Source organism: Variovorax sp. GW821-FHT09D05 (genome assembly GCF_059416325.1).
Window position 1 is genome coordinate 429,930 of sequence record NZ_JBWKOZ010000004.1, and the last position, 115,001, is coordinate 544,930.

Annotated in this window: 100 protein-coding genes (1 of these 100 only partly in view); 48 read left to right on the forward strand and 52 right to left on the reverse strand. The window is 66.3% G+C overall.

Features of this window, described 5'->3' with window-relative positions; translation table 11 throughout:
• Positions 1-340 precede the first annotated feature (340 nt).
• Genes AC07O3_RS13275 through AC07O3_RS13285 form a run of 3 tightly spaced genes read right to left on the reverse strand, consistent with a single transcriptional unit; the run spans position 341 to position 2,865 of the window.
• Positions 341-1,042, reverse strand: coding sequence for an RNA ligase family protein (locus AC07O3_RS13275; RefSeq protein ID WP_495339517.1), 702 nt, complete (start codon positions 1,040-1,042; stop codon positions 341-343).
• Between the two features lie 9 nt (positions 1,043-1,051).
• Positions 1,052-1,579: a hypothetical protein gene (locus AC07O3_RS13280; protein WP_495339518.1), complete on the reverse strand. Its 528-nt coding sequence runs from the start codon at positions 1,577-1,579 to the stop codon at positions 1,052-1,054.
• Entirely contained in the window at positions 1,576-2,865 is a 1,290-nt protein-coding gene (locus AC07O3_RS13285; protein WP_093056598.1) for an AAA family ATPase, read from the reverse strand. Before AC07O3_RS13285 ends, AC07O3_RS13280 begins: the two co-directional genes overlap by 4 nt.
• 643 nt (positions 2,866-3,508) lie before the next feature.
• Between AC07O3_RS13285 and AC07O3_RS13290 the strand changes: the two genes are divergently transcribed.
• The 10 genes from AC07O3_RS13290 to groL all read left to right on the forward strand — a co-directional run bounded on the left by AC07O3_RS13290 (position 3,509) and on the right by groL (position 14,097).
• Entirely contained in the window at positions 3,509-4,243 is a 735-nt protein-coding gene (locus tag AC07O3_RS13290; protein ID WP_176928817.1) for an RNA polymerase sigma factor, read from the forward strand.
• Complete coding sequence (locus AC07O3_RS13295; protein ID WP_495339519.1) at positions 4,240-4,875, forward strand: hypothetical protein; 636 nt, start codon at positions 4,240-4,242, stop codon at positions 4,873-4,875. The genes AC07O3_RS13290 and AC07O3_RS13295 overlap by 4 nt, the downstream gene beginning before the upstream one ends.
• Positions 4,872-8,195: a UvrD-helicase domain-containing protein gene (locus AC07O3_RS13300; RefSeq protein ID WP_093056601.1), complete on the forward strand. Its 3,324-nt coding sequence runs from the start codon at positions 4,872-4,874 to the stop codon at positions 8,193-8,195. The genes AC07O3_RS13295 and AC07O3_RS13300 overlap by 4 nt, the downstream gene beginning before the upstream one ends.
• A gap of 100 nt (positions 8,196-8,295) precedes the next feature.
• Complete coding sequence (locus AC07O3_RS13305; protein WP_093056602.1) at positions 8,296-8,793, forward strand: hypothetical protein; 498 nt, start codon at positions 8,296-8,298, stop codon at positions 8,791-8,793.
• A 10-nt stretch (positions 8,794-8,803) separates the two neighbouring features.
• Positions 8,804-9,262, forward strand: a complete 459-nt coding sequence (locus AC07O3_RS13310) for a DUF7665 family protein (protein ID WP_093056603.1) — start codon at positions 8,804-8,806, stop codon at positions 9,260-9,262.
• Positions 9,219-9,731, forward strand: a complete 513-nt coding sequence (locus tag AC07O3_RS13315) for a M67 family metallopeptidase (protein ID WP_218132236.1) — start codon at positions 9,219-9,221, stop codon at positions 9,729-9,731. Before AC07O3_RS13310 ends, AC07O3_RS13315 begins: the two co-directional genes overlap by 44 nt.
• Positions 9,731-11,128, forward strand: coding sequence for a hypothetical protein (locus tag AC07O3_RS13320; protein WP_495339520.1), 1,398 nt, complete (start codon positions 9,731-9,733; stop codon positions 11,126-11,128). The genes AC07O3_RS13315 and AC07O3_RS13320 overlap by 1 nt, the downstream gene beginning before the upstream one ends.
• A complete protein-coding gene (locus AC07O3_RS13325) occupies positions 11,125-11,526 on the forward strand; it encodes a hypothetical protein (RefSeq protein ID WP_093056606.1) in 402 nt (133 codons plus the stop codon). The genes AC07O3_RS13320 and AC07O3_RS13325 overlap by 4 nt, the downstream gene beginning before the upstream one ends.
• A gap of 598 nt (positions 11,527-12,124) precedes the next feature.
• Complete coding sequence (locus AC07O3_RS13330) at positions 12,125-12,415, forward strand: co-chaperone GroES (RefSeq protein WP_007835162.1); 291 nt, start codon at positions 12,125-12,127, stop codon at positions 12,413-12,415.
• A 29-nt stretch (positions 12,416-12,444) separates the two neighbouring features.
• Complete coding sequence (gene groL, locus AC07O3_RS13335; RefSeq protein ID WP_093048403.1) at positions 12,445-14,097, forward strand: chaperonin GroEL; 1,653 nt, start codon at positions 12,445-12,447, stop codon at positions 14,095-14,097.
• Positions 14,098-14,168: 71 nt separating this feature from the next.
• Here the strand turns inward: groL and xylB are convergent, their stop codons facing one another.
• The 11 genes from xylB to AC07O3_RS13390 all read right to left on the reverse strand — a co-directional run bounded on the left by xylB (position 14,169) and on the right by AC07O3_RS13390 (position 26,002).
• Positions 14,169-15,641 carry a xylulokinase gene (gene xylB, locus AC07O3_RS13340; protein WP_093048400.1) on the reverse strand — a complete coding sequence of 491 codons (1,473 nt, stop codon included), beginning with the start codon at positions 15,639-15,641 and terminating at the stop codon, positions 14,169-14,171.
• Between the two features lie 29 nt (positions 15,642-15,670).
• Positions 15,671-16,627, reverse strand: coding sequence for an AraC family transcriptional regulator (locus AC07O3_RS13345; RefSeq protein ID WP_093048397.1), 957 nt, complete (start codon positions 16,625-16,627; stop codon positions 15,671-15,673).
• Positions 16,628-16,641: 14 nt separating this feature from the next.
• Entirely contained in the window at positions 16,642-17,616 is a 975-nt protein-coding gene (locus AC07O3_RS13350) for a carbohydrate kinase family protein (RefSeq protein ID WP_495339521.1), read from the reverse strand.
• A gap of 17 nt (positions 17,617-17,633) precedes the next feature.
• A complete protein-coding gene (locus AC07O3_RS13355; protein ID WP_495339522.1) occupies positions 17,634-18,305 on the reverse strand; it encodes a transaldolase family protein in 672 nt (223 codons plus the stop codon).
• 108 nt (positions 18,306-18,413) lie between these two features.
• The gene (locus tag AC07O3_RS13360) at positions 18,414-19,205 is read right to left on the reverse strand and encodes an L-iditol 2-dehydrogenase (RefSeq protein ID WP_097199999.1); all 792 of its coding nucleotides are present in this window, start codon (positions 19,203-19,205) and stop codon (positions 18,414-18,416) included.
• Entirely contained in the window at positions 19,202-20,590 is a 1,389-nt protein-coding gene (dalD, locus tag AC07O3_RS13365) for a D-arabinitol 4-dehydrogenase (RefSeq protein ID WP_495339631.1), read from the reverse strand. The genes AC07O3_RS13360 and dalD overlap by 4 nt, the downstream gene beginning before the upstream one ends.
• Before the next feature lie 82 nt (positions 20,591-20,672).
• On the reverse strand, positions 20,673-21,713 hold the full coding sequence (locus AC07O3_RS13370) for an ABC transporter ATP-binding protein (protein ID WP_495339523.1): 1,041 nt from the start codon (positions 21,711-21,713) through the stop codon (positions 20,673-20,675).
• A gap of 17 nt (positions 21,714-21,730) precedes the next feature.
• Positions 21,731-22,567, reverse strand: coding sequence for a carbohydrate ABC transporter permease (locus AC07O3_RS13375; protein ID WP_093075940.1), 837 nt, complete (start codon positions 22,565-22,567; stop codon positions 21,731-21,733).
• 13 nt (positions 22,568-22,580) lie between these two features.
• Positions 22,581-23,438 (reverse strand): carbohydrate ABC transporter permease, encoded by an 858-nt coding sequence (locus AC07O3_RS13380; protein ID WP_093048382.1) that lies wholly within the window; start codon positions 23,436-23,438, stop codon positions 22,581-22,583.
• Positions 23,439-23,586: 148 nt separating this feature from the next.
• Complete coding sequence (locus tag AC07O3_RS13385; RefSeq protein ID WP_093048379.1) at positions 23,587-24,897, reverse strand: ABC transporter substrate-binding protein; 1,311 nt, start codon at positions 24,895-24,897, stop codon at positions 23,587-23,589.
• Positions 24,898-25,072: 175 nt separating this feature from the next.
• The gene (locus AC07O3_RS13390) at positions 25,073-26,002 is read right to left on the reverse strand and encodes a LysR family transcriptional regulator (protein ID WP_176928685.1); all 930 of its coding nucleotides are present in this window, start codon (positions 26,000-26,002) and stop codon (positions 25,073-25,075) included.
• Between the two features lie 92 nt (positions 26,003-26,094).
• On the opposite strand from AC07O3_RS13390, the gene AC07O3_RS13395 reads away from it, so the two are divergent.
• On the forward strand, positions 26,095-27,072 hold the full coding sequence (locus tag AC07O3_RS13395) for a Bug family tripartite tricarboxylate transporter substrate binding protein (RefSeq protein ID WP_093075942.1): 978 nt from the start codon (positions 26,095-26,097) through the stop codon (positions 27,070-27,072).
• Positions 27,073-27,116: 44 nt separating this feature from the next.
• Positions 27,117-28,178, forward strand: a complete 1,062-nt coding sequence (locus tag AC07O3_RS13400; protein ID WP_495339524.1) for a 4-hydroxythreonine-4-phosphate dehydrogenase PdxA — start codon at positions 27,117-27,119, stop codon at positions 28,176-28,178.
• A 57-nt stretch (positions 28,179-28,235) separates the two neighbouring features.
• Here the strand turns inward: AC07O3_RS13400 and AC07O3_RS13405 are convergent, their stop codons facing one another.
• The 3 genes from AC07O3_RS13405 to tal all read right to left on the reverse strand — a co-directional run bounded on the left by AC07O3_RS13405 (position 28,236) and on the right by tal (position 31,220).
• Positions 28,236-28,568, reverse strand: a complete 333-nt coding sequence (locus tag AC07O3_RS13405) for a DUF805 domain-containing protein (protein ID WP_093048371.1) — start codon at positions 28,566-28,568, stop codon at positions 28,236-28,238.
• 139 nt (positions 28,569-28,707) lie between these two features.
• Positions 28,708-30,261, reverse strand: a complete 1,554-nt coding sequence (gene pgi, locus AC07O3_RS13410; protein WP_495339525.1) for a glucose-6-phosphate isomerase — start codon at positions 30,259-30,261, stop codon at positions 28,708-28,710.
• Positions 30,262-30,263: 2 nt separating this feature from the next.
• The gene (tal, locus tag AC07O3_RS13415; RefSeq protein WP_093048365.1) at positions 30,264-31,220 is read right to left on the reverse strand and encodes a transaldolase; all 957 of its coding nucleotides are present in this window, start codon (positions 31,218-31,220) and stop codon (positions 30,264-30,266) included.
• A gap of 242 nt (positions 31,221-31,462) precedes the next feature.
• Between tal and AC07O3_RS13420 the strand changes: the two genes are divergently transcribed.
• Complete coding sequence (locus AC07O3_RS13420; RefSeq protein ID WP_093048363.1) at positions 31,463-32,131, forward strand: lipocalin family protein; 669 nt, start codon at positions 31,463-31,465, stop codon at positions 32,129-32,131.
• On the opposite strand, the gene AC07O3_RS13425 is transcribed toward AC07O3_RS13420, so the two are convergent.
• The 4 genes from AC07O3_RS13425 to AC07O3_RS13440 are packed head-to-tail and all read right to left on the reverse strand — an operon-like array spanning position 32,077 to position 37,096.
• Entirely contained in the window at positions 32,077-32,739 is a 663-nt protein-coding gene (locus AC07O3_RS13425; protein WP_093048360.1) for an HAD family hydrolase, read from the reverse strand. The genes AC07O3_RS13420 and AC07O3_RS13425 overlap by 55 nt on opposite strands.
• 12 nt (positions 32,740-32,751) lie before the next feature.
• On the reverse strand, positions 32,752-33,804 hold the full coding sequence (locus tag AC07O3_RS13430) for an ABC transporter ATP-binding protein (RefSeq protein ID WP_495339526.1): 1,053 nt from the start codon (positions 33,802-33,804) through the stop codon (positions 32,752-32,754).
• A 16-nt stretch (positions 33,805-33,820) separates the two neighbouring features.
• Positions 33,821-36,082, reverse strand: coding sequence for an ABC transporter permease (locus AC07O3_RS13435; RefSeq protein WP_495339527.1), 2,262 nt, complete (start codon positions 36,080-36,082; stop codon positions 33,821-33,823).
• Complete coding sequence (locus AC07O3_RS13440) at positions 36,083-37,096, reverse strand: ABC transporter substrate-binding protein (protein WP_093048353.1); 1,014 nt, start codon at positions 37,094-37,096, stop codon at positions 36,083-36,085.
• A 165-nt stretch (positions 37,097-37,261) separates the two neighbouring features.
• Between AC07O3_RS13440 and zwf the strand changes: the two genes are divergently transcribed.
• Complete coding sequence (gene zwf, locus AC07O3_RS13445) at positions 37,262-38,734, forward strand: glucose-6-phosphate dehydrogenase (RefSeq protein ID WP_093048351.1); 1,473 nt, start codon at positions 37,262-37,264, stop codon at positions 38,732-38,734.
• Positions 38,735-38,752: 18 nt separating this feature from the next.
• On the opposite strand, the gene ygiD is transcribed toward zwf, so the two are convergent.
• The 10 genes from ygiD to AC07O3_RS13495 all read right to left on the reverse strand — a co-directional run bounded on the left by ygiD (position 38,753) and on the right by AC07O3_RS13495 (position 49,888).
• Positions 38,753-39,673: a 4,5-DOPA-extradiol-dioxygenase gene (gene ygiD, locus AC07O3_RS13450; protein WP_495339528.1), complete on the reverse strand. Its 921-nt coding sequence runs from the start codon at positions 39,671-39,673 to the stop codon at positions 38,753-38,755.
• A gap of 75 nt (positions 39,674-39,748) precedes the next feature.
• A complete protein-coding gene (gene mctP / locus AC07O3_RS13455) occupies positions 39,749-41,254 on the reverse strand; it encodes a monocarboxylate uptake permease MctP (protein WP_093050277.1) in 1,506 nt (501 codons plus the stop codon).
• Positions 41,254-41,433, reverse strand: a complete 180-nt coding sequence (locus AC07O3_RS13460; RefSeq protein WP_093075954.1) for a DUF3311 domain-containing protein — start codon at positions 41,431-41,433, stop codon at positions 41,254-41,256. Before AC07O3_RS13460 ends, mctP begins: the two co-directional genes overlap by 1 nt.
• 94 nt (positions 41,434-41,527) lie before the next feature.
• Positions 41,528-42,523: an ABC transporter ATP-binding protein gene (locus AC07O3_RS13465; protein ID WP_495339529.1), complete on the reverse strand. Its 996-nt coding sequence runs from the start codon at positions 42,521-42,523 to the stop codon at positions 41,528-41,530.
• Positions 42,520-43,590 (reverse strand): ABC transporter ATP-binding protein, encoded by a 1,071-nt coding sequence (locus AC07O3_RS13470; RefSeq protein WP_093075957.1) that lies wholly within the window; start codon positions 43,588-43,590, stop codon positions 42,520-42,522. Before AC07O3_RS13470 ends, AC07O3_RS13465 begins: the two co-directional genes overlap by 4 nt.
• A 25-nt stretch (positions 43,591-43,615) precedes the next feature.
• Entirely contained in the window at positions 43,616-44,527 is a 912-nt protein-coding gene (locus AC07O3_RS13475) for an ABC transporter permease (protein ID WP_495339530.1), read from the reverse strand.
• Between the two features lie 71 nt (positions 44,528-44,598).
• Positions 44,599-46,182, reverse strand: coding sequence for an ABC transporter substrate-binding protein (locus AC07O3_RS13480; protein ID WP_093172579.1), 1,584 nt, complete (start codon positions 46,180-46,182; stop codon positions 44,599-44,601).
• A gap of 31 nt (positions 46,183-46,213) precedes the next feature.
• Positions 46,214-47,485 carry a M20 aminoacylase family protein gene (locus AC07O3_RS13485; RefSeq protein WP_093075960.1) on the reverse strand — a complete coding sequence of 424 codons (1,272 nt, stop codon included), beginning with the start codon at positions 47,483-47,485 and terminating at the stop codon, positions 46,214-46,216.
• A gap of 1 nt (position 47,486) precedes the next feature.
• A complete protein-coding gene (locus AC07O3_RS13490; protein WP_093048330.1) occupies positions 47,487-48,467 on the reverse strand; it encodes an ABC transporter permease in 981 nt (326 codons plus the stop codon).
• 176 nt (positions 48,468-48,643) lie between these two features.
• On the reverse strand, positions 48,644-49,888 hold the full coding sequence (locus tag AC07O3_RS13495) for a porin (RefSeq protein WP_495339531.1): 1,245 nt from the start codon (positions 49,886-49,888) through the stop codon (positions 48,644-48,646).
• 282 nt (positions 49,889-50,170) lie between these two features.
• Between AC07O3_RS13495 and coq7 the strand changes: the two genes are divergently transcribed.
• Positions 50,171-50,800, forward strand: a complete 630-nt coding sequence (gene coq7, locus AC07O3_RS13500) for a 2-polyprenyl-3-methyl-6-methoxy-1,4-benzoquinone monooxygenase (RefSeq protein ID WP_093172588.1) — start codon at positions 50,171-50,173, stop codon at positions 50,798-50,800.
• Between the two features lie 10 nt (positions 50,801-50,810).
• On the opposite strand, the gene AC07O3_RS13505 is transcribed toward coq7, so the two are convergent.
• Positions 50,811-51,260 carry an OsmC family protein gene (locus AC07O3_RS13505; protein WP_007834112.1) on the reverse strand — a complete coding sequence of 150 codons (450 nt, stop codon included), beginning with the start codon at positions 51,258-51,260 and terminating at the stop codon, positions 50,811-50,813.
• A 271-nt stretch (positions 51,261-51,531) separates the two neighbouring features.
• Between AC07O3_RS13505 and AC07O3_RS13510 the strand changes: the two genes are divergently transcribed.
• Complete coding sequence (locus AC07O3_RS13510) at positions 51,532-52,719, forward strand: porin (protein WP_495339632.1); 1,188 nt, start codon at positions 51,532-51,534, stop codon at positions 52,717-52,719.
• Between the two features lie 106 nt (positions 52,720-52,825).
• On the opposite strand, the gene AC07O3_RS13515 is transcribed toward AC07O3_RS13510, so the two are convergent.
• Complete coding sequence (locus AC07O3_RS13515) at positions 52,826-53,956, reverse strand: site-specific integrase (RefSeq protein WP_495339532.1); 1,131 nt, start codon at positions 53,954-53,956, stop codon at positions 52,826-52,828.
• Between the two features lie 50 nt (positions 53,957-54,006).
• Between AC07O3_RS13515 and ilvA the strand changes: the two genes are divergently transcribed.
• Complete coding sequence (ilvA, locus tag AC07O3_RS13520) at positions 54,007-55,617, forward strand: threonine ammonia-lyase, biosynthetic (RefSeq protein ID WP_307613826.1); 1,611 nt, start codon at positions 54,007-54,009, stop codon at positions 55,615-55,617.
• Positions 55,618-55,667: 50 nt separating this feature from the next.
• On the opposite strand, the gene AC07O3_RS13525 is transcribed toward ilvA, so the two are convergent.
• Positions 55,668-56,300, reverse strand: a complete 633-nt coding sequence (locus AC07O3_RS13525; RefSeq protein WP_093048311.1) for a type II secretion system protein N — start codon at positions 56,298-56,300, stop codon at positions 55,668-55,670.
• A 50-nt stretch (positions 56,301-56,350) separates the two neighbouring features.
• Between AC07O3_RS13525 and gspG the strand changes: the two genes are divergently transcribed.
• The 19 genes from gspG (at position 56,351) to AC07O3_RS13620 (ending at position 79,228) form a co-directional block, all read left to right on the forward strand.
• On the forward strand, positions 56,351-56,791 hold the full coding sequence (gene gspG / locus AC07O3_RS13530) for a type II secretion system major pseudopilin GspG (RefSeq protein WP_093048308.1): 441 nt from the start codon (positions 56,351-56,353) through the stop codon (positions 56,789-56,791).
• A complete protein-coding gene (locus AC07O3_RS13535; RefSeq protein ID WP_495339533.1) occupies positions 56,766-57,278 on the forward strand; it encodes a prepilin-type N-terminal cleavage/methylation domain-containing protein in 513 nt (170 codons plus the stop codon). Before gspG ends, AC07O3_RS13535 begins: the two co-directional genes overlap by 26 nt.
• Positions 57,275-57,658 carry a type II secretion system minor pseudopilin GspI gene (gene gspI, locus AC07O3_RS13540; RefSeq protein ID WP_307613829.1) on the forward strand — a complete coding sequence of 128 codons (384 nt, stop codon included), beginning with the start codon at positions 57,275-57,277 and terminating at the stop codon, positions 57,656-57,658. The genes AC07O3_RS13535 and gspI overlap by 4 nt, the downstream gene beginning before the upstream one ends.
• On the forward strand, positions 57,658-58,344 hold the full coding sequence (locus AC07O3_RS13545; protein WP_495339534.1) for a PulJ/GspJ family protein: 687 nt from the start codon (positions 57,658-57,660) through the stop codon (positions 58,342-58,344). Before gspI ends, AC07O3_RS13545 begins: the two co-directional genes overlap by 1 nt.
• Positions 58,341-59,318: a type II secretion system minor pseudopilin GspK gene (gspK, locus tag AC07O3_RS13550; protein ID WP_495339535.1), complete on the forward strand. Its 978-nt coding sequence runs from the start codon at positions 58,341-58,343 to the stop codon at positions 59,316-59,318. Before AC07O3_RS13545 ends, gspK begins: the two co-directional genes overlap by 4 nt.
• Before the next feature lie 126 nt (positions 59,319-59,444).
• Entirely contained in the window at positions 59,445-60,656 is a 1,212-nt protein-coding gene (gene gspL, locus AC07O3_RS13555) for a type II secretion system protein GspL (RefSeq protein WP_495339536.1), read from the forward strand.
• Positions 60,653-61,201 (forward strand): type II secretion system protein M, encoded by a 549-nt coding sequence (locus tag AC07O3_RS13560; RefSeq protein ID WP_495339537.1) that lies wholly within the window; start codon positions 60,653-60,655, stop codon positions 61,199-61,201. The genes gspL and AC07O3_RS13560 overlap by 4 nt, the downstream gene beginning before the upstream one ends.
• Positions 61,202-61,214: 13 nt before the next feature.
• Positions 61,215-62,015 carry a type II secretion system protein N gene (gene gspN, locus AC07O3_RS13565; protein WP_495339538.1) on the forward strand — a complete coding sequence of 267 codons (801 nt, stop codon included), beginning with the start codon at positions 61,215-61,217 and terminating at the stop codon, positions 62,013-62,015.
• A 5-nt stretch (positions 62,016-62,020) separates the two neighbouring features.
• Complete coding sequence (gene gspD, locus AC07O3_RS13570) at positions 62,021-64,321, forward strand: type II secretion system secretin GspD (RefSeq protein ID WP_093172610.1); 2,301 nt, start codon at positions 62,021-62,023, stop codon at positions 64,319-64,321.
• A 16-nt stretch (positions 64,322-64,337) separates the two neighbouring features.
• Positions 64,338-65,729 carry a GspE/PulE family protein gene (locus AC07O3_RS13575; protein ID WP_093048284.1) on the forward strand — a complete coding sequence of 464 codons (1,392 nt, stop codon included), beginning with the start codon at positions 64,338-64,340 and terminating at the stop codon, positions 65,727-65,729.
• Between the two features lie 18 nt (positions 65,730-65,747).
• The gene (gene gspF / locus AC07O3_RS13580) at positions 65,748-66,986 is read left to right on the forward strand and encodes a type II secretion system inner membrane protein GspF (RefSeq protein ID WP_093048281.1); all 1,239 of its coding nucleotides are present in this window, start codon (positions 65,748-65,750) and stop codon (positions 66,984-66,986) included.
• A 124-nt stretch (positions 66,987-67,110) separates the two neighbouring features.
• Complete coding sequence (locus AC07O3_RS13585; protein WP_056509256.1) at positions 67,111-68,010, forward strand: 5'-nucleotidase; 900 nt, start codon at positions 67,111-67,113, stop codon at positions 68,008-68,010.
• A gap of 202 nt (positions 68,011-68,212) precedes the next feature.
• Positions 68,213-68,389 carry a hypothetical protein gene (locus tag AC07O3_RS13590; protein WP_177142251.1) on the forward strand — a complete coding sequence of 59 codons (177 nt, stop codon included), beginning with the start codon at positions 68,213-68,215 and terminating at the stop codon, positions 68,387-68,389.
• Between the two features lie 20 nt (positions 68,390-68,409).
• Complete coding sequence (locus AC07O3_RS13595; RefSeq protein ID WP_354339167.1) at positions 68,410-70,695, forward strand: phosphocholine-specific phospholipase C; 2,286 nt, start codon at positions 68,410-68,412, stop codon at positions 70,693-70,695.
• A 108-nt stretch (positions 70,696-70,803) separates the two neighbouring features.
• Positions 70,804-73,047: a phosphocholine-specific phospholipase C gene (locus tag AC07O3_RS13600; protein WP_495339539.1), complete on the forward strand. Its 2,244-nt coding sequence runs from the start codon at positions 70,804-70,806 to the stop codon at positions 73,045-73,047.
• Between the two features lie 127 nt (positions 73,048-73,174).
• Entirely contained in the window at positions 73,175-73,348 is a 174-nt protein-coding gene (locus tag AC07O3_RS13605) for a hypothetical protein (protein ID WP_179830479.1), read from the forward strand.
• 28 nt (positions 73,349-73,376) lie between these two features.
• Complete coding sequence (locus tag AC07O3_RS13610; RefSeq protein ID WP_495339540.1) at positions 73,377-75,635, forward strand: phosphocholine-specific phospholipase C; 2,259 nt, start codon at positions 73,377-73,379, stop codon at positions 75,633-75,635.
• Positions 75,636-75,655: 20 nt separating this feature from the next.
• On the forward strand, positions 75,656-77,050 hold the full coding sequence (locus AC07O3_RS13615; protein WP_495339541.1) for an 8-oxoguanine deaminase: 1,395 nt from the start codon (positions 75,656-75,658) through the stop codon (positions 77,048-77,050).
• 168 nt (positions 77,051-77,218) lie between these two features.
• Positions 77,219-79,228: a lipoxygenase family protein gene (locus tag AC07O3_RS13620; RefSeq protein WP_495339542.1), complete on the forward strand. Its 2,010-nt coding sequence runs from the start codon at positions 77,219-77,221 to the stop codon at positions 79,226-79,228.
• A gap of 18 nt (positions 79,229-79,246) precedes the next feature.
• Here AC07O3_RS13620 and AC07O3_RS13625 read toward each other — a convergent pair whose 3' ends face one another.
• Genes AC07O3_RS13625 through AC07O3_RS13635 form a run of 3 tightly spaced genes read right to left on the reverse strand, consistent with a single transcriptional unit; the run spans position 79,247 to position 81,439 of the window.
• Positions 79,247-80,533 (reverse strand): c-type cytochrome, encoded by a 1,287-nt coding sequence (locus AC07O3_RS13625; protein ID WP_495339543.1) that lies wholly within the window; start codon positions 80,531-80,533, stop codon positions 79,247-79,249.
• A gap of 13 nt (positions 80,534-80,546) precedes the next feature.
• Positions 80,547-81,254, reverse strand: coding sequence for a c-type cytochrome (locus AC07O3_RS13630; protein ID WP_495339544.1), 708 nt, complete (start codon positions 81,252-81,254; stop codon positions 80,547-80,549).
• Positions 81,251-81,439: a DUF2970 domain-containing protein gene (locus AC07O3_RS13635; RefSeq protein ID WP_093050271.1), complete on the reverse strand. Its 189-nt coding sequence runs from the start codon at positions 81,437-81,439 to the stop codon at positions 81,251-81,253. Before AC07O3_RS13635 ends, AC07O3_RS13630 begins: the two co-directional genes overlap by 4 nt.
• Positions 81,440-81,538: 99 nt before the next feature.
• Between AC07O3_RS13635 and AC07O3_RS13640 the strand changes: the two genes are divergently transcribed.
• A complete protein-coding gene (locus AC07O3_RS13640) occupies positions 81,539-82,957 on the forward strand; it encodes an aminotransferase-like domain-containing protein (RefSeq protein ID WP_495339545.1) in 1,419 nt (472 codons plus the stop codon).
• Here AC07O3_RS13640 and AC07O3_RS13645 read toward each other — a convergent pair.
• The 6 genes from AC07O3_RS13645 to AC07O3_RS13670 form a co-directional block, all read right to left on the reverse strand.
• On the reverse strand, positions 82,905-84,170 hold the full coding sequence (locus AC07O3_RS13645; RefSeq protein WP_495339546.1) for an MFS transporter: 1,266 nt from the start codon (positions 84,168-84,170) through the stop codon (positions 82,905-82,907). The genes AC07O3_RS13640 and AC07O3_RS13645 overlap by 53 nt on opposite strands.
• A gap of 301 nt (positions 84,171-84,471) precedes the next feature.
• The gene (gene phnX, locus AC07O3_RS13650; protein WP_495339547.1) at positions 84,472-85,299 is read right to left on the reverse strand and encodes a phosphonoacetaldehyde hydrolase; all 828 of its coding nucleotides are present in this window, start codon (positions 85,297-85,299) and stop codon (positions 84,472-84,474) included.
• 49 nt (positions 85,300-85,348) lie between these two features.
• On the reverse strand, positions 85,349-86,488 hold the full coding sequence (locus AC07O3_RS13655; RefSeq protein WP_495339548.1) for a TIGR03364 family FAD-dependent oxidoreductase: 1,140 nt from the start codon (positions 86,486-86,488) through the stop codon (positions 85,349-85,351).
• Positions 86,485-88,200 carry a putative 2-aminoethylphosphonate ABC transporter permease subunit gene (locus AC07O3_RS13660; protein WP_495339549.1) on the reverse strand — a complete coding sequence of 572 codons (1,716 nt, stop codon included), beginning with the start codon at positions 88,198-88,200 and terminating at the stop codon, positions 86,485-86,487. The genes AC07O3_RS13655 and AC07O3_RS13660 overlap by 4 nt, the downstream gene beginning before the upstream one ends.
• A gap of 2 nt (positions 88,201-88,202) precedes the next feature.
• The gene (locus tag AC07O3_RS13665) at positions 88,203-89,282 is read right to left on the reverse strand and encodes an ABC transporter ATP-binding protein (RefSeq protein ID WP_495339550.1); all 1,080 of its coding nucleotides are present in this window, start codon (positions 89,280-89,282) and stop codon (positions 88,203-88,205) included.
• A gap of 31 nt (positions 89,283-89,313) precedes the next feature.
• The gene (locus AC07O3_RS13670; protein ID WP_093048250.1) at positions 89,314-90,348 is read right to left on the reverse strand and encodes a putative 2-aminoethylphosphonate ABC transporter substrate-binding protein; all 1,035 of its coding nucleotides are present in this window, start codon (positions 90,346-90,348) and stop codon (positions 89,314-89,316) included.
• A 259-nt stretch (positions 90,349-90,607) separates the two neighbouring features.
• Here AC07O3_RS13670 and AC07O3_RS13675 point away from each other — a divergent pair, with 259 nt between their 5' ends.
• Together AC07O3_RS13675 and AC07O3_RS13680 are read left to right on the forward strand one after the other, a co-directional pair.
• Positions 90,608-91,168, forward strand: a complete 561-nt coding sequence (locus AC07O3_RS13675) for a phosphonate degradation HD-domain oxygenase (RefSeq protein ID WP_093172638.1) — start codon at positions 90,608-90,610, stop codon at positions 91,166-91,168.
• A gap of 123 nt (positions 91,169-91,291) precedes the next feature.
• The gene (locus tag AC07O3_RS13680; protein ID WP_093075991.1) at positions 91,292-93,085 is read left to right on the forward strand and encodes an ABC transporter ATP-binding protein/permease; all 1,794 of its coding nucleotides are present in this window, start codon (positions 91,292-91,294) and stop codon (positions 93,083-93,085) included.
• Here AC07O3_RS13680 and queC read toward each other — a convergent pair.
• On the reverse strand, positions 93,067-93,771 hold the full coding sequence (gene queC / locus AC07O3_RS13685; RefSeq protein ID WP_093048241.1) for a 7-cyano-7-deazaguanine synthase QueC: 705 nt from the start codon (positions 93,769-93,771) through the stop codon (positions 93,067-93,069). The genes AC07O3_RS13680 and queC overlap by 19 nt on opposite strands.
• An 84-nt stretch (positions 93,772-93,855) precedes the next feature.
• On the opposite strand from queC, the gene AC07O3_RS13690 reads away from it, so the two are divergent.
• The 4 genes from AC07O3_RS13690 to AC07O3_RS13705 all read left to right on the forward strand — a co-directional run bounded on the left by AC07O3_RS13690 (position 93,856) and on the right by AC07O3_RS13705 (position 98,200).
• A complete protein-coding gene (locus AC07O3_RS13690; RefSeq protein WP_093048239.1) occupies positions 93,856-94,266 on the forward strand; it encodes a DUF2177 family protein in 411 nt (136 codons plus the stop codon).
• Positions 94,267-94,452: 186 nt separating this feature from the next.
• Positions 94,453-95,925 carry an alkaline phosphatase gene (locus tag AC07O3_RS13695; protein WP_495339551.1) on the forward strand — a complete coding sequence of 491 codons (1,473 nt, stop codon included), beginning with the start codon at positions 94,453-94,455 and terminating at the stop codon, positions 95,923-95,925.
• Positions 95,926-95,957: 32 nt separating this feature from the next.
• Entirely contained in the window at positions 95,958-97,490 is a 1,533-nt protein-coding gene (locus AC07O3_RS13700) for an alkaline phosphatase (RefSeq protein WP_495339552.1), read from the forward strand.
• Positions 97,487-98,200 carry a hypothetical protein gene (locus AC07O3_RS13705; RefSeq protein ID WP_495339553.1) on the forward strand — a complete coding sequence of 238 codons (714 nt, stop codon included), beginning with the start codon at positions 97,487-97,489 and terminating at the stop codon, positions 98,198-98,200. The genes AC07O3_RS13700 and AC07O3_RS13705 overlap by 4 nt, the downstream gene beginning before the upstream one ends.
• Positions 98,201-98,219: 19 nt before the next feature.
• Here the strand turns inward: AC07O3_RS13705 and AC07O3_RS13710 are convergent, their stop codons facing one another.
• A complete protein-coding gene (locus tag AC07O3_RS13710; RefSeq protein ID WP_307613850.1) occupies positions 98,220-98,699 on the reverse strand; it encodes a cyanophycin metabolism-associated DUF1854 family protein in 480 nt (159 codons plus the stop codon).
• Positions 98,696-100,981, reverse strand: coding sequence for a cyanophycin metabolism-associated ABC transporter (locus tag AC07O3_RS13715; protein WP_093075997.1), 2,286 nt, complete (start codon positions 100,979-100,981; stop codon positions 98,696-98,698). Before AC07O3_RS13715 ends, AC07O3_RS13710 begins: the two co-directional genes overlap by 4 nt.
• 139 nt (positions 100,982-101,120) lie before the next feature.
• On the opposite strand from AC07O3_RS13715, the gene AC07O3_RS13720 reads away from it, so the two are divergent.
• The 5 genes from AC07O3_RS13720 (at position 101,121) to AC07O3_RS13740 (ending at position 107,503) form a co-directional block, all read left to right on the forward strand.
• On the forward strand, positions 101,121-103,358 hold the full coding sequence (locus AC07O3_RS13720; protein WP_256328767.1) for a cyanophycin synthetase: 2,238 nt from the start codon (positions 101,121-101,123) through the stop codon (positions 103,356-103,358).
• A 48-nt stretch (positions 103,359-103,406) separates the two neighbouring features.
• Positions 103,407-105,974: a cyanophycin synthetase gene (cphA, locus tag AC07O3_RS13725; RefSeq protein WP_093048222.1), complete on the forward strand. Its 2,568-nt coding sequence runs from the start codon at positions 103,407-103,409 to the stop codon at positions 105,972-105,974.
• 151 nt (positions 105,975-106,125) lie between these two features.
• The gene (locus tag AC07O3_RS13730; RefSeq protein WP_495339554.1) at positions 106,126-106,536 is read left to right on the forward strand and encodes a hypothetical protein; all 411 of its coding nucleotides are present in this window, start codon (positions 106,126-106,128) and stop codon (positions 106,534-106,536) included.
• A gap of 68 nt (positions 106,537-106,604) precedes the next feature.
• Positions 106,605-107,096: a hypothetical protein gene (locus AC07O3_RS13735; RefSeq protein WP_489014402.1), complete on the forward strand. Its 492-nt coding sequence runs from the start codon at positions 106,605-106,607 to the stop codon at positions 107,094-107,096.
• A 134-nt stretch (positions 107,097-107,230) separates the two neighbouring features.
• Positions 107,231-107,503: a hypothetical protein gene (locus AC07O3_RS13740; RefSeq protein ID WP_093048213.1), complete on the forward strand. Its 273-nt coding sequence runs from the start codon at positions 107,231-107,233 to the stop codon at positions 107,501-107,503.
• Positions 107,504-107,521: 18 nt separating this feature from the next.
• Here AC07O3_RS13740 and AC07O3_RS13745 read toward each other — a convergent pair whose 3' ends face one another.
• The 6 genes from AC07O3_RS13745 to mmsB form a co-directional block, all read right to left on the reverse strand.
• A complete protein-coding gene (locus tag AC07O3_RS13745) occupies positions 107,522-108,439 on the reverse strand; it encodes a dihydrodipicolinate synthase family protein (protein WP_495339555.1) in 918 nt (305 codons plus the stop codon).
• Positions 108,440-108,445: 6 nt separating this feature from the next.
• Positions 108,446-110,194 (reverse strand): IlvD/Edd family dehydratase, encoded by a 1,749-nt coding sequence (locus AC07O3_RS13750; protein ID WP_097200039.1) that lies wholly within the window; start codon positions 110,192-110,194, stop codon positions 108,446-108,448.
• A gap of 27 nt (positions 110,195-110,221) precedes the next feature.
• On the reverse strand, positions 110,222-111,256 hold the full coding sequence (yjfF, locus tag AC07O3_RS13755) for a galactofuranose ABC transporter, permease protein YjfF (RefSeq protein WP_495339556.1): 1,035 nt from the start codon (positions 111,254-111,256) through the stop codon (positions 110,222-110,224).
• Positions 111,253-112,266: an ABC transporter permease gene (locus AC07O3_RS13760; protein WP_495339557.1), complete on the reverse strand. Its 1,014-nt coding sequence runs from the start codon at positions 112,264-112,266 to the stop codon at positions 111,253-111,255. The genes yjfF and AC07O3_RS13760 overlap by 4 nt, the downstream gene beginning before the upstream one ends.
• Positions 112,267-112,414: 148 nt before the next feature.
• Positions 112,415-113,938: a sugar ABC transporter ATP-binding protein gene (locus AC07O3_RS13765; protein WP_495339558.1), complete on the reverse strand. Its 1,524-nt coding sequence runs from the start codon at positions 113,936-113,938 to the stop codon at positions 112,415-112,417.
• 9 nt (positions 113,939-113,947) lie between these two features.
• A protein-coding gene (mmsB, locus tag AC07O3_RS13770) for a multiple monosaccharide ABC transporter permease (RefSeq protein WP_495339559.1) crosses the window boundary here: on the reverse strand, positions 113,948-115,001 show its 3' portion. Its footprint extends 158 nt past the window's final position; only the last 1,054 of its 1,212 coding nucleotides appear in the window; the start codon falls outside the window, past its right edge; its stop codon occupies positions 113,948-113,950.

Genomic DNA, 115,001 nt, shown 5'->3' on the forward strand with positions numbered 1-115,001 from the left:
GTGTGACTTTTAGCAAGACTCCGCGGGGCCTCCGCGCGCGGACTTCGCGTCATTCGCGGTCCTCGCGTATTGCCACTGAAACCTCGCTGCTTCTAGGTGCTCACCAGTCGAGATCGGGCTCCGATGGAGCCTTCGGGCCTGTCGGACCGGATTTCCGCTCTGCAGCCAGAGCAGAAGCTCACCGATGTTCACTCGGCTGCCCGCTCAGCGTGCGATTGCGGACGTCAAATTCGATCCGGTAAGCCTACATATCTAGAAATCCTCAAGGGCGACGTGGCTCGGCCGCGCGCCTATGGCCTGCCAGCGGGTATGCCTCGCTCAAGATGTAAGGCTTCGGCGCTCATGCCTGTACTTCTCTCGAGAAGCCCATCTGGTTCCACTCGATCGCGCGCTTGCGCCAATGCGTACCAATGGCTTGGGTAAAGTGTTTGCTGACCAGCTTAGCCCGAGCCTCGCACCATTGGGCTGATTCTCGGCGAACCACTACCCCCTCCAGCGGTCCTTTGCGGTAGCGGCTGGTCGCGGTGGCGACTAGTTGCTTTAACTCCGATACCGAAGTCTTATCGCATACTAGTTGGGGCACGGTTACTAGTCCCGCGATGGAAGCTAGAGTATTGCGTCGTTTCGTGTTCCAGAAATTCCCAGCCGCGCGGTCGTACACGTCAAACAGCAGAAACCAGTCGGGCAGAGCGACATAGTCAAGCGAATGGCGTGCGGCGCACCACTCGCCAAACAGAATCAAGTCGGGCTTGAGAACGGAATGCAGTGCTTCGCCATGTTGCAACAGCCATGCGGGCAGGCGGGCAAACTGACCAGCGTAAGGTTCGGCCAGATACTGGCCACGATTTTGCGCTCGTAGAACGCCACTGGCGTCGAGAGAGAAGCCCAAGTTCGCTCCATCAAGCTTTTCTTCCACCACCACCACACCCGCAAGCAGCTCTTGGATCTCGATAGGTGACAACACCTTGTCATCACGCGGCGCATCCTTGCCTAGCCAAGCCAAGTGCGGCGTGTGGGGAAAGCGGAAGAAGTCGGTCGTCAATTTAAAACTCTATCTTTGCTGCTTCTCGGCATGCTTCTGGCGTGACCAATCCTCAATGATTGGCTCCAGCAACACTTCATGCTGCGCTAAATGAATTTCCCAATCGTGCCAGTCAGTGTCGCCGGCAAATGCAACGCATCCCTCGCCATAAAGTATGTTTGCTGCTATTGCGGCCGCCACCATCTTCCTGTCCGCAGCGTCATGGATGACTGGCGTCAATACATCGGGCAAGACACCATAACCATCGACATCGAAATCCACCGGTACAACGTCGACTTCGGACATACCCCATTTGTGCATGACCATTTGGATGCCGAAATCGTTGAACCCGAGCTTGTTCTCGTACTCTTCAAAGATCTTTCCTGCGTCATCTAGGACTAAGCGAGATTCGCTCTGCTGAAACTGGCTCAGCCAATTCCATACTACGAGCCGTAGCGCGGGGTCAGGTGGTGTGGCGTCAATGTCGTTGGGGTGGGTGGGGTCTGCCGCGCTAGCGGCAATCAACACGTTGGTATCAACTACATAACGTGCCCTCATGCCCTCGCGCCCCGCTGACGCTCGAACATCAATTTAGCCTGTTCACGGGTTTCCCCAAGCGCGTCACCAAAAAACCCCTCCGGCCAATTCTTCACGCGGCCAAATTCATCTAACAATAGCTCGCGAAGCTTTGCCGCCTTGCGGTCGCGCTCAACGAAGTACATGGCAACCTGATCTGGCTTCACTTGCTGCTTGGCAATGAGGGTTTGCATGCGACGGAACAGATGTTCGGAGTGCGTTTCGACGACGAACTGCACCTTCCGTTGCCGACTGATCGTCACAAACAGTTCAGCCAAAACAGACTGCGCCAACGGGTGCAGGTGAATTTCAGGCTCTTCCAACATGATGGTGCTGCCAGCTGGCGCGAAGTGCGCCACGACAAGAACAGGCAACACTTGCGACACGCCAATCCCCACATCACGGAGGTTGCAAGCTGCTCCATCACGATGAACGATGAGCTCGTAGCGGTTAGACCGCCCCTGCTGACGAACTTCAAGGCTGTCAGCCAGCTTCATTTTCGCCAACCAGGAAGACACCCCCTGAACGACGTAGTTCTGCTCGTCACCTTTTAGCAAGGCACTGGCCAGCAGCGCATCGATTGCGCTACGCCCGTCAATGCCCACATCGCCGGGCTTTGTCTTGTTCCAAGGGTAGTCCCGTTCCGGTTTCCGCCGCAAAGGTCCCAAGTAGCTGATCGCCTCAAGTTCACGCCGAATGGCTAAGCTGAGGTCTTCGACGATAGGTCCATCTTGATTAAGGTCCGCAATCGCGTCCGCAGAAAAGGCAATTGATCGCTCCGGCGCATAGTTACGGCCTTTGAACCTAGGTTGCACCTCTTCGTCCACCATGATCGAGAAGGCGCCTTTGTCACGGCGTATTGCCCTGAACCGGCGAGAGTCGGTTCGCAGGTCTAATGTCTGAATTGCCACGCTGCCCGAGGAAGTTTGGCCATACGTGCAATCAAATTGCCCAGCGCTAACCCGGCCGCTGTCTCCCCTGCCTCGGAAGTCGAACCCGATTGAAAACTGACGCGGGCTTTCGGCGGCCTGATTTAACACGTCGTCGAACCCACCAAAGTTGAACAAATCGTTAACTTCGTCGCCTCCGAGGTTGAGGTGAACGGTTCGATCAGGTGATCGAACCGTTTGCTTGAGCAACAAAAGGCTTTGGATCAGCGTTGATTTGCCCGATGAGTTTGTGCCTAGCAACATCGTTACGGGCTTCAAATCGATAGGGGGAGGACTCTCCCAAGCCTTGAAGTTTGTCAGTCGCAGTTGCATAAACATCAGTTTGATTTCCCCGTTTTAGCCCCTCAACGCCCGCACCTTACGGGAAATGAATCAAACGGCGCCTTGCACCTGCTCGAGGACTGTTTGTAAGCGCCATTATTGTCGAACCCCATGATCGCGCTGATTCCTCCCGACATCGCGTTCCCAGTGCCCATCTCTTGTGCACCGCAGATTAGCTTTGTCTTCCGGTCGTTCTGCCGTCATCGCGCATTTCGAGACAGCCGCCGCGGCCTGGTTTCGGCGGTGAACGCAGCGGCTATCCTCAGCGTGAGGAAGTCCTCGACCTTCGAAGCGGTGGGTAAAACAGCAAGGCCTTCAGCCACCGCGAGGGCACAGGCTTCGGCTGAGAGAGGCATGCCTAAATTCTCGCAAGCCAATTGGCGAGGCGCCGGCCGGCCCGGGTCATCCCGAAATCCGCCGCGAGGGCTGCCAAAAAGATCTGATGCCGCGTGTATGTAACGAAAAGCTGTCGCATACTGAGCCGGGGGAAGGCCGCTGCCGCCCGGGTCAGTTTCCGCGGGTGATTTCACCCCGCTATGCCAGGCGGCTTCCGATTTCCGTTTCATCTTGCGACTTAGGCATGCGAGGGGGCATCCCCTGAAACCAGAGGAGAGTGTTCGCATGACCAATGGAAAAAGCGATGAACAAACAAGTCCCTGACGATGCGGCCATAGAGGCCCTTGACGTCCGCGCCCTACTAGTAAGGCTGGCACGCACGGATTGGCAAAACGACCCGCTTTTCGTTCCCGATGAGCAGGTGTTCCGCATGTTCGGCCGAGCCCGCAAGGCAAAAGACGAGGCGCGACTTGGCATGCTTTCCAGAGTGCTGTCACGGCGCCTGTTGAGCCTCGCCGGGGGCTTCGTCGTGCGCAGCGGCGTCGTCCCAGGGCTCATTGCCGATCGCGACCAAGCTGCGGAGGAGCTAGCCCAATACGTCTGGGACTGCCTGGTCAAGCGGCCCGGCGACGCTGCGCATGCCGAAAAACTGTTCGGTCAACTGTTTCGACGCCGTGCAACTGACTTCCAACGTCGCCTGTTAGCCAAAAAGCGTAAGTTTCAGGATAGCCTAGATGCCATGGGCGTCTCGGACGAAGACGACGACCCGGACAGAACCATTCGCAGGGTCATCGCGCTTCGCCAACCAGACACGCCGGCCGACGCGCTGGCCAGCAAACAAGAGCATGCTCAGCTCGTCGCCCGCCTCCAGGCTGTCCTCACCAAGCAAGAGTTTTACGTCTACACGATGCTGTTCGTGGACGAGATGCCGGTCAAGGACATTGCGGTCGCCCTCGGCGTCAGCACTCGAACCATCAACACCTATAAGAACACCGCCCTCGACAAAGTCGCAGAGATGCGGAAGGAGTTCAAGCAATGACATCGCCCATCCGCAGCCTGTCGCTCGATGAAGTTCTGGACGAGTTCTTCTTCTCTGCCGCCAAGCCGTCGCCCGACATGGTTCTTCGCGCCTGCGAAGCCCACCCCGAATATCGCGAGGACATCCTCGAGTTCGCCGCCCTCTGGTCGGCCTACGAGGCTTCGCCGGACGTGCCCGCGGCAGACACCGCTGACGTCTCTGAAGAGTCCGTCTCTCGCCTTCAGAGCTACGTTCTAAATCGCCTTCACGAAATCGACGGGCAGGCCGCGCCGCCCTCGGACATCGAAACCACGAAGCGTGCCGTGTCCACCTTGATTGGTGCCAAGCTGGCCCGTGCCGCGGCTGCCGTGGGATTCGGTGGCAACCCGCTGCTCATGGTTAAGGTGCTCACGACCATCACCAACGTCCCAGCGAAAGTAGTCAGGGACTTGGCCCAGCACCTTCACGTATTGCAGGCGGACCTGAGGCAATGCCTGGGGCCGCAACTCGCGGGGTCTAGAAGCTACAGTTCAGCCCGCCCACCAGATGCGCCAGGCTCGGAGACTTGGGAGAGCGCCGTCCGCTCCCTGCCGGTGAGCGAGGACGAGAAAAAGCGACTTCTGGCCTTCCAGACCGAGGAAGACGTCACGTGACACCCTTCCATCGCGCTCGGGAGGCCGCGATACAGCTGCGGCAGGACCTCTTTAAAGAGGCTGCCGCAACTGGCATCGCCTCCAACGTCGTCATCGCTGCCGTCGCCCACGAAGACGCTGAGAACTTCCAGATTTCGGATGCTAACCCTTCGGACAAAGCGCTTGGCGGGGCCGATGCAGTGCTGGACCACGACTTCCACCTCATCGTTGTCCGCAACGACGTATCAAAGCGCGAGCGCGCCTTCCTCGTGGCTCATGAGTTCGGACACTGGAAGCTTCATCACGAGACGCACGAAGGCTGCCACAAAGTTGTCGACAGCACGCTGAAGCCCGAGAACGGTGACACGTTCGGCGCCCAGAAAGTTGAAGCCTACGGCGCACGCGAGCGCGCTGAACTTCAAGCCAACATATTCGCCCGCGAGCTGCTGCTACCCAGAGAAGTGGCGCGCACCTTGTTCCTTTTAGGAAAAACGGCGCAGCAGCTTGCAACAGACCTCGATCTACCCTTGGAATTGGTCCGACAACAACTGCTGGATGGCCTCCTGCTTCCAGAGCCAGTTGAAAAGCCCCCCGAACCGCCGAAGGTCATCATCCCGACGGCCGAGCAGATAGCGGCCGCCCAGTCCAAGGCCAAGACATCGTTGGTGAAAGCAGGCCCGGGCACCGGCAAGACGGCCACGCTGCTGATGCGGGTGCAGCACCTCTTGGCAAATGGTGCGAAGCCCGAAGAGTTGCTGCTGCTGACCTTCTCAAACCGAGCAGCACGGGAACTGGTGGACCGCCTGCAACAGCTCGGCGTGGAGAACGCCCACCAGATGTGGGTCGGCACCTTCCACGCGTTCGGGCTGGAGTTCCTGCGGAAAAACTGCGAGCAGTTCGGCCTTCAGTCCCGCTTCGGGGTCGCGGACAAGATGGCCGAGATTGCGGTGCTTGAGCCACACATCTACGGCTTGGGCCTGCAAGCGTTCAACCCCTTGGGTGACCCTCTCGACTGGCTGAAGACCGTCGTCGAGGCCATTCAACGTGCGAAGGACGAGCTGGCAGACGCGGCCACGTATGCCGCAGCGGTGGAGGCTTCGGCATCAGAGACGTCGGCGGACCTGCTTGCTCGGCGACGCGATGTGGCCAAGCTCTACAGCTGCTACGAGGCCAAGACGGAGGACAACGCGCGCCTCGTGGACATGGGCGACCTCGTGATGCTCCCGGCGCTGGCGCTGACAAACAACTACGAAAGCTTCGAAGTTAGCGTGGATCGTTTCAAGCACGTCCTGATCGACGAGTACCAGGATGTGAACCGAGCGAGTGCGCAGCTGGTGAAGGCGCTCGCAGCCCATGCTGACACCCTCTGGGTGGTCGGCGACGCGCGTCAGGCCATTTACCGCTTCCGAGGCGCCTCGATGCGCAGCATCGTCAACTTCGGTGAGGACTACCCGGAGTACCAGCCTTTTCCGCTCAACGAGAACCGGCGAAGCTATGAAGAGGTCGTGCGTGTCTTCGAACACTCGGGACGGGCTACCCACCCGCTCCAGCTAATCCTTCCGTTGGACGATGTAGAGCCCGCCCGCGGCGCGAGCGGCGTGAAGCCGCGCCATGTCAAATGCGCCACCACTGACATCGTTCGCGGTGAAGTTGCGGCCAACGTCGCCCGCATCCATGACCTCGGCGTTGCGTACAGAGATCAAGTGGTGCTGGCCAGCACGCACGAAACCTGTGGCGATACGGCGGACGCTTTGAACGCCATAGGGATACCTGCCCTCCACCTTGGCGACATCTTCCAGCGCCCTGAGGCCAAGGATTTGCTGGCCCTTCTCCAGCTGTTCATCGACCGCTCAGGCAGCGGCTTGCTGCGTGTCTCGCGCTTGCCAGGCCTAGAGATGCCCCCCACTGACGTCGACCTCATCCTCGCTTGGCTCGACAGCGCTCGACCGGATGCGTTGTCATGGCTCGATTCCGCGCCCGATGGGCTTTCGGTTCAAGGGACCGGAGTGCTCGTTCATTGGAAGACCGTCTTCGATGGCCTTTCGTCGGCAGACTCGCCCTGGGACGTCATCTGCACGCTGCTGCTCGACCGAACACGCATCCTCGCCCCGCACCTGGAGGGCAGCGGTATCCTCGATGTGACCCGGCGCATTGCGTTGTGGCAGCTCATCTACTTCTTGCGTGTGCCCGATGGCGGTCATGCGTACCAAACCGTCGGAAGCTTCATCTCTCGCCTGCGGCGCCGTCTGCGCATCGGCGATGACCGCGAGCTGCGTGTGCCGCCGCCAGAAGCAGACAGCCTCGACGCCGTAGCCGTAATGACCATTCACGGCAGCAAAGGGCTTGAGTTTGAGGCCGTCCACCTTGTCGACATCGACGCCAAGCACTTCCGCATGGGCGCTGACCCGGACTTGGTGCCGGAATCCCTGCTGCAGTCTCTTCAACATAGCAAGAATTTCGAAGAGGAAACTGAAGCCTCGAACAAGTTGTATGTCGCGCTCTCAAGGGCACGCGAGCACCTCGTCTTATACGAGAGCCAAGGCGCGTACAAGGCGCAATGCGTGAGCGCAGTCGCCGACGCCGCCCATCTTCTCCAACCCGTTCAGGGCTTCGCGACGGCACCCAAAGCGGCGATACCGCAGTCGAAGGGTGTGCCTGTCCACCATTTTGGGCGGTGCGAGTTCGCTGGCCTCATGACCTACATGGTCTGCTCAAGGCGGTACTACTACGACTTCGTCAAGAACCTCAAACCCGCGTCGGGTCTACACCCCGCAGCCTTGATTGAAGGCGCGGTGATGCGGGAGCTTTTCGTCCCCTACGGCGCGGACCCCTCAGTCGCTGCCAATGATGTCGAAAGCACGCTGGCATCACTTGGACACGCCTTCAAAGACTCACTACCTCACCTGCGCGCCTACGCAGACCATCTTCTGGCTGCGGGACACAGCCTGATGCAGGCGCCGCGCGCCGCGATGGCTACGCCGTTCCAGGTCGAGTACTCCGGGCTGCATATCAACGTGCTGGCACACCGCATTACGAGTTCAGGGGATACCTACACAATTCACTTCGTCCGGACAAAGCCACCCAGCAAGCTTGGCCGGCAAAGGTCCGCAATCCGCTGGATGCTAAAACACTTGGCTGCGGCGAATAAGAGCCTCTCGTTTTTGGCTCGCATCCACGTGCTCAGCACGGGAGAGGAAGAGACGCTGTGGCCTGACAGCCCCAAGTTCGACAACAAATTCACCGTGGCGGCGGCTGAGGGAGTGATGGGCGGAGCCTTCGAGGCGCGACCCAATCCTTGGGAGTGCCCGAAATGCCGACACTTCCTGCACTGCCCCGCCTAGGCCCAGCCGGTCAGCGCACTTCCGATTTCAACGGCTTCCTGCGACTTACCCGGCATGAGCAGCGCATCCCGCGCAGCTCAACCAACGGTAAGGAGCAGCGATGCCAACCCGCGTTTACATCCAGTCGGAGTTCTTCTCTGACATCAAGTTCGTCGAAATCAACGACGAGGCGACCGTCGCTGAGCTGAAGCACGCCGTCCTCGCGCTGCTGCCGCCCGGCACCGAGGCGTCCGACCTGACCCTCTCGGTCGAGGACGATGACGACGACACCCACGGCCACGCCACCCACGTGAAGCACCTGAAGAAGGAGCACGGCGTGCGCGTCCACCTGCACCGCTGCAAGCAGGTGGAAGTGAAGGTGCGCTTCGGCGCCGATGTCGCGCACCACAAGTTCCGCCCGGCGACCACCGTCGGCCGCGTGCGCCTGTGGGCCGGAAAGAAGCTGGGCATGGCGCCCGGCGACATCGCCGAGCACGTCCTGCAGATTGCCGGCAAGACCGAGCAGCCCGACGTCGACGTCCACATCGGCACGCTGACAAAGTGCCCCCAGTGCGAGGTCACCTTCGACCTGGTGCCCGCGCACCGCATCAACGGCTAAGGGGAGAGGTATGGCACCGGACGAGCGATCGCTCCGTGCCGACCTCGTGTCGGCATGCTTTCTTTCGGGCGAAGACCGCAACCGCTGGCAGTTCAAGAAGCTGGAGTGGCCCTTCGTCTACATCAACGTCGTTGCCCGCGACCGCCGCGAGTACACGCTGCGCCTGGACTGCAGCGGCTTCCCGACGACGCCGCCTACGGGCACGTTCTGGGACCTGTCGACGAACAGCAAACTGACCTTCGACAAGTGGCCCCAAGGCGGTGAGCGCTTGCAGCTGGCCTTCAAGCCCGGCTGGAAGAACGGCGATGCGCTCTACATCCCCTGCGACCGCGAAAGCATTGTCGGCCACGACTGCTGGTTCGCCCAATACCCGCAACTCATCTGGAAGCCCGCCAAGGGCATCAGCCACTACCTGGAGGTGGTCCATGAACTTCTTCAAAGTCGCGACTATGCCTGCGCCCCTGCTTGAGCTGCCGGCCGCGCTCTGGGCGGACCTGATGACCCACCTGCGTGAGCAAGGCGCCGGCGTTCGCGAAAGTGGAGCCTTCCTCCTTGGGCGCAAGACCGGCGCCGGCCGCGTGGTCCTGCGCTTCGTACCCTACGAGCAGCTGCAACCCGACGCCTTCAGCAACGACTACGTGTCCTTGAAGGCTGACAGCTTCGCAAAGCTCTGGGAGGTCTGCCGCGCCACCGGCATGACTGTCGTGGCCGACGTGCACACGCACCCTTTCGGCCCCGGTCAGAGCCGTTCAGACCGGACGAACCCCATGGTCGCCCTGAAGGGCCACATCGCGCTCATCGTGCCGCGATTTGCCAAGGACAACCCGCGCCCGCGCGACCTCGGGCTCTATGTCTACCAAGGCAACCACCAGTGGGATTCGTACTCGGGTTCCGATGCCGGCGGCCTCATTCGACTTACCGATGCCGGAGTTTTTTAATGACCCAGTTCAACGCTGATTCCATGCACCGGTTGGCAAAGATGGCCCTGGACGCCGGCGAGGTCGCCTCGCCCGAGGAGGCCGTGGCGCTCTTCTCGCGCTACAGGCTGCGCATCCACCTGGGCCATGGCTGGGCCAACACACTGGCCGGCCAGGCCTGCTTCTTGACCGCGCTGAACACGGCCATGCGCGCCTTCCTTGGCGGCGTCGAGGTCTACGGTGACCTGGGCCTCACGCTCGACGTCCCGTTGTACCAAGGTCGCAGCGCCCGGGGAGTCGCTGAGGAGCTCGGCGCGCCTGTGGTCACCAACGCCTCCACCGCGCTGCCGACGCTCGTGCTCGGTGCCGCCCCCGATGGACCGCCGCCCGCCTTCTGCGTTCAGCTCAGCTGGGACCACTGGCGCTTCGCGATTGCGCCCGTCAGTGTCGGCGGCGAGCTGACCTGCACTGACGACAACCCGCTCGCCGGCATTGGCGCCGCGGCGCTGGGGGTCAACGAGGCGTTCATGCACGTCCGTGGCGACCTCGCCGAGGCCGGCCACCGCAGCGTCGGCATGTCCCTCTGGAACCCGGTGGCCGTCGTCGACTGGCGCGACGACGCGCATAAGGGCCCCGAGCTCGCCTACTTGCCGAAGTCTCTGTGGCTGATCGGCCTGGGCCATCTCGGCCAAGCCTACGCTTGGACGCTGGGCATGCTGCCGTACCCGGTCGACGGTCGCCCGCACCTGGTGCTCCAGGACTTCGACAAGGCGGCCAAGTCCAATCTCAGCACCTGCTTGCTGCTGTGGTCGGCCGACCTGCTCAAGCCGAAGGTCAGGGCGGTGGCGAGCCGCCTCGAGGCCGCCGGTTTCACCACCGCGCTGGTCGAGCGCCGATTCGGCCCTAGACACCGAGTCATGGTCGACGAGCCGATTGCTGCGCTCTTCGGCGTCGACAACGTTGCCGCGCGCCGCGACCTCGATACAGCCGAGTTCTCGCTGGTCGTCGAGGCGGGGTTGGGCAGCGGGTATCGCGACTTCCGGAACATCCGCATGCACACGTTCCCGGGCTCGCGCCAGCCGTCCCAAATCTGGACAGCCGAATCCACCGCGCAGGCCGCCACCGAGCTGAATGACACTTACAAGAAGCTTGCCGACGAGCGCAAAGACATCTGCGGGATGTCGCTGCTGGCCTCGCGCGCTGTGGCCACTCCGTTCGTTGGCGCGCTGGCAGCGGTGCTTGCCTTGGCCGAGGTGATGCGTCCGCTCCACGGCGGCCTGGTCTATGCCACCCTGGACGTGCAGCTGAAGAGCTTGCGCCATCGCACTGGCGCAGCACCTGCGCCTTACCAAGGTCTGCAGACGGCCTTCGTTCAAGCCGAGAAGCGGCCGTCCGGCCCCGCGCGGGAGGCCGCGTGAGCAGGCGTCCCTACCGCCGCCGACGCCGCGACAGCCTTTTCTCCGCGGTAGACGACACCGCACACATCGCCGCTAGGTTCGGCCCCGTCGGTGCCCTCTGGACGGGCGTGATTGGCTTCGCCGTCTTCTACGCCGCGTTGCCGGCTTGCATGATTGCCTGGACCGCGGACCGTAAGGCCACCCTGAAGGGCCCAGCCGCGGCGGCCTTCGCGAACTTGCTGGACCAGGTCATGTGGCACCGCTTCATATCGCCCTGTCAGTGGGCCGGCGTCGCCATCCTGCTGGTGTGCTCGGCCATCGCCATCTGGAAGCATCTTGGCCAGGCTGACCTCGACGGCGACGACGTGACCTTCCTGAGCGCTGTGTCGAAAGCCGTGAGCCGCTTGATTGGGCATTGAATCGGTCAGGGCCTGACAAACGGTTTCGGCTGTGTTCAATACGGCTCCCTGAGCCGTATTTTCACTTGTGTGTTGGGCACGCGCTCGCCGGTGCAGCTTGGCGCCTGCAGCGTTCAATGACCGGTTTTGGTGGATGCTGCCGCTCACGCATCCGCACGCGAATGACTCAGATCAGTCTTAAGCGGAAGTTGGACCCGAGCCTGAGCGACCGACGATGAATGAGGGCTGTATCGGCATGCCCCCGGTCACCTTTTCGCAGGCCCATCCATCTCTCCTGCATTTAATTTTATACGGGTAAATTGCAGCTTGAGGGTCAGGCACATTCATGAATGTTCGGTCACATTTCCCAGCCCGCAGCAGCAATACCCCCGGAAAAGTACGGTCGTGCAGTTCCGAGTTAGCTGAGAAGAGTTCTGAGTTAGCTGAGAACCGACACCGGCGGCAGCCCCTGTCACTTGAAAGCCCACCGATTGCCCTTATGATTAGCACTCGCTGCTGATGAGTGCTAACAGCCCTCGCTTCCAGTCGATGGGCTGCCGGCCTCCGGTCCGGCACCCGACCACAAACCCGTTTCTTATCCATACATCCAGGAGATGCAATGAAACTTCGTCCTTTGGCCGATCGCGTGATCGTCAAGCGTGTTGACAGCGAAACCAAGACCGCCTCCGGCATCGTCATCCCCGACGCAGCCGCTGAAAAGCCCGATCAGGGTGAAGTCCTGGCCGTGGGCCCGGGCAAGCGCAACGACAAGGGCGAACTGGCCGCACTGACCGTCAAGGTCGGCGACCGCGTCCTGTTCGGCAAGTACAGCGGCCAGACCGTCAAGGTCGGCGGTGACGAATTGCTCGTCATGAAGGAAGACGACCTGTTCGCGGTCGTCGAGAAGTAATTCAAACATCCCATTCGGAGTAAACAAACATGGCAGCAAAAGACGTAGTCTTCGGCGGTGAAGCCCGCGCACGCATGGTCGAGGGTGTCAACATCCTGGCCAACGCAGTCAAGGTGACCCTGGGCCCCAAGGGCCGCAACGTGGTGCTCGAGCGCTCGTTCGGCGCCCCCACCGTCACCAAGGACGGTGTGTCGGTCGCCAAGGAAATCGAACTCAAGGACAAGCTGCAGAACATGGGCGCCCAGCTCGTGAAGGAAGTGGCTTCCAAGACTTCGGACAACGCCGGTGACGGCACCACCACCGCGACCGTGCTGGCACAAGCCATCGTTCGCGAAGGTTTCAAGCTGGTGGCTGCCGGCATGAACCCGATGGACCTGAAGCGCGGCATCGACAAGGCTGTCACGGCCCTGGTCGCCGAGCTGAAGAAGGCTTCCAAGCCCACCACCACGTCGAAGGAAATCGCTCAAGTCGGCTCGATCTCGGCCAACAGCGACGAAACCATCGGCAAGCTCATCGCTGACGCGATGGACAAGGTCGGCAAGGAAGGCGTGATCACCGTGGAAGACGGCAAGTCGCTGGACAGCGAACTCGACGTCGTCGAAGGCATGCAGTTCGACCGCGGCTACCTGTCGCCCTACTTCATCAACAACCCCGAGAAGCAATCGGCGCTGCTCGACAACCCCTTCGTGCTGCTGTTCGACAAGAAGATCAGCAACATCCGTGACCTGCTCCCCACGCTGGAACAAGTCGCCAAGGCTGGCCGTCCGCTGCTGATCATTGCCGAAGAAGTCGAAGGCGAAGCCCTGGCTACGCTGGTCGTGAACACGATCCGCGGCATCCTGAAGGTCGTGGCCGTCAAGGCTCCTGGCTTCGGCGACCGCCGCAAGGCCATGCTGGAAGACATCGCCATCCTGACGGGCGGCAAGGTCATCGCTGAAGAAGTGGGCCTGACGCTCGAAAAAGTGACGCTGGCCGACCTGGGCCAAGCCAAGCGCATCGAAGTGGGCAAGGAAAACACGATCATCATCGACGGCGCCGGTGCCGCTGGCGACATCGAAGCCCGCGTGAAGCAAGTGCGCGTGCAGATCGAAGAAGCCACGAGCGACTACGACCGTGAAAAGCTGCAAGAGCGCGTGGCCAAGCTGGCCGGCGGCGTTGCAGTGATCAAGGTTGGCGCTGCCACCGAAGTCGAAATGAAGGAAAAGAAGGCTCGCGTCGAAGACGCCCTGCACGCTACCCGCGCTGCAGTGGAAGAAGGCGTCGTGGCTGGCGGCGGCGTGGCTCTGCTGCGTGCCAAGCAAGCCGTGGGCGAGTCGGTCAAGGGCGACAACGCCGACCAGGAAGCCGGCATCAAGCTGGTGCTCAAGGCCATCGAAGCTCCCCTGCGCGAAATCGTGAACAACGCCGGCGGCGAAGCCTCGGTGGTGGTGAACGCTGTGTTGGCCGGCAAGGGCAACTACGGCTTCAACGCTGCGAACGACACGTACGGCGACATGCTCGAACTGGGCATCCTGGACCCGACGAAGGTCACCCGCACCGCACTGCAGAACGCCGCTTCGGTGTCCTCGCTGCTGCTGACGACCGAAGCCATGGTCGCTGACGCGCCCAAGGACGAGTCTGGCGCCGGCGGCGGCATGCCCGACATGGGCGGCATGGGCGGAATGGGCGGCATGGGCATGTAATGCCCGGCTGAGCACTGCTCACCAAAAGAAGAAGGGCCGCGAAAGCGGCCCTTTTTTATTGCCTGTGTCAGCTACTGGAACTGGTCTCGCAGCGCCGCATAGAGCACCTGAAAGCGTGTGTGGCGCGCGCTATGCACAGCGGCTCCTTCGGTCGACGGAATCAACTGCTGCTGCACCGGCGGCAGCTTGCACACCTCGGCCACCGCGCCTCCATCGGCCAGCCACGCCAGCCGCGCTGCCCCCAACGCCCCGCCCGTCTCGCTGCCCGCATAGAGCGTCAGCGGCACCTGGAAGATGTCGGCCAGCAACTGGCCCCACCACACGCTGCGTGCACCACCGCCCACCAGCGCCACTTCGCGCAGCGGCATGTCGGCCGGCAGCCGCAGGGTGTCGAAGCCATCGCGCAGCCCGAAGCTCACGCCCTCGACCACGGCGTAGGCGATTTCCGCCGGACCGTGTGCATGCGTCAGCCCGAACAGCACGCCCTGCGCATTGGGGTTGTTGTGCGGCGAGCGTTCGCCCGAGAGATACGGCAGGAACAGCGGGCAGCGCTCGCGCTGCGCCAGCGAGATGGACGCCGCCGCTTCGAGCAGCGCGGCTTCATCGGCGAACCGGAAGGTCTTTGCCGCCCAGCTCACCGCGCTCGCGGCCGAGAGCATCACCGACATCTGGTGCCAGCGCTTCGGCAACGCATGGCAGAAGGCGTGCATCGCCTGCGCGGGGTTCGGCAAGAAGCGGTCGGTGGACACGAACACCACACCCGATGTGCCGAGCGACACAAAACCCTGCCCCGGCTCGACCAGCCCCATGCCGACCGCGCTGGCCGCGTTATCGCCAGCACCGCCGGCAATCAGCACCGCACCGCCGCCACCCACGCCCCAGCGCGCCGCAAGCTCGGGCTTGAGCTGCGCCGACACCTCGCTGCCCTCGACCAGGCGCGGCATGTGCGCACGCGTGAGCCCGGTGGCAGCGAGCAATTCATCGGACCAGTCGCGCGCACCCACGTCGAGCCACAGCGTGCCGGCCGCGTCCGACATCTCGCTGACCGCCTCGCCGCTGAGCATGAAGCGCAGCCAGTCCTTCGGCAGCAGCACGCGCGCAACGCGGCTGAAAACTTCGGGCTCGTGCTCACGCACCCACAGCAGCTTGGGCGCAGTGAATCCTGGCATCGCCAGGTTGCCCGCGATCTCGCCGAGCCGCGGTACGGCACGCGCAAGCGCTTCGCACTGCGCGCCACTGCGCCCGTCGTTCCAGAGAATCGCGGGGCGCAGCACCTGGCCCGCTTCGTCGAGCAGCGTGGCGCCGTGCATCTGGCCCGACAGGCCGATCGCACGCACCGCCGCAAGCTCTTCGGGATGCGACTTGCCGAGCGCGCGCATCACCTCTTCGAGCGCATGCCACCACTGCTGCGGCGCCTGCTCCGACCACAACGGTTGCGGCCGTTCGACCGTGAGCGGTGCGCGGGCCACGCCCACGATGCGGTGGTCGTCGGCGAGCAAAAGCGCCTTGAGCTCGGACGTGCCGAGGTCGAGTCCCAGATACAAGATGAGCCCCCTGGTTTTCTGCTGCGTGCTCAGGAAGAGACGCCGCTGCCGAAGCGCGTGTCGGCCTGCCGGCGGAATTCGCTCGGCGTCATGCCCTTGATTTCAAGGAAGCGCCGGTTGAAGTTCGCCACGTTGTTGAAGCCCACCTGGTAGCAGATGTCGGTCACGTAGTGATCGGTCTGCATCAGCAGGTGGCAGGCGCTGTTGATGCGCACGCGGTTGACGAAATCGGTAAAGCTGTTGCCGGTGGAGCGCCTGAAGAAGCGGCTGAAGCGGCTCTCGCTCATGCCCAGCTCGGCCGCCACGTCCGACATCGAGATCGGGTCGGCCATGTTGTTGGTGATGCGGTTGACGATGCCGTTGATCTGGTCGACCTGCGCGTCGCCGTCCGCGCCCTGCGCGCCCTGCATCTGCACGCTCGACAGCAGCCGGTAGTCGGTGCATTGCGCCAGGTCGGCCATGAAGTCGAGGAACAGGCTCAGGCGCCGCACGCCGCGCGCGGCCTTGATGCTGTCCCAGTGCGCCTGCGCGTTCTCCGACATGCCGAAGAATTCGATGCCGTGGCGCGCCCGCTCCAGCAGGTGCATTACCTCGCGCAGCTCGGGAATCTGGGATGCCGCGTGCTCGATAGGCTCGTGTCGGAACTGGATCACCCGGTCGCGTCCCGCGGCGCCGCCTTCGGGCACGTCGAGCGAGATCCAGTTGTGCGGCAGCCGCGGCCCGCACAGCACCAGGTGCCCGGGCTGGAACGGCCCGATCCAGTCGCCGATGAAGGCCTTGCCCGATGTCTCGGTGATCAGATGCAGCTCGTAGTCTTCATGGAAGTGCCATCGCACCAGCGGGCTCGGAAAGCCGTGCGCGAGGCAGCGCACCAGGCCGGTTTCTTCGGGGGTCTCGTAACCCAGCGAGGGGGAACGCGTGAAGTCGCGCTCCAGCTCGGGCTGGCGCTGACGGGGAATCGAACGCTTTCGGGTGGACGTCGTCATGATGGCAGCCCGGCTCAGGGCCGGGAAGCAGCAGCAACAGCGGTATTTTGTGCCTTCGCCAGGGCGGCGTGAACCGCCTCCAGCGTCGGTGGATCGGCACCCTCGCGGGTGCAGTTGAGGGCGGCGGCGGTGGCGGCGAAGCTCATCACTTCGCGCCATGCGTCGTCGCCCAGCTCGCCGAGCTGCGCCGGCCGCTCCACGCCATGCGCAAGCAGCGACACGGACAACCCGGCCGTGAAGGTGTCTCCCGCGCCGATGGTGTCGACCACGGTGACGCGCGGCGCGGCCACGGTCAACGGCTCGTGCCCCGTGCGCCAGAGCGTTGCGCCGTCGCCGCCGCGCGTGACGATCACGGCGCGCGCGCCGGCCTTCAGGCACTCGGCGGCCAGCGCGTCGACCTGCTGGCCGGGCGCGAGCAGCGCAGCGTCTTCGTCGCTGAGCTTGACCAGGTCGGCCATGGCGAACCAGCCGGTGACGCGCGCGCGGTACGCCGCCATGTCCGTGATCAGGCTGGGCCGTACGTTGGGGTCGAACACGATCACGCAACGCTCCCTGTTCGCTGCGACCAGGTCGGTGATGCGCGTGGCGGCCGGGTCCTGCAGCAGCGAGATCGAGCCGAAGTGCAGGAAGCGGCAGTCCGCCGGTAATTGCGGCAGCGGCTCGGGCGCCCAGGTGGCGTCGGCACTGCCGCGTGTATAGAAGGCGTAGCGGTTGGTCTGCGGCGTGCGCTCGACAAAGGCCAGCGTCGAAGGTGCGTTGCTTCGCAGAATGAAGCTGGTGTCCACGCCGTTGCGTTGCAGGAAGCCCATCAGCCGTTCACCAAAGAGGTCGGTCGACAACTGCGTGAGAAAACCGGTCGGCTGCCCGAGCCGCGCGCAGGCCACCGCGGTGTTGAGCGGCGAGCCGCCCTCGTGCCCGAGGAAAGCCAGGGTGCCCGCCTCGCTGGCGGTGAAATCGATGAGGGCTTCGCCCGTGAGTGCAATGCGCATGGTGTCTGGATTCTGGATCACGGCAAGGCGCGCGCATCGGCCAGGAAGCCGCGTTCGGCGGCCAGCGTGGCGGGATGGTCGAGCAGTTCGGCAAAAAGGCGCGGCGGGACGGTGATGGCTCCCACGCCGAGCCCCAGCAATGAAAGATACGCCTCCCGCGAGCGGATGCTGGCCACCAGCAGCCGCGTGCCCGACGAGGGCCGCCGTGCGACCAGCGACTGCATCTGCCCGATCAGCGCCAGGCCGTTGATGCCGGAGTCATCGAGCCGCCCGAGGTATGGCGCTGCGTAGGCCGCACCCAGTTGCGCCGCGAAGTGCGCCTGCTCGGGCGCATACACGGCAGTGAAGGTGACGGACACGCCCTGCGCGATGAGCCGCGCGCCGGCGTCGAGGCCCTGGCGCGTGGCGGGAATCTTGATGACCAGTTGGCCGCTGTCGAATTGCGGGAGCAGTGCTTGTGCGTCTTCGAGCATGCCGTCAACTTCGCTCGAATACACCTGCGCCTGGACCTGGCGTGCGCCCAGCTCTATGCAGCGCTTGAGCAGGCCCGGCACTTCGGCGCGGCCGATGCCTGCGCGTTGCAGCAGCGTGGGGTTCGTTGTCACACCGTGCACTACGGGGTGCGGCAGGCAGGCCTGCAGCTCCGTCAGGTCGGCGCTGTCCAGGTACAGATGGAAATCTTCGGTCATGGGTTGCATGCTGCAGTGCATTCGGGGCGTGTGCGAATGAGTACGCCGTCGGCGTGAGCGCACCCCGAATGATCCCGAACGCATCGAATCGAAAAGCAGTTCTTCATCTCAGCTCATCACGTTACCGCCATCGACATTCAAAGTCTGCGCCGTGATGTAGCGCGCCTCGTCGCTGGCAAGAAATACCGCCGCCCCCGCGATGTCGCTCGGCACGCCCATGCGCCCGAGAGGCACCGCCAGCCCGACCTGCCGCTTCTTCTCTCCGGGCGGCAGCCCTTCGGCCTTGGCGAACAGGCTGTCGACATGGTCCCACATCGGCGTATCGACCACACCGGGCGCAATGCCATTGACGCGGATGCCGTGCGGCGCCATGGCCAGCGCGGCGCTCTGCGTGTAGCTGATGACGGCCGCCTTGGTCGCGCAGTAGTGCGACACCAGCGCCTCGCCGCGGCGCCCTGCCTGCGATGCCATGTTGATGACCGATGCACCCTGCGTGCCGGCTTCGACCATGTGGCGCAGCACGGCCTGCATCACGAAGAACATGCCCTTCACGTTGACCGCGAAGAGCCTGTCGAATGACGCTTCATCGCTGTCGAGCAGCGGCGCCAGGTCGAACACGGCCGCGTTGTTGAACAGCGTGTGGATGGGCCCGAAGGCCACCTGCGCCTCGGCCAGCATGTGCGCAATGGCCTGCGTATCGGTGACGTCGGCTGCGATGTAGGCGAGCTTGTCGGGGTGATCCTGCTGCAGCGCTCGCACGGCTTCGGGCGCGGCGGTGGCGCGATCGATCACGGTGCAGCGCGCGCCTTCGGCGATGCAGGCCTGCGCCACGGCCAGGCCGATGCCGCCACCCGCGCCGGTCAGCAGCACATGCCGGTCCTGAAGGCGCCCGCTCGTCATGGTCGACTTTCCGCGGCGACGAAGCGCGCGACGCGTTCGGCGGCCCGGCGCACGGCATCGATCAGCCGGGCGTCGGCGGCGATGTTTCCCCACAGGCCCGCGTCCGAGCACAGTGCAACGACCGGGTCGGCCGCATCGCAGATCGCATGAGCCACGGCCTCGTCCATGCCTTGGTCCTGATAGGCGTAGGGCAGCGTGCCCTTGTGCCAGCGCTGCAGGAACGCGAGGAACAGCGCCGGCAGCATCGCCACGCTGTCGACGGGCTGGCCCGCCGCCAGGCGCTCGCGCACGGTCGGTGCGATGAAGCCCGGGATCTTCGAGAAGCCGTCCGCCGCCACGCGCTGGTTGGTGTCGCGGATGGCGGGGTTGCCGAAGCGGTCGAGCACCACGTCGCGATACGCCGCGAGGTCGATCGGGCTCGGGCTCAGGCAGGGGATGACGTCGTCGGTGACGTAGTCGAACGCCATCTTGCGAATGGCCGCGTTGTGCGTGCCTTCGTGGATGAAGTTCAGCCCCACCAGCGTGCCCGCCCAGGCGATGCAACTGTGCGTGGCGTTGAGGATGCGGATCTTGGCCTCTTCGTAGGGCTGCACCGATTCAACCAGCTCCACGCCCACGCGGCCCCAATCAGGGCGCCCGGCCGCGAAGTTGTCTTCGATGACCCACTGGATGAAGCTCTCGCCGGTAACGGCTGCCGCATCGTCGCGGCCCGTGGCGGCCTTCACACGTGCGCGCAGTTCGGGCGGCGGGCGCGGGGTGATGCGGTCGACCATTGCGTTCGGGCAGCGCGTGTTCGCGTTGACCCATGCCAGCAGATCGGCATCGCCCGCCAGTTCGATGAACTCCAGCAGCCCGGCGCGGAAGCGGTCGCCGTTGTGGCGCAGGTTGTCGCAGTTCAGCAGCGTGACCGCGCCGGCATTGGCGGCCTCGCGCGCGCGCAGGATCGCGCAGACGGCGCCGTAGATGGTCACTCCGTCGCCGCCGGACTCGCCACGGCGCGCACGTTCGACATCGGCCGCCAGGTCGCCGAATGACAGGTCGAGCTTGCCCTTGTCGTCGAGGTAGTAGCCCGCCTCGGTCACGGTGAACGACACGATGCGTGTTGACGGCGCCGCACCGCGCGCGATCACGCCGGCCAACGAGCGCTCCCATGGCAGCACTTCGCGGATGGCTTCGATCTCTTCGTAGCGGTACTCGCCTGCCGGCGACACGGTTTCGAGCGTGTAGCGCCCGCCCTGCGCCTGCAATGCAGCAACCACATCGGCCATGTCCGGCCGGATGTTGGCGCCCGAGAGCGACCAGCGGGTGTCGCCCGCGTCGATCAGCCGCTGCAGGTACACCGCCTGGTGGGCGCGGTGGAATGAGCCAAGGCCCAGGTGAAGCACCGTGAACTCCGTGAGAGCCGGTGGAATTTGCGCGATGGTCACGGGAATGTCCGTTGAAAAGACGGTAGAAGAAAAATGAAGGTCACGCGGCGACCGTGCGGCCTTCGCGGTTGAAGAGATGCAGCACCGACGGGTCGAGCTCCACGGCCACGTCGTCGCCGGCCTGCAGCGGCGTGCGGTCGTTCTGCCGTGCGATGAGCGGCACGCCGCCCACGTCGACGTGGATGAGCGTGTCGGCGCCCAGCGCCTCGATCAGCTCGACGCGGCCCTGCACGTCGCTCACCGGCGCGCCCTGCTTCGGATGCACGCGCAGGCCCTCGGGCCGCACGCCCAGGAAGCCGTCGGCGGGCAGCCTGCCGCCGGTGGCGGCCGAGAAGCTGGGAATGGCATTGGCGGCCACCATGTTCATCGACGGCATGCCGATGAACTGCGCGACGAACTGGTTGGCCGGGTGGTCGTACAGCTCCAGCGGCGTGCCGACCTGCTCGATGAGCCCGTCTTTCAGCACCACCACGCGGTCGGCCAGCGTCATGGCCTCGACCTGGTCGTGCGTCACGTAGATGGTGGTCGCACCGAGTGCGCGGTGAAGCTTGTGGATTTCGACCCGCGTGTTGCCGCGCAGTGCCGCGTCGAGGTTCGACAGCGGCTCGTCGAACAGGAACACCTTGGGCGCGCGCACGATGGCGCGGCCGATGGCCACGCGCTGGCGCTGGCCGCCCGACAGGTCCTTGGGCGTGCGGTCGAGGTACTGAGTGAGGTTGAGCGTCTTCGCCGCATGATCGACCTTGGTCTTGATCTCGCTCTTGGACACACCCGCGAGCTTCAGCGCGAACGACATGTTGTCGTACACGCTCATGTGCGGATAGAGCGCATAGCTCTGGAACACCATCGCAAGGTCGCGCTTGCCAGAAGGCGCCCAGGTGATGTCCTTGCCGTCGAGCAGCAGGTTGCCGCTGGTGATGGGCTCGAGCCCGGCAATCAGCCGCAGCAGCGTCGACTTGCCGCAACCCGAAGGCCCGACGAAGACGATGAACTCGCCCTTCTGGATCTGGAGGTCGACGCCCTTGATGATGTTGACTTCACCAAAGCTCTTCTTGATGTTCTTGAGTTCGAGGTAGGCCATGAGATGTCTCCCTTTCTTTACTTGACGGCGCCGAAGGTCAGGCCTTGGACGAGTTGCTTCTGGCTGAACCAGCCGAACACGACGATGGGCGCAATGGCCATCAGCGAGGCGGCCGACAACTTGGCCCAGAACAGGCCTTCGGGGCTGGAGTACGAGGCGATCAGCGTGGCCAGCGTGCCGGCCTTGGCGGAGGTGAGGTTCAACGCCCAGAAGGCCTCGTTCCAGCTCAGCACCAGGCACAGAAGTCCGGTCGATGCGAGCCCGCCCACCGACAGCGGCATCACGACGTGGCGGAACTCGGTCCAGAGGTTGGCACCGTCCATGCGCGCGGCCTCCAGGATCTCGGGCGGAATATCTTTGTAGGCGCTGTAGAGCATCCACACCATGATCGGCAGGTTCGACAGCGTGAACACGATGGTCAGCGCGGTGAGCGAATCCAGCATGCCCGCTGTCTGCGCGATCACGTAGATGGGCACCAGCGCGCCCACGGCCGGCATCATCTTGGTGGAAAGCATCCACATCAGGATGTCGCGCGTCTTCTTCGTGCGGAAGAAGGCCATCGAGTACGCGGCGGGCGCCGCGATCAGCAGGCCGAGGATGGTCGAGCCCAGGCTGGTGATGAGCGAGTTGCGCGCGTACAGCAGGTAGTCGCTGCGGCGCTGCACTTCGCTGAAGTTGCCGAGCGTGGGCTCGAAGATGAACAGCGGCGGCACGTGGATGGCCTGCAGCTCAGTCTTGAAGGCCGTGAGAAACAGCCAGCCGAGCGGAAAGAACAGCAGCAGCGTGACGGCCCACGCGCCCACGGTGCGAATGGCCTGGGGCAGGAAGTTGCTGGGGGCTTGTTGTTGTTGCATGGCGTGTTGCTCCTCAGTCGAGGTTCTTGCCGATGATCCGGATGAGGAACACGGCCACGATGTTGGCCAGCACCACCGCGAACAGCGCGCCGGCCGAGGCCACGCCCACGTCGAAGTTCATGAGCGACTGCTTGAAGATCATGTAGGTCATGTTCGTGCTCTCGTTGCCCGGGCCGCCGTTGGTGGTGATGGCAATCTCGGCGAACACGCTGAGCAGGAAGATCATCTCGATCATGATCACCACCGCCATGGGGCGCGCGAGGTGCGGAATGGTGAGATAGAAGAAGCGCTGGAACGAACTCGCGCCGTCCATGCGCGCGGCTTCCATCTGCTCGCGGTCGAGCGACTGCAGCGAAGTGATGAAGATCAGGCAGGCAAAAGGCAGCCACTGCCAGGCCACCATGATGATCACCGACAGCAGCGGCACGTCGGTGAGCCAGTCGACCGGCTGTGCGCCGAAGGCGCGCCACACGTCGGCCAGCACGCCGTAGATGGGGTTCATCATCATGTGCTTCCACAGCAGCGCATTGACCGCAGGCATGACGAAGAACGGCGAGATCAGCAGCACCCGCACGATGCCGCGCCCCGGAAAGGGCTCGTTCACCAGCAGTGCGAGCAGCACGCCGAACACCACCGTGATGACGATCACGCTGCCGATCAGCAGCAGCGTGTTCCACGTGGCCGGCCAGAAGTCCGGGTCGGTGATGAAGTAGTGAAAGTTCTCGATGCCCGCGAAGGTGCGTTCACCGGGCTGCATGAGGTTGTAGTTGACGAACGAGAAGTACAACGTCATCACGAGCGGCACGATCATCCAGAGGAAGAGCGTGAGCACCGCGGGCGCCATGAGGGCGCGGGGCAGGAGTCTTTTCATGAGGTATCCCTTCTTGTGGTCCCTGGCTCCTCCCCCCGCTGGGGGAAGGCTGGGATGGGGGCTGCCCGATCAGGCGCGGCACCGAACGATGCGCCGCGAGCCCCCACCCCTACCCTCCCCCAGCGGGGGAGGGAGCAAGCCCGAAGACTTACTTGTAGTACCCGGCCTTCTTCATCTCACGCTCGGCTGCGGTCTGCGAAGTCTTCAGCGCCTGGTCCACAGTGACCTTGCCCGACAGCGCCGCGCTCATCTGCTGGCCCACCGCCACGCCGATGGCCTGGAACTCAGGAATGGCCGCGTACTGCACGCCGACGTACGGCGACTTCGGCAAGGTGCTGTCGGTGAGGTTCGCGCTGTCGATCGCCTTCTTCTCTGCAGCGGCGAACTTGGCGACCTTCTGGAACTCGGGGTTCGCGTAGGTCGACTTGCGCGTGCCTGTTGGCACCGAGGCCCAGCCGGTCTCCTTGGCCACGAGGTTGATGTATTCCTTGGAGGTGGCCCACTTGATGAACTTCTGCGCCGCGTCGTCCTTGGTCGAGCTGGCCGGAATGGCGAGGTTCCACGACCACAGCCAGTTGGCGCCCTTCGGCGTGGAGGCGGTCGGTGCCTGCGCGAAGGCCACCTTGTCGGCCACCTTCGACTGCTTCGGGTCGCTGATGAACGAGGCCGCGATGGTCGCGTCGACCCAGGCCGCGCACTTGCCTTCATTGAAGAGAGCGAGGTTCTCGTTGAAGCTGTTGGCCGATGCGCCCGGAGGGCCGTCCTTCTTCATCATGTCGACGTAGAAGGTGATCGCGTCCTTCCAGGCCTTGGTGTCGATCTGCGGCTTCCACTGCATGTCGAACCACTGGCCGCCGTTGGTGTTGACCAGCGTGGTCAGGAAGGCCATGTTGTCGCCCCAGCCCGGCTTGCCGCGCAGGCACATGCCGTACACGCCCGCCTTCGGGTCGTTGGCCTTGTCGGCGAACTCCTTCACCTGCGCCCAGGTCGGCTGGTCCGAGAACTTCACGCCCACCTTGTCGGCCAGGTCCTTGCGGTACATGAGCATCGAGCTCTCGCCGTAGAAGGGCGCGGCGTAGAGCTTGCCGTCGGTCGACAGGCCGTCGCGGATGGCGGGCAGCAGGTCGTCGATGTCATAGGCGGCATCGGTGGCAATGGGCTTGAGCCAGCCCTTCTTCGACCAGATGGGCGTCTCGTACAGGCCGATGGTCATCACGTCGAACTGGCCGCCCTTGGTGGCGATGTCGGTGGTCACGCGCTGGCGCAGCGTGCCTTCTTCCAGCGTGACCCACTTGAGCTTGATGTCGGGGTTCGCTTTTTCGAAGAAGGGCGTGAGCTTCTGCATCTCGATCATGTGGCCGTTGTTCACGGTCGCGATCACGAGTTCGGTGGCGGCCTGGGACACGACGCCCGAGCCGATGAGTGCGAGGACGAGGCCCGCTTTCAGAAAACGCTTCATGTTGTCTCCTAGAGGTGAGCGACGCCCTCTTGTCGGGTCGCCGTGGCCGGATTCTGGAGAAACGCGCTTGCAGTTTTGGTACTTCGATAGCCACCACCAGTACTTTCATGCACCAGTTGGCTAGTGAATTCCCTAGTTGATGCAATACAGCATGGAAAACAGCATCCCAAAGGCCTCAGGCGCCGCCCAGCAGCTGACGGCGGAACTGTGCGGCCGCCGGCGACAGCGCCCGGTCTTCCCGCGTGATCAGGCAGATCGGCGGCACGCGCACCGGCAGCTCCACCGGCACGGTGCGCAGCACGCCCAATCGGGCGTAGTGGTTGGCCTGCGAGGCGGGCATCACGGCCGCCATATCGGAGTTCTCGAGCAAGGCGGTAATGGCGATGGGCGATGCCGTTTCGATGATGTCGAGCCGCGCCTGGATACCGGCCTCGCGCATCGCCGCCTCGAAGCGCCCGCGCTGCGGCGAGCCCGGCGGCTGCAGCACCCACGACCAGTTCGCCATGCCGGCCAGCGTGACGGTGGCGCGCTCGAACACCGGGTGCGCGGTGCGCACCACGACCACCATCGACTCGCCTAGCAGCGGCACGCTCGCGTACTTCGCCTCGTCATGGCTCTCGGTGAGGCGGCCCAGCACGAGATCGACGTCGCCCTGCTCCAGCTGCGCCTGAATCACGTCGCTGGTCTCGACCACCACCGACACGGCCACCTGCGGGTGGCGGCGGCGGTACTCCACCAGCGCCGGCGCCAGCAGTTCGGGCACAGCACCCGGCACGCTGCCCACGCGCAGGGCGCCGCTCAGGCCCGAGCGCAGGGCCAGCATCTCCTCGCGGGCGGTGCCGAAGTCGCTGAGCACGCGGCGCGCGTAGCGGATGAGGATGTCGCCGTAGGGCGTGGGCTCCATGCCGCGCGCCAGGCGCTCGAAGAGCTTCTCGCCGAGTGAATCTTCGAGTTGCTGCAGCAGCTTGGTGGCGGCAGGCTGGCTGATGTTCATGGCCTCGGCCGCCCGGCCGAGGTGGCGATGGGCATCGAGCCGGGCCAGCAGCAACAGCTGGCGCGGCCGCACGTGGAGCATCAGCGACGCATCGGTCAGTCCGGAAGTCATATGCAAAAGTATATGGAGCTTCAGGCTTTTACGATTGGATTGCGAGGGAGAAGCTCCGTACGCTCGGGCTCATTACAAGCAGGAGACACCCGATGAAATTTCCCTCTCTCGCCCGCGCGGCGGGGCTGGCTGCAGCCGCCCTGCTGGCCGTGTCAGCGGCCGGTGCGCAGTCGAGCTACCCCGACAAGCCGATGCGCATCATGGTCGGCGCCTCTCCCGGCGGCGGCACCGACATCCTGGCGCGCGTGCTGGCCGACAAGTTCTCGCCCGCGCTCAAGCAAACCGTGGTGGTCGAGAACCGGCCCGGCGCCTCCAACACCATTGCCGGCGAACTCACCGCCCGCGCGCCGGCCGACGGCGCCACGCTGCTGCTGGCCACCAACACGGCGCAGGCTGTGGCGCCGCACATCCTCAAGCTCAAGTACGACCCGCTCAAAGACCTGCAGCCCGTGGGCCTGGTGGCAGTGATGCCCAACGTGCTGGTGGTGTCGGCCAGCTCGCCCTACAAGTCGGTGAAGGACCTGGTGACGGCCATGGCGGCCAAGCCGGGCGGATTCAAGTACGCCTCGTCGGGCATCGGCAGCACGCAGCACGTGGGCGGCGAGGCCTTCAACCTGGCCACCGGCATGAAGTCGATCCACGTGCCCTACAAGGGCAGCTCGCAGGCGCACATCGACATCATCGCGGGCGAAGTCGACATGATGTTCGACAGCACCTCCTCGGCCATGGGCCAGATCAAGGCCGGCAAGTTCCGCGCATTGGCCGTGAGTGCGCCGCAGCGCTCGCCCGAGCTGCCCGACGTGCCCACGCTGGCCGAGCAGGGCGTCAAGGGCGCCGACGTGTCCACCTGGTACGGCCTCTACGTCACGGCCGGCACGCCGCGCCCCGCGGTCGAGCGGCTGAGCGCCGAGCTCACGCGCACGCTGAAGCTGGCCGACGTGCAGACGCGCATCAAGGCCCTGGGCGGCGAGCCCGGCGCGCTCACCGGCGAGCCCTTCGCGGCAATGAACAAGCAGGAATTCGACCACTACGGCCAGCTCGTGCGCGACGCCAATATCAAGGCCGAATGAACCGGCCCGCTCCCTTTTCATTCAACTCGCATCCGAGCCACACCATGTCCACCACTACCAAGACCTCGAGCGTGATCTCCGCCAAACCCCGCATCGTCGTGCTGCTGGGCGACCCCAGCGGCGTCGGCCCCGAAATGGCCGTGAAGCTGCTGGCGCGCCAGCGCAACCTGGACGCCGCGCGCGTGCTGCTGATTGCCGACCCGATCGTGCTGGCCGCCGGCGAGCGCGCGGCGGGCGTGAAGCTGAACCCGCTGCAGGTCGAGAACCTCGACACGCTGCGCTTCGAAGACGGCCGCCCCAGCCTGCTCACGCGCGACTGGATGGAGGGCCTTGAGCCGGTGCTGGGAGAGTCGAATGAACAGTCGGGCCGGGCCTCGTTCGAGGCGCTGGAGCTGGCCACGCTGGCGGTGCGGCGCGGGCAGGCCGAAGGCATTCTCTTTGCGCCGCTCAACAAGCATTCGCTGCGCCTGGGCGGCCTCGTGCATGAAGACGAACTGCGCTACATGCAGGAGCGCTTTGCGGTGACGGGCTTCGTCTGCGAGTTCAATCTCACAGGATCGCTCTGGACCTCGCGCGTGACCTCGCACATTCCGCTGAAGGACGTGGCGAGCCACATCACCGTGCAAGGCGTGAGCGACGCCGTGAAGATCATCGCGTCGGCACTGCGCCGCGCGGGCGTGGCGCATCCGCGCATCGCGGTGACGGGGCTCAACCCGCACGCGGGCGACGGGGGCTCCATCGGCATGGAAGAAATCGAGATCATCGCGCCCGCCGTCGAACAGCTGCGCGCCGAGGGCTTCGACGCGCGCGGCCCGTTCTCGCCCGACACGGTGTTCATCGGCGCACGGCGCGGCGACGTCGATGCGGTGGTGTCGATGTACCACGACCAGGGCCAGATCGCGATGAAGCTCATGGGCTTCGAGCAGGGCGTGACGCTGCACGGTGGCCTGCCGGTGCCGGTGGCCACGTCGGCCAGCGGCAGTGCCTTCGACATCGCGGGCCAGGGCATTGCGAAGATCGAAGGGCTGCAGCAGGCCTTCGACCTGTGTGTGCGCATGGCGAGCGGCGCGCCGGCGCGCACGGCCGCACAGGCAGTAACTGCGTGAGTCTCTCGGCAGGACCAAACAAAAAGGGCCGCTTGCGCGGCCCTTCTTTTTAAAAACTCAGGCGGTCGGTGGTTCGCCGTAGCTGTTCGACTCGGGTTGCGTCGGCTGCACGTAGAAATAGATCAGCACGAGGTTGACGAGCGGAATGAGCGCCAGCAGCAGAAACCAGCCGCTCTTGCCGATGTCGTGCAGGCGGCGCGCTCCCACGGCCAGCGCGGGCAGCAGCAGGGCCAGAGCCGCGATGCCGTACACGAACCGATGGATCAGGCTTGCCACGATGAGAATGACCAGCTGTCCAAGTACGAACCACCAGAACTCCGAGCGCGAGGCGCGCCCGCTGAAATCCACGTACTTGTTCAGACAGGTCTTGACCGCTGTTTGAAAATTCATTGATCGACTCCTCTTGATTGGTCCCAGGGAAATTTCCCCGGGCCATCATATAGATGCGTCTTTCAACGGCAAACTCGGCTAGAAGCGATAGCCGGCCTGCAAACAAACGGGTTATGAATTGGCTTGCCAGCGGCCCGATTCAGCTGCCCAGCCGCTTCAGCAGGCCCGCGGTCGATGCATCGAGCCCCATGACGTCGCCCGATGCGAGGCGCGGTTCGATGTCCTTTGCGAGCACCTTGCCGAGCTCCACGCCCCACTGGTCGAAACTGTTGATACCCCACAGCGCACCGCTGGTGAACACGCGGTGCTCGTACATCGCGAGGAAGGCACCCAGCGATTCGGGCGTGAGCTTTTCGAACACGAAGAAGGTGCTCGGCCGGTTGCCCGGAAAGTTCTTGTGGCCGCCCTCGTCGAGCTTGCCCACCATCAGCGCCTGCGCCTGTGCGAGCGCATTGGCCAGCAGCTTGGGGTGATGGCCTTCGAGGTCGTGCGAGGCATCGCGCACCGCCACGAACTCGAGCGGGATCACGTCTGTGCCCTGGTGCAGCATCTGGAAGTAGGCATGCTGCCCGTTGGTGCCGGGCTCGCCCCACAACACCGGCGAAGTGCCGAAGGCCACCGGCTTGCCGCTGGCATCGACCTGCTTGCCGTTGCTTTCCATCTCGAGCTGCTGCAGGTAGGCCGGCACGCGCTTCAGCGCGCTGTGGTACGGCGCGATGCTGCGGCTCGTGAACTTGTGGAAGTTGCGATACCAGACGTCGAGCAGGCCCAGCCGCACCGGCAGGTTCTGCGCGAGCGGTGCGGTGCGGAAGTGCTCGTCCATTGCATGCGCGCCCGCCAGCAGCCGGCGGAAGCCGTCGGCGCCAATGGCCAGCGCAATCGGCAGGCCGATTGCCGACCACAGCGAATAGCGGCCGCCCACCCAGTCCCAGAAGCCGAAGGTGGTGTCGATGCCGAACTTCTTCGCCGCTTCCACATTGGTGGTGAGCGCCGCGAAGTGGCCCGCGATATCGGTGCCACCCGATTGCTCGTACCAGCGCTTGGCAGAAAGCGCGTTGGTCATCGTCTCGGCCGTGGTGAAGGTCTTCGAGGCAATGAGGAACAGCGTGTGCTCGGGCGCGAGGCCCTGCAGCACGCCCGCCAGCTCATGGCCGTCGACGTTCGAGACGAAGTGAAAGCGCTTGCCCGGCGCGGCGAATTCGGCCAGCGCCAGCACCGCCATCTGGGGGCCGAGGTCGGAGCCGCCGATACCGATGTTGACCACGTCGGTGATCGTGTGGTCGGCGCGCACCTTCTCGGCATAGGCCAGCATCGCGTCGAGCGTGGCGTGCACTTCGCGCAGCTCGTGCGCGGTCTTCGGGCCGGTCTGCGCATCGGCCGGCGCGCGCAGCAGCGTGTGCAGCACGGCGCGGTCTTCGGTGTTGTTGATGTGCTCGCCGGCGAACATGGCGTCGCGGTGAGCCTCGAGGCCGCACTCGCGGGCCAGCTCGAGCAGCAGCTCTTCGGTGCGCACGTCGATCAGGTTCTTCGACAGGTCGGCGAAGACGTACGGCGCCTCCTGGCTGAAGCGTGCGAAGCGGCCCGCGTCGTCGACGAAGGCATGGCGCACATCGAACTGGCGGCCTGCGGTTTCGAAGCTGGACTGCAGCTGCGCCCAGGCCGGCGCGCGATCGCAGCGAAGGGTCATGGCCATGTTTACTTGCCGCTTTCCTGCATGAGCTTTTCGAGCTTCACGGCGTCGGCCGCGAAGGCGCGGATGCCTTCGGCGAGCTTCTCGGTGGCCATGGCGTCTTCGTTCAGGGCAAAGCGGAAGCCCGCCTCGTCGTAGCTGACCTTGGCGACGTCGCCGCCAGTTGCAGCCTTGGCGTCGAGCGCGTGCTGCAGCGGCTCGTTGCTGGCGGCCAGCTCGGCCAGCAGCTCGGGGCTGATGGTCAGCAGGTCGCAGCCGGCGAGCGCCTGGATCTGTCCCACATTGCGGAAGCTCGCGCCCATGACTTCAGTCTTGATGCCGTGCTGCTTGTAGTAGTTGAAGATTTCGCGCACCGACTTCACGCCGGGGTCGTTCGCGCCGGCGCTCGCAGCCTCGTCCCACTTGGCGCCGGCCGACTTCTTGTACCAGTCGTAGATGCGGCCCACGAAGGGCGAGATGAGCTGCACGCCCGCAGCGCCGCAGGCCACGGCCTGCGCGAACGAGAACAGCAGCGTGAGGTTGGTGCGAATGCCCTTCTGCTCCAGGGCACGCGCCGCCTCGATGCCTTCCCAGGTGGAGGCGACCTTGATCAGCAGGCGCTTTTCGGTGTCGATGCCTTCGGCCTTGTAGAGCGCCACGATGCGCTCGCCGCGCGCAATGGTCGCGGCCGTGTCGAAGGACAGGCGGGCATCGACTTCGGTCGACACGCGGCCCGGGATGATCGAGAGGATTTCGGTGCCGAAGCGCACCAGCAGGCGGTCGATGACCTCGTCGAGCGGCTTGCCCGCGTGCTTCTTCACTGTCTCGTCGAGCAGCGGCCGGTATTCGGGCTTCTGCACGGCCTTGAGGATCAGCGAGGGATTGGTGGTCGCGTCCTGTGGCTTGGAAACGCTGAGCTGCTTGAAGTCACCGGTGTCGGCGACGACGGTGGTCCATTGGCGGAGGGCATCGAGTTGGTTCATGAAATCATTATCCAGTGCGGGTTGTGACAAGTCCTGCACGCAGTTGCGCGTCGGCCGATGTTTTCATGCGCACCGTAGCACGGGTTTTCACGCGGCTCCATCGGCCTGATGCCCGTGTGGTTGTCGCCGCTGTCCGGCCTCCCCGCCCTACACCGCCTGTGGTCCGTGGCTGACGGGCGCGTGCCCTGCCCTTGGCTAGCCTGAGTTTTACGCCGAATGTCTTCATCCCTCAGGAGTGCCTCATGACCCCTCGCACGCGCGCCGACGCCACCACCGTCCGGCCTTTCGACGACCGCCGCACCAGCAACGCGATCGGCGCAATGGCCACGGCCTTCGTCGTGGGCGGCGTGGCCACCTGGTTCGCCATGGACGCGGCGCGCACCGCACGCGCCCGGCCGGCCGGCCCGGCTGACGGCGCACCGCTGATGCGCGCGCCGCTGCAGGTGGTGGCGCCGGTCGATCTGCAGCGCTATGCGGGCATCTGGCACGAGCAGGCCCGCCTGCCGAACCGCTTCCAGAAACAATGCGCCGGCCCCGTGGTCGCCGAATACACCCCGCAGCCTGGGGGTGCCGTGCAGGTGCTCAATCGCTGCGTGCGGGAAGACGGCAACTTCGACGAGGCCGTCGGCGCTGCCCGCGTGGTGCCGGTGGCAGGCCAGCCTGGCGCAGGGCGCCTCCAGGTGCGATTTGCGCCAGCGTGGCTCGGCTGGCTACCGATGGTCTGGGGCGACTACTGGATCCTGAAGCTCGACCGCGACTATCAGGTGTCGCTGGTCGGCACGCCCGACCGCCAATACCTGTGGGTGCTGTCGCGCGCGCCACGCCTCGACGAGGCCGTGCTGCGCGCGGAACTGGACTACGCCCGCAGCCTGGGGTTCGACACCGACAAGGTGGTACTCACCGGCAGGTAGCGCTGCAGCTGCGACGGCAGCACGGCCGGCGCGGTGCAATGAATGGCGTGCCAGCCGAAGGCACGCGCCGCCTCCACGTTGGCGGCCGAATCGTCGATGAACACGGTCTGTGCCGGGTCGAGGCGGTAGCGCATCGCCAGCACTTCGTAGATCTCGCGTTCGGGCTTGAGGAACTTCACGTCTCCCGAGAACACGCCGCCGTCGAAGCGCTGCATGAAGGCGTGCTTGCGCTCGATGGCGCGGGCGTACGGCGCGGGCATGTTCGACAGGTAGTACAGGCGCAACGGCTGGCCGGCTTCGCGGTGGGCGATCAGCTGTTCGAGCATGTCGACTGTGACGCCGATGGGCTCCAGCCGCTCGCCCAGCCCTTCGAGCATGGTGTGAAGCGGCTCGGCCGGCAGCGAAAGCCGCGCCGTCATGCGGGCGATGGCGTCGTCCAGCGTGCGGGTGCCGCAGTCGAAACCCGTCCAGTCGTCGTGATGGAAAAGCGCCCTGCCCAAGGCGGCCGCGGCGGCTTCAGTGGGTGCGTGTTGGGAGAGATGGGCCTGTACCAGCCGTGTGGGCTCCCATGCGAAAAGCACGGCGCCCAAGTCGAAAACCACGTTCATGGCGCCATTGTTTCATGCGCCGGGCACCACGCTCACGCCATGGGCTCCCAGGGACAGCGTGGCCTGCGCGCCGACTGCCAGCGGCCGGGACAGGTCGGTCGACACCACGAAGACCGGCCCCAGTGTGGTGTCGAAGCCGTATTCGTAGAAGCTGCCAAGGTAGGCGGCCTTGCGCAGCGTGGCCGGAAGGCCGTCCGCCGCGCCGCTGGCGCCGATCTGCCAGGCTTCGGGCCGCACCGCCACCTTCACCGTGCCGGGCGCCACCGCATAGCGCGGCTGCAGGCGCAGCGGGCCGAGCGCCACGCTGCCGTCGGCTTGCGCCGTGGCGGGAAACACCATCGCCTCGCCCATGAAACCGGCGACGAACTCGCTCTCGGGCCGCCCGTAGAGTTGCTCGGGCGTGCCGCGCTGGGCAATCACGCCGTGGTCCATCACGATGATCTGGTCGCTCACGGCCAGCGCCTCGCTCTGGTCGTGCGTGACGTAGGCCACCGTGAGCTTCAGCCGCTGCTGCAGCGAGCGGATTTCCTCGCGCATCTCGCGGCGCAGCCGGGCATCGAGGTTCGACAGCGGCTCGTCGAACAGCAGCACCGCCGGTTCGAGCACCAGCGCACGCGCCAGTGCCACGCGCTGCTGCTGGCCGCCCGAAAGCTCGCTGGGCAGCCGCTCGTCGAAGCCGACCAGCCCCACGCCCCGCAGTGCCTCGCGCGCCCGCGACGTGGCCTCGTCTTTCTTCACACCGCTCATGCGCAGGCCGTAGCTCACGTTCTCGATCACGTTCATGTGCGGGAACAGCGCGTAGCTCTGGAACATCATGCTGACGTTGCGCTCGGCCGGGCCGAGCGTGGTGACGTCTCGCCCGCCCATGAAGATCGAGCCCGCGGTCGGCGATTCGAGCCCCGCGATCATCCGCAGCGTGGTCGTCTTGCCGCAGCCCGAGGGCCCGAGGATGGTGGTGAGCGTGCCCACCGGCACTTCGAAGCTGATGCCCTTGACGGCCAGCGGCGCGTTCTTGTCCGCGCCGTAGCGCTTGGTGACGTTGCGGAATTCGATGCCGTTGCTCATGGATTCTTCTCTCGTTTCAATGCACGGGCGCGGGCACGACCGGCACACCCGCCTTGCGCCGCCCAAGCTTGCGCTCCCCAACCACCCACTGCACCAGCGCAATGGCCAGCGACATCAGGATCATGAGCACCGTGCAGTACGCCAGCGCGATGCCATAGTCGCCGTTGCCGACGCGGCCGATGATGTAGGTGGTGGCCAACTCGTTCTCCGCCGTGACCAGGAAGATCACCGCGCTCACCGTCGTCATGGCGCGCACGAAGCTGTAGACCAGCGCGGCCACCAGCGCGGGCTTGAGCAGCGGCAGCACCACCTTGAAGAGCGTCTGCGAGGTCGAGGCGCGCAGCATCAGCGAAGCCTCGTCGAGCGAGCGGTCGAGCTGCTTGAAGGCCGCCGTGCCGGCCCGCACGCCCACCGGCAGGTTCCGGAACATGAAGCACAGCACGATGATGAGCCCCGTGCCCGTGAGCTCGAAAGGCGGCACGTTGAAAGCCAGGATGTAGCTCACGCCCAGCACCGTGCCCGGAATCGCAAAGGCCAGCAGCGCGCCGAACTCGAACAGCCCCTGCCCCCTGAACTCGTTGCGCGCCAGCAGCCATGCAATCAGCAGGCCCAGCGCCGCGGTAATGGGCGCCGAGATGCCCGCCAGCTTGAGCGTGGTGATCAGCGAGTTCCACGCGGTGCCGGCCCACACCAGCCCGAACTGCCCCCACTCGAGCGCAAAGGCACTCTTGAAGTGGTTCAGCGTGAAGCTGTAGTCGCGTCCCCAGGTCTGCACGAAGCCGCCCGCGAAGGCGAACAGGTACACCACGGCGGTGAACGCGATCCAAGGCAAGGCGATGCAGTAGATGGTGCGGCGCACGCCGTCGGGCAGCGCCATCGCGATGCCGGCGTCGCCCTTGCCGCTCACGGTGGTGTAGTTCTGCTTGCCCAGCACGCCGCGCTGCAGCGCGAACACGCCGAGCGCGAACAGCGTGAGCACCCAGGCCAGCGAGGCCGCGCGGCCCTGGTCGTACTGCGCGCCGACGATGGCAAAGAAGATGTCGGTCGACAGCACCGAGAACTGCCCGCCCACCACCACCGGGTTGCCGAAGTCGGCAATGCTCTCGATGAAGCCCACCAGGAAGGCGTTGGCCAGCCCCGGCTTCAAGAGCGGCAGCGTGATGGTGAAGAAGGTGCGGCGGCGGTCGGCGCGCAGCATTTGCGCGGCTTCCTCGAGGCTGGGCGCAATGCCCTGCACCACGCCGCGCATGATCATGAAGGCGATGGGCGTGAACGCGAACAGCTGCGCCACCAGCACACCCGGCATGCCGTAGAACCAGCGCGTGGGCTCGATGCCGAACACGTTCTCCAGCACCTGGTTGACGATGCCGGCGCGGCCGAACAGCAGGATCAAGCCGAGGCCCACCACGAAGGGCGGCGTGATGATCGGCAGCAGCGCCAGCACCCGCAGCGCGCCCTGCCCGCGCTTGCTGCCGCGCTCGGCCATCAGCGCCATCAGCGTGCCGAGGAAGGTGGTGCCGACCGCCGTGAGCAGGGCCAGCACCAGCGTGTTCCACGCCACGCCGCAGCGCACGCCGCCGGAGAGGCAGCCAAGGCCCCAGATGCGCTCGGTGAACACGCGCGCGACGAACGCGGTGATCGACCACTGCCCGTCCTCATTGAAGAACGCACCGGACAACGCCTTGCTCACCGGGTAGGCGATGAACAGCGCCATCAACACGCCGCAGCCGATGACCGCGGCAGACACGAACAGGTCGCCCTTGAAGAGGCCCAGCCGCGCAATCCCGAAGGCCGCCAGCAACACGAGCGCGGTGAGTGCCACGAAGCCGCCCGCGCCGATGCCGAACTGGTTGATGGCCAGCTCGCCGAACTGTGCGTTGAGCGCCGCAAAGCTCCAGCCCCGCGCGCCGATGGCAAAGCCCGTGACGGCAAGCCCGATGGCACCGATCGCGCCGCCCGCCAGCAGCCAGCGCCCCTGCGCACGGCCTGCTGGCAGCCACGCGCCCACGGCGCACATCACCAGCCCCGCAAGGCCGATGAAGAGCCAGCTGCGGCCCTGCGTAGCCGCCTGCATGAGGCCGTTGGCACCCTCCGCCTGACCGAAGACCTGCGGAACGGCCTCGTACCAGGTGGCATCCTGGATCGCATACCAGGGCAGCAGCAGGTACGCCGCAAAGCCCAGCACGACCCACGCCCAGATCCAGCGCCGCGAGCGCCGGATGGCAGCCAGCGACGCCGGATTGACCGGCGCGCCTTCAGCGACTGAACGCGCTTCCACTTAGCGCGGCAGCGAATTGACGTCTTTTTCCCAGCGCGCAATCAGGCGGCGGCGCTCGGCGCTGGCACCGTACTTGGCGTAGTCGTAGTTGATGAACTTGATCTTCTTGAAGTCCGGGATGCGCGGGTCGAGCTTGGCGTTGATGTTGCTCGGCAACTGGAACTGCTTGTTGGCAGCGCCCAGCTCCTGCGCGGCGGGCGTCAGTGCCCATTCGTAGAACTTCTTGGCGGCGTCGAGGTTGCGCGCGCCCTTGATGATGCTCATGGAGCCGATTTCGGCGCCCGTGCCATCACTCGGCGTGATGGTCTCGACCGGAAAGCCCTGCATCTTCTCGCCAGGGCCGTCGTGCACGAAGCTGATGGAGATCGCGGTTTCGCCGCGTGCCACCGCCTTGATCGGGCCGGTACCGGAGCGGGTGTACTGGCCCACGTTCTTGTGCAGCGCCTTGAGGTAGTCGAAGGCCTTGTCCTCGCCCATCATCTGCACCAGCGTGGCGATCATGGTGTAGGCCGTGCCGCTCGATGCGGGGTTGGCCACCTGGATGTCGCCCTTGTATTCGGGCTTGAGCAGGTCGGCCCAGGTCTTGGGCACGGGCAGCTTCTTCTTGGCCAGCAACTCGGGGTTGTAGCCGAAGCCCAGCGGGCCCGAATAGATGCCGACCGTCTTGTAGCCCGACTGCTTGGCTTGCTGCTGGGCCCAGGGGTGCAGCTGCGACAGCGTGGGCGACTTGTATTCGAGCGTGAGACCCTGCTCGGCCGCCTGCAGGTGCGGGTCGCCGGTGCCGCCGAACCAGATGTCGGTCTTGGGGTTGTCCTTCTCGGCAATCAGCTGGGCCAGCGCCTCGCCCGAGCCCTTGAGCGCCATGTTGATGCGCACGCCGGTGGTTCGGGCATAGACGGTGGAAATCACGTTGCACCACTCGGCCTGGACCGAGCAGATCACGTTGACGGTCTGGGCCGACGCGGCGGCCGACAGGCCGAGCAGCACGGCTGCGGTGAGAATCTTGCTCTTCATTGGGTCCCTCCACCTCTGTGCAATAAAAAAAGGCCTCGCGGCCATGGGGCAGCGTAGCTTTAGTACAGGTCTCTCGAATCGGTACAAGTACCATCGCGACTGGCGCATGTCGCATCAGCGACGCATGCAGCCTGCCTCGGCACTCAGACAAAGGAAAGTTTTCTCATGAGCTTCGATCTCGTTCTGTTCGGCGGTACTGGCGATCTCGCGTGGCGCAAGCTGATGCCCGCGCTGTTCCAGGCATTCCGGCACGGCAGTCTGCCACCTGACGGCCGCATCGTCGGCGTGGCGCGGGACGACCTGTCGGACGACCAGTACCGGGAGCTGATCCAGTCGCGCTTCAAGGCGGTCGAAGGCGCCAAGCGGCCTTCACCGGAGGAATTCGAGAAGTTCGCCTCCATGCTGCACTACCTGCGCATGGACCTCTCGAAGCCCGACGACTATGCCCGCCTGGCGAGCCTGCTCAACCAGCGCGACGCCAAGACGGTAGTGATGTACGTGGCCACGGCGCCCGCGCTCTTCACCCAGGTGGTCGAGCAGATCGCGGCGGCCGGTCTCAATGGCTCCAGGACCCGCATCGTGCTTGAGAAACCGCTGGGCCACGACCTGGCTTCCAACCGCGCCATCAACTCCGCCGTTGGCAAGGTGCTCGAAGAAAAGCAGGTCTTTCGCATCGACCACTACCTCGGCAAGCCTTCGGTGCAGAACCTGTTCGCCATGCGCTTCGGCAATGCGCTGTTCGAGCCCATCTGGCGCCGCGAGCACATCTCCAACATCCAGATCACCATTGCCGAAGACCTGGGCGTGGAAAAGCGCGGCGCGTTCTACGACCAGACCGGCGCACTGCGCGACATGGTGCAGAACCACGCGCTGCAGCTGCTGTGCGCCGTGGCCATGGAGCCGCCGATCAACTCGCACGCCGACGCCATCCGCGACGAAAAGCTCAAGGTGCTGCGCGCCCTCAAGCCCTGGACGCCCGAGAGCCTGGGCCTGCACACGGTGCGCGGCCAGTACACGGCCGGCACGGCCTACGGCGAGCGGGTGCAGGGCTACCGCGACGAGCCGGGCGTGAACCCGGACAGCCGCACCGAGACCTTCGTGGCGCTGCGCACCGAAATCGCCAACTGGCGCTGGGCCGGCGTGCCCTTCTACATCCGCACCGGCAAGCGGCTGGCTTCGCGCGACGCGCGCATCGAGGTCAACTTCAGGCCCACGCCGCATGCCATCTACCGGGCACCGGCGGGCAACGTCAACAAGCTGGTGATCAACCTGCAGCCCAAGGACGGGCTGGAGCTTCACATGCTCGCGCAGGCGCAGGACAACCGGCAGCGCACCAACGGCAACCAGAGCGCGGCCGCGCAGCTGGCGCCGGTGCAGCTCGACCTCGACTTCGACAAGCGCTTCGGCGCCGAACGCGTGGGCGCCTACGAGCGCCTGCTGCTTGACGTGATCGACGGCCGCCTGAACCTGTTCGTGCGCAGCGACGAGCAGGAAGAAGCATGGCGCTGGGTCGAGCCGCTGATCGACAGCTGGGAATCGGACGGCGGCCCGCGCCCCTATGCGGCTGGCACCTGGGGCCCGAGCGCGTCCAGCGCGATGATTGCGCGCGACGGCTTCGCCTGGGGCGAAGAGCAGTAACGCCCGCTTCGGTCGCGCTCAGCCGAACTGCAGGCAACGCATGCTGAGCGTGCCCGACTGGAATCCCTCGTAGATTGTCTTCGCGCGCTCGCCGCTCCCGGCGGCGCCGAGGGCGTAGAGAAACGGGTAGTAGTGATCGGGCATCGCCACGGCGGTCGATGCGCCTTCCAGCTTCGCGTAGTCGACCAGTGCGCGGTCGTCGCGGCCCGCAAGTGCAGACTTCACCGCATCGTCGAACGACTGTGCCCATGGCCGGCTTGCGCTGGGCCCGTCGGGCGTTCCGCGGTCGGTGGCGCGCAGGTTGTGCACCACGTTGCCGCTGCCCATCACCAGCACGCCCTTGTCGCGCAGCGCGGCAAGGTCGCGGCCCACCGCGTAGTGGAAGGCGGCCGGCTTGTCGTAGTCGATGCTGAGCTGGAACACGGGAATGTCGGCCTTGGGGTACAGGTGCTTCAGCACCGACCACGTGCCGTGGTCGAGGCCCCATTGCTCGGTGGCGATCACCGGCGTCTGCTTCACCACGCCGACGGTCTCCTGGGCAAGCGCGGGGTGACCCGGCGCCGGGTATTCGATGTCGAACAGCGCCTGCGGGAAGCCGCCGAAGTCGTGGATCGTCTTCGGCTTCGCCTGCATGCCGACACCGGTGGCGCCGCGGCTGAGCCAGTGCGCCGACACGCTGAGGATGGCCGACGGCCGGGGCAACTCGCGGCCCCATGCCGACAGCCGGCGCGTGAAGGCGTTGTCGCTGATGGCGTTCATCGGCGAGCCGTGGCCGATGAAGATCACCGGCATGCGGCGAGAAGCTCCACCAGCAGGTGCGTCGGCAGCTTGCACACTGCAAGCCAGCGAGGCCAGCACCGCGGTCGCGCCAAGGGCAGTGCCCATCAGGAAGCCGCGGCGGCCCAGTTCGGAGGTTGCAAGCGTTGTCGTCATTGGCATGGCGGCACTCTGCAACAGTTTCCGGCGCAAGGCGGTGCCTTTGCGCACACTTTTTCGAAGATCGATGGTTCCGCCCTACTTCCTCGCGAGCACAGGCGCCTCGCGCAGCGGCGCTCCCTTGACCACGAGTTGCACCACCACCGCGACCACGATGTTCAACACCAGCGCCGCCAGCCCGGTGTAGAGCGTGTAGCTGCCATCGCCGATCACGAAGGTGTGCACCGGCTTGATGCCGTCCGAGAACGCCAGCCAGCTGCCGCCGAGCAGCCCCACGGCCCAGCCCGCCAGCAGCGCCGGTGCGCGGAACCAGCCGAAGAACAGGCCGAACACCACCGCCGGGAAGGTCTGCAGGATCCACAGGCCGCCCAGCAGTTGCAGGTCGAGCGCGAACTGCGTGGGCAGGAACAGGATGAACACCAGCGCCCCCAGCTTGACCACCAGCGACACGATCTTCGCGACCTTGGCCTCGCCCGCCGGCGTGACGTCGGGCCGCACATAGGCCTTCCAGAAATTGCGCGTGAACAGGTTGGCCGCGCCGATCGACATCACCGCCGCCGGCACCAGCGCGCCGATGGCAATGGCCGCGAACGCGAAGCCAGCGAACCACGACGGGAACAGCGCATTGAAGAGCGCCGGCACCACGTCGTTGTTGCTCTTCACCGTGAGATGGGCTGCATAGGCCATGTAGCCCAGCAGCGCGATGAGCCCCAGCAGCACCGTGTACGCCGGCAGGAAGACGGCGTTCTTGCGGATGGTGTTGGCGCTCTTGGCCGCGAAGATGCCGGTGAGCGTGTGCGGGTACATGAAGGCCGCAAGCGCCGAGCCCAGCGCCAGGCTCGCGTACGGCAGGTACTGCGCCGGCTTGAGCGTGAGCCCCGTCGCGCCGCCCTTGGCCGCGAAGGCATCGCCGGCCGCGTGGAACACGCTGCCGTAGCCGCCGAGCTTCATGGGCACAAGCACCACGGCCACCAGCACCACGATGTAGATCATCAGGTCCTTCACGAACGCGATGAGCGCCGGCGCGCGCAGCCCCGCCGAATAGGTGTAGAGCGCCAGGATCACGAAGGCCGCCGCCAGCGGCAGCTCGCCCGTGAGGCCCAGTGCCTTGATGACCACCTCCATGCCGACCAGTTGCAGCGCGATGTAGGGCATGGTCGCGACCACGCCGGTCACGGCAATGGCCAGCTCCAGCGCGCGCGAGCCGTAGCGCCCGTACACCACGTCGGCGGCAGTCACGTGCCCGGCCTTGTGCGCGGCATGCCAGAGCTTCGGCATGATGATGAAGACGATCGGGTACACGAGGATGGTGTACGGCAGCGCGAAGAAGCCGTAGGCACCCACGGCGTACACCAGCGCGGGCACGGCGATCACCGTGTAGGCGGTGTAGAAGTCGCCGCCCACCAGGAACCAGGTGATCCAGGTGCCGAAGTTGCGCCCGCCCAGGCCCCACTCGTCGAGGTGCGCGCCCTTGCCCTTGGCGCCGCCGCTCTGCCAGCGCGAGGCCCAGAAGCCCATCACGGTGACCAGCACGAAGAAGAAGACGAAGACCGACAGCGCGGTCCAGTTGATCTGGCCGCCCATCATTCGTCTCCCTCTTCATACCCGCTGCGGTAGACGATCCAGATCAGCAGCGCGGTGATCGGCACCCACAGCAGCTGGTACCAGTAGAAGAAGGGAAAGCCGAACAGCTCCGGCAAGGGGCTGTTGTAGAACGGCAGCCACAGAAGCCCGATGAAGGGCAACAAGAGCAAGGCCCACATGTGCTGTTCTCCTTGGTGTGATTTTTACGAAAGCACCAAGGAGTTATAGACCTGAAGCCGAACACGCGGCGCCGACCCGGATTAAGCGGCCGTGCTAGATGCGGCCCTCCTCGGCCGCATGGCAAGCGACTTGCACGCCCTTGATGCTCAGCAGCTTCGGCCGCTCCGCCGAGCAGCGCGCATTGGCATGCGGGCAGCGCGGATGAAAGGCGCAGCCCGTGGGCGGGTTCAGCGGGTTCGGCACTTCGCCCTGCACCGGCGTGCGCTGGCGCCCCGTGTGCTTCATCTGCGGAATGGCATCGAGCAGCATGCGGGTGTATGGATGCTGCGGCGCCGAGAACAGCTTCTGCTTGTCGGCCACCTCGACCAGCCGGCCCAGGTACATCACGCCGACCTGGTCGGCCACATGGCGCACCACGGCGAGGTTGTGCGAGATGAAGAGATAGGTCAGGCCCTGCTCGCGCTGCAGGTCCTTCATGATGTTGAGCACCTGAGCCTGCACGCTCACGTCGAGCGCCGAGGTAGGCTCGTCGCACACCAGGAACTCGGGCTGCGTGGCGAGCGCGCGCGCAATCGAGATACGCTGGCGCTGGCCGCCCGAGAACTGGTGCGGGTACTTGCTCATGTCCAGCGGCGAGAGGCCGACCGACTTGAGCAGTTCGCCCACGCGCTCGCGCAGCGCGGCCTTGTCGCTGATGATGCCGTGCTCGCGCAGCGGCTCGCCGATGATGTCTTCCACGATCCAGCGTGGGTTCAGGCTCGCGTAGGGGTCCTGGAAGATCATCTGGATGCGGCGGCGCAGCTTGCGGCCCTCGGGGGTCTTGAACGCGGCGTGCGCGTCCTGTCCGTCGAACTGCAGGCCGCCGCGCGTGGGCGCATACAGGCCCACCAGCAGGCGCGCCACGGTGCTCTTGCCGCAGCCCGATTCGCCCACCAGCGCCAGCGTCTTGCCGCGCTCGATGGAAAAGCTCACGCCGTCGACCGCGTGCAGCAGCACGCGCGGCTTGCGTTCGAGCACGCGGTTGAGCCAGGGCGGCGAGACGTCGAAGGTGCGGGCGAGGTCGTGTGCGACCACGAGCGGTTCGCTCATCGCGTCACCTCCACGATAGGTTCGGCCGCTTCGGGCGTGGCGCGTTCGCCGGCCGCCAGTGCGTCGTGATGCCTTGCCGCGATCTCGGCCTGGCCGGCATGCGGATCGGCGGCATCGTGCAGCCAGCAGGCAGCGCGCGTGGCACCGGCGTGCATGAGCTCGGGTCGCTCGACGAGGCAGCGCGCAAAGGTGCGTGGGCAACGCGGGTTATAGGCACAGCCCGTGGGAATAGCGTTGAGCCGCGGCATTGCACCGTCGATCTGGTTGAGCCTCTCGCGGTCGCTCGTCATGTCGGGAATCGATGCCATCAGGCCCGAGGTGTAGGGGTGCGCAGGCTGGTGGATCACTTCGTGCACCGGGCCGATTTCGGCAATGCGGCCGGCATACATCACGGCCACGCGGTCGCAGGTTTCGGCGATCACGCCCATGTCGTGCGTAATCAGCATCACCGCTGCGCCGCGGTCCTTGCAGACCTGCTTGAGCAGTTGAATGATCTGCGCCTGGATCGACACGTCGAGCGCGGTGGTCGGCTCGTCGGCCACGATCAGCTTCGGCTCAGCCGCAAGCGCCAATGCGATCACCACGCGCTGCCGCATGCCACCCGAGAACTGGTGCGGGAAGTGGTCGATGCGCTGCTCGGCGGCGGGAATGCCGGTGTCCTGCAGCAGGCCGATGGCCCGCTTGCGCGCTTCGCTCTCGGTCACGGGCAGGTGCGCGCGAATGGTTTCTATCAGCTGCCGGCCCACGGTGTAGAGCGGGTTCAGCGAAGTCAGCGGGTCCTGGAAGATCGCGCCGATCTTGCGGCCGCGAATGGGCCGCATCGCGTCGAAGCCGAGGTTGTCGATGCGCTGGCCCTCCAGCAGGATCTCGCCACCGGCCACACGGCCCGGCGGTTCGAGCAGGCCGATGATGGCCGCGCCGGTGAGCGACTTGCCAGCGCCCGATTCGCCCACCACGCCGAGGATTTCGCCGGGCGCGATGTCGAATGAAATGCGGTCGAGCGCGCGCAGCGTGCCGCGGCGGTGCGGGAATTCGACGACGAGGTCTTTGACCTGGAGCAGCGTCATGGTGGCGTTCTCCTTATCTTTCTCTTCAGCGCAGACGAGGGTTGAGCGCGTCGCGCAGCCAGTCGCCGAGCAGGTTCACGCTGAGTGCGATCAGCACCAGCATCAGGCCCGGAAACACCGTGATCCACCATTCACCCGAGAACAGGTACTGATTGCCGATGCTGATGAGCGTGCCCAGCGAAGGCGAAGTCGGCGGCACGCCCACGCCGAGGAACGACAGCGTGGCCTCGGTGATGATGGCCGTGGCCACCTGGATCGTGGCCAGCACCATCACCGGCCCCATCACGTTGGGCAGCACGTGGCGCAGCATGATGCGCATAGGCGCCACGCCGGTGACGCGCGCGGCCTGCACGTATTCCTTGTTGCGCTCCACCAGCGTGGAGCCGCGCACCGTGCGCGCATACTGCACCCAGCCGGTCAGCGAGATGGAAATGATCAGCACGCCGAAGGCGAGCGACTCGTGCGCGCCGGGAAAGAGCGCGCGGCCGACGCCGGCAATGAGCAGCGCCACCAGGATGGGCGGAAACGACAGCATCACGTCGCACACGCGCATGAGGAACGAGTCGAGCCAGCCGCCGAAGAAGCCGGCGAGCAGGCCCAGCACCACGCCGACCGCCACCGACAGCACCACCGACACCAGGCCGACGATCAGCGAGATGCGTGCGCCGTAGATGACGGCCGAGAGAATGTCGCGGCCCTGGTCATCGGTGCCCAGCAGGTACTTGGACGAACCTTCGGCGCTCCATGCGGGCGGCAGGCGCGCGTCGCTGAGCTCGAGGGTGGCGAGGTCGAAGGGGTTGTGCGGCGACACCCATCCGGCGAACACCGCGCAGACCACGCAGACCAGCGCGATCAGCGCCGCGCCAATGGCCACGGGCGATGTGCGAAAGCTGTAGCCGACATCGCTGTCGAGCCAACGGGCGAGTGTTTTTTTCATCGTGAGGCAAAAGGAATGGGCCCGCAAGAAGCGGGCCCATGGTCAGGCCGCCTTGCGGGCGGCCAGCGGGATCACGGCTTGATGCTCATCCACTTGAAGTACATGAAGTTGTCGGCCAGCTGCACCAGCTCGACCTTCTTGCTCACGCCCCAGGCCAGCGACTGCTGATGCAGCGGCAGGTGGCCAATGTCGTCGGCGTGCATCTTGAACGCCTCCTTGATCAGCTCGTTGCGCTTGGCCTTGTCGCTCTCGGACTGGATCTTCTTGGTCAGCTCGTCGAGCTTGGGGTTGCAGTACGCACCCAGGTTGAACTGGCCGGTGCCCTTGTCGTCGGGGCAGGAGGTGAGCGAGCTCAGCGCGTTGTGCGAGTCGTAGGTGGTCGGGGTCCAGCCCAGCATGTAGAAGCTGGTGTCGCGGCGCAGCACCTTCGGGAAGTAGGTGCCCTTGGTCTCGGCCACGAGGTTGATCTTGACGCCGATCTTCGCGAGGTTGGAGGCAACGCTCTGGCAGATCTGGCCGTCGTTCACGTAGCGGTCGTTCGGGCAGTTCAGCGACACCTCGAAGCCGTTGGGGTAGCCGGCTTCGGTCAGCAGCTTCTTGGCAGCCTCGACGTCGTAGGGCAAGCGCTTGTCCTGCTCGGCGGTCCAGCCGTTGATGCCGGGGCCGACCAGGAGACCGGTGGGCTTGGAGGCGCCGCGCATCACGGTCTTCTGGATGCCGACGATGTCGATGGCCTGGTAGAAGGCCTGGCGAACGCGCTTGTCCTTGAACGGGTTCTTGCCCTTGATGTTCGAGTACTGCAGCTCGTCGCGCTTCTGGTCCATGCCCAGGAAGATGGTGCGCATCTCGGGGCCGGTGATCACGCGGGCATTGGGCGCGGCGTTGATGCGGGCGATGTCCTGCACCGGCACGGGCTCCATCACGTCTACTTCACCCGAGACCAGTGCGGCCACGCGGGTAGCCGGGTTGGCGATGGGCGTGAAGATGATCTCCTGCGCGTTGCCGTCGATCTTGCCCCAGTAGGTGCCGTTGCGCGTGAACACGGTGCGCACGTTGGGCTGGCGCTCACGCACACGGAACGGGCCGGTGCCGTTGGCCTTGAACGAGGCGGTGTTCTCGATGCCCTTGCGGCGATCCACCGGCTTGGTGGCCTGGTTTTCCTCGCACCACTTCTTGCTCATGATCATGGTGAGCGAGATCACGTCGGGCAGGATCGGGAAGGGGCCGTTGGTTTCGATCTCGACGGCGAGGTCGCCGACCTTGCGCACGGCCTTGATGTCGCTCAGCGTGGCGCGCAAGTCGGAGCCGTCGCCCTGGGCGCGCGCAAAGCTGAACACCACGTCGTCGGCGGAGAACGGGGTGCCGTCGTGGAAGGTCACGCCCTTGCGCAGTTCGAAGCGCCAGACATTCGGCGAGGTCTGCTTCCAGCTGGTGGCCAGCAGCGGTGCAAGGCTCAGGTCCTTGTTGCGGCCCACGAGGGTTTCATAGACGTTGGCGGTCACGCTCAGCTGTAGCGATTCGTTGAGCGAGTGCGGGTCCAGCGATAGCGCGTCCCCCTGGTTCGCGATGCGGATGGTCTGCGCGCCGGCGACCATGCTGACGGCGCCCAGGGCGCACAAAACGGCGGCCGCAGCCACACTTTTCTTGAAACTCATGGGAACACTCCTCGGGTTGGAATCAAACACATCACGTCGCCGCGGTAGCGGCGGCTCTCCCTGGCTGCGCACCGCGGGTAACGGCAAGCGGCATGCCCTGCTCGATCAGGCCGGCATGCAGCGCGGCGCCAAGCGGCAGGATCTCGTCATTGAAGTCGTAGCGGCTGTTGTGCAGGTAGGCGCCGTCGCGCACGTCCTGGCCGATGCGCAGGTAGGCGCCGGCTTTCTTCTGCAACATGAAAGAGAAGTCTTCGGCGCCCATGCTGGGCTCCATGCTGCGCTCGACATTCTTCGCGCCGACCAGCGACTCGGCCACGTCGGCCGCGAACATGGCCTCGGGCGCGGTGTTGATGGTGGCGGGGTAGATGCGCTCATATTTGATGCTGGCGCTGGCGCCGAAGCCCGAGGCAATGGCCGCGCACAGCTCGTTCAGCCGCTGCTCGATCTGCGCCTGCACGCGCGCGCTGAAGGTGCGCACGGTGCCGACCAGCGTGGCCTCGCCCGGCACCACGCTCATCGCGCCGAGATCGCCGGCCTGCATCGCGCAGATGCTGATGACGGCGGCGTCGATCGGGCGCACGTTGCGCGAAACGATGGTCTGTGCGGCCGTAATGATGTGCGCCGCGACGATCACGGGGTCGACGGTCTGGTAGGCGTGCGCGCCATGGCCGCCCTTGCCCTTGATGCTGATGGTGATGCGGTCGGCCGCGGCCATCATCGCGCCGCGGTTGATGCCGACGGTGCCGGCCGGCATGGCGGGCCAGTTGTGCATCGCGTAGACGGCGTTGACCGGGAAGCGGTCGAACAGGCCGTCCTCGATCATCACGCGCGCGCCGGCGCAGCCCTCTTCGCCGGGCTGGAAGATGAGCACGGCGGTGCCGTCGAAGTCGCGCGTCTCGGCCAGGTAGCGCGCGGCGCCGACCAGCATGGCAGTGTGGCCGTCGTGGCCGCAGCCGTGCATGAGGCCCTCGCTGGCGGAGCGCCAGCCGAAGTCGTTGTCTTCGCGCATGGGCAGCGCGTCCATGTCGGCGCGCAGGCCGATCATGCGGCCGCTGGCCGTCGAACGACCGCGGATGACGCCGACCACGCCGGTCTTGCCGATGCCCTCGTGAATCTCGTCGACACCGCAGGCGCGCAGGGCCTCGCGCACGCGGCCGGAGGTGTAGATCTCCTCGAAGCCGAGCTCGGGGTGTGCGTGCAGGTCGCGGCGGAAGGCCGTGATCTCGGGGTAGAAGTTCGCAATGTGCGCGAACGCGCGGCCGGAGGCCTTGAGGCGCGGGGCCTCTGCTGTCGCTGTCGTCATGTCAGTGCCCTCCCGCCTTGCCAACGCGCAATCGCGGATCGACCACGAAGTACAGCAGGTCGACCACGAGGTTGATCACCACGAAGATCAGGGCGATGAGGCACAGGTAGGCCGCCATCACCGGAATGTCGGCGAAGGTCACGGCCTGGATGAACAACAGGCCCATGCCGGGCCACTGGAACACCGACTCGGTGATGATCGCGAAGGCAATCAGGCCGCCGAGCTGCAGGCCGGTGATGGTCATCACGGGCACCAGCGTGTTCTTGAGCGCATGGCCGAAGTGGATGGCGCGGTTCGTCAGGCCCCGCGCACGCGCGAACTTGATGTAGTCGGTGCGCAGCACCTCGAGCATCTCGGCGCGCACCAGCCGCATGATCAGCGTGAGCTGGAAGATCGCCAGCGTCACCGCCGGCAACACGATGTGCTGCCAGCCGTCGGCACTGAAGAGGCCGCTGGTCCACCAGCCGAGCTTCACGGTCTCGCCGCGCCCGAAGCTCGGGAACCACCCCAGCGTCACGGCGAAGACGAGGATCAGCAGGATGCCGATCAGGAAGGTGGGCAAGGACACGCCGAGCAGCGACACGGTCATGAACACCTGGCTCATGAAGGTGCCGCGGCGCAACGCGGTGTAGACGCCCATCGGAATGCCGATGAACAGCGCCAGCACGGCCGCGACGAGCGCGAGTTCAAGCGTGGCGGGGAAGCGCTCGCCGATGAGTCGCGACACCTTCGCGCCCTGGCGCAGGCTCAGGCCGAACTCGCCTTGTGCGGCATTGACGAGAAAGTGCCAGAACTGCACGAAGAAGGGCTGGTCGAGCCCCAATGCGGCGCGCAGTTCGCGGATCTGCTCAGGCTTGGCGTCCTGCCCCAGCAGGAACACGACGGGGTCGCCGACGTATTGGAAGAGGAGAAAGGCGATGAACGCGACCGCGATCATCACGATCACGGCCTGGATCAGGCGGCGCAGTACAAAGGCAATCATTCATCGAGCGGAGTGAACGGGGCATGCTAGCAGTGCAAGGTGCGTGCCCGCACGGTGGTTCCCCGGGGGTGCGCCTCGTGGTTTCCCCAAGAGTGTCCAGACGAAAAAAAGCCACTCGACTTTCGTCGAGTGGCTTTCGAGCTTTTGATTCGAAGCTGGCTCACGCCAGCGTCAAATTAGAAAGCGTGACGGATACCGAAGTCGTAGCCGGTCGAGGTCTTCGGGGTGAAGCCACCGGTGGTCACGAACGAAGCACCGCCAACGGTCAGAGCTGCGCCGTTCTTGTTGCTGACGCGAGCAACCGTAGCGTACAGAGCCGTGCGCTTCGACAGGTTGTGCACGTAGCCCAGAGCCAGCTTGTTGGCCTTGGGATCAGGCGTGTTCAGAGCGAACGGGTTGAACGGCAGGTTCTGGTCGTACTTGACGTGCGACCACGAAGCGCGGATCAGGCCAGCACCGACCGGCACGGTAGCGCCGAGCAGGTAACCGGTCACATCCACGTCAGGACGGCCACCAGCCAGCGGCGTCACTTCGTAGTCAACCTTGTTCTTGACCTTCGACAGTTCACCGAACAGCTTCACGGGACCGAAGTCATACGAAGCGCCCAGGTTCAGCGTGTTGGTCTTGGTGGTCGTGCCGGCGTAGTAGTCGTCACCCACGGTGCTGCTGCCATAAGCCAGCGCAACGTCCAGAGGACCGTTCGCGTAGCCGAAGCGGCCGCCGACGTAACGACCTTGACGTTGGCTGTTGGCAACGTTAGGCGTAGACAGACCAGGGCTGTACTTATTCTTCTCTGCGAAGCCGTACTGCACTTGGCCGTAGAAACCACCCAGGTTCGGCGGCAGGAAGTAGCCGACGACGTTGCTTGCGCGAACGTAGTTGCTGGAGCCGACGTTGGTAGCGGCGCCAGTCGAGGCTGCGGGGGTGCCGAAGGCGCCGAGCAGAGCGCTGGACGAGAAGATCAGGTTGGTACCAACGCCGTTGGTGCCGAACGGATCGAACACGGTGTCGTTCCAGAACGTGGCGGTGTAGTCACGACCCAGGCGAACTTCACCGAAACCACCCGACAGGCTGACGGTCGAGCGGCGTGCGAACGTCGCGATACCTTCTTGGCCGTTGTCATTGCTGATCGGAGCTTCGAGCCAGAAGCTGGCTGCCAGGCCGCCACCGAGGTCTTCCGTACCACGGAAGCCCAGACGGCTCGAGTTGTAGCCCGAGTTAGCCAGCTGCGTGCTGCTGACCTTGCGGCTGCCTTGGTTCAGGTAGAACGGGTTCAGGAGCGTGGCCTGGTTCAGGTCACGCGAGGTGCTCGAATAGCCGCTGATCGACGCGTCGACCACACCAAACAGCGTGACGGACGACTGAGCCGAGGCAACACCGGCAACAGCCAGGGCAGCCAGAGCAACTAGAGATTTTTTCATTGCAAGTTTCTCCAAGGTTAAACATAGGGCTCCGGTGCGAAGGGCTCACCGTGACTGGCACTTTTGTGCTCCCACCGGACCCCGGGCCAACCTCCTTTTGGGAAGTTGATGCTATTGCACCAGAGCCGCTGCGGCAGGGCAAAACAATTCGCCCGAAATCTTGGATGGCTCGCGCGTTTCGTTGCACGCTTGCAACAAAGGACTTAGACCCCTCTGCGCACCACTATGTGAAATATGACGAGGCTCCGGCATGGCATTTCGCATGTGCGTTCAAATAGCCACATGACGCTCATGATCGACTCTGTTCTGACCGCGGCAGACGCTGCATTGCGCACGCTTTTTGCCCGCCCCCATGCCACGCGGGCGACGCCCGCCCCCTCACAGGCACCGGGTGAAATGAGTGAAGCGGAACGTCGGGAAGCCGGCGCGCTGATGCGGGTGAATCATGTGGGTGAAGTCTGCGCACAGGCGCTTTACACAGCCCAGGCAGCGGTGACACGCGATCCTGCGCTGCGCGCCCATTTCCTCGAAGCGGCGCACGAGGAAACCGATCACCTGGCCTGGACCCGGCAACGCCTTGACGAGTTGGGGGCGCGCCCGTCGATCCTGAATCCTCTCTGGTACGCAGGCGCTTTCGGCCTCGGCCTCGTCGCAGGCCGACTCGGAGACCCATTGAGTCTGGGATTCGTCGCAGAGACTGAGCGTCAGGTGGAGGCCCACCTGGACAGCCACCTCGATCGCCTTCCGTCCGGAGACAGCGCATCCAAGGCAGTGGTCGAGCAGATGAAGCTAGACGAAGCCCGCCATGCGTCACAGGCTGTCGACGCCGGCGCGGCAGAGCTCCCGGCGCCGGCCAAGGCCCTGATGCGCGTGGCCTCCCGCGTGATGACCACGCTGGCGCACCGCATCTAGGCCACTTGGCTCAGGTTTCGATCAGGTCGAAACTGGTGGTGATTTCGGCTGTCTTCGCCAGCATGATGCTGGCGGAGCAATACGTTTCGTGACTCAGTGCGATTGCGCGCTCCACGGCAGAGGCCGGAATTCCCTTGCCCGCCACGGTGAAGTGCATGTGGATCTTCGTGAAGACCTTGGGGTCCTTTTCGGCGCGCTCGCTGGTCAGCTTGACGCTGCAGCGCTCGACGCGATGGCGTCCGCGCTTCAGTATGAGCACGACATCGTAGGCAGTGCATCCCCCGGTGCCGGCAAGAACGGTCTCCATCGGCCGCGCCGCGAGGTTCTGTCCGCCGTTCTCGGGCTTTGCGGCATCCGGTGCGCCATCCATCATCAGGACATGGCCGCTGCCCGTCTCGGCAACGAAGCCCATGGCCGATCGCGTGCCTGCGTCACCGGTCCAACTTACTGTGCATTCCATGGTTTTCGGAGTTCCAGGTCTGGGATGTCGGGCAAAAATGCACGCCGACATCCATTTGTGTGTGGGAAAAGCATCACTCGCTTGTTGCAACGCAACAAACAGTCGATATACTTTATTTCATTGCGCAAACGTATGCGCACCCAGTTGTCTCCTCCACCCTTCCAATTGGTGGATTTAGCCCCGAGCTGCAAAGCTCGGGGCTTTTTTCTTTCCAGGCCACCCTCACCGGCCTTGCCGCCACTCTAGTTTTCGCACCGAAAGGGCAGTTGCTCTGGCTGCCCTGGCTGTTGCCGGTGTTGCCTCGGCTCAGTCGTCCGTCACGCTGTTTGGTGTGGTCGACGCATCGATCAGCGGTTACTCGTCCAGTTCGCGCGACCTGAGGCCCACGAATCTGGGCAGCGTGAAGGTCAGCCGCACGGCGCTGGCCAACTCGGGTTACAACTCGAGCCGCCTGGGCTTCCGTGGTACGGAAGATCTGGGTGGCGGCCTGGCAGCCAGCTTCTGGCTCGAAGCCCCCATCACCAATGACGACGGCGCCACCGGCCTCGCAACCTTCGTTCGTCGCTCGACCGTGAGTCTGTCGGGTGGTTTCGGCGAACTCCGCCTGGGTCGCGACTACACCCCGACGTTCTGGAACGACACCGTCTTCGATCCGTTCGGCACCAACGGCGTTGGCTCCAACCTGATCAACACGGCCAACGGCTTCAACGCCGTGACCTACGGCGCCAAGGACACCGGCGGCTTCGGCGGCAACCAGAACTACTCTCGCGCCAGCAATTCGATCGGCTACTTCCTGCCACCGAACCTTGGCGGCTTTTACGGCCAGGTGATGTATGCGTTCCACGAGAACGACAAGTACAGCAACGGCGGCTTCACCCCGGCGGACAGCTCAACCTCGAAGAGCCGCGCAGGCCGTTACATCGGTGGTCGCCTCGGCTACGCAAACGGTCCTCTGGACGTCGCAGTGGCCTACGGCAACAGCACGGTTGGCGATCAGTACTACGCTGGCACCACTGACTCGGTAAACATCTTTAACCTGGGTGCCTCGTATGACTTCGGCCCCGTGAAGCTGTTCGGCGAACTTTCGCGTGCCGAGAACTCGCGTGACTACAAAAACCGGCCGATCGCCGGCGGTCGTCCCGACGTCGATCTGAACGGCTATCTACTTGGCCTGACTGTGCCAGTTGGTGCAGGCCTGATCCGAGCGTCCTACTCGGCTGTCAAGTACGACGACAACCTGTCGGCCACCCGACGCGACCCGAAGGCCAACAAGCTGGCACTTGGTTACGTGCACAACCTGTCGAAGCGCACGGCCCTTTACGCCACGGTTGCTCGCGTGAGCAACAAGAACGGCGCGGCATTGACCGTGGGTGGCCCGGCTTTCTACAACGCGGCTGCTGGCGTGTTCACGCCGAAGACCTCGACGGGCTACGACTTCGGCATCCGTCACGCGTTCTGATCTTCCTCGTTTGATCCCGATGCTGGCTCTTGCCAGTTCGAATCAGCAAAGCCTCAAGTCGCCCGGCTCACGCCGGGCGGCTTTTTGTCCTTTCTCTCTCTTTTTCTCAGCTCGCCCGGCTACGCCGGCTTTGCAGCAGCCCCACATTCATTTCTCCGCTCAACACCGATGCGTAGAAACGCTCGACCATATTGACGCTCGTGCGCGCATTGCGTGCCAAGGTCAGCATGTCGATCCCTTGCCCGTACAAGAGCCGCAGCGTGATCGCGGTATGACGCAGGCAGTAGAGCGTCCTCGACTGGCCCAGTGGCCCTTTCTCAAGCCCTGCCTTTTCGAGCACCCAGTGAAAGAAGAAGTTGAGCACCGCCAGCGCATGCTCGCGGTTCTTCAACTGCGGCAGGAAGATGTAGTCCTCCGCTCCGCCATACCCATGCTCGCCACGATAAGCGAGCAAGCATTCATAGACCCGCACCGCAGGACACAGACTCACGATGGGCTGACTGTGCCGCTTGGTCTCCGGCAGGTTCATCCGAAGATAGACGTGCTTGCCGCGCACGACCTCGATGTGCTTGTGCTTCATGAGCTTGATGTCGCTCGGACGCACGAAGGTGTTCACCATCCAGCGGATCAGCCAGGGCAGCTCGTCCGGCATGACGAGCAGTTCGCGCGCAATCCAGAAACGTTCGCCGGCCGCGAGTTGATCGAGCACCGGATGCGAGTGCCCGCGCAAGCTGCGCGCGGTCTTGATGATCGTCCGGTATTCCGCAACGCTAAAGCTGCCACGCGGCTGGCTGCGCACCTTGACCTTTGGAAAAGGAGGCGCATCGCGAAGCACACCGATGTGCACGCCGTGCATCACCACCTTGCGCAACAGCACCAGGTACTGGGCAATCGTCGTGCTGGTGAAGCCTTGCTCTCCGAGGTGATCGATCAAGCGTTGCGCGTCGGCGGTTGCAAACGACTGCGCCGACACGTCGCCGAGCAACGGAACGATGTGCGCACGCAATCTGTTGCCCATCACCTGCCATGTGGCACGCCCAATTTCTTTTCGCTGAACGCGCGCAGCCTCCGCCTGCATCAGCCCTTTCGAAAGGTCACTGACAGAAATTGATAACAGATTCTGCTCATTTGTAAATTGATTGGCGGTCGGATGAATCGCGGGATAGGTGCGTCCAAAAAATCCCGAATCATTTGCAGCTGAGGCTTTGCCGAAGAGGTTTATGACATTTGTGTCCATGTCATATCTCGCATGCAATCCCGATGCCTCTTATCATCAACAGTTAGCAAATGAAAACTCCCATGGAAAAAATCGTGCGCAATGCGCCTGTTAATCCGGCGCTCACGCCCGCCGACTATCTCAGAAAAATACTTAACGCTCGGGTCTACGACGTTGCCGTCGAATCAGCACTCGAGAAGGCGCGCGCGCTCAGCGAACGGCTCGGCAACACCGTGCTGCTCAAGCGCGAAGACCAGCAACCGGTCTTCAGCTTCAAACTGCGCGGCGCCTATAACAAGATGGCGCATCTGAGTGCTGCGCAATTGGCAAGCGGCGTAATTTGCGCATCGGCTGGAAATCACGCGCAAGGCGTTGCATTGGGTGCGCGCAAGCTCGGTACGCGCGCGGTGATCGTGATGCCGGTGACCACGCCCAAACTGAAAATCGATGCGGTGCGTGGTTTTGGCGGCGAAATCGTGTTGCATGGCGACAGCTATTCGGATGCCTATCTGCACGCACTCGAATTGCAGGCGCAGCAAAACCTGACCTTCGTGCATCCCTTCGACGACCCCGATGTCATCGCAGGCCAGGGCACCATCGCAATGGAAATCCTGCGACAGCATCAAGGCCCGCTCGATGCGGTGTTCGTCGCAATCGGTGGGGGCGGGTTGATCTCCGGCGTGGCCAACTACATCAAGGCCGTGCGACCCGAGATCAAGGTGATCGGCGTGCAGATGAACGACTCCGACGCGATGATGCAATCGGTCGCGGCCAATCAGCGCGTGAACCTCCCCGACGTCGGCCTGTTCTCCGACGGCACGGCGGTCAAGCTGGTCGGCGAGGAAACCTTCCGCATCGCCAGCGAACTGGTCGACGAATACATCGCCGTCGACACCGACGCCGTGTGCGCCGCCATCAAGGACATCTTCGTGGACACGCGCAGCATCGTCGAGCCGGCCGGTGCGCTGGCGGTCGCGGCCATCAAGGAATACGTTGCCCAGCACGGTCGCCACGGCGAGACCTATGCAGCCATTCTGTGCGGCGCCAACATGAATTTCGACCGGCTGCGTTTCGTCGCCGAACGCGCCGAAGTCGGTGAAGAGCGCGAGGCGTTGTTCGCCGTCACCATGCCCGAAGAGCGCGGCAGCTTCCGCCGCTTCTGCGAGCTGATCGGCGAGATGCCCGCGAGCGACGCCGAAGCCACGGGCGGCGGCGCACCTCGCAACGTGACCGAGTTCAACTACCGCATAAGCGATGCAGCCAAGGCGCATGTGTTCGTCGGTCTCACGACCTCGGCGCGCGGCGAGTCCGCCTTCATCGCGCGGACCTTCGACGAGCACGGATTCAACACGCTCGACCTCACCCACGACGAGCTTGCGAAGGAGCATCTGCGACACCTCGTGGGCGGACGTACTGGCCTCGCGCATGACGAGCGCCTGCTGCGCTTCGTGTTTCCCGAGCGTCCCGGCGCGCTGCTCAAGTTCCTGAGCCTGATGCAGCCGAACTGGAACATCAGCCTGTTCCATTACCGCAACCAGGGCGCCGACTACGGCCGCATCCTCGTGGGCCTGCAGGTGCCTGCCGGCGAAGGTGCCGAGTTCGACGCCTTCCTCGAAACGCTGGGCTATCCCTACGTCGAGGAAACGGCCAACCCGGCGTACCGGCTCTTTCTGCAGGCCTGAAAAAGCAGAAGCCGGCTCAAGGCCGGCTTCGATCGTTCAACTGTCCGCTGCTACTGCGCGGGCGCCTGTTGCGGCGGCGGTGCCATAGCAGCAGGTTGCGACAGCGGGCCACCCGGTTGCTGTTGTTGCTGCGGCAACTGCGGCGGAGCCACCACGGCTGGCATCGTCGCAGGCAGAGGCCCGGTCGGCGCAGACATAGGCACCGCCGGCAACCCGGGGCTGGAAACGCTGATCGGCGCACGCACCGGCAATTGCAGCGTGAACGCCGCCGGGCCGTCGGCCTGCGTGCCGATGGTCGCCGAGCGCAGGCCCACCGACTGCAGCACGTAGTTGTCGCCGACCGACGAGCCGACACGGAACGGCCGCGGCGGCTTTCCGTCGATGGAGATCAACGCGGCCCCCTGCTTCGAAGGGTCGGCCACCACACCCGACAGCGCAAAGCGGCTGGCCGCCTCGGGCGCCACCTGGGCCGTGCGTGACGCAGGCAGCACACCCAGCAGCCGGGCCACCGCATCCGAATCGGCCGTCACCGAAGGCCGCGGCATCGTCGCGGCCGCCGCCACGGCGTCGGTCGGCGAAGCCAGGCGCAGCGCCCAGAACACCGCGGCACCGGCCGCCAGCGCCCAAAGCCCCGTCGTTGCAAGTGGGGCATGCCAGCGAGCGGCTGAGTAGGGACTTGTCATGGCTGCGGATTATCATGCAGCGCGCTTTCCGAATCATGTCCGCCCAAGCTATGAACAAATTCCTCCGTGCCGCCACCCGCACCGCCCAACGCGGCTTCACGCTGATCGAACTGATGGTGGTGCTGGTCATCATCGGCGTGCTGGCGGCGCTCATCGTGCCGAACGTGATCGAGCGCGCCGACGACGCCCGCGTGACGGCCGCCCGCACCGACATCAACAACCTGATGCAGGCGCTCAAGCTCTACCGCCTGGACAACCAGCGCTACCCCACCGCCGAGCAGGGCCTGCAGGCGCTGCTCACGCGCCCGACCACCGGTCCGGCCGCACCCAACTGGAAGGCCTACGTCGAGAAGCTGCCCAACGACCCCTGGGGTCATCCGTACCAGTACATGAATCCGGGCATCAAGGGCGAGATCGACGTGCTCTCGTTCGGCGCCGACGGCCAAAGCGGCGGCGAGGGCAAGAATGCCGACATCGGCAGCTGGCAATAGCGGCTCGGGCGCGCTGCGCCGCAACCGGTATCCACGCCCCCACATCCACCCAGCCCGCGGCTTCACGCTGCTGGAACTGATCGTGGTGATCGCCATCATCGCGATCGCCACCGCCGCCGTCAGCTTCGCGATACGCGACACCAACGCCGCCAAGCTCGATCGCGAAGCCGACCGGCTCGCCGCCCTGCTCGAATCGGCCCGTGCCCAGTCGCGCGCCAGCGGCATCGTGGTGCGGTGGCGGCCCGTCGAAGGCAGCTTCGTGTTCGACGGCCTCCCGCCTGGCGCATTGCCCGCCAACTGGGCCGCCGAGGGCATCACAGCTCAGGCCTCTCTCGCCAACGGCACGCTGGTTCCCGCGCTGCAGCTCGGGCCCGATCCGATCATCGCGGCGCAGCAGGTCGTGCTCTATTCCGCCGGCCCGCCCGCGCGCGCGTTGCGCATCGCGACCGACGGGGTGCGCCCCTTCACCGTATCGGCCGTGCAATGAGCGCGCGACGCCCTGCCCCGTCCTCTCGCATCGCCGGCTTCACGCTGATCGAAGTGCTGATCGCGCTCGGCATCGTCGCGCTGGCGCTGGCCGCGGGTTCGCAGGCCACGATGTCGCTCACGCGCAATGCACAGCGCCAGTCCGATCTCGTGCTGGCCGACCTGTGCGCCGAGAACGAACTCGCCAAGGCTCGCCTGTCGCGGCAAATGCCGGCAATCGGCGACTCGGGCTCCATCTGCCTGCAGGCCGGCGTCTCGTTCAACGTGACCACTTCGACCACGTCCACGCTGAACCCGAATTTCCGGCGCGTCGACGTGCAGGTGCGCGACGGAGCCGACGCGCCGATCCTGCGCATCTCCACCATCGTGGGGAGGTACTGATGCTCGTCTCCAGGTCCCGCGGCTTCACGCTGATCGAACTGCTCGTCGCCATCGCGGTGATGGCCCTGCTCTCGCTCATCAGCTGGCGCGGGCTGGACAGCATGTCCCGCGCCACCACGCAGAACCAGCAGCGCGCCGACGCCGTCCTCACGCTGCAGGCCACGCTCGCGCAGTGGAGCGCCGACCTCGACGCCGTGACCACGCTCGCGCAGACCCGCCCGATCGACTGGGACGGCCGAGTGTTGCGGCTCACGCGCCGTGGCAGCGACGACGCGGCGCCTTCGGTGCAGGTTGTGGCCTGGATGCTGAAGTCCGGCTCCGACGGCGTGCGCTGGCGGCGCTGGCAATCGCAGCCCTTCACCACGCGCGGCGAATGGCAGCAGGCCTGGAACTTCGCAGGCGCCTGGGCACAGGACGGCGGCGCGAGCGCGGCCGGAGGCGGCTACAGCGACGTGCCGCTGGTGCCAGCCAGCAACTGGCAGCTCTATTTCTTCCGCGACAACACCTGGGTGCCGGCCAGCCAGCTGCCTACCGTCGTGCCCAACCCCAACAACCCCGCGGGCCCCGTCGTCGCCATGCCCGACGGCGTGCGCCTCGTCATCACGCTGCCGCCCGGAGACGGCCTCTCGGGCACGCTCACGCGCGACTGGGTCAAGCCGACCGTCGGATCGGCGAAATCATCATGACGGCAACAAAGAAGCGCCAGTCCGGCGCCGCCCTGCTCGCCGCGATGCTGACCGTGATGCTCGTGGCCACCTTCGCCGCCGCGGCGCTATGGCAGCAGTGGCGCGCGGCCGAGGTCGAAGGCGCCGAGCGCGCGCGCGTGCAGGCTGCCTGGGTGCTGGTCGGCGCGCTCGACTGGTCGCGCCTGATCCTCAGCGAAGACGGCCGCACCGGCGGCCCCGACAACCTGGCAGAGCCCTGGGCCGTGCCGCTCGAGGAAGCGCGGCTCACGAGCTTCCTGGCGGCCGACAAGAACGTGTCGAGCGACAGCCTCGAAGGACTGCCCGACGCCTTCCTCTCGGGCCGCATCGTCGATGCGCAGTCCAAGCTCAACGTGCTGTCGCTGGTCGACAACGGCAAGCCGGTGCCCGCCAGCGTCGCCACCTTCACCCGGCTGTTCAACCTGCTGGGCCTGCCGGCGTCGGAGCTCAGCCGGATGACCACGGGCCTGGTGGCCGCCCTTGGCACGGGCACCGCGACCGACGGCGGCGATCCCAGCGCCGCGCCGCTGATGCCGCAGCAGGTCTCGCAGCTGGTGTGGCTGGGCCTGTCGCCCTCGACCGCCGCCGCGCTCGAACCGTACGTGACGATCCTGCCGGTGAAGACCACGCTCAACCTCAACACCGCGAGCGCCGAAGCCATCAGCGCCAGCATGGAGTCGCTCAATATCGCCAGCGCGCGCCAACTTGTGGAGCGCCGCACGCGCGCCTTCTTCAAGGACATTGCCGCCGCCAACGCCGCGCTGCCCAGCGGCAGCGCGCCCTTCAATGCAGCGCAGCACGGCGTGGGCACGCAGTACTTCGAGGTCTACGGCAGGCTGCGGCTGGAGCGCACCTACGTCGAGGAGCGCTCGCTTCTACAGCGCAACGGTGTCACGGTAACGACGATCTGGCGCACCCGCGGCGCCGGCGCAACGGACACTACGGTCAAACCCTGATTTCGATGCCCTATTTGTAGACAAAAAGCCTTCGAACGCGCATGGCGTCTGCGCAACACGCTATCGAAACAAGAGCGTCAGCCTGTCAGACGCGCACCTACAATCACCGGCTTTTCCAAGATCCACATGACTCCCCTGCTGCTCATTGCCCCCCTCCCTCCGGCCGATGCCGCGGGCGAGTACGACTGGGCCCAGGCAGGCGACGACGGCATTGCATTGCGCAACCAGGGCCGCGCGTTGCTGGCGCTCCTGCCCTCGAGCGCCGAGGTCATGCTCGGCATTCCTTCCGTCGCGCTCTCGTGGCACCGCGTCACGCTGCCCAAGGGCAGCATGGGCAGCGCGTCGAAGCTGCGCGCGGTGCTCGACGGCCTGCTCGAGGAACACCTGCTCGACGAACCCGAAGCCCTGCACTTCGCGCTCGAACCCGACGCCAAGGCCGGCGCGCCCGTGTGGGTCGCGGCCTGCAACCGCATCTGGCTGCGCAACGTCGTGCAAGGGCTCGAAGCGGCCGGCCGTCGCGTGGTGCGCATCGTCCCTGAATTCGCGCCGCAGCCGGTCGACGGCCCGCCGCTGCTGCTGGTCACGGGCGAGCCCGAGGCGCCGCAGCTCACGGTGTGCGACGCCGACGGCGTGGTCTCGCTGCCGCTGGCCGGCGCGGGGCTGGCCCTGTCGGGCGGCCTGCCGCTGGACACCGCCGTCATCACCACCGAACCCGCCGTGGCCGAAGCGGCCGAGCAGTTGCTCGAGCGCCGCGTGCCCATCGTGCAATCGCCGCAGCGCTGGCTGCAGGCCGCGCGCACGCCCTGGGAGCTCGCGCAGTTCGACCTCGCTGCAACCGGCCGCGCACGCGCCGGCAAGAAATTCGCATCGGTCCTGCAAACGCTGCGCTATGCGCCCGAGTGGCGCGCCGCGCGCTGGGGCGTGGTCGTGCTGCTGCTGACCCAGCTGATCGGACTCAACGCTTGGGCCTGGAAGGAACGCAGTGCGCTCGAATCGAAACGGCAGGCTGCCAAGGCCATGCTGACCCAGACCTTCCCCTCGGTGAAGATCGTGGTCGACGCGCCGGTGCAGATGCAGCGCGAAGTTGCCGCATTGCAGCAGGCCGTGGGCGACGTGGCGGGCAGCGACTTCGAACCCATGGTCGGCGCGCTCGCCGCCAACCTGCCGCCCGGCAAGGTGCCGAGCGCGGTCGACTACAGCGCCGGGCAGTTGCGCCTGCGCGGCCTCGGGCTGCAGCCGTCGGAGGTCTCGCAGATCACCGGCGCGCTGGCGCCGCGCGGCTACAACGTGCGCACCGAAGGCGACCTCCTGCTGGTGCAGGCCGAGGCCAACCGATGAATTTCAGCGAACAGCTCAAGGCCCACTGGGCCACCCTGGAGGTGCGCGAGCGCCGCATGGTCTACGCCGCCGCCGCACTCGTGGCACTGGCCTTGCTTTGGTGGATTGCGCTCGCCCCCGCGCTGCGCACGCTGGCCGCGGCACCGGTCGAACATGCGCAACTCGATGCGCAGTTGCAGCAGATGGCCACCTTGCAGAACCGCGCGAAGGCACTGCAATCGCAGCCGCGCCTGAACCGCGACGACGCGCTGCGTGCGCTCGAGACCTCGGTGCGCGACAGCTTCGGCGCCGGCAACGCGCAGCTCGTGACGACCGGCGGCGACGGTGCTGCCGCCGTCTCGCTGCGGTCCGCGCCCGCTGCCACCGTCGCCCAATGGCTCGGCCAGGCCCGCGGCAACGCGCATGCCGTGCCGCGCGAAGTCCACCTGACCCGCGCGCCGACCGCAGCGCCGGCCACACCGTCGCCCGGCGCAAAGGACGCGCCGAAGACGCCGCAGGTCCGCTGGGACGGCACCGTCGTCATGGCGCTGCCCGCGGCGCGATGAGCAACAGGCCCGCATGCTGACCCGCCCTCCGATCTCCGAACCCCGGCCGCACCGCGGCTGGCACTGGGCCCTGCTCGGCATCACGGTCGGCGCGCTGCTGGCGGTGATGCTGTTCGCGCCGGCGCGCTGGCTCGCGGCGGCGCTGTCGAACTGGAGCCATGGCCGCCTCGTGCTGGCCAACCCGCGCGGCACCGTCTGGAACGGCACGGCCGCCGTGGTCTTCGCCAGCGGCGCCGGCGGCGCGCAGGCGGTGTCGCTGCCCGGCCTGCTGCACTGGCGCATGCGCCCGGGCTGGAGCGGCATCGCCGCCAGCCTCGACCTGCCCTGCTGCGCCGCGCAGCCGCTCGAACTCAAGGCCAGCCCGCGCGCCGGCGGCATGCAGCTCGCATGGCAGGACAGCCGCTCGCGCTGGCCCGCCACCCTGCTCACCGGTCTGGGCGCGCCCTGGAACACGCTCAAGCTCGAAGGCGCGCTCGACCTGTCCACCAAGGCCTTCTCGATGCAGTGGGACGGCCCCGCGCTGCGCGTTGCAGGCCAGGCCACGCTCGACGCCACCGATGTTTCCTCCAGCCTGTCGACCCTGCGGCCGATGGGCAGCTACCGGCTCTCACTCGAAGGCGGCACCCGCCCCACGCTGCTGCTCAGCACGCGCGAGGGCAGCCTCGAACTGAACGGCAGCGGCAGCTGGAACGGCACTTCCTTCCGCTTCAACGGCGAAGCCAGTGCCGCCCCCGGCCGCGAAGACGCGCTTTCCAATTTGTTGAACATCATCGGACGGCGCGAGAACGCGCGTTCGATCATCACCCTGGGTTGATCCTCATGATGAAGCCACTGTTTTCGACCGGCACCGTCGCACTCGCCGTGCGCGTGCTGATCGCCGCCACGTTCCTACAGGGCGCCCCCGCCGCGTTCGCGCAGACCGGCGATGCGCCGCGCCGCGGCGAGCCGATCACGCTGAACTTCTCCAACGCCGACATCGAGGCCGTGGCCCGCACCATGGCGGTGGTCACGGGCCGCGACGTGGTGGTCGACCCGCGCGTCAAGGGCACGATGAACCTCGTCACCGACCGCGCCATCCAGCCGGCCGCCGCCTTCAACCAGTTCGCCTCGGCGCTGCGCCTGCAGGGCTTCGCGGTGGTGGAAGCCGACGGCCTCTACAAGGTGGTGCCCGAGGCCGACGCCAAGCTGCAGAGCAGCACCGTCAACACATCCATCAGCGCCACGGCGTCCAGCGGCAGCAACCAGATCGTCACGCAGATCTTCCGGCTCAACTACGAGTCGCCGAACAACCTGCTGCCGGTGCTGCGCCCGCTGATTCCGCCGAACAACACCATCAACGTGAACCCGGGCAACAACTCGCTCGTGATCACCGACTACGCCGACAACATGCGCCGGCTGGCGCGCATCATCGCGTCGCTCGACGTGCCGAATGCGTCCGACATCGAGGTCATCCAGCTCAGGCACTCGGTTGCCACCGACATGGTGCCGCTGGTGCAGCGCCTGGTCGACGGCGGCGGCTCCGGCGCCCCGGGCGGCGCCGCACCCGGTGCGACCGATGCGTCGTTCCGCACCACGCTCATGGCCGACCCGCGCAGCAACTCGCTGATCTTGCGCGCGGCCAACCCGGCACGCGTGGCGCTGGTGCGCACGCTGGTCGAGAAGCTCGACCGCCCGCCGACGGAAAGCAGCAACGGCCTGGCCGGCAACATCTACGTGGTCTACCTGAAGAACGCCGACGCGGTGCGCCTCGCGGCCACGCTGCGCGCCGCGATGGCGGCGAACCAGCAGAACACCACGCCAGGCGCTGCCGGTGCTGCGGGTGGCGGCGCGGCGCCCCAGCAGAGCGCGCCGCAGGCCATGCAGGTGAACCTGAACAGCGGCGGCAACCAGAGCGGTGGCTCGGCCGCCGCCAACGCGCCGCTCAACAACGCCAACCAGCCCTCGACCGGCGGCCAGATCCAGGCCGACCCGACGACCAACTCGCTGATCATCACCGCGCCCGAGCCGCAGTACCGCCAGATGCGCGCCGTGATCGACAAGCTCGACGGCCGGCGCGCGCAGGTCATGATCGAGGCGCTGATCGTCGAGGTCAACGCCACCAAGGCCGCCAAGTTCGGCGTGCAGTGGCAAAGCGCGCTGGGCAACAACGCCGTCATCGGCACCAACTCCACCCTCAACGGCGGCAACATCCTGGCGCTGACCCAGGCGCTGGCCACCAAGGATGCCTCCGGCCTTGCAACGTCGATCCAGCCCGGCCTGAACCTCGGCATTGCCGGCAAGATCGGTGGCCAGTACATCCTGGGCGCGGTGGCGAATTTCTTCAGCAACGATAACGACGCCAACGTGCTCTCGACGCCCAACCTGCTGACGCTGGACAACGAAGAAGCCAAGATCGTCATCGGCCAGAACGTGCCGTTCCCGACCGGCTCCTACGCCAGCACCTCGGGCTCGGTGGGCGTGAACCCGTTCACCACCGTCGAGCGCAAGGACGTCGGCCTCACCCTGCGCGTGCGTCCGACCATCAACGAGAACGGCACTGTGAAGATGACGATCTTCCAGGAGATCTCGAACGTCGCGCCCGGCACCACCACCGACCCCAACGGCCCCACCACCAACAAGCGCTCGCTCGAATCCAGCGTGCTGGTGGAAGACGGCGGGCTCGTCATGCTCGGCGGCCTGCTGTCGGACACCTACGGCACCAACACTGAAAAGGTGCCCTTTGCTGGCGACATCCCGGTGGTCGGTAACCTGTTCAAGAGCGAGAACCGCTCGCGCGTCAAGAACAACCTGATGATGTTCCTGCGCCCGGTGGTGATGCGCGACGCCACGGCGACCGAAGCCTTCGCATTCGATCGCTACGACCAGATCCGTGGCCTGCAGCAGGCGACCCAGCCCAACACCGACAACGTGATGCTGCGCAACGTGAATGCCGCGCCCGTGCTGCCGGAGTCGCCGCCGTTGGGCACCAGCAGCAACAGCCGGGGCGGCCTGCGCGAGCAAGGCACCCAACTGATCCCACCGCCCGCGCTGCCCGCCGACAACCGCAAGCTGGCGCCGAGCGCCCTGCGCGGCGCCCTGCCGCCGACCGCCGACCCCGTGAGCACGCGCGAACTGCCTTGATACTGCCTTGATGTCCATGCGCTATCCCCTGCCCTACGCCTTCGCACGCAGCCAGCAGCTTTTGCTCGAGGAGACCGACGACGGCCGCTACACGCTGTGGATGTCGAGCCACCCGGCGCGCAGCGCGGTCGGCGAGGTGTCGCGCAAGTACGGCGTGCAGGCCTTCGAGGTGCTGGCCGACGGCGCGCTGGCGCAGCGCATCAGCGCGGCGTACGCGCAGGGCGAGTCGAGCGCCGCCGCGGTGGTGAGCGAGGTGCAGAACGACGCCGATCTCTCGCGCATGATGCAGGAGCTGCCCGCGGTCGAAGACTTGCTGGCAAGCGCTGGCGACGCGCCCATCATCCGCATGCTGAACGCGCTGCTCACGCAGGCCGCGCGCGACGGCGCCAGCGACATCCACATCGAGCCCTACGAGCGCACCTCGTCCGTGCGTTTTCGCATCGACGGCACGCTGCGCGAGGTGGTGCAGCCCAACCGCGCGCTGCACGCCGCGCTGATCTCGCGCCTGAAGATCATGGCCGACCTCGACATCTCCGAAAAGCGGCTGCCGCAGGACGGACGCATCTCCTTGCGCATCGGCACGCGCGCGGTCGACGTGCGGGTGTCGACGCTGCCGAGCGCGCACGGCGAACGCGCGGTGCTGCGCCTCCTGGACAAGAGCGAATCGAAGCTCACGCTCGAATCGGTGGGCATGCAGGGCGACACGCTGGAGCGCTTCGAGAAGCTCATCTCGCAGCCGCACGGCATCATTCTCGTGACCGGCCCCACGGGCTCGGGCAAGACCACCACGCTGTACGCCGCGCTGGCCCGGCTCGACGCGAGCCGCAGCAACATCATGACGGTGGAAGACCCCATCGAGTACGAGCTGCCGGGCGTGGGCCAGACGCAGATCAACGCCAAGATCGAACTCACCTTCGCCAAGGCCCTGCGCGCGATCCTGCGGCAGGACCCTGACGTCATCATGATCGGCGAAATCCGTGACTTCGAGACCGCGCAGATCGCCATCCAGGCCTCGCTGACCGGTCACCTGGTGCTGGCCACGCTGCACACCAACGACTCGGTCAGCGCCGTCACGCGCCTGACCGACATGGGCGTGGAGCCTTTTCTTCTGAGCTCGTCTCTGCTCGGCGTGCTCGCGCAGCGCCTCGTGCGCAAGGTGTGCACGGTGTGCGCCGGCGCGGGCTGCGAAGTGTGCGGCCAGACCGGCTATCAGGGCCGCACCGGCATCTTCGAGCTGCTGGTGGCCGACGAAACCGTGCAGGGCCTGATCCACAGCAAGGCGGCCGAGAGCGAACTGCTCAAGGCCGGCGCGCGCGGCGGCCTGCGCCTGATGCGCGAAGACGGCGAACGGCTGGTGCAGGCTGGCGTCACTTCGCGCGCCGAACTGCTGCGCGTCACGCGAGACTAAGCCGCCCCGGCGCTCCCCATGCCCGCCTATTCCTTCGAAGCCATCGACGCCAGCGGCCAGAGCCGCGAAGGCGTGCTCGAGGCCGACACCGCACGCAGCGCGCGCAGCCTGCTGCGGGCGCAGGCGCTCATTCCGCTGTCGGTCAAGCCGGTCGGAAGCGACCACGTCAACGGCACCGGCCAGCGCAGCACCCTCAGCCGCTGGCTCGGCGGCGGCAAGCGCGTCTTCAATTCCACCGGCCTCGCGGTGTGGACGCGGCAGCTCGCGGGCCTCGTCTCGTCGGGCCTGCCGCTGGAACGCGCGCTCACGGCACTCACCGACGAAGCCGAGTCAGAGCAGCAGCGCAACCTTGTCGCGTCGCTGCGCGCCGAAGTCAACGCGGGCTCGCCGTTCGCGCGTGCGCTGTCGGCACATCCGCGCGAGTTCTCGCCCATCTACACGGCCGTGATCGGCGCCGGCGAACAGAGCGGCAACCTCGGCCTCGTGCTCGACCGCCTCGCCGACGACCTCGAAGAGCGCCAGGCGCTGCAGCAGAAGCTGATCGGCGCGGCGCTGTACCCGGCCATCGTCACGCTGGTGGCGATCGTGATCGTGATCTTCCTCGTGAGCTACGTGGTGCCGCAGGTGGCGCAGGTTTTTGCGGGCACCAAGCGCTCGCTGCCCTTTCTCACCACCGTGATGCTGTCGCTGAGCGCGGGTGTGCGCAACTATGGCTGGTGGATGCTGTGCGCCGTCGTGCTCGCGGCCATCGGCGCGCGGCTGGCGCTGGCCCAGGAGGCCTTCCGCCTGAAGTTCGATGCCGTCTGGCTCAAGCTGCCGCTGGTCGGAAAGCTCGCGCGCGGCTACAACGCAGCGCGCTTCGCGAGCACGCTCGCCATGCTGGCCACGGCAGGCGTGCCGATCCTGCGTGCGCTGCAGGCGGCTTCCGAGACGCTGAGCAACCGCGCCATGCGCGCCGACGCGCTCGACGCGCTGGTGCTGGTGCGCGAAGGCGCGCCGCTGGCCTCGGCGCTGGCGCAGAAGAAGCGCTTTCCGGGCCTGGTGTCGATGTTCGCGCGCCTCGGCGAGCAGACCGGCACCCTGCCGCTGATGCTGCAACGCGCGGCCAACCAGCTCAGTGCCGAAGTGCAGCGCCGCGCGATGCATCTGGCAACCATCCTGGAGCCGCTGCTCATCGTGGCGATGGGCGGGGTGGTGATGCTGATTGTTCTGGCCGTGATGCTGCCTATCATCCAGCTGAACCAGTTCGTGAAATGAAGCACACCCCCAGGCTTGCCCACTTCGTGTGGCCTCCAACCCCCTTGCCGGGGGCGGTGCGGCCGCTTCGGGCGGCCGTGCGCGGCGCACCTGCTGGAATAAGTCAGGTCCATGGGGAAACGCCATGCCTGTGACTCTCGAAGACAAGCTCGTGGTCGCGATCTCCTCGCGTGCCCTGTTCAACCTCGAAGAAGAAAACAAGATCTTCGAGGCCGGGGACAACGAGGGCTACATGAAGCTGCAGCTCGATCGCATCGATGTGCCGGCCGCACCAGGCATTGCGTATTCGCTGATCCGCAAGCTGCTGCGCTTCAACGAAGACGGCGTGCAGCGCGTCGAGGTCGTGATTCTTTCGCGCAACGACCCGGTCTCGGGCATGCGCATCTTCAAGTCGAGCGCGGCCGCCGACATCAAGCTGCAGCGCGGCGTGTTCACACAGGGCCGACCGCCCTTCGGCTACCTGCGCCCGCTGCGCGCGCACCTGTTTCTCTCGGTCAACGCGCAGGACGTGCGCGAGGCGCTCATCGCGGGCTTTCCGGCTGCGCGTGTGCTGGTCGAATCGGTAAAGGCCAGCGACGCCTGGCCGAACGAAGTGCGCATTGCCTTCGACGGCGATGCGGTGCTGTTCTCGGACGAGGCCGAGCGCGTGTTCCAGGCCGAAGGGCTCGACGCCTTCCAGGCCCACGAGCTCAGCAAGGCCGACCTGCCCTTGCCCGAAGGGCCGTTCAAGCCGCTGCTGATGGCGCTGCACCGGCTGCAGATGGCCGGCAACGCGCAGATGCGCATCCGCACCGCGCTCGTCACCGCGCGCAGCGCACCGGCGCACGAGCGCGCGATCCGCACGCTCATGAAGTGGAACATCCGCGTCGACGAAGCCATGTTCCTCGGCGGCCTGCCCAAGGGCGAGTTCCTGCGCGAGTTCGAGCCCGATTTCTTCTTCGACGACCAGACCGGTCATGTCGATGCGGCCTCGCGCCACGTGCCCGCCGGGCATGTATCGAGCGGTATCAGCAACGAGCCCTGAGCGCTGCGCTTGAACGCGGCGCCAGGCCGCGCCACGCCGTCATTTCGCCGATCCTGACGCTGCCTTGGGCAGTGCGTTGTCACGCGCCTGACTTCTCTGCGTCATCCCAAGTTAACCAGTCGGTAACGGGTTATCCCTAGTCTCGTGGCCCAGGTGCGCCCCCTCACGCACCTTCCAGAACCACATAACAAAGGACCGATCCATGCGACTTCTTTTTCTCCGCACGCGGCTTGCGCCCGTGCTGTTCCTGGCCTGCGTGCTCTCTGCGTGCGGTGGTGGCAGCGGTGGCGGCGGCTTCTTCGGCGGCACGCCGACGACGCCGACCACACCCACCCCGCCCGACAACACTCCGAAGCCCGAGATGCGCTGCGCGCCCTGAGCGCCGCCAGGAACTACTCAATGACCTCCCGCCGCAAATTCCTCACGGGCACAGCCACGACTGGCGCTGCCGCCCTCGCGCTCTCTGCCTTTCCGCCGAGCATCCGCCGCGCGCTCGCCATTCCGGCCAACAACAAGACCGGCACCATCCAGGACGTCGAGCACGTCGTGATCCTGATGCAGGAGAACCGTTCGTTCGACCACTACTTCGGCATGCTCATGGGCGTGCGCGGCTTCGGTGACCGCTTCGCCATTCCGCTGATCGGCGGGCGCCGCGTGTGGGAGCAGAGCGACGCCGACGGCAAGGTGGTGCTGCCGTACCACCTCGACCAGACCCTGGGCAACGCGCAACGCGTCAGCGGCACGCCGCACAGCTGGCTCGACGCGCAGAACGCCTGGGACGGCGGGCGCCTCAACCAATGGCCGAAGTACAAGGCCACCGGCACGGCGCCCTTCACGCAATCGATGGGCTATCTGCAAGAGGCTGAACTGCAGTTCCAGTACGCACTGGCCAACGCCTTCACCGTGTGCGACAGCTACCACTGCGGCATGCACACCGGCACAAACTCCAACCGCCTGTTCCACTGGAGCGGCACCAACGGCCCCTCGGGCCAGACCAGCGCCGGCGTGGCGGGCGTCGCCTCGGTGGACAACACCTGGGAGAACCTGCGGTTTCCATGGGACCCCACCGACAACCCCGGTGTCGATTCGACCACCTTCGGCTGCAACTGGAAGACCTACCCGGAGCGCCTGCAGGACGCCAAGGTCAGCTGGATCGTCTACCAGAACCTGCCCGACAACTTCACCGACAACCCGCTGGCCGGCTTCCAGCAATACCGGGTGGCCAACAAGGCTTCAGGCAAGAACAACGAGCGCTACGACGGCGACGCCAGCCCGCCCGTGGGCACGACGCTGCCGGCCTACGACCCCGCCAGCGACGACGCGGGCAACCCGCTCTACAAGGGCATCGCCAACACCATGCCCGACGGCGGCCTGCTCGGCGCGTTCAAGCAGGACGTGGCCAGCGGCAAGCTCGCGCAGGTGTCGTGGATCGTCGCGCCCGCCGACTACTCCGAACACCCCGGGCCTTCGAGCCCCGTGCAGGGCGCCTGGTACATCCAGCAGGTGCTTGATGCGCTCACCGCATCGCCCGACGTGTGGAGCAAGACGGTGTTCATCGTCAACTTCGACGAGAACGATGGCTACTTCGACCACGTGCCGTCGCCTTCCGCGCCGTCGATCAACCCCGACAAGAGCGCGGCGGGCAAGACCACGCTCGGCGACGCCGATGTCGCGTTCGAGCGCTACAACCACCCGCTGGTGACCGGCACGCCCAGCGGCGTGCCCCAGCCGGACGGCCGCGTCTACGGCCCCGGCCCGCGCGTGCCGATGTACGTCATCTCGCCATGGAGCCGCGGCGGCTGGGTCAACTCGCAGGTGTTCGACCACACCTCGGTGCTGCGTTTTCTTGAAGCGCGATTCGGCGTGAAGGAAACGAACATCTCGCCGTTCCGCCGCGCGATTGCCGGCGACCTGACCAGCGCCTTCAACTTCGCAACGCCCAACAGCGAAGTGCTGCCCACGCTCGCGGGACGCAAGACCCAGGCCGAAGCAGATCAGTTGCGCCTCGACCAGGAAGCACTGGCGCAGGTGCCGCTGCCCTCCACGCCCGCGCTGCCGCGCCAGCCCACCGGCACCCGCCCCTCGCGCGCCCTGCCGTACGAACTGCACACCAGCGCCAAGGCCGACGTGGTCAACGGCAAGCTGCAGCTGCTGTTCTCCAACACCGGCAAGGCCGCGGCCGTGTTCCATGTGTACGACAAGCTGCATCTCGATCGCCTGCCGCGCCGCTACATGGTCGAGGCCGGCAAGATGCTCGACGACACCTGGGCCGCGATGACCGATGACGGCGGCGCCTACGACCTGTGGGTGCTCGGGCCCAACGGCTTCCATCGCCACTTCAAGGGCAACCTCAACGCACTGCGCACCAGCAATGCGACGCCCGAGGTGCGCGTGTGCTACGACATCGCCAACGGCAACGTCTACCTGAGCATGCGCAACGACGGCAAGACGGCGTGCCGGTTCACCATCAACGCCAAGGCCTATCGCAACGATGGCCCATGGACCGCGACGGTGAACGGCGGCGCCAGCGTCGACCAGCACTGGGAGCTTGCGAGCAGCGGCCAGTGGTACGACTTCGCAGTCACGTGCGATGCAGATCCGGCCTACTACCGCCGCTTCGCAGGCCGTGTCGAAACGGGCAAGCACACGGTGAGCGACCCGGCCATGGGCATGGCCGACCTCTGAGCGCCGATACATTCCGATGAGAGGATGAGTGCAAGCACCTCGTGCCTGCGCTCATCATCACGGCCTGTGCCCCTGACCCCGTCCATGAAGAACCACAACAACACCCCCATGACATCACGCCGCAAATTTCTCACCAGCACCGCCACCACGGGCGCCGCCGCCCTCGCGCTCAGCGCGTTCCCACCGAGCATTCGCCGCGCGCTGGCCATACCGGCCAACAACGCCACGGGCACCATCAAGGACGTCGAGCACATCGTCATCCTGATGCAGGAGAACCGCGCCTTCGACCACTACTTCGGCACGCTCATGGGCGTGCGCGGCTTCGGCGACCGCTTCACCATTCCGCTTCCTGCTGACCGCAAGGTCTGGCAGCAGCTCGACGACGCCGGCAACGTGGTGCTGCCCTATTACCTCGACAGCACGAAGGGCAGCGCCCAGCGCGTGTCGAGCACGCCGCACACCTGGGTCGATGCGCACAACGCCTGGGATGGCGGGCGCATGTACCAGTGGCCACGCTACAAGAAGGCCGGCAAGACGCCATTCATGCAGTCCATGGGCTACCTGAAGGAAGCCGAATTGCCGTTCCAGTTCGCGCTGGCCAATGCCTTCACGATCTGCGACGACTACCACTGCGCGATGCACACCGGCACGCACGCCAACCGCTCCTTCCACTGGACCGGCACCAACGGCCCCACCGGCGCCAACGTGGCCTACGTGAACAACGTCAATGCCTGGAGCTCGACCGGCCCGTCGACCGAAGGCTACGAATGGAAGACCTACGCCGAGCGGTTGCAGGAGGCCAACGTCAGCTGGATGGTCTACCAGAACATTCCCAACAACTACGGCTGCAACCCGCTGCTGGGCTTCAAGCCCTACCGCAAGGCGAACGAAGCCTCGGGCAAGCCGGTGAGCACCTCGCTGCCGCAAGGCGCGTCGCCGGCCTACGCGCCCGGCGACGACGTGGGCAACCCGCTCTACAAGGGCACGGCCAACACGCTGCCGGTGGCCGATCAGGCCGCCTTCGACGCGGGCGCGATCATGGATGCGTTCCGCGCCGACGTGAAGAACGGCCGGCTGCCGCAGGTGTCGTGGGTGATTCCGCCCGACGTGTACTCTGAGCACCCCGGGCCTTCGAGCCCGGTGCAGGGCGCCTGGTACGTCCAGCAGGTGCTGGACGCGCTCACCGCAGTGCCCGAGGTGTGGAGCAAGACGGTGCTCTTCGTGAACTTCGACGAGAACGACGGCTACTTCGACCACGTGCCCTCGCCCTCCGCGCCTTCGCCCAACCCCGATGCATCGACGCTCGCTGGCAAGAGCACGCTTCCTGCGCAGGACATGAGCTACGAGTACTTCACGCACCCCGCGCCGCCCGGCATTCCCACCGCGCAGCCCACGCCCGACGGCAACGTGTACGGCCCCGGCATGCGCGTGCCGATGTACGTGATCTCGCCGTGGAGCCGCGGCGGCTGGGTCAACTCGCAGGTGTTCGACCACACCTCGGTGCTGCGCTTCGTCGAGGCGCGCTTCGGCGTGAAGGAGGACAACATCAGCCCGTTCCGCCGCGCGGTGTGCGGCGACCTCACGAGCGCCTTCAACTTCGCGACGCCCAACACCGAGGTGCTGCCGGTGCTCGCGGGCAGCCGCACCAAGGCCGAGGCCGACAAGGTCCGCGCCGACCAGGACGTGCTGCCGCAGGTGGTGCCGCCGGCCAACGCGCAATTGCCGCAGCAGGCCACGGGCACGCGGCCCTCGCGCGCCTTGCCCTACGAACTGCACACAAGTGCCAAGGTCGACGCGACCGGCGGCAAGCTGCAGCTGCTGTTCGCCAACACCGGCAAGGCCGCGGCAGTCTTCCACGTGTACGACAAGAAGCATCTCGATCGCCTGCCGCGCCGCTACATGGTCGAGGCGGGCAAGACGCTCGACGACACCTGGACGCCCGCCGCCGGAGACAACGGCCTCTATGACCTGTGGGTGCTCGGTCCCAACGGCTTCCATCGACAGTTCAAGGGCAATGTGAATGCGCTGGGCACAAGCAACGCTGCACCCGAAGTACGCGTGTGCTACGACATCACCAACGGCAATGTCTACCTGAACATGCGCAACGACGGCAAGGCGACTTGCAAGTTCACCGTCACCGCCAAGGCCTACCGCACAGACGGCCCGTGGACTGCGAGCGTGAACGGCGGCGCCAACGTAGACCAGCACTGGGAGCTTGCGAACAGCGGCCAGTGGTACGACTTCGCAGTCACCTGCGACGCCGACCCGGCCTACTACCGCCGCTTCGCCGGCCGCGTGGAAACCGGCAAGCACACGGTAAGCGACCCCGCGATGGGCATGGCCGACCTCTGAGCCTCGCCATGCATCGATGACGAGGCGTGGAGCGCGCAATGCGCGCTTACACCTCGGCATCGAAGGGTTCATCTCGATGTCACCCGGGCTTCCTAGCCTCGGCGCACAACATCGAGAGGATCTCCCCATGCGATTCATCACTTCGCGCACGCATCTCGCGTGCGCGCTGCTCTTCATTGCCTGCACGTTCTCCGCATGCGGCGGCAGCGACGGTGGCGGCTTCGCCGGCCTGCCCACACCGGACACCACGACACCCCCACCGGATACGGGCGTCAAGCCCGAAAAGCGCTGCGCTCCCTGATCGCCCGAAGAACCACAACAAGCTGCCCATGAATTCACGCCGCAAATTCCTCACCGGCACGGCCACCACCGGCCTTGCCGCCCTCTCGCTCAGCGCCTTCCCACCCAGCATCCGCCGCGCACTCGCCATTCCGGCCAACAACAAGACCGGCACCATCCAGGACGTCGAGCACATCGTCGTGCTGATGCAGGAAAACCGCTCCTTCGACCACTACTTCGGCACGCTGCCGGGCGTGCGCGGCTTCGGTGACCGCTTCACCGTTCCGCTGCCGGGCGGGCGCAACGTGTGGCAGCAGAGCGATGCCGATGGCAAGCTCGTGCTGCCCTACCACCTCGACCAGACCAAGGGCAACGCCCAGCGCGTGAGCGGCACGCCCCACGAGTGGCTCGACAGCCAGGAAGCATGGGACGGCGGCCGCCTCTCCCAATGGCCGCGCTACAAGACCAGCGCAGCCATGGGCTACTTCATGGAAGCCGAAGTGCCGTTCCAGTTCTCGCTGGCCAACGCCTTCACGCTCTGCGACAGCTACCACTGCGCCATGCACACCGGAACGGACGCCAACCGCTCCTTCCACCTGACGGGCACCAACGGCTCGACCGCGCAGAACGTTGCCTTCGTCAACAACGAGTGGGACTGGCTCGACGGACGCGCTTCCGCCGTGAACACCGGCTACACGTGGAAGACCTATGCCGAGCGGCTCGAAGACGCAGGCGTGAGCTGGATCTGCTACCAGAACATGCCCGACGAATGGGGCGACAACATGCTCGGCGCCTTCCGCCAGTTCAGGCGCGCCAACCGGGCCTCGCCCTTTCCGGTCTCCAGCGGCGGCGCTCCCAACGCGCCCTATTCCAACAGCGGCCAGGCAACGCCCTATCACGCCTACGACCCCGCCAGCGACAACCCTGGCAACCCGCTCTACAAGGGCATCGCCAACACCTTGCCGGGCAACAAGCCGGAGGAGTACCTGGATGCGTTCCGCAGCGACATCAAGGCCGGCCGCCTGCCGCAGGTGAGCTGGATCAACGCCCCCTCCATCTATTGCGAACACCCCGGCCCATCCAGCCCGGTGCAAGGCGCCTGGTTCCTGCAGGAAATACTGGACGCGCTGACAGCCGTGCCGGAGGTCTGGAGCAAGACCGTGGTGCTGGTCAACTTCGACGAGAACGACGGCTACTTCGACCATGTGCCGTCGCCGTCCGCGCCATCGCTGATCAACCCCATCGACTCCAGGAGCGCCGCCGCAGGCAAGACGACGCTCGCCGATGCCGACCTTGTGCACGAGTACTTCACGCAGCAGCCACCGGAAGGCAGCCGTTCGCAGCCTGCACCCGATGGCCGCGTGTTCGGCCCCGGCCCGCGCGTGCCGCTGTACGTACTCTCGCCATGGAGCCGTGGCGGCTGGGTAAACTCGCAGGTGTTCGACCACACCTCGGTGCTGCGCTTCATCGAGGCGCGCTTCGGCGTGAAGGAGCCGAACATCTCGCCCTACCGCCGCGCCGTGTGCGGCGACCTCACGAGCGCCTTCAACTTCGCGACGCCCAACAGCGAGGCCCTGCCCACGCTCACCGGCCGCAAGAACAGGACCGAGGCCGACAGGCTGCGCCTCGACCAGGAAGCGCTGACGCAGGTGCCGCTGCCGCTCGATCCGCAGTTGCCGAAGCAGCCCACCGGCACGCGCCCCTCGCGCGCCCTGCCTTACGAACTGCACACCAGCGCAAAGGCCGACGTGGTCAACGGCAAGCTGCAGTTGCTGTTCCTCAACACCGGCAAGGCCGCGGCTGTGTTCCACGTCTACGACAAGCGCCACCTCGACCGCCTGCCGCGCCGCTACATGGTCGAAGCGGGCAAGAAGCTCGACGACACCTGGGCCGCAATGGCCGACGACGCCGGCCTCTACGACCTGTGGGTGCTCGGTCCCAACGGCTTTCACCGTCACTTCAAGGGCAACCTCAACACGCTGCGCGCAGGCGATGCGGCGCAGCCCGAGGTGCGCGTGTGCTACGACATCGCCAACGGCAATGTCTACCTGAACATGCGCAACGACGGCAAGGCCGCGTGCAAGTTCACCATCGTCGCCAAGGCCTACCGTACAGACGGACCGTGGACCGCGACGGTGAACGGCGGCGCCAACGTCGACCAGCACTGGGAGCTTGCGAGCAGCGGCCAGTGGTACGACTTCGCCGTCACCTGCGATGCAGATCCAGCCTACTATCGCCGCTTCGCCGGCCGCGTGGAAACCGGCAAGCACACGGTCAGCGATCCGGCCATGGGCTTGCCCGACCTCTGAGCCCCGGCAAGAATGCCGGCATGCTGATGATTCTTCGACATGCCGACGTTCTGCTCACCATGGACGCCGCCCGGCGCGAGATCGCCGACGGCGCCGTGGTGTGCGACGGGCCCGCGGTGGCCTGGGCAGGCCCCACGGCCGACCTTCCCATCGCGTATCACGACGCTCTGCGCAACGGCCAGGCCGAGGCCATCGACATGCACGGCCATGTGGTGATGCCGGGCCTGGTCAACACGCACCACCACATGTACCAGAGCCTCACGCGCGCCGTGCCCGAGGCGCAAGACGCCGAGCTCTTCGGCTGGCTCACCAACCTGTACCTGCTGTGGGCGCGCCTCACGCCCGAGATGATCCGCGTGTCGACGCAGACCGCGATGGCCGAGCTGATGCTCTCCGGCTGCACCACCACCAGCGACCATCTCTACCTGTTTCCCAACGGCTCGAAACTCGACGATTCGATCGAGGCGGCCGACGCCATGGGCATGCGCTTCCACGCGGCGCGCGGCAGCATGAGCGTGGGCCGCAGCGCCGGCGGCCTGCCGCCCGACGAGGTGGTAGAGACCGAAGAAGCCATCCTGCGCGACAGCGAGCGGCTCATCGGCCGCTGGCACGACGCGTCGCGCCATTCGATGCGCCGCATCGTGCTCGCGCCGTGTTCGCCGTTCTCGGTGTCGCGCGACCTGATGCGGCTTTCGGCCGAGCTGGCGCGTGAGCGCGGCGTGTCGCTGCACACGCACCTGGCCGAGAACGACAACGACGTGGCCTATTCGCGCGAGAAGTTCGGCATGACGCCGGCCGAGTACGCCGAAGACCTGGGCTGGGTCGGCCGCGACGTGTGGCACGCGCACTGCGTGAAGCTCGACGAGGCCGGCATCGCGCTGTTCGGCCGCACCGGCACCGGCGTGGCGCACTGCCCCTGCTCCAACATGCGGCTGGCCTCGGGCATCGCGCCCATCGGCGCAATGCGCCGCGCGGGCGTGCCCGTGGGGCTGGGCGTGGACGGCAGCGCGTCGAACGACGGCGCGCACATGCTGGGCGAAGCACGGCAGGCCATGCTGCTGCAGCGCGTGGGCTACGGCCCGGCGGCGATGACGGCACGCGAGGCGCTGGAAATCGCCACGCTGGGCGGCGCGCAGGTGCTGGGCCGTGACGACATCGGCGCCATCGCGCCCGGCATGTCGGCGGACATCGTGGCCTTCGACATGCGCGGGGTGGCGCATGCGGGCGCGGGGCACGACCCGGTGGCGGCGCTGGTGTTCTGCACGCCGGGGACGGTGTCGCTGAGCGTGATCAACGGGGCGGTCCGCATCCGCGACGGCGGCTTTACCGGGCTGGAGCTGGCTCCGCTGCTGGCAAGGCATCGCGACCTTGCACGCACGCTCTACGACGGCGCGCGGCACCCGCACACGGCCTGAGCTCCCCGGCAGCGCCGGTTGAGTGCCTTCGAGCCCTAGGCACCAACCCTTATTGCCAACGCCAGAGCCCCTCCGCAGAATCCGCCCACTGAATAGAACGACCGTTCTATTCAGTGGCCGAGCACGCCATCGGCCTTCCCAAGATTCACAACAACAGGGAACTCCCCGATGAAGCGCAGAGACATCCTCAAATGGTCCGCCTCGGCGGGCGGCCTGGGTCTGCTGGCCGGCAAACCATCCACCGCATCGGCCGCCCTGCCGGTGCTCAAGCCCACGCTGCCGCAGAAGATCGACCCGATCAGCGCCACGCTGCGGCGGCTCGAACTGGTGGGGCGGCAGACGACTTACCTCTGGACCGAATCGCACATCAACCTGGCCGGCGTGCCGATGGGCGCGGTGGTGCCTCCGGGCGAACTGCCGGCGCTCGAACACCAGCTCAAGACCATTGCGAAGGCGCTGGAAGCCGTTACCAATTTCGCGGCCTCGTTCGCCACCAGCGCGCTGGCCTCGGGCAGCCTGCAGTCGCTCGACAACCTGCGCACGCGCCTGGCTGGCCTGCAGGCCAGCTTCGATCAGCTGCTGGCCGCCAACGGCGGGCTGGCGACGCTGCCGGCCACGGTGCTGAGCCTGCTGGGCACGCTCACCGGCACGGCGGGCGACATCGCCACGCAGCTCAAGCAGATACACCACGACCTGCTGTCGCAAGGCCCGCTGGGTGCGCTGAACGGGCCGAAGACGGTAGCGCAGTACGACGCGCTGTTCGTCACCATCGAAAAGCCGGCCATCTCGCAGCTGCTGCACGACAACGACCTGTTCGCGGCCATGCGCGTGTCCGGGCCCAACCCGATGCTGATCCAGCGCGCGACGGCGCTGCCGGCGAAGTTTCCGCTGAGCGACGCGCAGTACCGGCAGGTGATGGGCGCCGGCGACAGCCTCGCCGATGCGGCCGCCTCCGGCCGGCTCTACCTGCTCGACTACGAAGGCCTGGGCGACATGGCGCCGGCAGGCCCGCAGGTCAAGCCGCTCACCGGCACTGCCTACATCCACATGCCCATTGCACTGTTCGCCCGACCCAAGACCGGCCGCTCGCTGGTGCCGGTCGCAATCCAGTGCGGACAAGACCCGACTCTGAGCCCGATCTTCCTTCGCGTGGACGACACCGCCAACGCCGAGGCCTACTGGGCATGGCAATCGGCAAAGACCGCGGTGCAGGTGGCGGACTTCAACTACCACGAGATGTTCGTGCACCTGGGCCGCACGCACCTGATGTCGGAGGCCTTCGCGATGGCCACGCAGCGCCAGTTCGCGACCGCGCATCCGCTGAGCCGGCTGCTGTCGCCGCACCTGGAGGGCGCGATGTTCATCAACGAGTTCGCGACGCTGATCATCATGGCGCCGCTGACCACGGGCGACGTGATCCTCACCGCGCCCATCGATACGCTGCAGCGCGAGTGCGGCCGTGACCGGCTGGCCTACGACTTCTACGACCGCATGATGCTGCCCAACGACCTGCGCACGCGCGGCGTGGACGACACGGCGGCGCTGCCCGACTACCCGTACCGCGACGACGCGCTGCTGGTTTGGAACGCCATCGCGCAATGGGTCGGCGACTACGTGGCCACCTACTACCTGAGCGACGCCGATGTCACCGGCGACTACGAGCTCAAGGCCTGGGCCACCGAGCTCGCGACCAGCGGCAAGGTGCACGGCTTCCGGCCGATCACCACGCGCGCGCAGCTCATCGACGTGCTGACCGCGTTCATCTTCAACGCCAGCGCGCAGCATGCGGCGGTGAACTTCCCACAGTACTCGGTGATGACCTATGCGCCCTTCAGCGCTGGCGCGGGCGGTGTGCCGGCGCCGACAAGCAACGCGGGTCAGAACGAAGCAAGCTGGTCGCAGATGCTGCCTTCGCGGCTGGCGGCGCAGGAGCAGATTCTGCTGTTTCACATCCTCGGCGGCGTGTACTACCGGCCGCTGGGCGAGTACAAGGACAACGTCTTTCCGCACCTACCGGTGCTGCTGGACCCGGCCATCGCCGGGCAAGGCGGGCCGCTGGAGCGCTTTCGCAACGCTCTCGTCGGCATCGAGGCCACCATCCGCCAGCGCAACACCACGCGGGCGCGGCCTTACGAGCACCTGCTGCCGAGCCGCATTCCTTCGAGCACGAACATCTGAAGCGGATGCGGGCGCCGCTCAGCGGCGCATGGTGTCCAGCTGCGTGACGGGCGCGCCGTCGTTGCCCCACGAACCGCGCACGTAGGTGAGCACGGCCGCGACCTCGGCCGCATCCAGCGTCTGGCCGAACGGCGGCATGCCGTAGGGTCGCGGATTGCCGGGGGTCGAGGGCAGGAAGCCGCCGTGTGCGATCACCTGGATCAGGTTGGTGGGCCGCGCCATGTTGACTGCGCGGTTGCCCGCGAGCGGCGGGTAGGCGCCCGCCGCGCCCTGCCCCTGGTCGCCGTGGCAGTAGGCACAGCGCTGGTCGTAGATCTTCGCGCCGCGCGTCATGGTGCCGGCATCGCGGCGGATGGGGGCCTTCGCGACAACGGCGTCAGACTCGGGCTTCGGCGCATCAGGCAGGTCCTTCAGATAGCTCGCCATGGCCGTCAGGTCGGCTTCGCTCAAGTACTGCGTGCTGCGGAACACCACATCGGCCATCGGGCCCATGACCGAGCCGCGCGGTGCGACACCGCTCTTGAGCAGCGCCACCACGTCGGCCGCGGGCCAGTCGGCCACGCCGGCTTCATGCGGATCGTTGAGCGAAGGTGCGTACCAGTTCTCGACGGCGATGAGGCCGCCCGAAAGGCCCAGCCTGGTTTCGGTCGCACCCAGCGAATTGCGACTGCCGTGGCAGGCGATGCAATGGCCCAAACCGTTGACCAGGTAGGCACCCCGGTTCCATTCGGCCGGCTTGCCGGCATTGGCCACGAAGGGCTCGGGCTTGAACGACAGCACGCGCCACACGGCCAGTGCCGCCTGCGTATCGTAGGGGAAGCGCAGCCGGTGCGCCTTGTTGGGCTCGGCTGCGGGCGGCACGCTGCGCAGATAGGCGTAGATCGCGTCCGAATCCTCGCGCGTCACCTGCGTGAAATTGGGGTACGGAAACGCCGGGTACAGCAGCCGCCCGTCCTTGCTGCGGCCGTTGTGCATCGCGCGCCAGAAGTGCGCGCTGCTCCAGCCGCCGATGCCGGCCTTGTCGTCGGGCGTGAGGTTGCTCGAATAGATGGTGCCGAAGGGCGTTTCGATCGGCAGGCCGCCCGCATAGGGCTGGCCGCCGCGCGTGGTGTGGCAGCCCGCGCAGTTGCCGGCCAGCGCGAGGTAGCGTCCGCGCTCGACCAGTTGCGGCGTGGCGGCGAAGGCTTCGGCTTGCACGGGCAGCGGGTCTTCGCCGCGCAGGTTCATGGCCACGATGCCGCCGGCGGCGGCTGCGCCGAGCACGATCAGCGCCAGCAGCGTCCAGGCCAGGTGTCGGAGTTTCATGGGCGCTGCTCCGTCACTTCGGCATGCCGCCGCAAGTCACCGGCAGCGGCGCGGGCAGCGAGGCCGCGGGCTTCGTGTCGGCCGGCATCGGCTGCACGGCAAGCCAGCTCGCAACGGCGTTGATGTCGGCGGTGCTCATGCGCCGGCCGACGTCGGCCATGCAGTCGGGCGGCAGCGCATGCCGCTCGTTCGTGAGCCATGCGCCGAGCTGCGACGACACATAGAGCCGCGGCAGCCCCAGCAGCCCCGGAATGGCCGGCTGCACGCCCGTGAGCGCCGCGCCGTGGCACTGCACGCAGGCGGGTATGCCGCGCGCCGCATCGCCTTCACGCACGAGCTGGCGGCCGCGCTGAAGCTGTTCGGGCGGTGCGTCGCTGGTAGGGGAAATCGGCGGATAAGGCAGCTGCAGCCCGGCAAAGTACTCGGCCATCTCGCGCAGGTATGCATCCGACAGGTGCTGCACCATGTACGCCATGTCGCTGTTGAAGCGCCGCCCGTCCCTGAAGCTCACGAGCTGGTTGAACAGGTAGCCGGCCGGCTTGCCCGCCAGCCGCGGAAAGTAGCCCGCGTTGGTGGTCGCGCCCTCGCGGCCGTGGCAGGCGATACAGGCGGCCACGCGCTGCTCGATGGTGTCGGGCACCGTGGCCGGCGTCGCGGCGCCCGCCATGCCCTGCACGGCGAGCAGCAGCCCGGCAACGACGAGGCGAATGTGCAGCTTCATGTACCGGCAGCGTAGTGCGCCAGCGCCAGCAGCCCCGCTATCAGCAGCAGCACCATCACGAATGCCACGCCGATCAGCGGCAGGATGCCGACTTGCGCAGTCCGCTTGTCAGCGTCGGCGCGGCGGCCACCCAGCCCGATGAAACTCCAGAGAACGGCGCGCACCGCGCGCATGAGATTCGACATGGGGTCGAGTGTGGCCCAGTCGGGCCAGAAAAAACAGATGCAGATCCGCACCAATTGACCGGTGCAGATAAAGTGCTGCCGAATGAAGAACACCCCACGATGAAGCGATATGAAGCCCTGGCCGCAGACATCGAGGCCTCGATCCGCAACGGCACCCTGAAGACCGGCGACCGCCTGCCCTCCGTGCGCCACACCGGGCAGAGCCGCGGGGTCAGCGCATCGACCGTGTTCCAGGCCTACTACCTGCTGGAGGCGCGCGGCCTCGTGCGCGCACGCGACCGCTCGGGCTACTACGTGACTGGCGGCGGCCTGCGCGATGCGCCGCCCGAATCCACCCACACCTCGCGCCCGGCAGACGGGCCGCTGTCGCTCGACGTGAGCGACAAGGTGTTCGACATCCTCGAGGCCAGCATGTCGCGCAAGGTCGTGCCCTTCGGCTCGGCCTTTCCGAGCCCCTTGCTGTTTCCGCTGGCGCGGCTCGGGCAGTTCATGGCCGCCAGCGCCAAGTCGCTCGACCCATGGAGCACGGTGGACGACCTCACGCCAGGCAGCGCGGCGCTGCGCCGGCAGATCGCGCTGCGCTACCTGGCCGACGGCATGCGGGTGCCGGCAGACGAAATCGTCATTACCAACGGCGCGCTCGAAGCGCTCAACCTCTGCCTCGCGGCGGTCACGCGGCCGGGCGACGCGGTGATCGTCGAGTCGCCCACCTTCTACGCGGCGCTGCAGGCGTTGGAGCGCATGGGCCTGCAGGCCATCGAGGTGCCGACGCATCCGGGCGAAGGCATCGACCTCGAAGCGCTGGAGCTGGCCATCGCGGCACACAAGCCCACCGCGTGCTGGCTAATGACCACCTTCCAGAACCCGCTGGGCAGCCTGATGCCCGATGCAAAGAAGAAGGCGCTGGTGGAGCTGCTCGCGCGGCACGAACTGCCGCTGATCGAGGACGACGTGTATGCCGAGCTCTACTTCGGCGAGCGGCGTCCCGCGCCAGCCAAGGCCTTCGACACACAGGGGCTGGTGCTGCACTGCTCGTCGTTCTCGAAGTGCCTCGCACCCGGCTATCGCATCGGCTGGACCTCGGCTGGCCGCTTCGCGCGCAAGGTCGCGCGGCAGAAGCTCACGACCACGCTCAGCACCTCGGCGCCCGCGCAGCTGGCGCTAGCTGGCTATCTCGAAAAAGGCGGGCTCGACAAGCATTTGCGCAAGCTGCGGCAGACGCTGGCGATGCAGCAGGCCACCTTCGCGCAGGCCGTGGGCCATTACTTTCCGCCGGGCACGCGCGCGACGCGGCCGCTGGGCGGCTACTTTCTGTGGGTCGAGCTGCCGGCGCGCGCGAACGCGCTGGAGATTCACCGCAAGGCGCTGGAGCTCGGCATCAGCGTCGCGCCCGGGCCGATCTTCTCGGCCACGCGCGCCTTCACCAACTGCCTGCGGCTGAACTACGGCCACCCGTGGAGCACGCTCAGCGAGCAGGCGATGCAGACACTCGGCCGGCTGGCTGCCGAAGCGTCCTGAACAGCAGGAAAGCCGCGATGCTCACGTTCACCAGGTTCCAGCCGATGCCGTTCAGAAAGGCCGCGTGGTAGCTGCCCGTGAGGTCGAACACCTTGCCCGACATCCACCCGCCCAGCGCCATGCCGAACAGCGTGAACATCAGCACCGTGCCCACGCGCGCGCCCGCCTCCTTCGGCGGAAAGTGCTCGCGCACGATGATTGCGTACGACGGCACGATGCCGCCCTGGAACAGCCCGAACAGCGCCGAGATCACGTAGAGCGGCACCAGCCCGTCGAAGGGCAAAAACAGCAGCAGCGCCACGCACTGCAGCAAGCCGCCAAGCAGCAGCGTGCGCAGCCCGCCGATGCGGTCGCAGATGGCGCCCGACACCAGCCGGCTCACGATGCCGAAGCCCAGCATCAGCGACAGCATCATCGCGCCCTGCGCCGGCCCGTAGCCCAGGTCGCCGCAGTAGGCCACGATGTGCACTTGCGGCATTGCCATCGCCACGCAGCAGGCCACGCCGGCCACGCACAACAGGCTCTGTGCCGCACCCATGCTCAGGCCGAAAGGCCGCTTCATGTCGCGCACCGCGGCCCTGTTCGAAGCGTTGGCGGGCGGTGCATCAGCCAGCGCAGGCGGCCGCGCGCGGAAGAACAGGGCAAGCAGCGCCATCGTCAGCCCGCAGAAGATGCCCATGCCGATGTAGGTCTGGCGCCAGCCCACCGTTTCGACGAAGTGCTGCGCGATCGGTGGCCACACCGCGCCCGCAAGGTAGTTGCCGCTCGCGCACACCGCCACCGCGATGCCGCGCCGCTTGACGAACCACAGCGAGGTGTCGGCCACCAGCGGCGCAAAAGCCACCGAGCTGCCGAGCAGGCCGACCAACAATGCCTGCGCGATGGTGAAGGACACGATGCCGCCCGAGAGGCCAGTCGCGATGTACCCCGCGCCGAGAAAGACGGAGCCCATCAGCAGCGGCCGCATCACGCCGACACGATCGGCCAGCTTGCCCATCAGCACGCCGCCGAAGCCGAAGCCCAGCATCAGCAGCGTGTAGGGCAGCGAGGCGTCGGCACGCGCGACGCCGAACTCGGCCTGCACCGCGGGCAGCATCACCGACACCACGTACATGCCGCTGCTGCCGACCGTCATGACCAGCAGCGTAAGGCCCAGGCGCACCATGGCGTAGCGTGAATCCGCCTGATGGGTGGTTGTCTCGTTTGTCTTCATTTTTGTCTCCGCGACGAGGATACCCCGTGACGCAGAAACGCGAGGCACGCGCAGAGCCCGGTGGTGTCAAACCACCTTCAGGCTCGGCATTGGCTCAGTGTGCGAATGGCGCGGGTGTGGCGACAAAGCTCATCGAAGCCTTCGGCATGGGGCCACCCGGCTTCGGCCTGTCGTCGCACGCGGCCGTCAGCAGGCCCACGCAGAACAGAAGAAGAACAAGGCTTGTGCTTCTCATCATGGCGGGCATGCTATGCCCGCGAAGGCGTGCGTCAAGTCGGACGCTGCCGCTTCTGGCTACAGGTCAGGCGACGACAGGCCGCTCGCCGCGCTGCAGTCGGCGTTCGATGTCTTCCAGCACCTGCGGCAGGTCGGCCACGCTGTCGATCACGTAATGCGCGCCGGCCGCGTCGAGTTCGGCGGTGGCGCGTGCGCGGCGCTCTTGCTGCTGGCCTTCATCGAGCGCCTGCCATTCGGCCAGCGTGAGACCGTTCACGTTGCCGCTGACAGCCACGCCCACGGCCCAGGTTCCCGCATTGAGGCCTTCCTGCAGGCCAACGCCGGTGTCGTCGACCTTCACCACGGTGTGCGGCGGCCACACACCGAGGTCGGCGAAGCAGCGGTACATCATGAGCGGCGACGGGCGGCCTTCGGCGAGGTCGCCGCCGCACACGAGGTTGTCGGGCGCATAACCGCCGGCCGCGGCGATGGGCACGACCACTTCCATGATCGGGCGGTTGTAGCCGGTGGTCGAGCCGATCTTCAGGCCGCGCTGGCGCAGCACGCCGACGGCCTCAAGCGCGCCCGGAATGAAGTCGGCATGGTCGCGTGCGCTGGCTGCGTTCATGGGCGTGAAGATTTCATACAGCTTGTCGGCATCGGCGTCGTTGAACGCATGGCCGTGCTTTGCTTCCCACTGGGCATTGATGCGCGGCAGCGTGCCCAGCGCCTTGATGTGATCCCACTTGGCCACGCCCATCGGTCCGCGCGCCTCGGCGATGGTGATGTCTATGCCGAACTGCTCGAACAGTTTCACGAAGGCGCCCATGGGTGCGCAGGAACCGAAATCGAGGATGGTGCCGGCCCAGTCGAAGACGACGGCCTGGAGCTGGGAGTGGTTGTGGGCGTTCATGGCGGCTGAGATGAAGAGGTTCGGAAGGAAGGCAACGGCCCTGCAGCCATCACCAGGCGTTGAAGACGTCTTGCGCGATGCCGAAACCGGTGCTCGCGCCGCTGCCGCTGGTGACCAGCACCACGCGCGTGGCGTCGTCGGGCGCGTCGATCACGCAGGGCGTAGTCTTCGATGAGGGGTACACGCCGGTCCAGCGCTCGGTGACCTGCGCGGCCTCGAGGTTCAGCGTGCGGCGCAGGTGGCGCAGGATGAGCTGGTCGACCTCCTCCATTGCGAAGGGCTCGGGTGCGTCGGCGTAGTGGTGCGAGTCGCCGACCACCAGCGAGCCGTCGGCGCTCTGCACCACGATCAGGTGGATGCCGTGAGCGAGCGATGCGGCCTCTTCCTGCTGCAGGCGCGCGCGCAACGCGGCGGCCTCTGGCAGCGTGCTGTAGCCCTCGTAGCGCACAAGGCTCAGGTCCGACATTACCGAGCCGGGCAGACGGAAGCCCGCCTCGGGCTTCACGCGCAGCATCTGCAGGCGGCACAGCGTGAGGTCGTGCGCGGCAATGCGGTCGGCGAACAGGCCGTGCAGATCGGTATTGGTGCAGACCACCACCCGCTCGGCATGCAGCGTGCCGAGCGAGGTACGTACGCGGGGCGTTTCGACTTCGAGCACGGCTTCGCTGAAACGGAAGGTCACGCCGTGCGCCTCGGCCAACCATTTGGTCAGCAGGCCGATGGCGGTGCGCGATTCGACGCGCAGTTCGTGCGGGCTGAAAAGCACCGAGCGCGCACCCGCCAGGCTCAGCGCTGGGGCCTTGGCCTGCGCATCGGCGGCGTCGAGCAGTTCGCAGCCCTTGCCCATCGGCGTGTGCATGAAGGCTTCGAGCACGTCGTGCGCCTCGGGGCGATAGGCCGCGAGCCAGAGGTTGCGGTGCACGACCTCGATGCCGGCCTGCGGTGCGACCTCGTTCCACACACCGCGGGAATGCATCGCGCGGCGCCACATGTCGCCCGGCGCCTGGCCGGTGATGGTGATGAAGCCGAAGTTGCGGATCGAGGCGCCGATGCAGGCTGCGTCGCGCTCGACTACGCAGACCTTGAGGCCGCGCTGCACGGCGCTGTAGGCGTGGGCCAGGCCGACGATGCCGGCACCGACCACGATGAGATCGAAGCTGTCGGGGTCGTGTGCGGGGGCAGCGATCACCGTTGTCTCCAGGCCTGGGTGCGCTTGAGCGCCCACTGCCCGGCCAGCGCGAACACGCCTCGGCCGATGGCGGCAGTGAGCATGATCAGCGAAGCCATGGCGGCGGCGGGCGCGACGTCGCCGGCGTCGTCCATGTTGAGCACGGCGATGGCTGCGAGCGTGGTCTGCGGCGAGTAGAGGAACACGACGGCCGACACTGTCGTCATCGCGTTGACGAAGAAATAGCCGCCCACGTTCAGCACGGTCGGCAGCGCCACCGGCAGGTGCACGCGCCACAGCGTGCGCCAGAACGGCACGCCCATCGACTCGGACACCAGCTCGTATTCGCGGTCGAGCTGGCGCAGCGCCGTGAGCGAAGTCAGGTGCGCCACCGAGAAGAAGTGCGCCACCGTGCACACCACGAGGATGGTCATGCTGCCGTAGATGGCACGCAGCGGGTTCGAAGGCGAGATGAAGAAGAAGATGTAGCCCACACCAAGCACCAGCCCTGGCACCGCGAGCGGCAGGTTGGCCAGCAGGTTCAGCAGTTCGCGCAGCAGGCCGAAGTGGCGCGGCTTCTCGACGAAATAGGCCGAGATGAAGGTGATGAATGCACCCGCCACTGCCGCGCACACGGCCAGCCGCAGCGAGTTGAAGTAGCTGCCCCAGCCGCCCCCGTCCATGTTGCTGAAGTCGTAGTTCTTGAACGACGGCACGAGGTTGTAGGGCCAGAAGGTGGCCAGCGAGGCGAACACCGCCATGCCGATCATCACGAAGATGCCGCAGGCCGTGAGCACGCAGAAGGCCAGCAGTGCACGGTCGCGCACCTTCACGGGCTCGGGCTGATAGGGCGTGGCACGCGCCGACAGCGCCGCCGCCTGCTTGCTGCGCACGTGGCGCTCGACCAGGAACGACAGCACCGCCGGAATCAGCAGCACGAGGCCGACCACCGCGCCCATCTGGAAGTTCTGCTGCCCGACCACCTGCTTGTAGATGTCGGTCGCGAGCACGCCGGTCTGCCCGCCCACCACCTTCGGCACGCCGAAGTCGGTGATGACCAGCACGAACACCACCATCGCGGCCACGATGAGGCCGTAGCGCGAGGCCGGCAGCGTCACCGTGCGGAAGATGCGCCAGCGCGAGGCGCCCAGCGTCTGCGCGGCCTCGTAGAGCCGGCCGTCGGAAGTGGCCATGGCGGTGGTGAGGATCAGCAGCGCATGCGGCAGCGTCCAGAACACCGAGCCGAGCACGATGCCCAGCGGGCCGTAAATGGACGCGCTGCCCAGCAGCCCCTTGAACAGGCCCTGGTTGCCGAACAGGTAGACGAGGCTGATCGCGGGCAGCAGCGAAGGTGCCAGCAGCGGCACCAGCGCCACCGCGCGCAGCAGGCCCTTGGCCGGCATGCACGACAGCGTGAGCCCGTAGGCGTACACGTAGGCGATGCCCGTGCAGATCACGGCGCTGAGGGCCGCGAGCCCCAGGCTGTTGAAGGCCGACTGCACCAGCGCCGGGTTGTCGAGGTAGCGCGCGAAGTTGGCAAGGCCCACGAACGCGCCCGCGTGGTCGAAGAAGCTCTGGCCGACCAATGCGCCGACCGGCAACGCGACGATCACCACCAGCAGCAGCACGACCAGCAACACGGCCGCGCCCGTCAGCCAGCGCTCGCGGTCGAATGCGCTGCCACGCGCCACCACCACCGGCACAACGGCGATGGCGTCGGGAGAACTGCTCATGCTCAGTTCGCCAGGACCGACAGCGCGTTCAGGGGCAGCTGGATATGCACCATGCTGCTAGGCACCAGCGGATCGCTGCCGCCGCCGCGCGCATCGGCGGGCAACTCGGCCTCGATCTCGATGCCCAGCGGCTCGCAGGCCAGACGGGCCGAAGTGCGGTTGCCGAAGAACTCGGTGTCGAGCAGGCGTGCCGCAAAGCTGTTGGCGCCGAGCTCGGTGCCGAAGCGCTTCACGACCACGTGCTCGGGCCGGATGCCCACGGTTGCCTGCGAACCGACGCTGAGGCTGCCGGGTGCGCAGAACAGCTCGCTGTCGCGCACGCGCACCTTGCCGTCGGCCAGCACGGTGGCCGGCAGCATGTTCATGCGGCCCACGAAGCCCGCCACGAAGCGGGTACGCGGCTGGCGGTACAACTCGTCGGGCGTGCCCGCCTGCTCGATGCGGCCGTTGTGCATCAGCACCACGCGGTCGGCCATCGAGAGGGCTTCTTCCTGGTCGTGCGTGACCATGATGGTGACGATGCCCAGGCGCTTCTGCAGCGCGCGGATTTCGCTGCGCAGGCTGGCGCGCACCTGCGCGTCGAGCGCGGAGAGCGGCTCGTCGAGCAGCAGCAGGCGCGGGTTGGGCGCAAGCGCACGCGCCAGTGCAATGCGCTGCTGCTGTCCGCCCGAGAGCTGGACGGGGTATTTGTCGGCATGCGCGGCCAGGCCGACGAGGTCGAGCATCTCGCGCGAGCGCTTGGCCATCTCGCGGGCCAGTGCGCCCGTGGGGTGCAGGCCGTAGGCGATGTTCTGCGCGGCCGTCAGGTTGGGAAACAGTGCGTACGACTGGAACACCACGCCGAATCCGCGCGCCGCGGGCGGCAGGCCCGCGATGTCCTGGCCGCCGAGCAGGATCTGGCCGCTGTCGGCGCGCTCGATGCCGCAGACGATGCGCAGCAGCGTGGTCTTGCCGCAGCCCGAGGGGCCGAGCAGGCACACGAACTCGCCGGGCTCGATGTCGAGATCGATGCCGTCGAGCACGCGTGTGGCGCCAAAGGACTTGCCGATGTCGCGAAGGGAAAGAAAGCTGCTGCTCGTCATGACCGGGTACCGCTTGGCTTCAACGACAGGATCAAAGCGGCTTCTTTTCCGACTTGGACTCGTAGCGCTTCGACCATTCCGTCAGGATGCGGTCGCGGTTGGCTGCCGCCCAGTTGAAGTCGTTCTTGGCGAGCAGCTTCTCGACGTCGCCCGGCACGAATTCGAGCTTTTCCTGGATGCCCGGCAGCGCGAGCACCGCGAAGTTCTTGGCATACAACTCGTTGGCCTGCTTGGTCACGGCCCAGTCGGCCAACGCCTTGGCGGCGTCCTGCTTCTTGCTGGTCTTCATGATGCCGGTGGCTTCCATGTCCCAGCCCAGGCCTTCCTTCGGCAGCACGATGTCGATGGGAGCGCCGTCGCGCTTGGTCTTGTTGGCGCGGTATTCGAAGGACATGCCGAGCGCGAACTCACCGGCGCCGGCCTGGCGGCAGGGCTTGCTGCCCGACTGGCTGTAGATGCCGATGTTCTGGTGCAGCGCGTCCATGTATTTCCACGCCTTTTCTTCACCCATCATCTGGATCCAGCCGGACACCATCAGGTAGCCGGTGCCCGAGGCGGCCGGGTTGGGCATGGTGATCTGGCCCTTGTAGACCGGGTTGGTCAGGTCGGCCCAGCTGGTGGGCTTGGGCAGGTTCTTCTTCTGCGCTTCGGCGGTGTTGAAGCAGATGGCCGAGGACCACACGTCCATGCCGACCCACTTGGGCGGGTTGGCCGCATCGCGCATGGTCGGCTTGATGGCGTCGAGGCCCTTGGGCGCGTAAGGCTGGAGCATGCCTTCCTTGTCGAGCAGCATCAGCGAGGTGGCGGCCAGGCCCCACACCACGTCGGCCTGCGGGTTGGCCTTTTCGGCCAGCAGCTTGGCGGTGACGATACCGGTCGAGTCGCGCACGAACTTCAGCTCGATGCTCGGGTTCTCCTTTTCGAATGCGGCCTTGTAGGCCTGCACCTGGTCGGCTTCGAGCGCGGTGTAGACCAGCAGCTCGGTGCGGCCCTGGGCCGATGCGGCAAAAGCCAGCGAGAACAGGGCGGCCGGCACGAAGGCCCAGCGGAGTTGACGATGCAGCATGGTGGAGGTTCTCTTGGGAAAAGTAGAAAGGACGCGATGCGGGACACACGGGCAGGCAAGCGAAAGTACGCAAGTGCCGTTCAGCGATGCGGGCGATGCTGGCACCGGCATGTGACAAGAATTTGTCAGATGCCCCAGAAACACCCAAATACCCATAAATACACCCTAGGCCGGCGATGTCGCGGCGGCTTCGTCATCCGCATGTCATTGCGTCGCGTCAAGCTGCCGGAGTTATTCCCTGTGTTTTCGCTTCGCTTTCATGACACTCGACCTTGCCGAGATCGCCCGCCTGTTCGCTGAACGCGGTGGAGTCGCGTACGCGGGTGAGCCCGTGTCCCAGCTGGAACACGCGCTGCAATGCGCCTGGCTCGCGGAACAGGCCGGTGCGAGCGATTCACTGGTCACCGCCGCGCTGCTGCATGACCTGGGCCACCTGCTGATCGCCGAGCACCAGACGCTATCGCAGTCTCCTACCCAACTGGGCATCGACGACCGCCATCAATACATCGCACTGCCCTTGCTGCGCGGCGCCTTCGACATCGAAGTGCGCGAGCCGATCCGCCTGCATGTGGACGCCAAGCGCTACCTGTGCACGACGCGGCCCGACTATTTCTCGAAGCTCTCGCCCGATTCGGTGCGCAGCCTGGCCCTGCAAGGCGGCGTGATGGACGCGGAAGCGGCGCAGCGCTTTGCCACGCACCGCTGGTCGGGCGACGCCGTGCGGCTGCGGCTCTGGGACGAAGAGGCGAAGGCGCAAGGGCTGCAAACGCCGCCGCTGGCGCACTTCCTGGCGACGGCGGCCAGGGTCATGTTGCACTGACGGGCCTGTTTTTCGGAGGCTGGGCAAGGTTTCAGGCCGATTTCAGGCCGGATTAAGAAACTCTTGTCTACGATGGTTTCTTCATGATGACCGGCGCCGCACGGGCGCCTGCGAGGAAACCACATGTCTTCATCCGTCACCGCGCGCGCAAGCACGTTCATCCAGGTACTGCGCCGCGTCTTCTCGCTCGCGGCGCCCTACTTCCGGTCCGAGGAGAAATGGCGCGCGCGCGCCATGCTGCTGGCCATCGTCGCGCTCAACCTCTTCTATGTATATGTGGCGGTGCTGGGCAACCAGTGGTACGGGCGCTTCTACGACGCGCTGCAGAACAAGGACGTGACGACCTTCTGGCGCGAAGTGCGCGTGTTCGGCTGGATCGCCTTCTTCAACATCGCGGTGCAGGTGCTGAAGTTCTACATAACCCAGCTGCTGCAGCTGCGCTGGCGCACCTGGATGACGCGCAGCTACCTGTCGCGCTGGATGGCGGACCGCACTTTCTATCACCTGGAACTCGCGCGCTACGCCAACAAGGACGGCCACACGCCGGACAACCCCGACCAGCGCCTCCAGGAAGACATGCAGATCTTCACCAGCTCCACGATGACGCTCTCGATGGGCCTGTTGAACGCCGTCGTCACGCTCCTGAGCTTCATCGGCCTGCTCTGGGGGCTGTCGGGCAATTTCTCGTTCACCTTCAGCGGCACCACCTACCAGATCGTCGGCGCGATGGTTTGGCTGGCACTGGGTTATTCCATCGTCGGCACCGTCGTCACGCATTTCATCGGCCGTCCGCTGATCGGCCTGAACTTCAGGCAGCAGCGCTTCGAGGCCGATTTCCGGCACCACCTCGTGCGCGTGCGGGAGTACAGCGAAGCCATCGCACTGGACCACGGCGAGAAGGTCGAGCGGGGCCAGCTCGACCTGCGCTTCGGCGACGTGCTGCGCAACTACCTGCTGCTGATCAAGCAGCAGAAGAACCTCGTCACCTTTACCTCGTTCTTCGGGCAGGCGGCGGTGATTTTTCCGTTTCTCGTGGCGGCGCAGCAGTACTTTGGCGGCGCGTTCCAGCTCGGCCACCTGATGCAGATCGGCTCGGCCTTCGGCAAGGTGCAGGAGTCGCTCAGCTGGTTCGTCGACAACTACGACAGCGTGGCCGTCTGGCGCGCCACCACCGACCGTCTCACCAGCTTCGACGACAGCATGACGGCCCACGCCTCGCGGGACGATGCCCTGCAGCGCGCGCCCTCGGAGATGCTGCAAACCGACGACCTCGCAGTCGCGCTGCCGAACGGCACGCCGCTGCTTGCCGGCGCCGCGCTGGCGGTGAAGCCCGGTGACAGCGTGCTGCTGCAGGGGCCCTCGGGCAGCGGCAAGTCGACGCTGTTCCGTTCGTTCGCGGGCATCTGGCCGTTCTCGAAGGGCAAGCTGCAGGTGCCCGACAACGTCGCCTTCATGCCCCAGCGGCCCTACGTGCCGGACGGCAAGCTGCGCGATGCGCTGACCTACCCCAACCCCGCATCGAACTTCAGCGACGACCAGCTGCGCCAGGCCCTGACCGACGCGCTGCTGCCCGACCTCGTGAGCCGCCTGGACGACAGCGACGCCTGGAGCCAGAAGCTCTCCGGCGGCGAGCAGCAGCGCCTGGCCATCGCGCGGGTACTGCTCAAGAAACCGGCATGGCTGTTCGCCGACGAGATCACCAGCGCGCTCGATGCGCAGGCCGAGAGCGTGCTCTACAAGCGGCTCGCCGCCACGGTGCACGCCGCCGGCGGGGCGATGGTGTCGATCGCGCACCGCGCGGCCGTGGGCGACTTCCACAACCAGCGATGGACGCTGGTGCCGCAGGAAGACGGCGCCGCCGGCGGCGCACGCTACCGGCTGAACACCTCAGCGGGGGTTCAGCCCGCCGCGGCGTAGCGCTCCCAGCCCTTCTTGCGCAGGTCGCAGGCAGGGCACTCGCCGCAACCGTAGCCCCAGGCCTGGCGGTGCACGCGGTCGCCGAGGTAGCAGGTGTGGGTCTCTTCCACGATCAGGTCGACCAGCGGCTCGCCACCCAGACGGTGCGCCATGGTCCAGGTCTCGGCTTTGTCGATCCACATGAGCGGCGTCTCGATGACGAGGCGGCGCTCCAGCCCGAGCGACAGCGCAAGCTGCATCGCCTTCATGGTGTCGTCGCGGCAGTCGGGGTAGCCCGAGAAGTCGGTCTCGCAGACACCGGTGACGATCACCTGCAGCCCGCGCCGGTAGGCCAGCGCGCCGGCGAGCGTAAGAAACAGCAGGTTGCGCCCGGGCACGAAGGTGTTGGGCAGGCCGTCGGCCTGCATGGCGAAGGCGACCTCTTCGGTGAGCGAGGAGCCACCGAGCTGCGCCAGCGCTGCAAGCGTGAGCACATGGTCTTCGCCCAGGCGCGGCGCCCAGTCGGGGAAGCGCTCGCGCATCTTCGAGAGGATGGTGCCGCGCACGTCGAGCTCGACGCGGTGGCGCTGCCCGTAGTCGAAGCCCAGGGTTTCGACGCGCTGGTACTTCGAGAGCGCATCGGCGAGGCAGGTGGTCGAGTCCTGGCCGCCGGAGAACAGAACGAGGGCGGTGGTGTGCAGGGGCATATCCGTCGGCGGCGGTGCATGCCGCCGTAGTCCAAAGGCGCGATTTTCGCAGGCTGCCCCAGGGGCGTGGATACGATCTCCCGCATGAACGCCAAACACCTGCTTGCATGGGTCGCCACTTTCGCGGTGCTGCTGGCGCTCGACGTGCTCTGGCTCGGCTTCGTCGCCAAGAACATGTACCAGCAGGCCATGGGCGATCTGATGTCGCCGAATCCGCGGCTGGGCTTCGCGGCCCTGTTCTACCTCACCTACCCCGTCGGCCTGCTGGTGTTCGCGATCGTGCCCGGCCTGCGGGCACGCGGCGTGACGCGGGCGGCGCTGCTGGGCGGGCTGTTCGGCCTGTTCTGCTACGGCACCTATGACCTCACCAACCTCGCCGTGATCCGCGACTGGCCGCTTGCGCTGTCGTTCATCGACATGGCATGGGGCACGCTTGTGAGCGGCCTTGCCGCGGCAGCCGGCGCAGCGGCGCTGCGCTGGTTCGCGTCGCGCTGAGTAGTCGCCTCAGCTAGCCGGCGTGCGTGACGCGCCGAAGACAGTTCGCGCCTTTATTTCGACAAGAGCGCTGAACTTTCATTCGGCTTTCAACTCGTCACGGCCGGGTCATCTGACGTCTTTAGATTTCACCTCCAGAAATGGTGCACGCCCGGTGCACCGGTCAAACAACCACCCGAGGGAATCATGACCCAACGCTTCATTGCCCCGGCGCTGCTGGGCGCCTCACTACTGCTGTCCGCTTGCGGCGGCAGCAACAACAACGGCGTCGTGTTGCCGTTCATTCCGCCGGCGACCACCCCGCCGCCGGCCGCGCAGGCACCCAAGAACGTCCTGTTCTTCCTCGGCGACGGCATGGGCATCACCACCATGACCGCCGCGCGCATCTACAAGGTCGGCGAAGACGGCGACCTCACGATGGACACGCTGCCCGAGACGGCCTTCGTCCACACCTATTCGAACGACGCGCAAGTAACCGACAGCGCCCCCTCGATGTCGGCCTACATGACCGGCGTGAAGATGAACAACGAAGTCATCTCGATGAGCCCCGAGACCAAGGCCGCCGACGCCTCCGGCAAGGCCTATCAGGTCAACTTCGACAGCACCTGCCCCTCGGGCAACGGCCAGGCCGTTGAAACGCTGCTGGAGCGGAGCAAGGCCAAGGGCTACGCAACCGGCGTGGTGACCACCACCCGCATCACCCACGCCACGCCCGCTGCCACGTACTCGCACGTGTGCCACCGCGACGCCGAAAACACCATCGCCGCCGCGCTCGTGCCGGGCGGCGCGGGCTACAACGGCAAGTTGGGTGACGGCGTCGACGTGTTCTTCGGCGGCGGCACCGACTACTTCGTCGCCAAGGAAGCCGGCGGCAAGCGCAACGACAAGCGCGACCTGATCGCCGAGCTGAAGACCGCCAAATACAGCTTCGCCGCCAACAAGACCGAGTTCGACAAGCTGCCGGCCGACGGCGCCACCAAGATCGCCGGCCTCTTCACCAAGAGCCACATGGCGTACGACCTCGACCGCGACGCCACCAAGGAGCCGAGCCTGGCCGAGATGACCGGCAAGGCCATCGACGCGCTGGCCGCGCGCAAGAAGGGCTTCTTCCTGATGGTGGAAGGCGGGCGCATCGACCATGCTCTGCACGCCACCAACGCGCGCCGCGCACTGCAGGACACCGGTGCCTTCGACGACGCCATCAAGCTCGCGCTCGACAAGATGCAGGCCATCGATCCGGGCCTGAAGAACACGCTGGTGGTGGTCACGGCCGACCACGACCACACGCTGCAGCTCAACGGCTATGCCGCGCGCACCGGCAAGACCGAAGCGGGCAAGCCCGGCGTGCTGGGCCTCGTGAAGGACTACGTCGACACCAGCAAGACCAGCAAGGACGTGGATGGCAACCCATACACCATCATCGGTTTCGGCAACGGCCCGCGCCGCCTCGCCACGCGCGGCCCGATCTCCGACGCCGAGCTGGAAAACAAGGACTACCGGCAGGAAGCCGTGGTGCCGATGGATGCGGCCAGCGATTCCGAAACCCATGGCGGTGCCGACGTGTTCCTCGGCGCGCAGGGCCTGGGCGCCGACAACTTCGCCGGCGTGATCACCAACACCGACGTGTTCGGCCTCATCAAGAAGGCGGTCGGCCTGTGAAGGGCAGCGAGCGCTCATCGACGAACACAACCATGAACACGACCATGAACCGCATCACCCGCAACACCCGCCTGGCAGCCGCCCTCGTCTGCGCCGCCGCCGGTACCCTGGCCGGCACCGCGCACGCCGCCGGCGAAGCCAAGAACGTCATCTTCTTCCTCGGCGACGGCATGGGTCCCGTCACGGTGACCGCCGCGCGCATCTACAAGGGCGAGAAGCAACTGGCCGCCAAGCCCGGCTCGCTGGTGAGCCCCGAGCGCGCCAACCTCGTCATGCAGTCGCTGCCGTACGCGGCGCGCGTGAAGACCTTCTCGCTCGACGGCCAGACCACCGACAGCGCGCCCTCCATGGCCGCCTACATGACCGGCGTGAAGATGCGCAACGAGGTGATCTCGATGTCGGGCGACACCACCGCCGTCGACAGCACCGGCAAGCAGTACATCAACGGCGAGGACACGACCTGCCAGCCGGCCAACGGCAAGGCCGTCGACACGCTGCTCGAACTCGCCAAGGCCAAGGGCCGCGCGGTGGGTGCGGTGTCGACCACGCGCGTCGGCCATGCCACGCCGGCCACCACCTACTCGCACATCTGCAACCGCAACGGCTACAACACCATCGCCGAGCAGAGCGTGCCGGGCCACGCCAACTACAACCCCAAGCTGCTCGACGGCATCGACGTGCTGATGGGCGGCGGCCAGCGCAACTACCTGCCGGTCGCGACCAACCCCAGCAGCAAGCGCACCGACGGCGCCGACCTGGTGGCCGCAATGAAGGCCAAGGGCTACACCTACGTCGACACCGGCACCAAGCTCAAGACCGTCGACACGGCGGCCACCAGCAAGCTGCTGGGCCTGTTCTCGCAGAGCGAAATGGCCTACGAGCTCGACCGCGTGAAGCAGAGCCTCGACCAGCCCAGCCTGTCGGACATGACCGAGAAGGCGCTCGGCGTGCTCAGCAAGAACGACAAGGGCTTCTTCCTGATGGTCGAAGGCGGCCGCATCGACCACGCACTGCACGGCACCAATGCCAAGCGTGCGCTGGAAGACACGCTGGCCTTCGACACCGCCATCCAGACCGCGCTCGACTACATGGAGAAGAAGGACCCGGGCCTGAAGAACACGCTGGTGGTGGTCACGGCCGACCATGACCATGCGATTGCCTTCAACGGCTATCCGAAGATCGGCAACCCGATTCTCGGCAAGGTCAACAGCTACTCCGACGGCAAGCTGGCAAAGGCGACCGATGGCAAGCCCTACACCACGCTGGTGTTCGGCAACGGCGGCCGGCCCAACGCAACGGGCTCCAGCCAGGTCAACGCGGAAGACGGCAACAAGCCGTGGATCGCACCGGCCCGTGCGACTTCGCGCGACGACCAGACCGCGATGGACACCGAGGACGACAACTTCCTGCAGGAAGTCGGCATCAATCTCGGCACGCCCGGCGCGGAAACCCATGGCGGCGGCGACGTGATGCTGTTCGCCGGCGGCGCGGGCTCGAAGATCTTCAAGGGCACCGTGGAGAACATCAAGGTGTTCAACAAGGTCAAAGAGGCGGCAGGTCTGTGAGCGTTCCCTCGACGCTCAAGACGCTGCTGGCGGCTGCGGCCCTCTCAGTGCTTCCGCTGGCAGCCAGCGCCGCGGGTGACGCCGCGGCGCCCGACCAGAACCTGCGCATCCAGCACCATGTGCTGACGATCGGCAAGGACGGCGTTCAGCGCGAAAGCCGCTACGCCGACCTGATGTTCCGCCGTGCCGGCACGGTGTGGATCGAGCGCGAGTTGCCGCCCGCGCTGCGCGCCGACCACGACCACGAGGCCAGCGAAGGCAAGGTGCACATCGGCCACTCGCATGCCGACAACACCGCGGCGCCACTGTGGCTGCGCCGCGATGCGGCCGGCAAGGTGCAGGTGGGCATGGTGCTGCGCCAGCAGCGCAAGCTGATCGAGGTCGACAAGGCCAACTACGGCAACGTGGGCTACGGCGGCTCGTGGGCAAATGCCTACTGGCTGGTCGACCCCGCCAGCCTGCCGCACATGAAGGCGCTGGGCACGGCAGGCAGCAAGGGCGTGCAGCGCTACGAGGTGCAGCAGGGCGAGAGCACTCTGCGCATCGACTGGGACGTGGCTGGCCGCTACGCCCGCAAGATCGAGCAGCGCAATGCGCACGGCACCTCGCTCAACGTGATGACGGCTTCGGCCATCCCGGCGCCGAAGACGCTGCCATGGCAGATCGCCGACGCCTATGAGCGCGGCGAGTACTCCGACCTGCTGGACTGATCGAACCGGGCCGGGCGCCTCAGAGGAAGCGCTCGAGCAGCTTGCGCGAGGCCCGGTCGAGCGTCTTCACGTCGGGAATGCGGAACTGCACGCCGTGCGCGCTCGCAATGAGCAGCGCACCGCCTTCGAGCCGGCGGATGTCTTCCTCGGCCTTCAGCACGAAGGTGGTGTCGCCGCGGTCGGTGCTGACGGTCCAGGTGCTGGGCACGCCGAAGCTCGACACGCCGTGCAGGCGCAGCAGCGTGGGCGCGAAGTCGCGCACTGCGAGTTCTTCTTCCAGCAGCGTCCTGGCCTGCGCTGGCAGTTGATCGACGCTGTCGATCCAGACCAGTTCGCGCCCTTCGCTGCCGACCAGCGAAATGCCATGGCCGGGCGCGCTCAGCGGAAAGGCCCGCACGGGCACGACGCCCACATGGCACTCGCCCTGCGCGTCGGTCAGCACGAGGCGACCGAAGGCATCGCGTTCGAGTTCGAAAGATGGGGTGTTGTGCTCGGTCATGCGTCCCCCGCCGGATGGGCTGCGTGGCTGATGGCCAGCGGCGCCTGCGCGTTGGCGCGCTCGTCGGCGGCTCCTTCGCTCGCATCGTCGTCGCCCTGGCGCAGTTGCGCCTGGTAGAGCCGCCAGTAGGCGCCCTGCTTCGCCATCAGGGCATCGTGCGGTCCCACTTCGACCACCTCGCCGCGATCCATGACCACGAGCCGGTCGGCCTTGCGCAGCGTCGACAGGCGGTGCGCGATGGCGATGGTGGTACGGCCCTGTACGAGGTTGTCGAGCGCCTTCTGGATTTCCTTCTCGGTCTCGGTATCCACGGCCGAGGTCGCCTCGTCGAGGATCAGGATGCGCGGGTCGATCAAGAGAGCGCGCGCGATGCTGATGCGCTGGCGCTCGCCGCCCGACAGCCCCTGCCCGCGCTCGCCCACCAGCGAGTCGTAGCCATGCTGCAGCCGCAGGATGAAGTCGTGCGCGTGGGCCGCACGGGCTGCGGCGACGACTTCCTCGCGCGTGGCGTCAGGCTTGCCGTAGGCGATGTTCTGCGCGATGGTGCCGAAGAACAAAAACGGCTCTTGCAGCACCAGCCCCACGTGGCGCCGGTAGTCGGCCACGGCGAAGCGGCGGATGTCGGTGCCGTCGACCTTGATGGCGCCGTCGGTCACGTCGTAGAAGCGGCAGATCAGGTTGACCAGCGTGCTCTTGCCCGAGCCGCTGTGGCCCACGAGGCCGATCATCTCGCCGGGCTCGATCACCAGGTCGAGGTCGTGGATCACCGCGCGCGAGCCGTAGCGAAAGCCCAGCCCGCTCATCTCGATGCGGCCCTGCACGCGCTCGACCTTCACCGGGTTGGCCGGCTCGGGCACGTTGCTCACGTGGTCCAGGATGTCGAAGATGCGCTTGGCGCCCGCCGCAGCCTTCTGCGTGACCGAGACGATGCGGCTCATCGAGTCGAGTCGCGTATAGAAGCGGCCGATGTAGGCGATGAAGGCGGTGAGCACACCCACCGTGATGCTGCCGCGCGCCACCTGCCAGATGCCGAAGGCCCAGACCACGAGCAGGCCGATTTCGGTCAGCAGCGACACGGTCGGCGTGAACAGCGACCAGGTGCGGTTGAGCTTGTCGTTCACCTGCAGGTTGTAGGCGTTGGCGATGCGAAAGCGCTCGGCTTCGCGGCGCTCCTGCGCGAAGGCCTTGACCACGCGGATGCCGGGAATGGTGTCAGCCAGCACGTTCGTCACCTCGGACCAGACGCGGTCGATCTTCTCGAAGCCGGTGCGCAGGCGGTCGCGCACGACGTGGATCATCCAGGCGATGAAGGGCAGCGGCACCAGCGTGACCACGGCCAGCAGCGGGTTGATGGAAAACAGGATGGCCGCGGTCATCACGATCATCAGCACGTCGTTGGCGAAATCGAGCGCGTGCAAAGACAGGAAAACGTTGATGCGGTCGGTTTCCGAGCCGATGCGCGCCATCAGGTCGCCGGTGCGCTTGCCGCCGAAATAGTCCAGCGGCAGGGTCAGCAGGTGTTCGTAAGTGGTGGTGCGCAGGTCGGCGCCGATGCGCTCGGACACCAGCGCCAGCAGGTAGGTGCGCGCCCAGCCCAGCCCCCAGCCAACCAGCGCCGCGATCAGCAGGCCGCCCAGGTACAGGCCCACGCGCATGGTGTCGATCTTCTGCCCGTTCTGGAACGGAATCAGGATGTCGTCCATCAGCGGGATGGTCAGGTACGGCGGCACCAGGGTGGCGGCGGTGGAGATCAGGGTCAGCAGAAACCCTGCAATCAGCTGCTTGCGGTAGGGCTTGGCGAAGCGGCCCAGGCGCAGCAGTACCCAGGTCGAGGGGGGGGTCTGGAGCTCGGTGTCGGCGGGTTCGTCGCCATCGGCGACCTCGATGACTTCGGGTGTCTCCTTGGCGACACCAGCCATGCGCTGGCCGAAAAGCTTGAGCAGCCGCAGGGCCGCGGCCTGCCCGGCCAGGGTGTAGCGCCAGCGGCCCAACCGGCCTGCAGGCCCCGTCAGATCTAGTGTTCCGACGCCTGAGTGGTCGGACAGGCGCAGTTCGAGGGCCGCGTCTGTTAGTGGCCACTCACGCCATTCACCGCCCGGTTCGAGCGCGATCAGCCTCTGGTCAGTCAGGGCCACTAGGGCGGAAGCGAAGCGAAGTTGGTCGTCGAGGTCAACCGACAGTATTACCAGAACGTTTTCCGCGACTGCGAGCCGGTTTTTCAGCGCGTCTGAAGCCGCCTCTGTTTCGCCCTCCCGGGTGCCGACTGGATCGTGATGTTGCATTGTGTTTCTTTGACTCTTGCCCGTCGCGGGCCGCATGGACCGCGTCATGGCGCCCTTCGTCGGGCGCCGATTCTGACTGATCGCCATGGGCGCGCTTGAAGGCGCCGTGGTGCTCGGCCAAAGCACATCGAACGTTTGCATGACCCGTTTCGACGACATCCGACTGCTGCGCATCAACTATTTGCGTGGCCCCAACCTCTGGACCTACCGTCCGGTGCTCGAAGTCTGGCTCGATCTGGGCCAACTGGAAGATTACCCCTCCAACAAGATCGACGGTTTCACCGACCGCCTGACCGGCCTGCTGCCGGCGCTCATCGAGCACCACTGCGGCGTGGGCGAGCGCGGCGGCTTCATCCAGCGCCTGACCGAAGGCACCTGGTCGGGCCACGTGCTCGAACACGTCGTCATCGAACTGCTGAACCTGGCCGGCATGCCCACGGGCTTCGGGCAAACCCGCAGCACCTCGGAGCACGGCGTCTACCGCATGGTGTTCCGCGCGCGTGACGAGCAGGTCGCCCGCGTGGCGCTGGCCGAGGGCCACCGCCTGCTGATGGCGGCCATCAACAACGACCCGTTCACCGCCGCCGACGTGCAGAAGGCGGTCGACGCGGTCAAGGCCAAGGTGGAAGACTGCTACCTCGGCCCGAGCACCGCCGCCATCGTGGCTGCCGCCACCGACCGCGGCATTCCGCACATGCGACTGAACAGCGGCAACCTGGTGCAGTTGGGCTACGGCGCCAACCAGCAGCGCATCTGGACCGCCGAAACCGACTACACCAGCGCCATCGGCGAATCGATCGCCAGCGACAAGGAACTGACCAAGTCCCTGCTCGCAAGCTGCGGCGTGCCCGTGCCCGAAGGCCAGGTGGTCGCCAATGCCGAAGAAGCCTGGGAAGCCGCCGAGGACATCGGCCTGCCGGTGGTCGTGAAACCCTCCGACGCCAACCACGGCCGCGGCGTGTCGCTCGAACTGACGACGCGCGAAGAAGTCTTTGCCGCCTTCGCGGTCGCCGAGCCCGAGGGCAGCGACGTGATGGTCGAGCGCTTCATCCGCGGCCACGAACACCGCCTGCTGGTGGTGGGCGGCGAGGTGGTCGCGGCCGCGCGCGGCGAGATCATCACCGTGACCGGCGACGGCCAGGCCACGGTGCGCGAACTGATCGAGAAACAGCTCAACAGCGACCCGCGCCGCGGCGCCGAAGAAGAGTTTCCGCTCGACGTGATCGTGATCGACACCGACGCCAAGCTGCAGCTCGAACTCAAGCGCCAGGAATTGGACGCCAACGCCGTGCCCGCAGCCGGCCGCGTGGTCACGATCCAGCGCAACGGCAACATGGCCAACGACTGCACCGACCAGGTCCACCCCGAAGTCGCGCACGCCGCCGTGCTGGCCGCGCGCGTGGTGGGCCTCGACATCGCCGGCATCGACCTCGTGGCGCAAGACATTTCCAAGCCGTTGGGCCCGCAGCGCGGCGCGATCGTCGAAGTCAACGCCGGCCCCGGCCTGCTGATGCACCTGAAGCCGGCCGTCGGTTCGCCGCGCCCGGTGGGCCGCGCCATCTGCGACCACCTGTTCCCCAACGACGCACCCGGGCGCATTCCCGTGGTCGGCGTGGCCGGCTCGCGCGACACCGCCGTGCTGGCGCGCCTCGTGGCCTGGCTGATCGGCCTGGGCGGACGCCACACCGGCCTCGCCTGCCGCGACGGCCTGTTCCTCGAACGCCGCCGCGTCGATGCACGCGACAGCGCCAACTGGGACGCCGGCCACCGCCTGCTCGTGAACCGCGCCGTGCAGGCCGTGGTGATCGAGAACGGCGCCGAAACCATCCTGCGCGACGGCCTTTCTTATGACCGCTGCGAAGTCGGCATCGTCACCGACCTCGAAGGCTCTGAAACGCTGGCCGACTACGACATCACCGAGAGCGACCAGATGGTCAAGGTGCTGCGCACGCAGGTCGACGTGGTGCTGTCCGAAGGCACCGCCGTGCTGAACGCGGCCGACCCGCGCGTAGCCGGCCTCGCGCCGCTGTGCGATGGCGCCGTCATCCTGTATTCGGCCGACTCGCAGGCCGCCGACCTCACCGCGCACCAGACCGCCGGCGGCAAGGCCGTGCTGGTGCGGCAAGACCGCGTGGTGCTGGCCAACGGCAGCAGCGAATCGTTCCTGCCGGGCCTCGGCCGGCTGACCGTGTGGCGTGCCACCCATGCCGGCGTGAGCCTCGAAAGCCTGCTGGCCGCCGTGGCCGCGGCCTGGGCCATGGGCATTCCGCTGAACCTGATCGGCGCCGGCGTGGAGGCCTTCGAGGCCGACCTGCAGGCGGCGCTGGCCTCGCTGCAGCTGTCTCAGACCCAGCCCCTCCAAACCCAATTCGCCTGAGGCTTCGCCTCGCTCCCGCCTCGTCAAGACCGTAGCCCTCGCAGCCCCATGAAAGTCACCCGCATCCGAGCCCTTCGCGGGCCCAATCTCTGGAGCCGCCACACCGCCATCGAGGCAGTCGTGGCCTGCGAAGGCGACGAGAACGCCATCAGCAAGCTGGCCGGTTTCGAGGCGCGCCTGCGTGCGCGCTTCCCCACCATCGGCGAACTGCACCCGATGGTGCTGGGCCAGCCGCTGGCGCTGGCCCACGTGCTCGAGAACGCCGCCGTGGCGCTGCAGGCCCAGGCCGGCTGCGCCGTCAACTTCGGCCACACCTCGCAAACCGTGGAAGACGGCGTCTACCAGGTCGTGTTCCAGTACAGCGAAGAAGCCGTCGGCCGCCGCGCGATCGAAGTGGCCGAGCAGCTCATCGCCGCCGCCCTGACCGACACCGCCTTCGACGCCAACGCCGCCATCACCGAGTTGCGCGACCTCGACGAATCCGAGCGCCTGGGCCCGAGCACCGGCTCCATCGTCGATGCCGCCGTGGCACGCGGTATTCCGTACCGCCGGCTCACCAGCGGCAGCCTCGTGCAATTCGGCTGGGGTTCGAAACAGCGCCGCATCCAGGCCGCCGAAGTCGACAGCACCAGCGGCGTGGCCGAATCGATCGCGCAAGACAAGGAACTGACCAAGCAGCTGCTCAACGCCGCTGGCGTGCCCGTTCCGCTGGGCCGGCCCGTGAGCAGCGCCGAAGACGGCTGGGCCGCCGCCAACGAGATCGGCCTGCCGGTCGTGGTGAAGCCGCAGGACGGCAACCAGGGCAAGGGCGTTACGGTAAACATCAACTCGCGCGAAGAACTGTTCGCGGCCTACGACTCGGCCGCCGCCTACGGCGAGGTGATGGTCGAGAAGTTTCTCCCCGGTTTCGACTTCCGCCTGCTGGTGGTGGGCGACCGCCTCGTGGCCGCCGCGCGGCGCGACCCGCCGCAGGTGATCGGCGACGGCAGCTCCACGGTGCGCCAGCTGGTCGATACCGTGAACCTCGACCCGCGCCGCGGCGAGGGCCATGCCACCTCGCTCACCAAGATCCGCCTCGACGACATCGCCATCGGCCGGCTCGAAGCCCAGGGCCTCGCGCCCGACAGCGTGCCCGCGCGCGGCCAGCGCGTGGTGCTGCGCAACAACGCCAACCTTTCCACCGGCGGCACCGCCACCGACGTGACCGACACCGTGCACCCTGAAGTTGCGGCGCGCGCCGTCGATGCGGCACAGATGGTCGGCCTGCACATCTGCGGCGTCGACATGGTGTGCGAGAACGTGCTGCGCCCGCTCGAAGAGCAGCACGGCGGCGTGGTCGAAGTGAATGCCGCGCCCGGCCTTCGCATGCACATCTCGCCTTCGTTCGGCCGCGGCCGCGCGGTCGGCGAAGCTGTGATGGACACCCTCTTCGCCCATGGCGACGACGGCCGCATTCCCGTGGTTGCCGTCACCGGCACCAACGGCAAGACCACCACCGCGCGCCTCATCAACCATCTGCTCGCGTCGAGCGGCCTGCGCACCGGCATGACCAACACCGACGGCGTGTACGTCGACGGCCGCCAGACCGACAGCGGCGACTGCAGCGGCCCCAAGAGCGCGCGCAACGTGCTGATGCACCCCGACGTGGATGCGGCCGTGTTCGAAGTGGCTCGCGGCGGCGTGCTGCGCGAAGGCCTCGGCTTCGACCGCTGCCAGGTGGCCGTGGTCACCAACATCGGCAGCGGCGACCACCTGGGCCTGAACTACATCACCACCGTCGAAGACCTCGCGGTGCTCAAGCGCGTGATCGTGCGCAACGTGGCGGCCGACGGCTACGCGGTGCTCAACGCAGCCGACCCGAACGTCGCTGCCATGGCGGCCGGCTGCCCCGGCCACGTGATCTTCTTCACCGCCGACCGCATGCACCCGGTAATGGCCACGCACCGCGCGCAAGGCAAGCGCACCGTGTACGTCGACCAGGACACGCTGGTCGCGGCCGAAGGCTCGTGGCGCGAACGCATCGCGCTGCGCGACGTGCCCATCACGCGCGGCGGCACCATCGGCTTCCAGGTCGACAACGTCATGGCCTCCGTGGCCGCGGCCTGGGCCGTGGGCCTCGACTGGGACACCATCCGCAGCGGCCTCGCGAGCTTCATGAACGACGCGGCCGGCGTGCCCGGGCGCTTTAACGTCATGGACTACCGCGGCGCCACCGTGATCGCTGACTACGGCCACAACACCGACGCCATGCGCGCACTGGTGTCGGCCGTGGACACGATGCCGGCGAAGAAGCGCTCGGTGGTGATCAGCGGCGCGGGCGACCGGCGCGATTCGGACATCCGCGACCAGACAGCCATCCTCGGCCAGGCCTTCGACGATGTGATCCTTTATCAGGATGCGGCGCAACGCGGCCGTGCCGACGGCGAAGTCATGGCGCTGCTGCGCCAGGGCCTGCAGGGCGCGGCTCGCACGCGCTATATCGACGAGATCCGCGGCGAGTTCGTGGCAATCGATACGGCATTGGCGCGGCTACAGCCCGGCGACCTGTCCTTGATCCTTGTCGACCAGGTCGAGGAAGCGCTCGCTCACCTGGCACAGCGCATCGCAGCGGGCTGAAGCCCCGCTTGCCGGACACGTCCCACATGCAGGGGCGCGTCCGGCCCAGTCCATGGGTGCGGCTGTCCCACAGACCGCAGGCCCCGACCGGCACCAGACTGTGGCTCCGGTCACGCACCTCCCGGAGGGCGTGGCTTCACCAGGAGCCCGCATGACAACAACAGTTCGTTCGATCCTCTCTGCCACGGCTTTCTTCGCCGCCAGTGGTTTCATCGTTTTCGGCGCACAGACGGCCAGCGCACAGGTACCGGGCTCCGAAGCCCGCATGCAGAAGGAACGCGCCACCTGCGACGGCGTGCAGCAGGATCGCGCCGCGTGCCTGCGCGAAGCCGGCGCAGCCCGCCAGGAAGCCGGACGCAGCGGCCTCACCAGCCCCAGCCCCGCCCGCGAACAGGTCAACGCCCTCGCCCGCTGCAGCGAACTACCCGCCGTCGAACAGCCCGACTGCGAAGCCCGCATCAAGGGGGGAGCACGCACCACCACCGAAGGCAGCGTGATGGGCGGCGGCGTGATCCGCGAAACCGTGACGCCCCTGCCGCCGCAGACCCTGCCGGCACGTTGACTGAACCCGGCCTCCTGCGGGAGGTCGAACATTTCCCTGGTTTTTCAGCTCGCTTCAAGGAGTCATCCATGAAAAGCACTACTCGCAACACTCGTTCAATGCTCTTCGCCGTGCTCGCCGTTGGCGCTCTGGCGGCCTCCACCGCTGTCTCGGCCGCGTCGCCGCGCCGCGGTGAAGCGCCCGGTATCTACCAGCAGGAACTGGCCGTCTGCGGCCACAACCAGCAAGACCGCGCTGCCTGCATCCGCGAAGCCGGCGCCGCACGCCAGGCAGCCGCCCAGGGCGGCCTGACCAGCGCACCCGACTACCGCGCCAATGCGCTCGCGCGCTGCGGCCTGCAGCAGCAGCCGGACGACCGCGCCGCCTGCGAAGCCCGCGTGCTCGGCAGCAGCGGCAACACCCAGGCCAACGTCGACGGCAGCGTGATGGGCGGTGGCGTGATCCGCGAGTCGGTCACCACCATCGTGATGCCCGCGCCGGCCATGGCACCGGAGCCGATGCCCATGCCTCGGCCGATGCCTCGCCCGATGCCCCAACCGATGCCCGCGCCCCTGCGCTGAGTGAGCTTTGCACCGGAGGCGTCGCCAACCCGCGCGGTGGGCCGGCGATGCCCCTACTGTCACAGTACTGTCACAAAAGGCAGTTGCACGCTAGCTATAGTTCTCGGTCCCTGCCTACCGAGGAATCCTTTCCCATGAATGCCATCAAGGTCGCTCGCCGATTCATCGAAACGGACCCGGCCAACGAATCGGCCAAGATCCTGGCCCAACTCGTGTTGGCTCTAGAGTCCGAACGCAGCTTCGAACTGGTCACGCTTTACAACCTCGACTACAAGAGCTTCCAGCTCGCAATGGACATCCTGAAGGAATGGCGGCTCGACCGCTACTACGCCAGCAAGTCCAAGCTGTTCGATCTGTCGCTGCAGGTCAGCGAACTCGAAAAGAACAGCAGCACCCCCGAGGCCTGAGCGGCCTCTTTCCCGTCCCTACTTCCCCCAGCGCAGCACCATCGGATCGAGCCGCTTCGCGGTTTCGATCAGGCCGGCACGCGTGTCGGGGTGCATCGCCGGCAACGGGTGACGCGGCGCTTCGCAAGCGATCACCCCGCCCTCCTTCATCAGCGATTTGCAAGCCAGCAGGCCCGCCTGCCGGTTTTCGTAGTTGATCAGCGGCAGCCACTGCTGATATAGCGCGAAGGCCTTGTCGCGGTCGCCTGAGCGGTGTGCCTCGATGATCGGCCGGATGCCGTCCGGGTAGCCGCCACCGGTCATCGACCCGGTCGCACCAGCGTCGAGGTCGGGCATCAGCGTGATGGCTTCTTCGCCGTCCCACGGGCCTTCGATGGCGTCCCCGCCCAGGCGGATCAGCTCGCGCAGCTTCGCGGCCGCGCCAGCGGTCTCGACCTTGAAATACGCGACATGCTCGATCTCCTTGGCCATGCGCGCGAGGAACGGCGCCGACAGCACCGTGCCGCTGGCCGGCGCGTCCTGGATCATGATCGGAATGCCCACCGCGTCCGACAGCCCCGCATAGAACTCGAAGATCTGCGGCTCGGGCACGCGGAAAGTCGCGCCGTGGTACGGCGGCATCACCATCAGCATCGCGGCGCCCATGTCCTGTGCACGGCGGCTGCGTTCGGCGCACACCTTGGTGCTGTAGTGCGTGGTGGTCACGATCACCGGCACGCGGCCTTTCACGTGTTCGAGGATGGTTCGCGTGAGCACTTCGCGCTCTTCGTCGGACAGCACGAACTGCTCCGAGAAATTGGCGAGGATGCACAGGCCGTCCGAGCCCGCGTCGATCATGAAATCGACGCAACGCTTCTGGCTTTCGAGGTCGAGCGCGCCCTGTTCGGTGAAGGTGGTGGGCACCACCGGGAAGATGCCGCGGTATCTGGGTGTCATGGTGAATCAGTGTGAATGGCGGGGAACGGCCGAGCCTCTGCAGCCGACCAGAAAATCGAAGTCGCAGCCTTCGTCGGCCTGCAGCACGTGGTTGACGTAGAGCTTCTGGTAGCCGCCGCCGCGCGTGCTCATCGGCTGCACATCGGAAGCAGACAACGAAGCCAGGCGCGACGCCAATTCTTCGTCGCTGATGTCGAGATGCAAGCGCCCCGCATCGCAATCGAGCTCGATCCAGTCGCCGTCGCGCACCGCCGCAAGCGGGCCGCCGTCCGCCGCCTCGGGCGCAACGTGCAACACCACGGTGCCATAGGCCGTGCCGCTCATGCGCGCGTCCGAGATGCGCACCATGTCCTTGATGCCCTGGCGCAGCAGCTTCGGCGGCAGCCCCATGTTGCCGACCTCGGCCATGCCGGGGTAGCCCTTGGGGCCGCAGTTCTTCATCACGAGGATCGAGCTGGCATCGACGTCGAGGTCTTCATCGACGATGCGCGCCTTGTAGTGCTCCAGGTTCTCGAACACCACCGCCTTGCCGCGGTGCTTCAGCAGCTCCGGCGTCGCGGCCGAGGGCTTGAGCACCGCGCCGCGCGGCGACAGGTTGCCGCGCAGGATGCGGATGCCGCCGTCGGCGATCAGCGGGTTGCTCAGCGGGCGGATCACTTCGTCATCGAGACTGGGCGCCTCGCGCACGTTGTCCCAGATCGACTGGCCGTTGACGGTGAGCGCATCGGGGTGCGGCAGCAAACCGTTCTCGCCGAGCCGGCGCAGCACCGCGGGCAAACCGCCGGCGTAATAGAACTCTTCCATCAGGAAGCGCCCCGAAGGCATCAGGTCGACGATGGTCGGCGTGTTGCTGCCGATGCGCGTCCAGTCCTCCAGCTCCAGATCGACACCGATACGCCCTGCGATCGCCTTCAGGTGGATCACCGCATTGGTCGATCCGCCGATGGCCGCGTTCACGCGGATCGCGTTCTCGAAAGCCTCGCGCGTGAGGATCTTCGACAGCGTGAGCCCCTCCTTCGCCATCTGCACCGCGCGCATGCCCGACATCTGCGCGAGCACATAGCGCCGCGCATCGACGGCCGGAATGGCAGCGTTGTGCGGCAGCGAAGTGCCCAGCGCCTCGGCCATGCAGGCCATGGTCGAGGCCGTGCCCATGGTGTTGCAGGTGCCCGCCGAGCGCGACATGCCGCCTTCGGCCGAAAGAAACTGGTGCAGGTTGATCTCGCCCGCCTTCAGCGATTCATGCAGCTGCCACACGGCCGTGCCCGAGCCGATGTTCTTGCCTTCGAGCTTGCCGTTGAGCATCGGTCCGCCCGTGACCACGATGGCCGGTATGTCGCAGCTCGCCGCACCCATCAGCAGCGCGGGCGTGGTCTTGTCGCAGCCCGTGAGCAGCACCACCGCATCGACCGGGTTGCCGCGGATGGCCTCTTCCACGTCCATGCTCGCGAGGTTGCGCGTGAGCATCGCGGTGGGCCGCAGGTTCGACTCGCCGTTGGAGAACACCGGAAATTCGACCGGAAAGCCGCCCGCCTCCGAGATGCCGCGCTTCACGTGCTCGGCGATCTTGCGGAAGTGCGCGTTGCACGGCGTCAGCTCCGACCAGGTGTTGCAGATGCCGATGATCGGCCGGCCATCGAACTCGTGGTCCGGAATGCCCTGGTTCTTCATCCAGCTTCGGTACATGAAGCCGTTCTTGTCGGCCGACCCGAACCATTCGGTCGAGCGCAGTTTCTTCGGAGGGGTGTCCGGCATGCGAGGTGTCCTGGGAAAAATTGAAAGTCAGCGCCGGGGTGCGCGCGAGGTAAAGAAGCGTTGCAGCAGACAGAACACGAACAGCAGCGCACCGACGACGATGCGCGTCCACCACGAGCTCAGCGTGCCGTCGAATGAAATGAGCGTCTGGATGATCCCGAGCATCAGCACGCCGAACAGCGTGCCCGCCACATAGCCCACACCGCCCGTGAGCAGCGTGCCGCCGATCACCACCGCTGCGATGGCGTCGAGCTCCAGCCCTATCGCGTGCAGGCCGTAGCCAGAGAGCATGTAGAAGGTGAAGATCACCCCCGCCAGCGCCGAGCAGAAGCCCGAGAGCGTGTACACGCCAATGAGCGTGCGGCGCACCGGCAGGCCCATCAACATTGCCGAATGCTCGCTGCCGCCAATGGCGTAAACCGCGCGGCCGAAGGGCGTGCAGTGCGCAATGAAAATCGCCGCCAGCAGCACCACGATGGCGATCACCGCGCTGATCGACACCGAGGCCTCGCCCCAGATGGGAATGCGGATCTGCGAGACCTCCGAGTAGAACTCGTTGGTGATGCTGATCGAGTCGATGCTGATGAGGTAGCACAGCCCGCGCGCCAGGAACATGCCTGCCAGCGTGACGATGAAAGGCTGCAGCCGGAAGCGTTCGATGAGCAGCCCCATGAACGCGCCGAAGGCCGTGCCCATCACCAGCACCAGCGGAATCACGATGCCCGGGCTCCAGCCGTGCTTCTCGACCAGCGAGGCCGACACCATGGTGGTGAGCGCGATCACCGAGCCCACCGACAGGTCGATGCCGCCCGAGAGGATCACGAAGGTCATGCCCACGGCAACGACAATCAGGAAGGCGTTGTCGATCAGCAGGTTGAGGAACACCTGCGCAGAGAAGAAACCGTCGTAGAAAACAGACCCCAGCGTCGCCACCAGCACGAACAGCGAGATGGTCGCTGCCAGCGGCAGGTACTTCGGGTTGAGCCTCTTGCTCCCTTTCCCCTGTGTCCCGCGCGCGGGAGAAGACTGGGGCGAGGGTGCTGCATCAATCGCCGCGCTCATACCTTCGCCCCTTCATGCGCCGGCCGCTGCACCAGCGACCGCACTTCCGCCCTGAACTCGGGCGACTGCAACAGCATCACCGCAAACACCACGCCGGCCTTCACCACGAGATTGATCTCCGGCGGCACCCCCAGCGAATAGATCGCATAGGTCAGCGTCTGGATGATGAGCGCGCCGATCACGCTACCCACCAGGCTGAAGCGCCCACCAGTCAGCGCAGTGCCGCCCAGCGTCACCGCCAGGATCGCATCGAGTTCGATCAGCTGACCTGCGTTGTTGCCGTCCGCGCTCTTCACGTTGGAGCTGATCAGCAGCCCCGCCACGCCCGCGCAAGCACCACAGAAGGCGTAGGCACCAACAATCAGTCGCCGTGCCTGCACGCCCGCCACACGCGCCGCCGTCGGGTTGATGCCCACAGCCTGAATGAACAACCCCAGCGCCGTGCGCGTGATCGCCAGATACAGCAACACGAACACCGCCGCCACTATGAACAGCGAGAACGGCAACCCCAGCAGATAACCACTGCCGAGGAAGAAGAAGGGCTTGTAGTAGATCGTGATGATCTGCCCATCGGCAATCAGCTGCGCAATGCCGCGCCCGGCCACCATGAGGATCAGCGTCGCGATGATCGGCTGCATGCCTACCTTGGCCACCAGCAGACCGTTCCACAGCCCGCACAGCAGCGCGATGCCGATGGCCGCGAGGATCGCGAGCGACATCGGGAACCGGCTCACGTCATTGGCCACCGAGCCGCCGATCATCCAGGCCGCGAGCGCCGCCGCGATGGCCACCATCGCGCCTACCGAAATGTCGATGCCGCGCGTGGCGATCACCAGCGTCATGCCCAGCGACACCAGCACCAGTGGCGCGGCGCGGTTGAGGATGTCGATCAGGCTGCCGTAGAGATGGCCTTCTCGCCATTCGAGATGCAGGAAGCTGGAGTTGAAGGCTGTGTTGACTGCGAGCAGGAGCAACAGCGTGATCAGTGGCCACGCAAGTCTGTGGCGCATTGCGTTCGCCAGGTGGTTGTGTTTTTTTTCGGCCATGGTCAGTTGCTCCGGCACGCGTTGTATTCGGGGCGTGTGTGAATGACACCGGGTGCTCCCCTCCGCGAATGTCTCCCGTCGACGTGATCGCGCCCCAAGGACAGGAGGTTGTTCATGCCGCAGCAATCATTTCGTAGACCTCGTCCTCGGAAGAGCCGCCCGGCAGCTCTCCTACCTTCTTCCGGTCCCGCAACACCACGATGCGATGCGCCACCCGCACCACCTCGCTCATCTCCGACGAGATGAAGATCACCGCCATGCCCGCCTTCGCGAGCCTCAGAATTTCTTCCATGATTTCCTGCTTGGCCGCCACGTCGATGCCGCGCGTCGGCTCGTCGAGGATCAGCAAACGCGGCTCGGTCGCGAGCCAGCGCGCGATCATCGCCTTCTGCTGGTTGCCACCCGAGAGCAGCCCGATGGGCGTCTCGACGCTCGCCGTCTTGATGCCCAACGACTTGACGAAGCGCTCGGCCATCTCGGTCTGCTCGGCGTGCGACAGGAAGCGCCGCGTGCCCAGCCGCGCCTGCAAGGCGAGTGCAATGTTCTCGCGCACCGACAGTTCTGCAACGATGCCGTCGGTCTTTCGCTCCTCGGGGCACAGCGCTAGGCCTTCGCGGATCGCATCGGCCGGATTCGAGAAACTGACGGAACGGCCATCGACCTTTAGCACGCCGCGGTCCGGCGACTCCAGCCCGAACAGCAGCCGCGCGAGTTCCGTGCGTCCCGCGCCCAGCAGGCCCGCGATACCAACGACCTCGCCGGCACGCACGCGCAAGTCGGTCGCCTGCAGTTGCCCCGCCTGACCTAGCCCTTCGGCCTGCAGCAAAGCCGGTGCCGCTTCATCGAACGCAGGCAACGCAGCAGGCCGTGCCGATTGCGCCGCCAGCTCACGTCCGAGCATCGCGGCAATCAGCGCCTGCGGCCCGAGATCGGCCACGCGCCACTCCCCGATCCAGCTGCCGTTGCGCAGCACCGTGATGCGGTCCGACACCGCGTACATCTGGTTGAGGAAGTGCGTCACGAAGACGATGGCCAGTCCTTCGCCGCGCAGCCTCCGCAGCACCTCGAACAACTTCTCAACCTCGTCGTCGTCAAGGCTCGACGTCGGCTCGTCGAGGATCAGCACTTTCGACGACACGCCCAGCGCCCGCGCAATCGCCACCATCTGCTGCACTGCCACCGAGTAGCTCGACAACAGCCGCGTCACGTCGATGTCGAGCCCGATGCGCGCCAGCAGCTCTTCGGCGCGCCGGTTCACGGAAGCCCAGTCGATGCGAAAGCCTTGTGCCACGCCGCAGCGCGGATAGCGCCCCGCGAACACGTTCTCCGCCACCGACAGGTTCGGGCACAGGTTCACCTCCTGGTAGACCGTGCTGATGCCCAGCTTCTGGGCCTCCAGCGGCGAGTGCGGGTGAATCGGCTGGCCATCGAGGAATATCTCGCCACCGCTCGACGGCAGCACGCCCGTCAGCACCTTGATCAGCGTCGACTTGCCCGCGCCGTTCTGCCCCATCAGTGCGTGGATCTCGCCCGGGTAAAGGTTGAGCCGTACGTCGCGCAGCACCGGGATGCCGCCGAACTGCTTGTGGATGCCCTTGAGCTCCAGCACGGGCGAGGGAGTGTCGTCGTCAGCCATGTACAGCCGTCACTTGTTCTTGTTGTAGACGTCGATGAACACCGCCGCCAGCAGCACCAGCCCCTTGATGACCTGCTGGTAGTCGATGCCGATGCCCAGGATCGACATGCCGTTGTTCATCACGCCCATGATGAAGGCGCCGATCACCGCTCCCATCACCCGGCCCACGCCGCCCGAGGCCGATGCGCCGCCGATGAAGCAGGCCGCGATCACGTCGAGCTCGAAGCCCAGGCCCGCCTTGGGCGTGGCCGTGTTGAGCCGCGCCGCGAACACCAGGCCCGCCAGCGCCGCCAGCGCACCCATGTTCACGAAGGTGAGGAACGCGAGCCGCTGCGTCTTCACGCCCGACAGTCGCGCCGCCTTCTCATTGCCGCCCAGCGCATAGATGCGCCGGCCGATGGTCGTGCGGTTGGTGACGAAGTCGTACACCACGATCAGCACCGCCATCACGATCAGCACATTGGGCAGGCCCTTGTAGGTCGAGAGCAGGTAGCTGAAGAACAGGATGATGGCCGCGAAGAACAGGTTCTTCACCAGGAAGAAGGCATACGGCTCCTGCTCCATGCCGTGCGCCGCCAGCTTGGCGCGCCCGCGCAGCTTGAAGAACACCAGCGCCGCGGCGGCCAGCGCGCCCACCACCAGCGAGGTGGTGCGCAACGCATCGCCACCCAGCGGATCAGGAATGAAGCCCGAGCTGAGCCGCTGGAACTCCACCGGGAACGGCCCCACCGACTGCCCCGCCAGCAGCGCCAGCGTGAGCCCCTTGAACACCAGCATGCCCGCGAGCGTGACGATGAACGAAGGGATCTTGCGAAATGCCACGAACCAGCCCTGCGCCGCACCGATGACTGCGCCCGCAAGAATGCTCACGATGGCCGTGGGCACGAAGTGCCACTCGTACTCCACCATCAGCACCGCAGCCAGCGCGCCGATGAAGCCGCACACCGAGCCCACCGACAGGTCGATGTGCCCCGCCACGATCACCAGCAGCATGCCCAGCGCCATGATGACCACGTAGCTGTTCTGCAGCAGCAGGTTGGTGAGGTTCAGCGGCCGCAGCAGC

Bases quoted from the DNA above. Each gene is read 5' to 3' on its own strand.
- gspL (WP_495339536.1), top strand. From the start codon at position 59,445: ATGACTCCCCTGCTGCTCATTGCCCCCCTCCCTCCGGCCGATGCCGCG.
- AC07O3_RS13680 (WP_093075991.1), top strand. From the start codon at position 91,292: ATGTCTTCATCCGTCACCGCGCGCGCAAGCACGTTCATCCAGGTACTG.
- AC07O3_RS13585 (WP_056509256.1), top strand. From the start codon at position 67,111: ATGCCTGTGACTCTCGAAGACAAGCTCGTGGTCGCGATCTCCTCGCGT.
- AC07O3_RS13745 (WP_495339555.1), bottom strand. From the start codon at position 108,439: ATGACACCCAGATACCGCGGCATCTTCCCGGTGGTGCCCACCACCTTC.
- AC07O3_RS13505 (WP_007834112.1), bottom strand. From the start codon at position 51,260: ATGGAATGCACAGTAAGTTGGACCGGTGACGCAGGCACGCGATCGGCC.
- AC07O3_RS13395 (WP_093075942.1), top strand. From the start codon at position 26,095: ATGAAATTTCCCTCTCTCGCCCGCGCGGCGGGGCTGGCTGCAGCCGCC.
- AC07O3_RS13380 (WP_093048382.1), bottom strand. From the start codon at position 23,438: ATGAAAAGACTCCTGCCCCGCGCCCTCATGGCGCCCGCGGTGCTCACG.
- AC07O3_RS13750 (WP_097200039.1), bottom strand. From the start codon at position 110,194: ATGCCGGACACCCCTCCGAAGAAACTGCGCTCGACCGAATGGTTCGGG.
- cphA (WP_093048222.1), top strand. From the start codon at position 103,407: ATGAAAGTCACCCGCATCCGAGCCCTTCGCGGGCCCAATCTCTGGAGC.
- AC07O3_RS13715 (WP_093075997.1), bottom strand. From the start codon at position 100,981: ATGCAACATCACGATCCAGTCGGCACCCGGGAGGGCGAAACAGAGGCG.
- AC07O3_RS13390 (WP_176928685.1), bottom strand. From the start codon at position 26,002: ATGACTTCCGGACTGACCGATGCGTCGCTGATGCTCCACGTGCGGCCG.
- AC07O3_RS13710 (WP_307613850.1), bottom strand. From the start codon at position 98,699: ATGACCGAGCACAACACCCCATCTTTCGAACTCGAACGCGATGCCTTC.
- AC07O3_RS13420 (WP_093048363.1), top strand. From the start codon at position 31,463: ATGACCCCTCGCACGCGCGCCGACGCCACCACCGTCCGGCCTTTCGAC.
- gspK (WP_495339535.1), top strand. From the start codon at position 58,341: ATGACGGCAACAAAGAAGCGCCAGTCCGGCGCCGCCCTGCTCGCCGCG.
- groL (WP_093048403.1), top strand. From the start codon at position 12,445: ATGGCAGCAAAAGACGTAGTCTTCGGCGGTGAAGCCCGCGCACGCATG.
- gspN (WP_495339538.1), top strand. From the start codon at position 61,215: ATGCTGACCCGCCCTCCGATCTCCGAACCCCGGCCGCACCGCGGCTGG.
- AC07O3_RS13350 (WP_495339521.1), bottom strand. From the start codon at position 17,616: ATGCGCATTGCACTCACGGGCGAAGCCCTCATCGATTTCACCGCCAGC.
- AC07O3_RS13480 (WP_093172579.1), bottom strand. From the start codon at position 46,182: ATGAGTTTCAAGAAAAGTGTGGCTGCGGCCGCCGTTTTGTGCGCCCTG.
- AC07O3_RS13310 (WP_093056603.1), top strand. From the start codon at position 8,804: ATGGCACCGGACGAGCGATCGCTCCGTGCCGACCTCGTGTCGGCATGC.
- ilvA (WP_307613826.1), top strand. From the start codon at position 54,007: ATGAAAACTCCCATGGAAAAAATCGTGCGCAATGCGCCTGTTAATCCG.
- AC07O3_RS13645 (WP_495339546.1), bottom strand. From the start codon at position 84,170: ATGAAGACAAACGAGACAACCACCCATCAGGCGGATTCACGCTACGCC.
- AC07O3_RS13405 (WP_093048371.1), bottom strand. From the start codon at position 28,568: ATGAATTTTCAAACAGCGGTCAAGACCTGTCTGAACAAGTACGTGGAT.
- AC07O3_RS13660 (WP_495339549.1), bottom strand. From the start codon at position 88,200: ATGAGCAGTTCTCCCGACGCCATCGCCGTTGTGCCGGTGGTGGTGGCG.
- AC07O3_RS13360 (WP_097199999.1), bottom strand. From the start codon at position 19,205: ATGACGAGCGGGCGCCTTCAGGACCGGCATGTGCTGCTGACCGGCGCG.
- AC07O3_RS13620 (WP_495339542.1), top strand. From the start codon at position 77,219: ATGAAGCGCAGAGACATCCTCAAATGGTCCGCCTCGGCGGGCGGCCTG.
- AC07O3_RS13375 (WP_093075940.1), bottom strand. From the start codon at position 22,567: ATGCAACAACAACAAGCCCCCAGCAACTTCCTGCCCCAGGCCATTCGC.
- AC07O3_RS13765 (WP_495339558.1), bottom strand. From the start codon at position 113,938: ATGGCTGACGACGACACTCCCTCGCCCGTGCTGGAGCTCAAGGGCATC.
- AC07O3_RS13475 (WP_495339530.1), bottom strand. From the start codon at position 44,527: ATGAAAAAAACACTCGCCCGTTGGCTCGACAGCGATGTCGGCTACAGC.
- AC07O3_RS13630 (WP_495339544.1), bottom strand. From the start codon at position 81,254: ATGAAGCTGCACATTCGCCTCGTCGTTGCCGGGCTGCTGCTCGCCGTG.
- AC07O3_RS13295 (WP_495339519.1), top strand. From the start codon at position 4,240: ATGACATCGCCCATCCGCAGCCTGTCGCTCGATGAAGTTCTGGACGAG.
- AC07O3_RS13735 (WP_489014402.1), top strand. From the start codon at position 106,605: ATGAAAAGCACTACTCGCAACACTCGTTCAATGCTCTTCGCCGTGCTC.
- AC07O3_RS13665 (WP_495339550.1), bottom strand. From the start codon at position 89,282: ATGACGAGCAGCAGCTTTCTTTCCCTTCGCGACATCGGCAAGTCCTTT.
- AC07O3_RS13560 (WP_495339537.1), top strand. From the start codon at position 60,653: ATGAATTTCAGCGAACAGCTCAAGGCCCACTGGGCCACCCTGGAGGTG.
- AC07O3_RS13700 (WP_495339552.1), top strand. From the start codon at position 95,958: ATGAACACGACCATGAACCGCATCACCCGCAACACCCGCCTGGCAGCC.
- AC07O3_RS13320 (WP_495339520.1), top strand. From the start codon at position 9,731: ATGACCCAGTTCAACGCTGATTCCATGCACCGGTTGGCAAAGATGGCC.
- AC07O3_RS13485 (WP_093075960.1), bottom strand. From the start codon at position 47,485: ATGACGACAGCGACAGCAGAGGCCCCGCGCCTCAAGGCCTCCGGCCGC.
- AC07O3_RS13615 (WP_495339541.1), top strand. From the start codon at position 75,656: ATGCTGATGATTCTTCGACATGCCGACGTTCTGCTCACCATGGACGCC.
- AC07O3_RS13315 (WP_218132236.1), top strand. From the start codon at position 9,219: ATGAACTTCTTCAAAGTCGCGACTATGCCTGCGCCCCTGCTTGAGCTG.
- AC07O3_RS13760 (WP_495339557.1), bottom strand. From the start codon at position 112,266: ATGCGCCACAGACTTGCGTGGCCACTGATCACGCTGTTGCTCCTGCTC.
- AC07O3_RS13330 (WP_007835162.1), top strand. From the start codon at position 12,125: ATGAAACTTCGTCCTTTGGCCGATCGCGTGATCGTCAAGCGTGTTGAC.
- AC07O3_RS13670 (WP_093048250.1), bottom strand. From the start codon at position 90,348: ATGCTGCATCGTCAACTCCGCTGGGCCTTCGTGCCGGCCGCCCTGTTC.
- AC07O3_RS13595 (WP_354339167.1), top strand. From the start codon at position 68,410: ATGACCTCCCGCCGCAAATTCCTCACGGGCACAGCCACGACTGGCGCT.
- AC07O3_RS13430 (WP_495339526.1), bottom strand. From the start codon at position 33,804: ATGAGCAACGGCATCGAATTCCGCAACGTCACCAAGCGCTACGGCGCG.
- AC07O3_RS13460 (WP_093075954.1), bottom strand. From the start codon at position 41,433: ATGTGGGCCTTGCTCTTGTTGCCCTTCATCGGGCTTCTGTGGCTGCCG.
- ygiD (WP_495339528.1), bottom strand. From the start codon at position 39,673: ATGCCAATGACGACAACGCTTGCAACCTCCGAACTGGGCCGCCGCGGC.
- zwf (WP_093048351.1), top strand. From the start codon at position 37,262: ATGAGCTTCGATCTCGTTCTGTTCGGCGGTACTGGCGATCTCGCGTGG.
- AC07O3_RS13690 (WP_093048239.1), top strand. From the start codon at position 93,856: ATGAACGCCAAACACCTGCTTGCATGGGTCGCCACTTTCGCGGTGCTG.
- AC07O3_RS13545 (WP_495339534.1), top strand. From the start codon at position 57,658: ATGCTCGTCTCCAGGTCCCGCGGCTTCACGCTGATCGAACTGCTCGTC.
- gspF (WP_093048281.1), top strand. From the start codon at position 65,748: ATGCCCGCCTATTCCTTCGAAGCCATCGACGCCAGCGGCCAGAGCCGC.
- pgi (WP_495339525.1), bottom strand. From the start codon at position 30,261: ATGGCCATGACCCTTCGCTGCGATCGCGCGCCGGCCTGGGCGCAGCTG.
- AC07O3_RS13465 (WP_495339529.1), bottom strand. From the start codon at position 42,523: ATGAGCGAACCGCTCGTGGTCGCACACGACCTCGCCCGCACCTTCGAC.
- AC07O3_RS13490 (WP_093048330.1), bottom strand. From the start codon at position 48,467: ATGATTGCCTTTGTACTGCGCCGCCTGATCCAGGCCGTGATCGTGATG.
- mctP (WP_093050277.1), bottom strand. From the start codon at position 41,254: ATGGGCGGCCAGATCAACTGGACCGCGCTGTCGGTCTTCGTCTTCTTC.
- AC07O3_RS13440 (WP_093048353.1), bottom strand. From the start codon at position 37,096: ATGAAGAGCAAGATTCTCACCGCAGCCGTGCTGCTCGGCCTGTCGGCC.
- AC07O3_RS13605 (WP_179830479.1), top strand. From the start codon at position 73,175: ATGCGATTCATCACTTCGCGCACGCATCTCGCGTGCGCGCTGCTCTTC.
- AC07O3_RS13575 (WP_093048284.1), top strand. From the start codon at position 64,338: ATGCGCTATCCCCTGCCCTACGCCTTCGCACGCAGCCAGCAGCTTTTG.
- AC07O3_RS13370 (WP_495339523.1), bottom strand. From the start codon at position 21,713: ATGGCCTACCTCGAACTCAAGAACATCAAGAAGAGCTTTGGTGAAGTC.
- AC07O3_RS13285 (WP_093056598.1), bottom strand. From the start codon at position 2,865: ATGTTTATGCAACTGCGACTGACAAACTTCAAGGCTTGGGAGAGTCCT.
- AC07O3_RS13625 (WP_495339543.1), bottom strand. From the start codon at position 80,533: ATGAAACTCCGACACCTGGCCTGGACGCTGCTGGCGCTGATCGTGCTC.
- AC07O3_RS13345 (WP_093048397.1), bottom strand. From the start codon at position 16,627: ATGACGACGTCCACCCGAAAGCGTTCGATTCCCCGTCAGCGCCAGCCC.
- AC07O3_RS13600 (WP_495339539.1), top strand. From the start codon at position 70,804: ATGACATCACGCCGCAAATTTCTCACCAGCACCGCCACCACGGGCGCC.
- AC07O3_RS13640 (WP_495339545.1), top strand. From the start codon at position 81,539: ATGAAGCGATATGAAGCCCTGGCCGCAGACATCGAGGCCTCGATCCGC.
- gspD (WP_093172610.1), top strand. From the start codon at position 62,021: ATGATGAAGCCACTGTTTTCGACCGGCACCGTCGCACTCGCCGTGCGC.
- AC07O3_RS13720 (WP_256328767.1), top strand. From the start codon at position 101,121: ATGACCCGTTTCGACGACATCCGACTGCTGCGCATCAACTATTTGCGT.
- AC07O3_RS13495 (WP_495339531.1), bottom strand. From the start codon at position 49,888: ATGAAAAAATCTCTAGTTGCTCTGGCTGCCCTGGCTGTTGCCGGTGTT.
- AC07O3_RS13400 (WP_495339524.1), top strand. From the start codon at position 27,117: ATGTCCACCACTACCAAGACCTCGAGCGTGATCTCCGCCAAACCCCGC.
- AC07O3_RS13525 (WP_093048311.1), bottom strand. From the start codon at position 56,300: ATGACAAGTCCCTACTCAGCCGCTCGCTGGCATGCCCCACTTGCAACG.
- AC07O3_RS13470 (WP_093075957.1), bottom strand. From the start codon at position 43,590: ATGACGCTGCTCCAGGTCAAAGACCTCGTCGTCGAATTCCCGCACCGC.
- queC (WP_093048241.1), bottom strand. From the start codon at position 93,771: ATGCCCCTGCACACCACCGCCCTCGTTCTGTTCTCCGGCGGCCAGGAC.
- AC07O3_RS13280 (WP_495339518.1), bottom strand. From the start codon at position 1,579: ATGAGGGCACGTTATGTAGTTGATACCAACGTGTTGATTGCCGCTAGC.
- AC07O3_RS13730 (WP_495339554.1), top strand. From the start codon at position 106,126: ATGACAACAACAGTTCGTTCGATCCTCTCTGCCACGGCTTTCTTCGCC.
- AC07O3_RS13290 (WP_176928817.1), top strand. From the start codon at position 3,509: ATGAACAAACAAGTCCCTGACGATGCGGCCATAGAGGCCCTTGACGTC.
- gspI (WP_307613829.1), top strand. From the start codon at position 57,275: ATGAGCGCGCGACGCCCTGCCCCGTCCTCTCGCATCGCCGGCTTCACG.
- AC07O3_RS13535 (WP_495339533.1), top strand. From the start codon at position 56,766: ATGCCGACATCGGCAGCTGGCAATAGCGGCTCGGGCGCGCTGCGCCGC.
- gspG (WP_093048308.1), top strand. From the start codon at position 56,351: ATGAACAAATTCCTCCGTGCCGCCACCCGCACCGCCCAACGCGGCTTC.
- phnX (WP_495339547.1), bottom strand. From the start codon at position 85,299: ATGAACGCCCACAACCACTCCCAGCTCCAGGCCGTCGTCTTCGACTGG.
- AC07O3_RS13385 (WP_093048379.1), bottom strand. From the start codon at position 24,897: ATGAAGCGTTTTCTGAAAGCGGGCCTCGTCCTCGCACTCATCGGCTCG.
- AC07O3_RS13635 (WP_093050271.1), bottom strand. From the start codon at position 81,439: ATGTCGAATCTCATGCGCGCGGTGCGCGCCGTTCTCTGGAGTTTCATC.
- AC07O3_RS13355 (WP_495339522.1), bottom strand. From the start codon at position 18,305: ATGACCGAAGATTTCCATCTGTACCTGGACAGCGCCGACCTGACGGAG.
- AC07O3_RS13610 (WP_495339540.1), top strand. From the start codon at position 73,377: ATGAATTCACGCCGCAAATTCCTCACCGGCACGGCCACCACCGGCCTT.
- AC07O3_RS13425 (WP_093048360.1), bottom strand. From the start codon at position 32,739: ATGAACGTGGTTTTCGACTTGGGCGCCGTGCTTTTCGCATGGGAGCCC.
- AC07O3_RS13590 (WP_177142251.1), top strand. From the start codon at position 68,213: ATGCGACTTCTTTTTCTCCGCACGCGGCTTGCGCCCGTGCTGTTCCTG.
- yjfF (WP_495339556.1), bottom strand. From the start codon at position 111,256: ATGAGCGCGGCGATTGATGCAGCACCCTCGCCCCAGTCTTCTCCCGCG.
- AC07O3_RS13740 (WP_093048213.1), top strand. From the start codon at position 107,231: ATGAATGCCATCAAGGTCGCTCGCCGATTCATCGAAACGGACCCGGCC.
- AC07O3_RS13305 (WP_093056602.1), top strand. From the start codon at position 8,296: ATGCCAACCCGCGTTTACATCCAGTCGGAGTTCTTCTCTGACATCAAG.
- tal (WP_093048365.1), bottom strand. From the start codon at position 31,220: ATGAACCAACTCGATGCCCTCCGCCAATGGACCACCGTCGTCGCCGAC.
- AC07O3_RS13675 (WP_093172638.1), top strand. From the start codon at position 90,608: ATGACACTCGACCTTGCCGAGATCGCCCGCCTGTTCGCTGAACGCGGT.
- AC07O3_RS13515 (WP_495339532.1), bottom strand. From the start codon at position 53,956: ATGGACACAAATGTCATAAACCTCTTCGGCAAAGCCTCAGCTGCAAAT.
- coq7 (WP_093172588.1), top strand. From the start codon at position 50,171: ATGACGCTCATGATCGACTCTGTTCTGACCGCGGCAGACGCTGCATTG.
- AC07O3_RS13695 (WP_495339551.1), top strand. From the start codon at position 94,453: ATGACCCAACGCTTCATTGCCCCGGCGCTGCTGGGCGCCTCACTACTG.